The following is a 111,954-nucleotide window of genomic DNA, read 5'->3' as shown; positions in this document are numbered from 1 at the left end:
CGCTGCCCACGTGGCCTGCCGCTCGCCGGCGATTCCTCGTGCCTTGGAAGTTGACGCATGTCCCTACCCCGCAGCGCCGCCCTCGCTCTCGCTCTGACCCTGCCGATGGTCGCCGGCATCGGCCCCGCCTTCGCCCAGAAGAGCTCGGTTATCACCGCGCTCGACCCCGACAAGGACGGCACGCTCGATCTCAAGGAAGTGCAGGCCGCCGCTTCGGCGAAGTTCGACGCTCTCGATCCGGATAAGGACGGCACCCTCGACAAGAAGGAGCTCAAGGGCGTCCTGAGCCCGAAGCTGTTCAAGAGCGGCGACCCGGACATGGACGGCACGATCGACAAGAAGGAATACCTCGCCCTGGTCGAGGCCCTCTTCAAGGATGCCGATCCGGACAATGACGGCACGCTCGACGCCAAGGAGCTGAAGACCAAGCCGGGCAAGGCCCTGATCAAGCTCATCAAGTAATCTTTTGCGCGCGTGCGGCCGGGCGCTTCAGCGCCCGGCCGCACGCGATCCGGTTCCGACCGCTCTTGTGGTGCCGGGTGCGTTGCGGCAAAGCGGGCCCCGTCCGAGCCCCGAGAGCCGTCCATGCACGACATCCGCGCCATCCGCGAGAACCCGCAAGGCTTCGATCACGACCTCTCGCGCCGCGGCCTTGCGCCCCTCTCGGCCGAGTTGATCGCCCTCGACGATGCCCGGAAGGCGGCGGTCTCGGCGGCGCAGGCGAATCAGGAGCGGCGCAACGCGCTGTCCAAGGAGATCGGTGGCGCCAAGAAGGCCAAGGACGAGGCCCGCGCCGCGGCGCTGATGGCCGAGGTCGCCCGCCTCAAGGACGAGGCGCCGGGGCTCGAAGCCGCGCAGGGCGAGGCGGCGAAGCTTCTCGACGAGCGCTTGGCCGCGATCCCGAACCGGCCGAAGGACGAGGTGCCCGAGGGCGCCGACGAGCACAGCAACGTCCTGTATCGCGATTTCGCGTCCTCCCGCGAGACGCTGTCGGAGGGTCGCCAGCATTTCGAGCTGGGCGAAGCCACCGGATTGATGGATTTCGAGGCGGCCGCGAAGCTCTCGGGCTCGCGCTTCGTGGTGCTCAAGGGTCAGCTCGCCCGGCTGGAGCGGGCGCTCGGCCAGTTCATGCTCGATCTGCACACGGGCGAGCATGGGTATACAGAAGTAGTGCCGCCGGTCCTCGTACGCGACGAGGCGATGTTCGGCACGGCGCAGTTGCCGAAATTCCGCGAGGATCAGTTCGCGGCCGGCGACGGCTACTGGCTGATCCCCACGGCGGAGGTTCCGCTCACCAATCTCGTGCGCGAATCGATCCTCACCGAGGACGCGCTGCCCCTGCGTCTCACTGCGCTCACCCCCTGCTTCCGGGCCGAGGCCGGCGCGGCCGGGCGCGACACCCGCGGCATGCTCCGCCAGCACCAGTTCAACAAGGTCGAACTCGTCTCGATCACCACGCCGGAAAAGTCGGCGGAGGAGCACGAGCGCATGCTCTCCTGCGCCGAGGCGGTGCTGAAGAAGCTCGATCTGAGCTACCGGGTCATGACGCTCTGTACCGGCGACATGGGGTTTGCCTCCCAGAAGACCTACGACATCGAGGTCTGGGTGCCGGGCCAGCAGACGTTTCGCGAGATTTCGTCCTGCTCGGTCTGCGGCGATTTCCAGGCCCGGCGCATGGGCGCGCGCTTCCGGGCGAAGGAGGGCAAGACGGTCAACTTCGTCCATACCCTCAACGGTTCGGGCGTCGCGGTCGGCCGGGCGCTCATCGCCGTGATGGAGAACTATCAGAACCCCGACGGCAGCATCACGATCCCGTCGGTGCTCGTGCCCTATATGGGCGGCCTCACCCGGATCGAGGGACCGAACCACTGATGCGCATCCTGGTCACCAACGACGACGGCATTCACGCGCCGGGCCTGGAGACGCTGGAGGGCATCGCCCGCGCGCTCAGCGACGACGTCTGGGTGGTCGCCCCCGAGACCGACCAGTCGGGCGTCTCGCACTCCCTCTCCCTCAACGATCCGCTGCGGCTGCGGCAGATCTCGGAGCAGCGCTTCGCGGTGAAGGGCACGCCGTCGGACTGCATCATCATGGGTGTGGCGCATATCCTGAAGGATCATAAGCCGGACCTCGTGCTCTCGGGGGTCAATCGCGGCCAGAACGTCGCCGAGGACGTGACCTATTCGGGCACCATCGCGGGCGCCATGGAGGGCACGATCCTCGGCATCCGCTCGATCGCGCTCAGCCAAGCCTACGGCGCGGGCGGGCGCGCCAGCCTGAAATGGGACTGCGCCGCCGCCCACGGGCCACGGGTGATTCGGAAGATCCTGGAGACCGGGATCGAGCCGGGCATCCTCGTCAACGTCAACTTCCCGGATTGCGAGCCGGACGCGGTTGAAGGCATCGCGGTCTCGTCCCAGGGGCGGCGCAACCAGGAACTCCTGCGGATCGACGCCCGCCAGGACGGGCGCGGCAATCCGTATTTCTGGCTGGCCTTCGCCAAGGCGCGGTTCGAACCGGGCAACGGCACCGACCTCAAGGCGATCGCGGAGAACCGCATCTCGGTGACGCCGCTGCGGCTCGACCTCACCGACGAGCCGGAGCTGACCCGCTTCGCTAAGGCGTTCGAGGAGTAGGGTGGCCGGGCCCGACGACGCGGCGGGCCTCAGCCGGGCGATCGGCAGCGCCGCCTTCGTGCTGGCCCTGCGCGAGCGCGGCGTGCGCGACACCGCCGTGCTGCGGGCGATGGAACAGGTGCCGCGCGAGCATTTCGCGCCCGCCCCCCTGCGCGAGCATGCCCGGCGCGACATCGCCCTGCCGCTGCCGCAGGGGCAGACCATGACGGCGCCGTCCGTGGCCGCGGCGATGCTCGGCGCGCTCGACATGCGTCCCGGCGTCCGCGTCCTGGAGATCGGCACCGGCTCGGGCTACGTCACCGCCCTGCTGGTGCGGCTCGGAGCCGGCCATGTGCGCAGCCTGGAACGCTATCCCGGGCTGGCCCGCGCCGCCCGCGAGCGGCTGGGCGTTAACCTCAACGACGCCACAGTGGAGGCCGCCGACGGGCTCGGCCCCGACAGCGCCGAGCGGCACAGCTTCGACCGGATCCTCGTCAATGGCGGCGTGGCCGCGCTTCCGCCGCACCTGCCCGCCGCCCTGAAGCCGGGCGGGCGGCTGGTCATGGGCCTCTGGAGCGGTCGTGGTTGCCGCCTCGTGACGATCGCGCGCGACGGCGAGGCGCCTCCGGCCCGCCTGGAGGGGCCGGCGCTGCGGCTCGGACCGATGACGCCGGGGCGGGGGCGCGTGTCCTGAAGGCCGCAAACGGCGGCGCACCCGCACGAAACTGACTCGCATCGGGGCCACGGGAACGGATGCTTAACCTGAATCCCGTTTGAATGGCTCCATCAGGTTGCGTCAGGTGGAACGGGTGCGTCGATGCGGGTTCGGGGTTCGGTTCTGGGCTTGAGGACGGTGTCGCGCTTCGCCCTCATCGCCGTCATCGGTGGCAGTCTTGCCGCCTGTTCGTCGGATGCCTCGCGATTGGGCGATCCCTTCACCAATCCCTTCGCCGGGATGATGGGCAGCGAGCCTGCCTCCACCGGCAGCCTCGGCGGGGAGGGGGCGGAGGCCGACATGGCGCCCGCGCCGGCGATTCGCACGCCCCGCGTCCAGGCGCAGGATCTGCCCGCCCCGAATCTCTCGCCCCGCCCCATGGCGATCAGCCCGAGCCCGACCGCCGCCGCCACCCGCGTGGCGACGACCGAGGCCACGGGCGCCGTTTCGGGCATGAACCCGTCGGTGGCCGGCATGAATCCGGATGCGGGCCGCGCCATGACCCCGCGGGCTGCCGCCCCGGCGCCCGCGCCCAAGCTGCAATTCGGCAAGCCGGCGGACAAGCTCGCCGAGAAGAAGGCCGCCGAGGCCGCCCGCGCGGCGGAGGCGAAGGCGGCGGAAGCGCGCCGCGAGGCCGAGCGGCAGGCCGCCGCCGCCAAGATCGCCGAGGCCAAGGCCGCCGAGAAGGCCGCCGCCGCCAAGGCTGCGGAATCGAAGAAGCTCGCCGACGTGAAGAAGGCGGTCGAGGCCAAGAAGCTGGCCGAGACGGAAGCCAAGAAGGCCGAGGGCAAGCTCGCCGAGGCCAAGAAGCGCGTTCGCCCGGGCCAAACCGACAAGGTCGAGGCCAAGGCGGAAGCGAAGGTGGATCCGAAGGCGGAGGCCAAGCGCGCCGCCGAGGCCGAGGCCACCCGCAAGGCGGATGCGGAGGCCAAGCAGGCCAAGGCGGACGCCGCCAAGAAGATCGCCGAGGCCAAGGCTGCCGAAACCGCCGCGAAGGCTGCCGCCAAGGAGGCCAAAGAGGCCAAGGAGGCGAAGGAGACCAAGCAGGCCGCCGCCCCGGCGCCCGCCCCGGTGAAGGTGGCGAGCGCGGAGCCGACCGCGCCGATCGCCGCCCCGGCGGCGACCGCCGAGTCGTTCCGCTGGCCGGCCAAGGGCCGCGTCATCAACGGTTACGGCTCGGGCGGCAACGAGGGCATCAACATCGCCGTGCCCGAGGGCACCCCGGTCAAGGCCGCCGAGGACGGTACGGTGGCTTACGCGGGCTCCGACGTGAAGGGCTACGGTAAGCTGGTGCTGGTGCGGCACAACAACGGCTACGTCTCCGCTTACGCCCATAACGGCGAGCTCGACGTGCGGCCGGGTGAGAAGGTGAAGCGCGGCCAGACCATCGCCAAGTCGGGTGCGACCGGCAACGTCACCTCGCCGCAGCTGCATTTCGAGATCCGGAAAGGCGCGACCCCGGTCGATCCGATGCCGCACCTCGCCAGCAACTGATCGACTTGGAATGACGGAAACGGCGGCTCCGGTGGGGGCCGCCGTTTCCGTTCGTGCCGATCAGAGCCGATCAGCCCGGGAACAGGATCAGGCCGAGGGCGATAAGGCCGCCGATGCTTCCTGCCGTGGCCCAGAACAGGGGCATGACGAAGGAGCGCTCGCCGTGCGGATCGGCCGCCGCCCGTACCGCGGGCGAGGCCCGGTAGCGACGCGCCATCCGGACTTCCTGCGGGGTCGGTGGCGTGCCGCCGGCTTCCTCGCAGGTGCCGAGCGGGGCCGCGCCCACATCGCCGTGCGGAACCTTGTCGCCGGTCCGACCGGAATCGATGTCGGCCTTCAACTGCGCCGTGTTCGGCGCGGCGCTCTCCGGCGCGACGCCGAAATCGAGGCTGGCCGGCGGCGGAGGCGTCTCGGAGCGAAACAGGGTCATCGCGCGTTCGCCCATCCTCATCGCGGCTTCGGTGCCGCGGCGGGCGGTGTGATGGCGGAGTGCCGCACGGCCGGCAGACGTTCGGACATCTCGCGGAAACCTCTCCAATTTCTGGAACTCGGCACCCAACGCCTGCTTCTTCGCAGCGTTCTATGCTGCGACAATTCGCCAATACAGAAAATCAGCGCAGATACCCCGTTGTCCGCACTCGCAATATTGCCAGGAAACCTTGGCAAGATTTCACATGTTTGAGAGGAACGGGATCTGCCGACTGGACGCCGGCCCGCGGCGCCCGATCTCGGATCTGCCAATGCTCCATGCTCGCGACCGCACGGTCATCACTGTGGCGCGGGCGACCGGCGAAGGGGGGACGGGACCGCGATGAAGACGGCCGACAAGTTTTTCATGGCCTTCGTGATCGGCGTGATGGTCATCGGGCTCGGCATCGTCGCGCTGTTCCTCAGCACCGGACCGACCGCCAACCAAGTCCGCGCCATTGACGGTCCCGCCGAGCCGGTCACCCCGCCCGGTCGCAAGCCGTAGACCTTCGCCATTCGCTCGACGCCGCAGGAGCGCCCCGATGACCACGCCCACCGGCCCGTCCCCTTCCGCGCCGCCGGCGGATGCGACCGAGCTGACGGTCTATTATGACGGCCGTTGCCCGCTCTGCCGCGCCGAGATCGACCATTACCGGAACAGCCGCGGCGCCGAGCGGCTCGCTTTCGTGGACGTTGCGGGGGAGGGCGCGGCGCGACTGGGTCCGGACCTCGACCGGGCCACGGCCCTGCGCCGGTTCCACGTGCGGGCGCGCGACGGACGCCTCAGCGACGGGGCCGCGGCCTTCGCGCGGATCTGGCTGACCCTGCCGGGCTGGCGCTGGCTCGGGCGGATCCTCGACGCCCGCCTGTTCGGAACGCGCCCCTTCCTCATCCCGGCCGAGGCGGCCTATCGCCTCTCCCTGCCCCTGCGCCCCTACCTCGCCCGGCTGCTGACCCGCCTGCGGCTGATTTGAGGCCCTTCTCGCCTCACCCGTCGAGCCGCTGCCCCAGCCGCCCCGCCAGATCCTGAATGAACTGGAACGCCGTGCGCCCCGAGCGCGAGCCGCGGGTGGTGGCCCATTCGAGCGCCTCGGCGCGCAGCCTGTCAGGCTCCACCGCAAGGCGATGGCGCTCCACATAGGCGCGGATCATCGCGAGATACTCGTCCTGACTGCATTTGTGGAAGCCGAGCCAGAGACCGAAGCGGTCCGAGAGCGACACCTTCTCCTCCACCGCCTCGCCCGGATTGATCGCGGTGGAGCGCTCGTTCTCGACCATCTCACGGGCCAGGAGATGGCGGCGGTTGGAGGTCGCGTAGAACAGCACGTTCCCCGGCCGCCCCTCGATGCCGCCGTCGAGCGCCGTCTTGAGCGATTTGTAGGAGGTGTCGTCGGCGTCGAACGAGAGGTCGTCGCAGAACACCAGCCAGGGATGGGGGTCCTCGCGGAGCAGGCTCATCAGTTCGGGCAATGCCTCGATGTCCTCGCGGTGGATCTCCACGAGCTTCATCGGCAGCGCCCCCTCGGGGCGGCGGGCATTGATCTCGGCATGGGCCGCCTTGACGAGGGACGACTTGCCCATGCCGCGAGCGCCCCACAGCAGGGCGTTGTTGGCCGGCAGCCCCCGTGCGAAGCGCTCGGTGTTCTCCACCAGCATGTCGCGGGCACGGTCGATGCCGGTCAGAAGGCCGATCTCGACGCGGTTGACCTTGGGCACCGGGATGAGCCGACGCTCCGGCCCCCACAGGAAGGCGTCGGCGGCGCCCGTGTCCACCTTTGGCACCGCAGGAGGCGCCGCGCGCTCAAGGGCCGCAGCAATCCGCTCCAGAAGCGGCAGAAGGTCGGCGGGCGTCGGCTCAGCGGCCATGGCGATGTCCGGTTCGGGTTCTCAGGGGAGGGCCCATGCCCTCGGGTCGCGCGGCTGTGTAGGCGCTTCCCGCAGAAATAGGGAGCCGCGGCAGCACCGTATGCTCCGGCGCGAAGAGCGCCGCGCGCAGCGGCCTCGGCTTTTGCCGAGGCGTCGAGCGGAGCGAGAAGCCGAAGGCCGCGGACGCGGACGCCGGCGCTCGAGGCCGGCAGAACCAACCACGTTGCTTTCGAATCGCCCGTGGCTATAGTCCGCGCGCTTTTCGACAGGCCCGTCGTCTCGCAAGGCCCGCCCTCTTCCATGCGCGGGCTCGTCCCCGTTTCAGGAGTTTGACCGCGTGATCACCCCCGCCTTCGCGCAAGGAGCCGGTGCTGCGAGCGGCGCGGAAGTCGCGTTGCAGTTCGTCCCCTTCGTCCTGATCTTCGTGATCATGTACTTCCTGATCCTGCGTCCGCAGCAGCGCCGGCTCAAGGATCACCAGGGCATGGTGAAGAACCTGCGCCGCGAGGACACGATCGTGACGACCGGCGGCCTCGTCGGCCGCGTCACCAAGGTGACGGACGACGCCCCCGAGATCGAGGTCGAGATCGCCCCGAACGTTCGCGTGAAGGTGGTGCGCACGATGGTCTCCGAGGTTCGCGTCAAGGGCGCGCCCGTCAAGGCGTCCTGAGACGCAGCCTCAACGTGCCGGGCCAACTCCCGGCACCAACGACAAAAAGTTCGGAACCGGGCGGATGTTGCGCTTCTCGAGAACCAAGATCATCGCGACGCTCGCCGTCATCCTGATCGGCCTGAGCCTCGCGGTGCCGAGCTTCATCCCGGCCGACAGCCGCAAGGCGTTCCTGCAATCGCTGCCGTCGTGGTTCCCGAGCTGGATCATCCCGCAGCGGGCGATCGTGCTCGGCCTCGACCTTCAGGGCGGCTCGCAGATCCTGCTCGAGATCGACCAGCCCGACCTGATCCGCTCCATGACCACGGGCCTGCGCGACGACGTGCGCCGGGTTCTGCGCGAGGCCTCGGTCTCGCCCGATGGCGGCATCCGGGTCATCAACCGCGGCGTCGAGATCCGCATCCCCGACGCGGGCAACCGCGCCAAGGTGATGCCGAAGCTGCGCGAGCTGGCGCAGCCGATCAACAACCCCCTCGCCGGCCCCGGCGGCGGCCAGACGCTCGCGGTGAACGAGAACGAGAACGGCACGATCCAGCTCGTTCTGACCGATGCCGGGATCACCGAGCGGACGCGGCGGGCGGTGACCCAGGCGATCGAGGTGGTGCGACGCCGCATCGATATCGGCGGCACCCGGGAGCCGTCGATCCAGCAACAGGGCGCGGACCGCATCCTGATCCAGGTGCCGGGCCTTCAGGACCCGCAGGAGCTGGAGAACCAGCTCGGCAAGACCGCCAAGCTGGAATTCCGCATGCTCGCCGATTCACCGTCGGGCGATGTCGACCTGCTGCCGAACAAGGACGAGGGTGGCGCCAAGGTCCCGGTCGAGCGGCGCGTGATGGCCGACGGCAGCGATCTCACCGACGCCCAGCCGGCCTTCGACCCGCAGACCCACGAGCCGATGGTGAGCTTCAAGTTCAACCTGCGCGGCGCCCAGAAATTCGGCCAAGCCACCTCCGAGAATGTCGGCCGGCGCATGGCGATCATCCTCGACGGCGTGATCCAGTCCGCCCCGGTGATCCGCTCGGCCATCACCGGCGGCTCGGGCCAGATCACCGGCAACTTCACGGTGAAGGACGCCAACGACCTCTCGGTGCTGCTGCGGGCGGGCGCGCTGCCGGCCAAGCTCACCGTGGTCGAGCGCCGCGTGGTCGGTCCCGGCCTCGGCCGCGATTCGATCGATGCCGGCACCAAGGCCACGCTCGTGGCCGCGGCTTTGGTCGTGATCTTCATGTTCGCGACCTACGGCGTGTTCGGCTTCATCGCCAACATCGCGCTCTTCGTGCATGTCGGCCTGATCCTCGGCCTGATGTCGGTGCTGGAGGCGACGATGACGCTGCCCGGCATTGCCGGCATCGTGCTGACCATCGGCACCGCGGTCGATTCCAACGTGCTGATCTACGAGCGCATGCGCGAGGAGGCTCGCTCCGGCCGCTCCCTGGTCTCGGCGCTGCAGGCCGGCTTCGACCGGGCCTTCGCGACCATCATCGACTCGAACTCGACCATGGCGATCGCCGCCATCATCCTGTTCTTCATGGGCTCGGGCCCGGTGAAGGGATTCGCCGTGGTGTTCATCCTCGGCATCCTCACCACGGTCATCACGGCGGTGACGCTGACCCGCATGATGATCGCGGTGTGGTACACCACCTTCCGGCCCAAGGCCCTGCCGTTCTGAGACCGCCGGCCGGCCGCGACAGCGCAGCCGGCCGCCACGCCGTTCCGTAAGGCGCGTGCCGCCTTCAGGCTTCGAGACCGACCATGCGCCTGCTCCGCCTCTGGCCCGACGAATCGCATTTCGACTTCATGCGGTTCCGGCGCTTCACCTTCCCGCTCTCGGCGGTCGTCTCCGTCGTGACCGTGGTGCTGTTCCTCACCATGGGGCTCAATTACGGCATCGACTTCAAGGGCGGCACGCTCGTCGAGCTCCAGGCCAAGCCGGGCCAGACGGCCGACGTCGCCGCGATCCGCCACACCGCCAACGAGTTCGGCTTCGGCGAGACCGAGGTTCAGGAACTCGGCGGCGAGGGACAGGTGCTGGTGCGCTTCCCGCTCCAGGCCGGCGAGCAGGGCCAGACCACGGTGATGCAGAAGGCGCACGCCGCCTTCGACGCGCAGTACGAGTTCCGCCGCACCGAAACCGTGGGTCCCCGCGTCTCGGGCGAGCTGGTGCAGTCCGGCACCGTCGGCGTCGTGCTCTCGGTGCTCGCCGTGCTGCTCTACCTGTGGTTCCGCTTCGAGCGGGAACTGGCGCTCGGCGCCATCGTCGGCACCCTCCACGACATCGTGCTGACGGTCGGCGTCTTCATCGTCACCCGCATCGAGTTCAACATGACCTCGATCGCCGCGATCCTGACCATCGTCGGCTACTCGCTCAACGAGACCGTGGTGGTGTTCGACCGGACCCGCGAGCTGATGCGCCGCTACAAGACCATTCCCGTGGTCGAGCTGCTCAATCTCTCGATCAACTCCACCATGTCGCGCACGGTGATGACCTCGATGTCGACCATCCTGTCGCTCGTGGCGCTGGTGATGTTCGGCGGTGAGGCGATCAAGGGCTTCGCGGTGGTGATGCTCGCGGGCGTCGTGATCTGCACCTACTCGGCGATCTTCGTCTCGACGCCTTCGCTGATCTATATCGGCCTGACCCTGTCGGGCGCGAAGTCGGGCCAGCGCGAGACTGGGCTGGCGCCCCAGGCGGCGGAGTGAGGGGGCGATTGCGGGGATGAGCGGAGCGGATCGCCCCGGCGGCTTCCTGCCCGGCCGGCACGGGATCGACGCCTACGGCAATGGCGGCTTCCGCTTCGGCGACATGTCGCATCGGGGCTCGATCCTGCTCCTGCCCTCCGGCGTCCATGCTTGGGGCGTGGAGCGGGCGGACGCCATCGACGCGGCGAGCCTCGCACCGGTCCTGGCCGAGCGGGAGGGCATCGAACTGCTCCTCGTCGGCACCGGCGCCGACATCGTCTTCCTGCCGGACGCCCTGCGGCAGCGCCTGAAAGCCGCGGGCATCGGCCTCGACGCGATGCAGACGGGGGCGGCGGCGCGCACGTACAACATCCTGGCCGCGGAGAACCGCAAGGTCGCGGCCGCCCTGATCGCCGTGTCGTAGGTGTCTCTCACGGGAAACCCGGCCCGCGAGAGAACCGGCCGAGCCGGGGCGTTTCGTGAGGTCCGCCGGTCACGGCGGCCCCGCTTCGCAGAGATCCGCCGCGCGAGCCCCGCTGCATGACGCGACCCGAGACCCGCACCGCGCCAAGCCCCACCCCCGAGAACGGGGGTCTCGCCTTCGCCTTCCGCCATTGCGAGGAGTTGGTGCGCGAGGGCGATCCCGATCGCTACTTCGCCACGCTGTTCGCCCCGCCCGCCTTCCGGCCGCACCTGTTCGCGCTCTCGGCCTTCAGCCTCACCGTCGCCCGGGTGCGCGAGGCCGCGGGCAATCCGATGGCCGGCGAGATCCGGCTGCAATGGTGGCGCGACGCACTCCAGGGCGAGGCGCGGGGCGACGTGCGGGCCAATCCCGTCGCGGCGGCCCTGGAAGACGCCATCGTCGCCCGGCGCCTCGGGCGCCAGCCCTTCGTCGATCTGATCGATGCCCGGGTGTTCGACCTCTACGACGACCCGATGCCGCGGGTGAACGATCTCGAGGGCTATTGCGGCGAGACCGCCGCCTCGCTGATCCGCCTCTCCGCTCTGGTGCTGGCCGACGGGGCCGAGCCCGGCGGCGCGGCGGCGGCCGGCCATGCCGGCGTGGCCTACGGCATCACCGGGCTGCTGCGGGCCCTGCCCTGGCATGCCCGCCAGGGGCAGCTCTACCTGCCCGGAGATCTCCTGCGGAAGAACGGCGTGACGCGCGAGGACATCGTCACGGGGCGCGGCGGCCCGGGGCTCCTGCGCAGCTGTGCCGAGTTGCGGGCGCTGGCGCGCCAGCACCTCGCATCGTACGCGGCCGCCCGCGCCACCATCATCCCCGCCGCCCGGCCTGCCTTCCTGCCCGTGGCGCTGATCGAGCCCTACCTCTCCGCCATGGAGCGGCCCGGCTACGACCCGCTCAACACGACGATCGAGATCGCCCGCTGGCGCAAGATCTGGCGGCTCTGGCGCACCGCCCGACGGGGCTGAGCGACGCGCCAGGTTATCCTGCCGCATCGGCCCGAAAGCCGGCACCCACCCTTCGGGCCGATGTCTTAGCCGCGAACCCGCGCGGGCGGCCGATCCGGGAAAAAGTCCTTGTCCGTCAAGGAAGCGGCCAGCACCGCCAGCAGCCCCGCATGCACGCCGAGCGCGGCGAGGCCCGGATGGGCCAGCGACAGCATCACGAGCGCACCACCGACGGAGAGAGGCGGGCCGACGACGTAGGCCGTCCCGCGCCAGCCCGCGGCCGGTCGGGCGAGCCGCCACCAAGAGGCGGTGAGGGCGCAGGCGGCCAGAGCGAGCTTGAGCGCGGCCATGAAGCGCAGGATGCGGGCGAGATCGGCCTCGACCGGCACCGTCGCCGCGCCGGCATCGATCGCCAGCACCCCCGCGGAGGCGAGCAACGTCGCGACGAGGAGGAGCGTGCGCGGCCCGACCCGCGGCCGGGACGCCGTCGCTGGAGCCGCGATGGCCGGAACGTGCATCGCCATGATCGCCCGCCTCCCGATTGCGGAGCGATCCTAGGCCGCGGATCGAGGCCTGTCGAACGGCGGGCGGGGACCGCCCCCCTTCCTCGATCCTGCGCCGCCATTCCAGGGCGCCGCAGGCGGACCCGGAATGGCGGCGGCGTTCTCGTCGAGAGTGATCGTCAGAACCGCGCCGTCAGGAAGAGCCGCAGGTTCCGGCCCGGCAGCAGGATCTCGTCCTTCTTGAAGGAGGCCGAGTTGCGGATGCGGTCGTCGAGGAGGTTGCGGCCCTGGAGTCCGAGGGTGATCTCGCTCGCGCCGTAGACCGCCGGATCGAGGGGCTTCGTGTAGCTGATCTCCGCCCGCAGATCGTCCCAGCCCGGCGTCGGCGTCTCGATCGGCGCGGTCTCGGTATGGGCGAAGGCGTGGAGCAGGAAGACGCGGGCGTACCATCCGTCGGCCCGCAGATAGGCGCCGCCGCCGACCCGGTGGGGCGGGATGCGCGGCACGAAGCTGCCGTTGTCGAACTGGGCACGGACGAAATCGTACTGCGCGTCGAGGCCGATGAATCCGTTGCCGACGGGAATCAGGTCGAGCTGCGCACCGATCTCGGCGCCGTAGAACTGTGCGTTGGCCTGGGTGTAGACGATCTGGCGCAGCTCGTCCTCGGCCCCGCAGGTCGAGAATTCGTCGCCGCAGAACGTGCCGGTCTCGCGCTTGTAGATGAAGCCGGTGTAGCGGGTGATGTAGCCGGTGGCGTCGAGGCGCAGGGGGCCCACCGCCCGGCGGATGCCGAGTTCGAGGGTACGGGCGCGCTCCAGCTTCAGATTCGGGTCGCCGATCTCGAAGGTCTCGGTCGCCTCGTGCGGCCCGCGGGAATAGAGCTCGAGCACGGAGGGCGCGCGCTCGACGTAAGATGCCGTCAGGCTCCCGACGAAGTCGTAGGGCAGATCCTGCAGCACGCCGAAGCTCGCGCTCTTCGGTGCGAAGCGGCGGCGGCGGTCGTATTCCAGCGGATCGACCGGCCCGGGCAGGTAGTCGCCGGGGAAGTTCGTCGCCGTGCCGGCAGCCCGCGTCCCCTCGATGCGGCCCGCCGCCTGGACGCGCGTGCCCGAGGGAAGCGCCAGCTCCTCGAACAGGTAGAGGGCATTGGCCCGCGCGTCGGTCGGCGCGATGAGCCCGCCCGCCTCGCCGGAGGTGCCGAGCACCCGCCGGTCCGACTGGATGCCGACGGCGCCGGTGAGCACGCCGAAGGAGAGATCGACCGGCACGTGCTGCGCCTCGACCCGCCCCTCGACCTCGCGGCTCTTGAAGGTCGAGCCGATGGTGCGCAGGCCGTCGTCTTCGAGGCCGCTCTCGTTGTGCTTGTAGACCGAGCCGCCGGCCCAGAAGCGGATCACCGCGAAGGGCCCTTCGAGCGGCCGGTACTCGCCGCGGGCGAGCAGCCGGTCCTGGACGGGATCGAGCAGCACGCGCCGTTCCGCCGAGCCGCCGCCGGGAATGCCGTAGAGCGCGTCGTAATGGCTGTAGGAGATGCCGACGAAGCCGCGATCGCCGATCACCGAGAAGCCGACCGCGCCGCCCTGCGACACGTATTGCGAGTTCGCCTGGATGCCGGCGGGCGTGTTGTAGCTGTCGCCCTGGCTGCGGAAGCCGTCGGCATGGACGGCGACGTTGCCCGCGCCCGCATCGACGCTGGCGGCCGTGTTGTAGCCGTTGTCGACGCTGGAATACCCGGTGGTGACCCGCCCGGCGATGCCGCCCACGGGGATGAAGGTCGGCACCCGGTTGTTCTCGGCGGCGACCACGCCGCCGATCGCCTGGCTGCCGTAGCGCAGGGCCGCGGGGCCGCGCACCACCTCGATCCGGTCGGCGGCGATCGGGTTGATCGGCACCGCGTGGTCCTCGGACAGCTCCGAGACGTCGCCGACGCCGACGCCGTTCTCCTGGATCCGCACCCGGGTGTTGTCGAGGCCGCGAATGATCGGGCGCGAGGCGGCCCCCGGCGCGAAGGTCGAGGCCGACAGGCCGGGCTTGTCGAACAGGGCATCGCCGAGCTGGGTCGGCTGCGAGCGCTCGATCTCGGAGCGGGTCACCACCGTCACCGACGAGAACGAATCGGTCACCACCGGCAGCACGCCGGTCGGCGTCCTCGGGAGGGGTTGGAGAACGGCCCCGGGCACGGGCTTGGCGGCGGGCTGGACCGGGCTCGCGGTGACGCTCAGCTCTTCCAGGGTCGTGGCCTGCTGGGCCAAGCCCGGCATCGTCCCGCCGGACAGGATCGTCCCGGCCGAGAGTCCGGCCAGGAACAGGCTTCGTCCGGTCCGCCTCGCCACCCGCATCACGCTTCACCCACCACGTTATAATGTTTCATTGCGTGATCGTGACACTGTTACAAGCGCGGAGTCGCCCGCCCGTCGCGAGACCGCGCGGGCGTTGCCCGGAAGCCTCACCCACTCGTTTCACGCGGCCGTGCGTGCGAGCGCGCACGGGGCGGAACACGGCAGCCCCGCCTCTCGGTCGCAGGCCGCCGCGCGCCGCTTGAACCGCCGGGACGAGCGGCAACATGCAGGGGACATGACCGCCGCCGTCCTCGCGAGCCTGCGCCTCGCCACCCTCACCCTCCTCCTCACCCTGGTCCTGGCCTTCCTGCTCCCGCTCGCGACCCACGCCCTGTGGTGGAACGCGAAGGGCGGGCGGGCCGAGAGCTGGTCGTCCGCCGATTGGTCGAGCGCCGGGATTCTGCCGCCGGCCTCCGCCGTGCCGGAGGCGATGGTGCGGGTCTACGCCGCCCGGGTCGGGCGCTGGCGGGGCATCTTCGCCCATCACAGCTGGGTGGTGGTGAAGGAGGCCGGCGCCCCCCGCTACACCCGCTACGACGTGGTCGGCTGGGGCCCGCCGGTGCGGACCGACGCCTATGCCCCGGACGGGCGCTGGTTCGGCAACGATCCGGAGCCGGTGCTGGCCCTCGACGGCGCGGCGGCGGCGCGGGCGATTCACCAGATCCGCGCAGCGGTGGCCGATTATCCCCACCGCAGCCTCGGCTCGTACCGGGCGTGGCCGGGACCGAACTCGAACACCTTCGCGGCCCATATCGTCGCCCGCATTCCCGACAACGATGTCCCGCTGCCGCCGACCGCGCTCGGCAAGGACTGGACCCCGGCGGGCCACTATGCCGAGATCACCCCGAGCGGCACCGGCCTGCGCCTGTCGCTCCAGGGCTATGCCGGACTGACCGTCGGCTGGGTCGAGGGCCTCGAGATCAACCTGCTCGGCGCCGTCGCCGGTCTCGACTGGCGCCGCCCGGCGCTGAAGCTGCCGGGCTGGGGCCGAATCGCCTTGATCCCGAGCGACGACACCGCGCGCCCGGAGCCGTCGCAGAAACCCGATCCCGTCTCCGGCTGATCGGAATCAGGGTTCCCAAAGGGATCATCCCTTTGGCGGGTGTCGGGCAGAGCCCGACGATCCTGCGGCGGAGGGCTTGCCGAGATCGCCGTCATGTCGGCAAGCGTGGCCGATGACCGACCTCACCATCCGCCCCGCTGCCCCTGCCGACCACGACGCCATCTGGGCGGTCCTGGAACCGATCCTGCGGGCCGGCGAGGCCTTCGCCCTTCCACGCGACTGGGACCGAGCGCAGGCGCTCGCCTACTGGTTCACGCCGGGGCATCACGTCCACGTCGCGCAGGACGGGGCTGACATCGTCGGCGCCTATTACATCCGCGCCAATCAGCTCGGGGCGGGCGACCACGTCGCCAACGGCACCTACGCAACGGGCTCCCAGGCTCAGGGCCGCGGCGTCGCGCGGGCCATGGGTCTGCACTCGTTCGAGACGGCGCGGAGCTTGGGCTTCACGGCCATGCAGTTCAACCTCGTCGTCGCGACGAACACCCGCGCGGTGGCGCTGTGGACGAGCCTCGGCCTGCGCGAGATCGGCCGCCTGCCGGGCGTGTTCCGCCATCCCGTCCACGGGCCGGTCGATGCCTTGGTGATGCACCGGACGCTGTAAGGCTTCGTGCCGCATCGGCTTATTACCGAAAGCCGGAGGCCATCTTTTGGGCCGATGCTCTCGCTCCATTGAAGACGGTCGAGCTTCGTCCAGATTGATCCCGTGCGCGACCGCGAGTCGGCGCGGAGGACGACGGCTTTGAGCTTCCTGATCTGCCTCGCGGCGCTCTTCTTCCTGATGGGGATCGCCTATCGCGGCTTCTCGGTGATCCTGTTCGCGCCGGTGGCCGCCATGGGCGCGGTGCTGCTGACTGATCCGGCCGCCGTGCCGACATTGTTCTCCGGCCTGTTCATGGAGAAGCTCGTCGGCTTCCTGAAGCTCTACTTCCCGGTCTTCCTGCTCGGTGCCGTCTTCGGCAAGCTCGTGGAGATTTCCGGGTTCGCCCGCTCCATCGTCGGCGCCGTGACGGGGCTGCTCGGCGAGGGGAGGGCGATCGTCGCCATCGTGCTCGTCGGCGCGATCCTGACCTATGGCGGCGTCTCGCTGTTCGTGGCGGTGTTCGCGGTCTACCCCTTCGCCGCCGAGCTGTTCCGCCGCTCGAACATCCCGAAGCGCCTGATCCCGGGGACGATCGCGCTGGGCGCCTTCACCTTCACCATGGACACCCTGCCGGGCACGCCGCAGATCCAGAACATCATCCCGGCCTCCTTCTTCAAGACCGACGCCTACGCCGCGCCCGTTCTCGGGATCATCGGCGCGCTCTTCGTGTTCGGGCTCGGCGTCACCTATCTCGAATGGCGCCGCCGCAGCGCCGGCGACGAGGGCTACGGCGAGGGCCACGCCAACGAGCCGCAGGCCGCCGAGGACCGGGTGACCATCCCCCCGCTGGTGGCGATCCTGCCGCTCCTCATCGTCGGCATCGGCAACAAGCTCCTGCTCGGCTGGATCACCGCCGCCTACGGCGAGACGGCGAGCGCGGCGCTGACCCCCGAGATGGCGGCCCATCCGGTCACCGTGCCGGTCAAGGCGGTGGCGGCGATCTGGGCGGTGGAGGGGGCGCTGCTCGCCGGCATCCTGGCCACCGTGATCCTGGGCTGGCGCAACCTCGCGCCGCGCTTCGTCGAGGGCTCGAAGGCGGCGGTGGCGGGCTCCCTGCTCGCCGGCATGAACACCGCCACCGAATACGGCTTCGGCGCCGTCATCGCCGCGCTTCCCGGCTTCAAGACGATCTCGGACGCGCTCTCGGCGATCCCGAACCCGTTGATCAACGAGGCGGTGACCGTCAACGTCCTGGCCGGCGTCACCGGCTCGGCCTCGGGCGGCCTCTCGATCGCGCTCGGCGCGCTCTCGGGCCGCTTCGTCGAGGCCGCGCAATCCGCGGGCATCCCCCTGGAGGTGATGCACCGCGTCGCCTCCATGGCGAGCGGCGGCATGGACACGCTGCCTCACAACGGCGCGGTCATCACGTTGCTCGCCGTCACCGGGCTGACCCACCGCCAATCCTACGGCGACATTTTCGCGATCACCGTCATCAAGACGCTGGCGGTCTTCTTCGTGATCGGAATCTACTACCTCACCGGCCTGGTCTGACCCCTGGCACTCCCCTTGCTGCCCCGGCGGCGGGATGAAGGGGAGGGGCCACCCGATGACGACCACCACCGCCGCCGCGCTGCCAGCCGCGCGGACGCCGCTCCACAAGTCGCTGTTCGCGCAGGTGATCGCGGGGCTTCTCGTCGGCATCCTGCTCGGGCTCGCCGCGCCCGAATTCGCCCGGAGCCTGAAGGTTCTCAGCGACGCCTTCCTGAAGCTGATCTCGATGATCGTCGCGCCGATCGTGTTCTGCGTCGTCGTCCACGGCATCGCCGGGGCGGGCGACCTGAAGAAGGTCGGCCGGGTCGGGATCAAGGTGCTGATCTATTTCGAGGTCATGACCACGGTCGCCCTCGTGCTCGGCCTCGTCCTGGCCTGGGTCGTCGGGCCGGGGCACGGCATGAACATCGACGTCGCGAGCCTCGATGCCAAGGCGCTCGGGACGCATGCTGACAACGCGCAGAAGCTTCAGGGCGGGAGCATCTCGGCCTTCCTGCTCGACGTGATCCCGAAGACTGTCTTCGACGCGCTCGCCCGCAACGACGTGCTGCAGGTGCTGTTCTTCGCGGTGCTGTTCGGGGCGAGCCTGTCGCTGGTCGGCGGGGAGAAGGGCCGGGCGGTCTCGGAGATGATCGACGCGCTCTCGACCGTGCTGTTCAAGGCGATGGGCCTGATCGTGCGGGTGGCGCCCCTCGGCGTGCTCGGCGCGGTCGCCTACACGGTCGGCCGCTACGGCATCGGCTCGCTGACGCAGCTCCTGTCGCTGGTCGCCCTGTTCTACGCCGCGGTCGCGCTGTTCGTGTTCGGGGTGCTCGGAGCGGTGATGCGGCTGTCCGGGCTCAGCCTCGTCAAGTTCCTGAAATATCTGCGCGCCGAGCTCACCATCGTGCTCGGCACCGCCTCCTCGGATGCGGTGCTGCCGCAGATCATGCGCAAGCTCGTGCATCTGGGCGTCAAGGATTCCACCGTCGGCCTCGTGGTGCCGACGGGCTACTCGTTCAACCTCGACGCCTTCTCGATCTACCTGACGCTCGCCGTGGTCTTCATCGCCCAGGCGACCCACACGCCGCTCTCGCTCGGTGACCTGATGCTGGTGCTCGGCGTCTCGCTCGTCACCTCCAAGGGCGCGCACGGCGTGCCGGGCTCGGCGATCGTGATCCTGGCCGCGACCCTGAACGCCGTGCCGGCGATCCCCGCCATCGGCCTCGTGCTGGTGCTCTCGGTCGATTGGTTCATCGGCATGGCCCGGGCGCTGGGCAACCTGATCGGCAATTGCGTCGCCACAATCGTGGTCGCCGCCTGGGAGGGCGATCTCGACCGGGAGCGCGCCCGCCGGGTGCTGGACGGGGAGGCCGAAGCGGTGCCCGAGATCGCCTGAACCCGTGACGGCGCCTCCCCCGGTGCGCGCGGAACCCCGCCCGCCTCAGGCCGCCCGAACGTCCGCCAGGAACCGGTCCACCTCGCTGCCGAGGCGCTCGGATTGGCGGGACAGATCGGTCGCGAAGGCGAGCACCTGGCTCGCCGCCGCGCCGGTCTCCTTCGCCGCGCCCGCGACACCCGTGACATGGCCGGTGACCTCGCCGGTCCCGGCGGCGGCCTGGGCGACGTTGCGGACGATCTCCTGCGTCGCCGCGCCCTGCTCCTCCACCGCCGCCGCGATGCCGGTGGCGACGCCGCTGATCTCGCCGATGCGCGCGGCGATGCCGTCGATCGCCGCGACCGCCTGACCGGTCGAGGCCTGGATGCGGCCGATCTGGCCGGTGATCTCCTCGGTCGCCCGCGCGGTCTGGTTGGCGAGCTCCTTCACCTCGGCGGCGACCACCGCGAAGCCCCGGCCCGCCTCACCGGCGCGGGCCGCCTCGATGGTGGCGTTGAGGGCGAGCAGGTTGGTCTGGCCCGCGATGGTCGAGATCATGGTAACGATATCGCCGACCCGGGCGACCTCGCCGCTGAGTTCCTTCACCAGGACGGCGCTGCGGCCGGCCTCGCCGACGGCGGCCTGCGCGAGCGCCGCCGAGCCGTCGACCTGCCGGCCGATCTCGGTCACGGTGGAGCCGAGCTCCTCCGCCGCCGCCGCCACGGTGGTGACGTTGGTCTCGGCCATCTCGGCGGCGGCCGCGACCGCGAGCGAGCGGCGGGCGGTCTGGTCCGCGGTGCCGGCCATGCCCTGGGCGGTGGCCTGAAGCTGCGCCGCCGCGGAGGCGACGCCGCCGATCAGGCCGCCGACCGCCCGCTCGAAACCGTCGGCCATGGCCCGCGTCGCCGCCTTGCGCTGCCTCTCGGCATCGGCGCGGGCGAGGGCGGTCTCCTCCTCGAGCGCGCGGGTGCGGGTCAGGTTGTCCTTGAACACCTGCACGGCCGCCGCCATGGCGCCGATCTCGTCGCGGCGGCCGGAGGCGGGAATCGCGACCGTCGCGTCGCCCTCGGCGAGGCTCTTCATCGTCGCGGTCATCCGGCGCAGCGGGCGGGCGACGTGCAGGGTGAGCCCGAAAGCGGCAGCTCCGGCGAGGAGGATGCCCAGCCCGATGAAGAGCAGAGTGTAACGGTTGGCCGCATCGTAGGCGGCCTGCGCCGCGGCGCCGGCGAGGCGGGCCTCGTTCTCGTTGGCGTCGATCAGCTTCTGCAAGTCCGCCAGCGTCGCGTTGCTGCCCGCCGACATCGTGGTGTTGTAGATGCGTTGCGCCCCGACGATGTCGCCCCGCTGGGCCAGGGCGAAGGCATCGCCCTGCAGAGCGATGTAGCTCTGCCATCGGGTCTCGAAGCCGGAGAACAGGGCCGCGGCTTCCGGGCTGGGGGACAGCGCCCGGAAGTTTTGGCGCATTTCGGCGAGTTCGCGGGTGCGCGTGGCGATGGTCGCGGCAACCTCCTGGCGCAGGGCCGGCGTGTCGGCCGTGATGAGGCGCCCCCCATTCACGCGCAGACGCAGGACGGCGACCTGGATCTTGCCGAGGACCTGCGTGATCGGCAGGCGATGGTCCCGCAGCTCCCGCGCGGCTTCGTTGACCTGGCGCATCTGCCACAGCGAGAAGGCGCCGAGCCCGGCCACCAGGGCCACCATCAGCGCGAAGCAGACCCCGAGCTGACCGCCGATGGAGCGGGACACACGCATGCGTTCGAATCTTTCGTGAGCGACCACGTCCACGGGTATCGACCGTCTGTTCCCGATCCCTTAACGGGGGCACCCCACCGCCCGGCGGGCGATGCAGGGGCGGAATGCGGCGCGCGCCGATGAGCCTGCGCCGATATCCGCGGGAGACATGATCCGGGGCGGCCAACACGTTGCCGCACCACAATCTCCAAGACCCTTCCCGTCGGGTGCCGCGACCGTTACGCTTGCGCCGAACCCGTGATCGGATCGGGGACGCCAGAGGCAGCCCATCAGGGCCACCGAACGTCAGGGACGCGAGACCGCCGCCGCATGGACGTGTTCGTACAGCAGCTGATCAACGGCCTGACGTTGGGCTCGATCTACGGTCTGATCGCCATCGGCTACACGATGGTGTTCGGCATCATCGGCATGGTGAACTTCGCCCATGGCGACGTCTTCATGGTCTCGACCTTCATCGCGCTGATCAGCTTCCTCGTGCTGACGGCGCTCGGGATTTCCTCGGTCGCGCTCGCCTTCCTGCTCGTCCTCGTCGTCACCATGGCGCTGACGGCGCTCTGGGGCTTTTCCGTCGAGCGGATCGCCTATCGGCCCCTGCGCGGCTCATTCCGGCTGGCGCCGCTGATCTCGGCCATCGGCGTGTCGATCTTCCTGTCGAACTTCGTGCAGGTGGCCCAAGGCGCCCGCAACAAGTCGCTGCCCTCGCTGCTCGATGGCGGGCTGACCCTGTTCGAGCGCGACGGCTACGCCGTGACCCTCTCCTACAAGCAGATCCTGATCATGGCGGTGACCAGCGTGCTGCTCTTGGGGTTCTGGTACCTCGTCCAGAGGACGCCGTTCGGCCGGGCCCAGCGCGCCTGCGAGCAGGATCGCAAGATGGCCGCCCTGCTGGGCATCGACGTCGACCGCACCATCTCGCTCACCTTCGTGCTGGGCGCGGTGCTCGCGGCAGTCGCGGGCCTGCTCTACCTGCTCTATTACGGCGTCGTCTCGTTCTCCGACGGCTTCGTGCCCGGCGTGAAGGCGTTCACGGCGGCGGTGCTGGGCGGGATCGGCTCGCTGCCGGGCGCGGTGATCGGCGGGCTGATCATCGGCCTGATCGAGACCTTCTGGTCGGCCTACTTTTCCATCGAGTACAAGGACGTGGCCGCCTTCTCGATCCTCGCCATCGTCCTGATCTTCATGCCCTCGGGCCTGCTCGGCCGGGCCGAGGTCGAGAAGGTCTGATGGCCGCAGCCCAGACCCGCGCGTCGGCCTCGCCCGCCGCGATCCTCCGCGATGCCGGCCTGTTCGCCCTCGCGGCGTTCGGCCTGTGCGTGCCGATCGTCAGCTACCGGACCGATCTGGGAAACAACGGCCTCGAACTGACGCCCCGCTGGGGCCTCGTCGCGGGCCTCTGCGCCGCCGTCTTCGTCCTGCGGGTCGTCCAGCGCCTCGTGCTGGAGCGGCGGGCGGCGCGAGTGGCGCTCACCCCGTCGCCGCATCAGGCGAGCGAGCCCGTTGGCGCCGAGCCCAACGCCGGCCAACGCCTGCCGCGCCTCGGCCTGCCGCTCTTCGTGGGCTTCGCCCTGTTCCTGCCATTGATCGCGGCGCTCGCCAGCGGCGGCCTCTCGCCCGCCCGCTACTGGATCGATCTCGGCATCCTGATCCTGACCTACGTGATGCTGGGCTGGGGGCTCAACATCGTCGTCGGCCTCGCCGGCCTGCTCGATCTCGGCTACGTCGCCTTCTACGCCGTCGGCGCCTATTCCTACGCGCTGCTCTCGACCGTGTTCGGCCTGTCGTTCTGGGTCTGCCTGCCGCTCGCCGGTCTGTTCGCAGGCCTGTGGGGGGTGATGCTGGGCTTTCCCGTCCTGCGCCTGCGCGGTGATTACCTCGCCATCGTGACGCTCGCCTTCGGCGAGATCATCCGCCTCGTTCTCATCAACTGGACCGACGTCACCGGCGGCGCGGCGGGCATCACCTCGATCCCGCGTGCGACCTTCTTCGGCGTGCCGTTCAAGGCGGGGCCGGACGGTTTCTCCGGCCTCTTCGGCCTCGCCTTCGATCCGATGCACCGGATCGTGTTCCTCTACTACCTGATCCTGGCGCTGGCGCTGATCACCAGTCTCGTGACCTTGCGCCTGCGACGGCTCCCCCTCGGCCGCGCCTGGGAGGCCCTGCGCGAGGACGAGATCGCCTGCCGCTCGCTCGGCATCGACACCACCAAGACCAAGCTCACCGCCTTCGCGCTGGGGGCGATGTTCGGCGGCTTCGCCGGCTCGTTCTTCGCCGTGCGCCAGGGCTTCGTCAGCCCGGAGAGCTTCAACTTCCTCGAGAGCGCGATCATCCTGGCGATCGTCGTGCTCGGCGGCATGGGCAGCCAGCTCGGCGTCGCGGTGGCGGCGGTCGCCATGGTCGGCGGGCCGGAATTGCTGCGCAATCTCGGCTTCCTCAAGGCCGTGTTCGGCGAGGGCTTCGATCCGAACGAGTTCCGGCTCCTCCTGTTCGGGCTGGCCATGGTGGCGATGATGATCTGGCGCCCGCGCGGCCTGATCGCGGACCGGATGCCGACGGTGGCGCTCGGACGGCGCCGGGCCATCGGCAAGGACCTCGTGCGCGAGGGACACGGCTGATGGCCACCCGCCGTCCCGACGACCCGGACGCCGTCCTCACCGTCGATCACCTCACCATGCGCTTCGGCGGGCTCACCGCCGTGGACGATCTCTCGTTCCGGGCCCGGCGCGGCGACATCACCGCCCTGATCGGCCCCAACGGGGCGGGCAAGACCACGGTCTTCAACTGCATCACCGGTTTCTACCGGCCGAGCGAGGGCATGCTGACGCTGCGCCACGCCGACGGCGCCGCGCATCTCCTGGAGCGGTTGCCGAACCACGCGGTGAACCGCCGGGCCCGGGTCGCCCGCACCTTCCAGAACATCCGCCTGTTCTCCGGCATGACCGTGCTGGAAAACCTGATGGTGGCCCAGCACGCCCCCCTGATGCGCGCCTCGGGCTACACCCTGCTCGGCCTCCTCGGATTGCCGGGCTACCGCCGGGCGGAACGGGAGGCGGTGGCGAAGGCCAGTGCGTGGCTGGAGCGGATCGACCTCCTCCGCCGCGCCGACGATCCGGCGGGGGACCTTCCCTACGGCGACCAGCGTCGGCTGGAGATCGCGCGCGCCATGTGCACCGGGCCCGAACTGCTCTGCCTCGACGAGCCGGCGGCGGGGCTCAACCCGCGGGAATCGGCCGACCTCGCCCGGCTCCTGCGCCATATCCGGGACGAGCACGCCACCTCGGTGCTCCTGATCGAGCACGACATGGCGGTGGTGATGGAGATCTCCGACCACGTGGTCGTGCTGGATTACGGGAAGAAGATTGCGGACGGTCCGCCGCGGGAGATCCGCGAGGATCCGAAGGTCATCGCCGCCTATCTCGGCGTCGAGGACGAGGAGATCGCCGAGGTCGATGCGGAGGTCGGGCTGACGATTCCCGTGGCCGAGGAGGCGCGCCCGTGAGCGCCCCGCTCCTCAGCCTTCGCGGCGTTTCCGCCTATTACGGCAGCGTCGCGGCCCTGCGCGGCGTCGATCTCGACGTGAACGCGGGCGAGATCGTCACCCTGATCGGCGCCAACGGGGCCGGCAAATCGACCCTGATGATGACGGTGTTCGGCGCGCCCCGCGCCCGCTCCGGCACGATTTCGTTCGCGGGCGAGGACATCACCGGCCTGCCCACCCACGCCATCGCCCGGCTCGGCCTCGCCCAATCGCCCGAGGGGCGGCGGGTGTTTCCCCGCATGAGCGTGCTGGAGAACCTGCAGATGGGCGCCGCGCTCCACGGCGGCCGGTACTTCGCGCAGGATCTCGACAAGGTCTGCACCCTGTTTCCCCGCCTCAAGGAGCGCCTGTCGCAGCGCGCCGGCACCATGTCGGGCGGCGAGCAGCAGATGCTCGCCATCGGCCGCGCCCTGATGAGCCGGCCGCGCCTGCTGATGCTGGACGAGCCGTCCCTCGGCCTCGCCCCGCTGGTGGTGAAGCAGATCTTCGGCGCGATCTCGGCGCTCAACCGGGAGGAGGGGATGACGATCTTCCTCGTGGAGCAGAACGCCTACCACGCCCTCAAGCTGGCGCATCGCGGCTCCGTGCTGGTCAACGGGCGCATCACCCTGAGCGGTCCGGCCCGCGCGCTCCTCGACGATCCCTCGATCAAGGCCGCCTATCTCGAGGGCGGCCACGCCCCGGCGGCGCCGGCAGGGGCGGGAGTCTAGCCGGTGTTCCAGGGCATCTTCCAAGGCATCTTGCACGAGGCGGACTCGATCCTGCCCTTCCTCCTCGTCACCGTGGCGATGGGCGGCTGGGCCGGTTGGATGGCGGCCCGCGCCGTGGCGCTCGCCTGGCGGCCCTATCTCGCCTGCCTGCCGGCGCTGCTCGGCGTCGCGGCGGCGGTGCGCTTCATCCATTTCGCGCTGTTCTCCGGCACGCTGCTCTCGGTGCCGTACTTCGCCATCGACGCGCTCGTGGTGCTGGCCATCGGCTCGGCGGCCTTCCGGGTGACGCGGGCGCGGCAGATGACGACGCAGTACCGCTGGCTCTATGCCCGCACCGGACCGTTCACGTGGCGCGAGCGCCCGGACGCTGGGCGGCCATGATGGTGCGACGCGCTTCGTCCCACGCTCACCCTCATCCTGAGATGCCGCGACGCGGTCTCGAAGGAGGGGGAGGGATAAGGGCATGCGCCGTGCAAGACGACGCGGTGGATTTGAGGGGGACACCATGAAGCGTTTCACAGTGCTGGCCGGCCTCGCGCTCGGCCTCGGCCTGAGCGGGGCAGCGCAGGCTCAGATCAAGATCGGGGTCGGCAGCCCCGTGACCGGCAACAGCGCCGCCTTCGGGGCGCAGGTGCGCAACGGCGTCGTCCAGGCCGTAGAGGACATCAACAAGGCCGGCGGCGTGAAGGGCCAGAAGTTCGAACTCTCCACCGGCGACGACGCCTCCGACCCGAAGCAGGGAGTGTCGGTGGCCAACAAGTTCGCCTCGGAGGGCGTGAAGATGGTCGTCGGCCACTTCAATTCCGGCGTCTCGATCCCGGCCTCCGACGTCTATCTCGATGCCGGCATCATCCAGATCACCCCGGGCTCCACCAACGTGAAGTTCACCGAGCGCGGGATGTGGAGCACCTTCCGCACCTGCGGACGCGACGACCAGCAGGGCGCGATGGCGGGCGAGTATCTCGCGACCAAGCTCAAGGGGAAGAAGGTCGCCTTCATCCACGACAAGACCCCCTACGGTAAGGGCCTCGTCGACGAGACGCTCAAGGTGTTCAAGGCCAAGGGCGGCAAGGAGGCCCTGATCGAGGGCATCAATCCGGGCGAGAAGGACTATTCGGCCCTGGTGTCCAAGCTGAAGCAGAACGGCGTCGACCTGGTTTATTTCGGCGGCTACTACACCGAGGCCGGCCTGATCATCCGCCAGATGCGCGACCAGGGGCTCAAGGCGCCGCTGATGGGCGGCGACGGCATGGTCGACCGGGAGCTCGTGGCCATCGCCGGCCCGGCCGCCGAGGGGACGCTGACCACCTTCCCACCGGACGCCCGCAAGAACCCCGCCGCCAAGGACGTGGTCGCCGCCTTCAAGGCCAAGGGCATCGAGCCGGAGGGCTACACCCTCTACGCTTACGCCGCCGTGCAGATCCTGGCGAAGGCCGTCGAGGCCACCGGCTCGACCGAGGGCGAGAAGCTCGCGGCCTACCTGCACCAGGGTAAGCCGACCACGACCGCCATCGGCGACATCGCCTACGACAAGAAGGGCGACATCACCCGGCCGGATTACGTGATCTACGAGTGGAAGAAGGGACCGTCCGGCACCATCGACTACGCCGGCAACGAGATCACGCAGTAGGCTATCGGCCGGCGACGCGACGCGCGTCGCCGGTCGCCCCGGCGCGCGAGGACGCGTCTGAGGGAACTGGTGGAAATCAGAGCAGCGAGGGCACATCGGGCCGTGTGTCTCGCTGCCGCCGGAGACGCTGACTCGGGCACGTCGCGACACCCCGCCAAATCACATCATGCCGTCGCAGCAATGTCTGGCGACGGAACGAATGGCCTCGCCGGAGGCTGGCTACGAAAGCTCACGATCCACAGCAAGGGTGGTGCGATGGGCCGCTTCACCGACCGATGCGCTCCCCATCGAACGCGGTAGCATTTCCTTGACCGCAGGCGCGGCTTTGCGCCATTTCGCATAGACTTTGCCGGTATCGGATAACGGCTTCATCAAGAGACCCAGATTGATGAGCAGGGCCGCCGCGTCGGCGATCGATGTATTGCCCGGCAGCAAGGACGGGAACACTTGCACCATTAGCCCGCCGCACAGAATGACGGCGACCCAGAGGACGCCATCGAGGCCGCGTTCGGTCAGCCAGCGCAGGACAGCGATCCGGATCGTCCCTTTGAAGATGGCCTCCTGTGTAGACAGGAACTTCACCGGATCACGACGCTGCGTGAGATGGGCAATGGTTTTCTGCCAGACGAGAATCTGGCTGGCCACGTGCTCCAGTCGACGCCCGACCAGCCAGACGCTGGCCACCGCAGGGAGGGCAGCCAACAGTAACAGCGGCACCAGATCGGGGGACAGCGACAATTGCCAGATCACGACGGCGACGACTTGCGCGGGAATGCGCCAGCAATCCTTATAAACGACCTCGTAACCGCGCTTGGCCACCTCCGCCGTGTAGAGCAGATTCGAGATGTCGTCGGTCGTTCGATCCGACGGCGCGCGTGTCATGTACACGCGCTGAAGCTCTAGAAGCAGCCGGCCGTCGACTGCCTTCGACAAGATCCGTTCGCTGAATTCCGCAACGACGCGCAGCGATCCGATCAAGGCGTAACTCGGCCCGACCGCATAGGCGATCGATAGGATCGTCGCGTCGGTGGCCCGCAAGGCGCGCACGGCCTCCCCCGCGATCCAAGCGAAGGCGGGCTCCACAGATGCGCTGAACGCGAGCGCCGCCATGAGCGCCAGGATCAGCCAGCGCACCCGCATGAGCATCGAGATCATGACTGTGACCGAACGTGGAGCCGGAGGCCCGGAGACGTGCGCCTCCGGGCCAAACGGTCAGGCCGCTGCGAGAGAAACGGCCCCGATGCTGTCCCTGTCCGTGACCAAAGCCGCCGCGCCGAGCAGGGCGACGCTGCGTACGCCCTGCGGCCAAGCCCCGACCTGAACCCAGGCTTCGTCCCGCGCCTTGCTCCACGCTTCCTGGCCATTCCAGACGAGAATGCGCGTGCCGCTTGCCGTCACCCGGCACCCGTGCAGCCCACCGATGGCCGGAATGGTCGCCGCCTGGTCCGGAGTGGACACACCGCGCTCATCGACGAGGAGAAGCGATCCGCCATCATGGATCATCACGCCCTCTTTGAGGGTCACGTCGCTCCGGCGGGAGAGATCACCGCCGGCGAGCGGCCGTTCGTAGATGCCACCCTCTTCCAATGCGACGAGCAACCGGTCTCCCTCGATCGCCAAAGCATCGACCGGCTTGACGCCGAAGGCATCAACCGGAGCGAGATGCTCAGGCCGCTCGATCGAGGCAGCGAACAAGCCAGCCTTCGTGCCGAGCCAGAGGGTATTGCCGCCCACGGCCAGTGCGCGAAACTCACCGAAGTGACGGCTGCCGTGGGGAAGCTTCGGCTTCAAGTAATCGATCCGACCGCCATTGTCGCGCGTCACGAAAACCCCGCGCTGACAGAGGATGTACCACTCGCCATTCGGACCGCGCGCGGCGTGCTCGGCATCGAGCACGTCCCACTCCGCATCGGATTTCACCCAGTGCGCACCGCCGTCGCGGCTGGTGAAGGTCCCGAAGGTGCAGGCTGCCAGCACGACACCTTCGTCGAGGGCGAACAGCTTCTTGCGCTTGCCGACCGGCACCGTGGCCGTGACATCGGCCGCCAAGTCACGCAACGAGCCGGTGAGCGGATCGAGGACATAGGCGCCCTGGGCGCCGGAGACGAAGAGTCCGTCCGGCACCAGATGGACTTGCTCCGCTTCGGCGACGCGAGGGTGGAAGACCTCCATCTTGCGTCGGCCGGGTCCGGCGATCTCGATCTTGTCACCATCGACGACGAGAATCGATCCGGCATAAAATTCCGCCGCGGTGATTGGGTGCTTCTTGTATCCGCCCTTTCCGCTGCCGCGCAGGCGCGCCCCGCGCCACTTCGTGACGATGGACGTTTCGCTCACGGCGATGATCGTGTCACCGTAATCGTCCGATTCCGTCATCTGCCACGTGAGCCCGTCATCGAAGCTTTCCACCAGCGCCGGCTTACGCTCGCCCCCCTGCTTCTTCACGAACAGAGAAATACGGTCCGACAATTCGTGTACGGCCGTGACGATGCTGTCCTCACCTCCGTATAGCCGCTCCCAGCCGTCCTCCTTTTCGCGGAACAGGCCTGTCTTGGTCGCAACGAGGATGCATCCGCGGAGCGCCGACGCAGATACGAGCTTCTCCCCCTTCGGCCCGGGCAATCGGCGGCGAACGGCGCCCGCAGCATCGGCCATGACGATCTGATCGCCGGCAGAATCAGCCTCGATATAAAGAAAGCCGTCGGCGGAAGGTCCGAGTCCTCTGATCTCAACGGGGAGATGGCCGGGAATCGGCATCAAGTCGCTGCCCGGCACACGTTTGAACAAGCCAATCTTGGTACCAATCCAAAGATCGTCGCCCATGCGCCACGTCGATTTTACTTCGACGCGCGCGAAACGCTCTAACGATGTCATGGAATGTCTCGAAAAACGGACGCGCCAAATTTCAATGCGTCCGGGCCCAGGGTTGCGAGTCTGCATCCCCACGCCGACTATTTCGGGCCGCCACGCCTATGTCAACTGATATTCGGACTCATCACACGAACATCAACAAATTGATCTCAGAAAGATATTATCGCGACATGGTTCCAGTTTATAAAAGACGGATAGATTAATAATCGCTATACGTGAACCGCGCTCGACGTCAAATGAAATACACAAAAATATCCAGACTATATTTGGTTTTTAGGTTGCGCAATTCACCGCATATTGCCTTATTATTTTTGAGGAAATTACATGCACATATTATTGATGCCTCTCTTTTGCTCGACGATTTACCCTCCGTCTTCAGTTCCCGACCTCGTCGATTGCATGATGCAATCGGGTCCTGCGATATCTGCGGCAACGATAAATCTCGCCACAGCCTCACGCGCACCAAATGCCCACGCCACCGTTGAGAACGAACCAAGCGGCCATTGATCGGGGCATGAGAGACCACAGCACTGAGCCGTAGTTTTCCAGAGCACCTCTGTTCCATCAAAATCGAAGAAACCGTATTTATGCTTCTCTCGACTACAATAAAAATCTACATATTGCTGCCTCGCCTCGAAAACTGCAGAGAAACCATAGTCATATTTACATGCATACGCTCATATTAAGTTATTTATGTTCATCGAGGTAAATTCATCAACTTCAAGCCACACCAGTACAGTGCGATGCATCCTACCATACTGATGAGGCATAGATCAGATCGAACTTCTATATGAAACGGGCAGATATTTGTCATTAGTATAACTATAATATTTTATACTGGTGTTGACTCGACAAAATTTGAGAATTATCGCCCATTAACGGCTGATTTCCGGCGCCAAGCATTCGCCGCCCAGACGATACAAGCATCGCCGAGATGAATCGGGCGATTCTCCGGGCATAAATCCGCACATCCCGAAAGCAACGCCAAAACGACGGCCGGCCAGAAGCATTTCGCTCCGCCAGCATCTCGCTGCCCGCCGGTTCATCAAACAAAATTCGATTTGGAGACACCTCCATGAGGCATGCTCTCGCCCCCAGGGGCGTTCCGATGCTGATGCTTGCCGTTGCGTCCGTCAGTTCAGCCACGGCCCAAGATTATCCCGCAGTTCATTTGGATACCATCGAAGTCCGACGCGGCCTGATGCGAGAGGGCGGTCTCCGCGTCGAGCATTATCGGCTGACCGAGCCGGTTCCGACCGTGACGGTTGATCGGAAAGATCTCGAATTGCTGCCCTCGGATCGTGTGAGTGACGCGCTTGCCCGCATGCCCGGCGTTCAGGTGTCGGGCCCACCCGGCGAGAAGAAGGCGTTCGGCCTGCGCGGGCTCACGCCGGACTACACCCGCGTCTCGATCGATGGGGTGCAGGTGCCATCCTCTGCCGGAGGCCGCAGCTTCGAACTCATGAACGTGCCGACCTTCCTGCTGGAGGAGGCTTCGATCATCCGCAATCCGGGAGCGGAAAACGAGGCGGATGGCATCGGCGGACGGATCTCGCTGCGGACACGACGCATGCCCACGGGCAATCACCTCGAGATCCGCGGCGGAAGCGGCGGCGTCGACAAGATCATCGACGGACGGCACGGACAATTTTCCGTCGCGGGAAGTCGCCTGTTCGACAGCGGCTTCGGTGTCCTCGGCGCGATCAACGTCGATCAGCGCCGCATCAGCAAGATCAAGGATTTCTCGGAGTTCAATTATTTCGGCGGACCGGGCGGTCGGGGCACGATCATCGATCAACGGGAAGTGAAAGACATCGGCAACATCGATATGATGGGTCAGATGGGTTGGGGCTGGAAGGGCGGCAGCTTCGTTGCGAAATCGTTGTATTTCAACGAGACCGTTTTTCTTCCGAATAACAGGCGCGACGTCTATCGCCGTCTGACGCGGGAGCTGAATGGACGGGAACTGACCCGGTCGACCGAAACCAGCACACTCAGTCACAACGCATTGAGCTTCGAGCAGCATTTCTCTCCGCTCTTGTTTCTGCAGCTCGATGCCTCCTACTCGCTCGCGAACTACGATTCGCGGGTAAGGGGGCGGTCGGTCAGCAACCAATTGATTGCGACCGGCGGCTATCTCGAAAAATCGAAGATCGAGGACAAACAATACGATCTGTCGGCAAAAGCAACGACCTTGTACCAACTCGGCGGCGAACATGAATTGAAATATGGGGTGTCGCTGCGCCGGCTCGAACGCAACTCGGACCGAAATATCGACAGTACGACAGCCACCGGGCAAATTTCCCGTACGCAGTCCAATATCGTTTCTTCGACCGAATCGGATTACGCGGTCGGCGAGACATTGATGGCCGGCTTCGTTCAGAACAGGGTGCGCATCGGGCGGCTCGATCTCACACCAGGACTGCGTTACGAGCAGATCGAGAATGATCTCCGAGGCAACGGCATCGCAGCCCGTCGCGAGGGTCGGGATCTGCTGCCCTCGTTCCACACCAGTTACCTGCTGACGGACGCGGTGCGCCTGAACGCCGGCGTGTCGCGCCAGCTGAATCGTCCGCAGCTTCAGGAGATTGCACCGGGCATCACCCGCCGGGGTCAACGACTTTACGAGGGAGACCCCAATCTGAAGCCCGCGCGCGCTTGGTCGTATGACGCCGGCTTGGCCTACGTGACCCCGTACGCTTTCCTCGGCGTGAATCTGTTCCACCGAGAGATCGATGACGTCATCGAGAGCGTCGAGATCACGCGCGACCGGTTCCGAACGCGCAATGTCGGCAACGGCCGGGTCCGCGGCGTCGAACTCGAACAGAGGCTCAACGCAGCGCTTCTCGGATATGCGTGGCTCGCGCCGCTGACGCTGACGGCAAACCAGACCTTCCTCGACAGCAAGGTCTACGATCCCGCCACAGGCCCGCGGCGCTTCAGTGAAACGGCGCGCTTTGTCAGCAATTGGGGCGTACTCTGGGTCGATGAAGCCACAGGTCTGCAACTCGCCTCATCACTGAGCTGGATCACGCCCCGGACGATCCTGAGCTATCAGGGGAGTGGCAGCCTGCTCTACAAGAAACTACGCACCAATTACTTCTGGGACGCGCGAATCGAGAAGGCGATCGATGCCAACATGTCCTTCTACGCTTCGGTCGAGAATATTCTCGGACAGGCACGGGATGAGTTTGAAGCGGTGCCTGCAGGCATCAGCCGTGTCGCGCGAATCGAGACCGGCCGCACGTTCATGATCGGAACTCGTGGTCGATTCTAGCTCGGAACCCGCGTCGATAGCCCGGCTTCGGCCTGGCTCGGTCGAAGCGCGATCTGTCGAGGACGCTTGCATCGGGCGGGATCGAGCCGTCGTGACGGGCCGACGAACACGACGGGCCACGGGGTGTCGGAAGGCTGCCCGCGCCTCATACGCCCCGCTCGAACCGGGCTCGGTCGAGCCGGGCGCCGCGATAGGCGTCCGTCAGGGACAGGGCCCAGACGAAGAAGCCGCCGGCATGGCGCCCGACGAAGCTCGCCTCGGGGGCGGCGAACTTCGTGGTGAGCCAGAAGCCGAGAAGGGCGAAGAGGGCGAAGCCGAGGCCCCGGGTCGTCCGGCCGATCCAGACATGGCCCATGCCGGGCAGGAGCGCCGCGACCAGGAGGACGTGGCACGGATCAGGCGGCGCGCGCATGGGCGATGGGTTCCGATCGTGTTCGCGACAGAGCTTGGGCGAGCTGCCGGGCCGCGTCGAGGGTGCCGTCGAGGAGCGCGGGCGCGACATGGTCGAGGTCGAACCGGCTGCCGCGCAGCAGCAGGTAGGCGCCGCGCCCGCCCTCCGCCGCCTGCACCACGAGGCGCAGGCCTCGCGGCGTCACCAGCACCTCCTTGATGCGGGGATCCGCCAGGATGTCGGCGAGGATCGGCGCGATGGGGCGGAGCAGCGCCTCGGCGCCGGGGGTGCCGCGCACCAGCGTGTCGGCGGACCAGCCCGACGGCGGATCGAAGCGCCGCGGCAGGTCGGCGGGGGCGTAGAATTCGGCGCCCGCGGGCCGGCGCAGCACGTTGAGGGTGGCCTCGACGGGCAGCGGCAGGCGCAGGCTCACGGACAGCCAGAGCTGCGGCAGGCGACGATGCACCAGCGCCTCCGGGATCAGCCGGACGGCGACGGGTGCCCCGTCGTGACCGCCGTCGAGGGTCGCGAACCCGGCCCGGTCGCGCCCGAGCCGCGCTGCGTCGAGCCGCGCCGCGCATTCCGAGAGAAGCCCGGCCCGCCACGCCGCCGCGCGCCGGGCCTGCCGCCCGCAGAGCAGGGCGGCGGCGAGGGTGATCGAGGCGGCGACCAGAGCGGCGGCGAGCATCGGCTCAGGAGCCCCTTCAATACCCTTTGGGCTTCGGCCAGGGCATCGTGAACTGCTCGCCGCGGCGGACATACTTGTAGCGGTGCAGCACGAACCAAGCGGAGGCCGCGATGTAGAAGGCCATCATGGCGAGCAGCTGCGTGCCGTAGCCGAGGAACACCGCGAGATAGGTGACGGTGCACAATCCCAGCAGCAGGATCGCCGGCAGCGGGTGGAGCGGGTGGACGTAGCCCCGCTGGATCGTGCCGAGCGGCCATTTGCGGCGGAACAGCACGATCGAGATCCCCATCAGCGTGTACCCGAGCAGGCCCGACAGGATCGAGAGCGTGATGGTCTGATCGAGCGGCGTCGAGATCGCGAACAGGATCGCGATGGGCACGAAGAACACGATCGCCCGGTAGGGGGTGCGGTAGGTCGGATGCACCGCCCCGAACCAGACCGGCATGTAGCGATCGCGGCCCATGGCGAACCACGCGCGGGAGGCGTCGTTGATGCAGCCATTGGCCGAGGCCACCGTGGCGAACAGCGTGCCGAGGAACAGGAACAGCTCCAGCCAGCGGCTGCCGGTGAGGCGGGCCGCGTCGTAGAGCGGCGTCACGGCCTGGCCGAGATATTCCCAGGGCATCAGGCCGGTGGAGACGTACCATGTCAGCGTCGCCGCGATCAGCAGGGTCATCATGCCGGTCATGGTGCCGAGCGGCAGCGCGCGGGCGGGGGAGCGGACCTCCTCCGCGGCCTGGGTCGTGCCCTCGATGCCGAGATAGAACCACAGGCCGAAATGCATCGCCGCGAGGATGCCGAGCGAGCCGTAGGGCAGGCCGACGAACAGGCTCTCGTGCTGCAGCACCGCGCCCGGCGCCCAGGGCTGGGCGGCGACGAACAGAACCACGATCGCCGCGAAGGCGGCCGCCGTGATGACGAGGTTGAGCGTGAGCGTCGCCAGCACGCCGCGATAGTTGAGGAAGGCGAGGGCCACCACGGTCAGCACCATGAAGGCGCGCTTGTCGACCGTGCCCTCCAGATGCAGGCTGTGGGCGAAGGCCTCGATCAGGTCGCCCGTCACGATGGCGTTGGAGACCTCCAGCATGGTGTAGGCCATGACGAGGTAGAGGCCGACATTGAAGGCCGCGAGCGGGCCGATGATGTGCTTGGCCTGGGCGTATTGTCCGCCGGCCGCCGCGACCGTCGAGGTGATCTCGGAATCGATCATCGCGACGCAGGTGTAGAGGATGCCGGCGAGCCAGCAGGCGGCGAGCGCCGCGATGGGCCCGCCCTTCCCGACGGCGAAGTTCCAGCCCATGAACTCGCCGACCAGCACGATGCCGACCCCGAGCGCCCAGACATGGCCCGGCCCGAGCACCCGCAGGAGCGCGATCTTCTTGGCCGCCGGGGCGGTGGCGGGTCCCGGCACGGCAGCGGCCGGCGCCAGGGGCTCGACGGTGGGCCGAAGGGTGCTCGTCATCACGACCTCGCCGCCGTCTCGCCGATCTCGGCATCCACGATCTCGCCCTCCTCCGAGGAGAGCAGGAAGCTCTCGTCGAAGCTGCGGTTGGTGCGCAGCAGGTCGAAGCCCATCCACAGGGCCAGGACGGTCGCGACCGCCCAGGCGCCCCAGTTCATCACGGCCACCATGGCAGGATCCCTCGGCTTTCGAAGTCGATGAAAGAGGTCGGGGCGCCTCGCGTCCTCACGCGCTCCCGGGGCGGCACCGGTTTCCGCGCGGGGCCGGCGACGCGGGGGGCAGGGTGCGGACGGGATTCAGGGGCGCGGCGGCCCGTCGAACCGCTCGGCGATGACGTCGCGGTATTGCTTGTCCGAGTAGCGGAACAGGAACACGAAGTAGCCGACGATGATGAGCGCGGTGAACGCCATCGCGCCCCAGTTGAAGGCATAATCGAAGCGCGTGCCGATGATCGTGGCCGCCTTCTCGGGGGTGAAGTCGAGCTTCTCCCATTGGGCCGCCATGACGGCGTTCTGCCCGAGGGATTCCCAGGTCGGGTTCTCGACCGTTTTGGTGGTGGTGCCCCCGCCCGCGAGCTTGAGCAGCAGCGGCAGGTAGAGGGTGATGACCACGAGCACCAGCATCAGCAGCGCGTCGACGATCTGGCCGGCGACCGATTGGGCCGGCGGCTCGTAGGGCATGCGGCCGGACGGAGCGGAGGGGGGAGGGGATCCGGCCACGGGGAGGCTGGCCCTATCCGAATGGGCCATGTCAGATCTCCCCCTTGCGGCGGAGCGCCCGCAGCTGGTCGAGATAGTAGAGGTCCATCCCGTAGATCGCGGCGCGATCCTCGCCGTAATGCCGGATCATCGCGGCGACGGCGGCGGTGTTGAGCAGCACGACGCACAATCCGACGCCGACCATCAGCCCCGTGAGCCCCGCGGCCGCGATCGCCTCGCGCATGGTCCAGAAGGTGAAGGCGTAGACCAGCCAGACGACGCAGACCGCCAGAATGGCCGCGGCCTTGTCGCGGCCGAACATGGCAGAGACCCGGGGATCCTGCATGGCGACCTCCTCCGATTGTGTTCTTGAAAGGAATTGACCTTTCTTGATGAGAAATATCCTGCCGACTTGAACAGCCGTCAAGCGGGAAACGTCGCCGCAGCGCAACAAACCTGCAGGATTCACCCTCTTGTTGGGTTGTCTCACGTTCAGCCCGGGTGAGGCGAAGGTTTCGTGTCTCGCCAGACTTGCGGAGCGATTGGCCAAATCTCAATCAGAGCGCGAGGAGCACAACCCCGCCGACACCCGGTTCCGGGCGCAATCGCCTTCCTCTGATCGTGCGGGCGGCATGATCGGGATGAGGTTCCGGGCCCGAGGAACGATTCTCCCGAAGGCACGCGCGCCGGGGGTTCACCGAACCGGCAGGTGTCGGCAAGGCCAAGGCGGCAGGACCGAGGTCACGCGCCGGCCGTCCTTCAAGGGAGCGAGCCCGGCTCGACAGCCGAGCCGGCGTCAACCGGCGCGCCGAGGGGCGCGGACCGGTGTCTGCGGGACAGCTATATCCGGGGACGTTTTCTGAACGACGGGAGCGCCGAGCGCGGCCATGAGCACGCGCAAGCCATCCACCCAGTCTTCGGCCTCCGCCAACGTGGCGAAGCCGTCGCGTCGGAAAACCTTGTCGGGCTCAATGGTCGCGATCACGTCGAACCGCCCGTCCTCCCGGTCGCTGATCGTGTAGCTCACGAGGCGAGGCATTTATCATACGTAAGGCATGGGGCGCCGGAAGAAAACCCCGACACGGAAACGAAAAGCTCGACAAAACAACGATCTAGAGCGGCCCTTGGTCACGCCGCATCGGTTGCATCGCAGCCATGCCGGATGCCGGAGCCCGTTTCCGGCCTTGCCGAAGCGGCGCAAACGGATGGCCGTGGGAGGGAGTGACGGACGCGCGTGGACGCCCTCTTGGCGGCCGGTCCGGATGTCAGCCTTCCACGCGGGGAGGGGCCTGGGCGCAACGGTCCGGCCGGATGGCGAATCAGGCCCGACGCCCGGCGAAGAAGCCGCGCAGCAGGGCCGCCGCCTCGCTCTCGCGGAAGCCCGAATAGACCTCCGGGGCGTGATGGCAGGTGGGCTGGTTGAACACCCTCGGGCCGTGTTCGACCCCGCCGCCCTTCGGGTCGCGCGCGGCGTAGTAGAGCCGCCGGATGCGGGCGAACGAGATCGCGCCCGCGCACATCGGGCAGGGCTCCAGCGTCACGTAGAGGTCGCAGCCCGTCAGCCGCTCGTCCTGAATCGCGATGCAGGCGGCCCGGATCGCCAAGATCTCGGCATGCGCCGTCGGATCGTGCAGCGCACGGGGGCGGTTGCCGGCCACCGCGAGCACCGCGCCGTCGCGCAGGATGGCCGCCCCCACCGGCACCTCGCCCAGATCCGCCGCCTCGCGGGCGGCGGCGAAGGCGAGGTCGAACGGGTCCATCAATCGGAGGCCGACCGGACCGCGCGCTCCTGGCCCGCTTCCCGCGCCACCGCCCGCCCGCCGATATCGCGACGGCAGAACCCTTCCGGCCAATCGATCCGGTCGAGGGCCGCGTAGGCACGGGCCTGCGCCTGCCCGACGCTGGCGCCGAGCGCTGTCACCGCCAGCACGCGCCCGCCATCGGCAAGCAGCCGGTCACCGTCGCGGCGGGTGCCGGCCTGGAACACGATGGCGCCGCCCTCGGCCTCCGCCGCCTCGACGCCCCGGATCTCGGAGCCGCGGGTGACCGGGCCGGGATAGCCCTCGGCCGCCATGACCACGGTGAGCGCCGCGCGGGCCGGATCGAAGCCGATCGTCACCCCCGAGAGGTCGCCCTTGGCGGCGGCGAGCAGCGCCGGCACGAGGTCACCGGTGAGGCGCGGCATCAGCACCTGCGCCTCGGGATCGCCGAAGCGGGTGTTGTACTCGATGAGCTTCGGGCCCGCTTCCGTCAGCATCAGCCCGGCATAGAGGATGCCGGAGAACGGCGTGCCGCGGTCCGTCATGCCGCGCAGCGTCGGGGCGATGATCGTCTCCATCACCGTGCGCTCGATCTCCGGCGTGACGATCGCCGCGGGGGAATAGGCGCCCATGCCGCCGGTATTGGGCCCGCGGTCGCCGTCATGGACGCGCTTGTGGTCCTGCGCCGTCCCGAGCGGGATCGCCCGGCTTCCGTCGCAGAGCGCGAAGAAGCTCGCCTCCTCGCCGAACAGGCATTCCTCGATGACGAGCGCCCCGCCCTCGGCCCCGTCGAGGATCGCCCGCACGGCGTCCTCGGCCTGCTCCAGCGTCTCGGCCACCGTCACGCCCTTGCCGGCGGCGAGGCCGTCGGCCTTGACGACGATCGGCGCGCCCTGCTCGCGCAGATAGGCCAGGGCCGGCTCGCATTCGGTGAAGCGCGCGAAGGCGGCGGTGGGAATGGAGCGCTCGGCGCACAGATCCTTGGTGAAACCCTTGGAGCCTTCGAGCTGCGCGGCGGCTCGCGTCGGTCCGAAGGCGGGGATTCCGGCGGCCTGGAGGTCGTCCACCAGCCCCGCCACCAGCGGCGCCTCCGGTCCGACCACGACGAGTCCGATCGCGTGGGTCTTGCAGAAGGCCACGACCGCCGGATGGTCGGAGATCGCGAGATCCGGGCGGTTCTCGCCGTGCCGGGCCGTCCCGGGATTGCCGGGGGCGACGAACAGGGTCTCGCACAGGGGCGATTTGGCGATGGCCCAGGCCAGGGCGTGCTCGCGCCCGCCGGCGCCGACGAGCAGGATGTTGAGAGAATTCTGGCTCATGGCCCCACCCCTTCCCAAAAATCGCGGGCCGGGGGAAGGGCTCCCGGACGATATCGTGGGCCGCCGCGCCGGCCTCCGCAGTCCCGCCCCGCCGATTTCGCGCAGGCCCGCACGCGGGAGGCGGAACGCGGCGCCCGCTCGCTCGTTAAAGCAAGCCATGCCCCTCTGCCGCCACTCGACCAGCCCCGCGCACCCCGCCTCGTCCAGGCCGACGGCCGTGCGGCTGTCGCATTACGTGGTGACGCGCCGCGCGCTTCCGCGCGTCGCCAACGACAACCGCCGCCCCCGCGCCGTTCCGGCTTGGCCCTGGGCCGTGGCGATCGTGGCGGCGCCGACGCTGACGGCGGCCCTGATCCTGACCCAACTCATCTGACGCCGGCCAAACTGGCTTGAAGGGCTCGCCACGGCATCCGATGCCGGGCGCTTGAGACCTGACCGCGTGGCCGCACGATCCGGCCAGCCTGCGCGACGGCGCAGTCGCGGTTTTCCGAAATCCCTCCCCAATCTGTGGCCGCCGCGCCCTTTACCCACCCCGGCCCGCTCCCGTAGCGTTCGGGCCATGCCGCTCGTGCCCCCGCCGCGCCCCGCCGCCGTGCCGCCGCCTCCGCCGCCGGGGGAAGCGGCGCCTGCGGCGCTCCTGAACGCCAACGCCCCCGAATGGTCGGTCGGCGACCTCGCCGCCGCCCTGAAGCGCACCCTGGAGGATTCCTTCGGGCATGTGCGACTGCGGGGCGAGATCTCGGGCTATCGCGGCCCGCACGGCTCGGGCCACGCCTATTTCTCCCTCAAGGACGGCACCGCCAAGATCGACGCAGTGGTGTGGAAGGGCGTGCTCGGACGGCTGAGGCAGAAGCCGAAGGAGGGCTTGGAGGTCATCGCCACCGGCAAGATCACGACCTTTGCCGGCAAATCCTCCTATCAGATCGTCGTCGACTCGATGGAGCCGGCCGGAATCGGCGCCTGGATGGCCCTGCTGGAGGAGCGCAAGCGTCAGCTCGCGGCGGAAGGGCTGTTCGCGGCCGAGCGCAAGCGGCCGATTCCCTTCCTGCCGGGCGTGATCGGGGTCGTGACCTCACCCACCGGCGCGGTGATCCGCGACATCCTCCACCGCCTCGCCGACCGGTTCCCGCGTCCCGTCCTGGTCTGGCCGGTCCGGGTGCAGGGGGAGGGGGCGGCCCCTGAGATCGCGGCAGCGATCCGCGGCTTCAACGCGCTGTCCCCCCACGGAGCGATCCCGCGGCCCGACGTGCTGATCGTCGCCCGCGGCGGCGGCTCGATCGAGGATCTGTGGGCCTTCAACGAGGAGGCGGTGGTACGGGCCGCCGCCGAGAGCACGATCCCGCTGATCTCGGCGGTCGGCCACGAGACCGACACGACGCTGATCGACTTCGCCTCCGACCGCCGCGCGCCGACGCCGACGGGCGCGGCCGAGATGGCGGTGCCGGTCCGCACCGAATTGCTCGCGCAGATCCACGATCTCGGCGCCCGGCAGGCCGGCACCGTCCTGCGGCGGATCGAACGCGAGCGCTCGGATTTCCGCGCGCTGGTGCGGGCCATTCCCAATGCCGACACCTTCCTCGCGGGCAAGCGCCAGCGCCTCGACCTCGCCGAGGCACGGTTGCGGCCGGCGCTCGCCGCCAATGCCCGCGATTCCCGCGAGCGGCTGTCGCGGCTCGCCGACCGGCTGACGCGCCGCTCGCCGGTCATCGCCCTGGCCGAGGCCCGCACGCGGCTGGCCGGCATCGACCATCGCCCGCGTACCGCCGTCCTGCGCGCGGTGGAGCGCCGGCGCGACCGGCTCGGGGCGCTGGACCGGATGCTCGGAGCGCTGAGCTACAAGGCGGTGCTGGCGCGCGGCTACGCGCTGGTGCGCGACGAGGCCGGCCTGCCGGTGCGCTCGGCGGACGCCGCGGCGAACACCGCCCGGCTCCAGCTGCAATTCGCCGACGGTGCGATCACCGCCGTGCCGGAGGGCTCCGCGCCGCCGACCCCGCCGCGCCCGAAGCGCGCCGCCCGCAAGCCGGCGCCCGAGGCGCCGCCGAAGGCGGAGGCCGCCGGGCCCGTGACCGCCGCGCGGCAGGGCTCGCTGTTCTGACAGGATCGGGCTGCATCGGCCGACCCCTCCCCCTCATCCTAAGACTCCGCTTCGCGGAGCTCCGAAGGAGGGGTCCAGCTCGCGCGCGATCCGCTGGAGTCCTGCTCCGAGGCCGCTTCGCAGCACCTCGGGATGAGGGGGATCAGGTGGGAGGAAGGGGGCGAGGCGCCGCTCAGGCCTCGCGCCACAACTGAAAAGCCGTCCCTACCAGAACCACCGTCGCCGCCGCCCCGGTCCAGGCGAGGGCGGCCGCGTCGGCGATGTCGAGGAGACCGAGGGCGCGCACCAGGAGCGGACCGGCGATCTGGCCGGCGGCGAAGGCGGCGGTCATCCGGGCGAGGAGCGACGTCGGATCCTCGGGCTGGGCCTCGCGCGCCCATTGCAGGCCGGCCATGGTCGCCACCATGAAGGTGCCGCCCACGAGGATCGCCGCCGCGGCGACGGCCCAGAGGGCGTGGACGAACAGGGGCAGGGCGGTCCCGAGCGCCATGAGTCCTTGCGCCGCCGCCCAGACGCGGCGGCGCGGCGCCCGGGCGAGCCAGCGGGCCGCCCCCGCCACCGACAGGGCGGCGGCGAGGCCGAACAGCGGCCAAGCCAGCCCGAACACCAGCGGATCGGGGGCGAGATCCCGGGCCATCGCCGGCAGGAACGTCGCCGGCACGATGTAGCCGAAGCCGAAGGCGCCGTAGCAGAACACCGGGCCGCCCTGCCCGCTGCGGCGCCCCACCGAGGCGACGGAGACCCGCGGCGGCCCTTCGTTCCCGCTCAGGCCCCGGGACAGTCCCCGCACGAGCAGCGCGCCGGCCGCCGCGATCATCCCGAGTTCGAGCCAGAGCCGATCCGCCGATTGGCGCCCGCCGAGCCAAGCCAGGATGCCGGCGAGGGCGATGCCGAGGCCGACCCCGGTATAGATCCAGGCGCCCATCCCCTCGGCCCGTCGGCGGGCGAGTTGGGCGAGGCACCAACCGCTGGCGCAGACCAGCGCCCAAGCGCTGAACACGCCCGCGGCCGCGCGCAGCCCGGCCCCGGCAAGGATGGTGAGACGGGGATTCGGGACGGAGCCGAGGCCCGCCATCGCGAGGGTGGTCAGTGCGACGCCGAGCAGGCCGAGCCGGAGCCCGCGCCGTGGATCGTCGGCGAAGCGCGACGCGGTCAGCGCGCCGACGAGGTAGCCGACATAATTGGCCGCCGCCCATTCCGCGCCGGACACCGCGCTCAGGCTGCCGTCGCGGATCATCAGCGGCATCAGCGGTGTGAAGGCGAAGCGACCGATCCCCATGGCGACGGCGAGCGCCACGAGGCCGACCGCGACGACCGGCCGGGTCGCGGAGCCGGCCGCGGCGGGGGAGGGAGCGCCGAACCGGGCCGGATCGGGCCTCACTCGGTCAAGCGCCCGACACAGGACAGATCCCCCTCCTGACAGGACAGGTAGCCGTTCAGCCGCCGGGTCCGATCCCCGGTCAGAGCGGCGAGGCAGCCCGCGCGCACCATCGGCTGGGCCGACCCGCCCTCGGCTCCGGAGGCTTCCAGATCGCAGCTGCGGTCGCGATAGAGCAGCCAGGCGCGCTGCGCCTCCTTCAGCCCCTGCTGCGCCTTCGGGCCGATGCCCTTCAGCAGCTTGGCATAGGCCGCATTCATGGCCGTATCGGCGCGCTTGAAGTCGGCCGCTGTGCAGGCGTCGAGATCGGCCTGGGTCGGGCCGCTGCACGCGGCGGCGGGGCTCGCCGGGCCGAGGGCGAGACCGATTGCGGCGGCGGCAACGAACGCGCGAACCATCCTGTGGCGCTCCGGGTTGGGGCAAGCCCATTCGGCCCCTGCCGCGCAGAAGGTCAACGTGACCGTTCGGCGCCCGGCACTCCGGTCCTCGTCAGTCCGGCTCGCGGCGCCGGTAATGGTAGGCGAAGAGTTCGCGGTCGAAACCGAGACCGGCATAGAGCCGGCGGGCGGGGTCGTTGTCGGCCACCACCTGCAGGCAGGCCGCCTCGGCATCGTGGGCGCGGCCCCACCGCATCAGCGCCGCGACGACGCGGCGGGCGAGGCCCTGCCCGCGCAGCCCCTCCACGGTACCCACCGATTCGATCACCAGGAGGGATCGGTCGAGCACGCCGTAGGCCATGGCGGCGACGGCGCCGTCCTGCCGGATCGCCGCGAAGGCCTTGGGCAGCAGGATCGTCCGGATCATGCCTTCGTAGACCGCACTCGCCGTGGCATCCGCCCGGTTGAGGGCCGCGCGGGCACCGAGCCATTCCGTATCCGGGGAGGGGGTCAGCGCCACCGCCGGATCGGTCTCGTCCGACCGGGCTGGAAGGTCGGCGAAGAGGGTCAGCGAGCGGCCGAAGGCGCCGTAGCCCCGCCGCGTCAGGGCTGCGTCGAGATCGGGAGCGATCTCCGGCACCCGGAACAGGGCGGATCGCCCAAGTGCGGCATAGGTCGCCTCGCCGGCCGCGATCACCGCCTCCGGATCGGCCCGAGCGCCGCGCAGGGGGTTCACCGAATTTGCGCGCCGCGCCGTCCCACCCGAGGCCCGAAGCAGATAGCCGCCGATCAGGACCTGCCGCGGCGAGGGCCACGCGTTGAGACAGGCCTCCTCGACCGTCCAGGCAAGGGCATCGTCGGATGCGGCGTGAAGCATTCCCGACCTCCCCGGGGCCGAACGGAGGAGGGCATCCCACCTGCCGGGATGCAACCCCCTCCCATCGCGCGGGCGGCTTGACCCGTCCCTCCGCCTCTGCGACCGACGCGGCACGGCTCGTGCCTTCCGGGAAGCGAGCCCTGCGGCAGGAGAGGCGCGTGACCACGACGATCGATTCGGATCAGAAGCTCCACCTCGTGTTCGGCGGCGAACTGGAGGATGTCTCGGGCGTGCGCTTCCGCGACCTGAAGGGTCTCGACGTGGTCGGTATCTTCCCCGATTACGCCTCCGCCCAGACCGCATGGCGGGCCAAGGCACAGGCCACCGTCGACAGCGCCCAGACCCGCTACTTCATCGTCCACCTGCACCGCCTGCTCGAGCCGTGAAGGGTCTGCCCGAATGGGCAAAGCGCTCGTCCTGCCGTCGTAGGGCCGGATGCGGTGAGCGCCCCGCGCAGCGCGCCTCGACTCTTGTCCCAGCGTCTCGCGGAGCGGGGCGCCCGCGGACGCGACCGCCGACATCTCGGGTCGACGAACGAACCACAGCGCCATCGCTCCGGCGCTGTGAAACCATTGTGACGGCGCGGCCCCGCTGTTATGAGCCCGCGCGACCGGATTGCGGCGTGGTCTCGGACGCCCGTCGTCATGCGCGTCCCACGAGTGAGAGAGCCGAGAGACGCCCGGCATGACGTCGTCGATCAAGATCATCGCTGGCAATGCGAGCCGCCCCCTCGCGGAGGCAATCGCCGCTTACCTCGAATTGCCGCTCGCGAGCTGCATGGTCCGGCGCTTCGCCGACATGGAGATCTTCGTCGAGCTGCAGGAGAACGTGCGCGGCGAGGACGTGTTCATCGTCCAGTCGACCTCGTTCCCGGCCAACGATCACCTGATGGAACTGCTCATCATGATCGACGCGGCGCGGCGCTCCTCCGCGCGGCGCATCACGGCGGTGATCCCCTATTTCGGCTATGCCCGGCAGGACCGGCGCACGTCGGGCCGCACGCCGATCTCGGCCAAGCTCGTCTGCAACCTGATCACCGAGGCCGGCGCCGACCGGGTGCTCACCCTCGATCTCCATGCGGGCCAGATCCAGGGCTTCTTCGACATCCCCACCGACAACCTGTTCGCCGCGCCCGTGATGGTGCGCGACATCAAGGAACGGCTGGCACCGGGCCAGCGCATGGTGGTCTCGCCGGATGTCGGCGGCGTGGTGCGCGCCCGCGCCCTCGCCAAGCGGATCGATGCCTCGCTGGCGATCGTCGACAAGCGCCGCGAGCGCGCTGGCGAGTCGGAGGTGATGAACATCATCGGTGACGTGGAGGGCCAGTCCTGCATCCTGGTCGACGATATCGTCGATTCCGGCGGCACCCTCGTGAACGCGGCCGAAGCCCTGCTGAATGCAGGCGCCAAGGACGTGTCGGCCTACATCACCCACGGGGTGCTCTCGGGCGGCGCGGTCTCGCGCATCGCCGCCTCGCGGATGAAGGAACTCGTCATCACCGACTCGATCCTTCCGACCCAGGCCGTCAAGCTCGCTCGCAACATCCGGGTGATCTCGATCGCGCCGCTGCTCGGCGAGGCGATCGGACGAACGGCAACGGAATCGAGCGTGTCGAGCCTGTTCACCTGACGGCGCAGGCAGCCTCGAAGGGCACCGCATCGATCGGGCAGGGCGCGACGGGAGATGTCGCGTGGTCGCCGGGGGACGAGCAATCCGGTTCCGCCCGCTGGCGACGTCGGAGCCGGTTCCGGCAAACCGCTCGATCGAGATGATCCGGAGCATCGGTCGGAAGGCGTCAGCCGATCGTCATGGAGAACTACGCAACGGGGACCTGAGACTCCGTCATCGATGGAGCGGCGCACGTCGCAATCCTCCGGTCGAGGGGTCCTCTTGCGAGCGGGCCCGAGCCGTCCGTCACGGGTCCGATGCCGATGCTGCAGTGCAACCGGAGGACGCGTTCGAATTATTCCAAAATACGAAACGATTTTTCCAGCCGAACCGTCAATGGTCGGATATGGCTTAAGCCATTATGCTAGATGCGAAGGGGCTTGCGTAAGCTATTGGGCATAGGGCTCAGCGCAACCTCACGTATTGTGTAGGCGGGCCGCGGAACAATGTCGCAACCTCAACTGCTGCGCGACATGGCGCTCTTCGTCGAGGTTGCGCGTCGTAAGAGCTTCAGTCAGGCGGCGGCGGCCCTCGGCATGCCGATTTCGTCGCTGTCGCGGCGCATCACCATGTTCGAGTCGGCGGTGGGCCTGCGCCTCCTCGATCGGACCACCCGAAAACTGGCGCTGACATCCTACGGCGAGGCCTATCTCGCCCAGATCTCGCGGCTCGTCGATGAGGCACAGCGAACCTTCGACGACATGACGGCGGTGGCCAAGGGACCGAGCGGGTTCCTGAAGATCGCCGCGCCGCCGGATTTCTGGGTGCTGCGCCATCTCTCCGGGGTGATCACGGAATTCTCCAGGCGGCACGAGCACATCCACGTCCACGTCGATCTCAAACCCGCTCCGGTCGACCTCGTCGGCGACAATTACGATCTCGCCGTCGCGATCGAAGAGCCGCGCGAAACCTCGTTGATCGTGCGCAAGGTCGCGGAAGTGGAGAACGGGATGTTCGCCGCGCCCAGCTATCTCGCGGAGCGGGGCGAGCCGACGACGCCGATCGATCTGGAACGTCATCAGGTCATCGTGCCGACGCAGGGCACCAGCGCCCTCTGGTCGTTGAGCCGCAGCGGCGAGACGGTGGCGATCACCGTCGGTGGGCCGATCTCCTGCAATTCACCGAGCCTCGCCCGCCGCTTCGCCGTCGCCGGTCAGGGCATCACCACCGCCAACGTCATCAACGTCGATGACGATCTGGCGGGTGGCCGCCTGCGGCGGGTCCTGCCCGATTGGACCCTGCCGGCGACACCGGTCTATTTCGTCACCACCTCACGATTGCTGCCGGCCAAATCCCGCAGCTTCATCGACTTCGCGACCAAGCGGCTCGCCGCGGTGCTGGCCAGTGCCTCGCGCGATTCGAACCATCCCGCCGCCGGGCGCGCCCGCCCTGTCGAGAACGTCATGACGACCTGACGCGGTCCTTCGGCCCGAACGGTCCGATCGAACCACGACAAAGGGCTGCACCCGCGGGATGCAGCCCTCTCGATGAAGCGACGAAGTCCGGCTCAGGCGTAGACGCTGCTCGGAGCCTGCGGAAACTTCTCGGCCAGCGCCCGACGCAGCTTCTCAAGGGCGCGGTTCTCGATCTGACGGACGCGTTCCTTCGAGATGCCGAGCCGGTGGCCGAGCGCTTCGAGGGTCGCCTGATCCTCGGCGAGGCGACGCTCGCGCAGGATACGAAGCTCGCGCTCCGACAACACCGTGAGGGCCTGACGCAGCCAGATCAGGCGGCGCTCGCCGTCGACGCGGGCCGAGACGGTCTCGTCGGGCAGGGCGGCGCCGTCCACGAGGAAGTCCATACGCTCGGAAGAGGCGTCGCTATCCTCGCCGACGGGGGCGTTCAGCGACATGTCGGGGCCCGACAATCGGGCGTCCATCAGGGCCACATCCTCACGCGACACGCCGATAGCGGTGGCGATGCGGCTGTGAATCTCGGAGCCGACCTGCTCCTCGGTGGATTGCATCAGCCGGGCGCGCAGGCGGCGAAGGTTGAAGAACAGCGCCTTCTGCGCCGAACTCGTCCCGCCGCGCACGATCGACCAGTTGCGCAGGATGTAATCCTGGATCGAGGCACGGATCCACCACGTGGCGTAGGTCGAGAAGCGCACGTCCCGCTCCGGCTCGAAGCGGGCAGCGGCCTCCATGAGGCCGACATGGCCTTCCTGGACGAGATCGGCCATCGGCAGACCGTAATGGCGGAAGCGGCCGGCAAGCGCGATTACGAGGCGCATATGCGCGGAGATCAGCCGGTGGAGGGCGCGCTCGTCGCGGGCCTCCTTCCAGGCTACGGCGAGCCCACGCTCTTCTTCCCGCGCAAGGAACGGCGCCTCCATCGCTGTTCGAACGAACTGACGCCGCATCCCCGCGATCTCTGCCATGCCCGCCTCTCTCGTGAGCGTTCTTGGATAGCGTTCTTGATCGGACCGCGGGATGATTCTCGTTCGCGACAAAGCCCGCAGCTGCGGACGCGAACGCAACCCGGGTCGGGCCATTCGTGGCCCAGGCACAACGAAGTACCGCCGGGGTGGTTCCCGGCGAGCGCGTGGAACCGATCACAAGAACTTCAAGAGGCATGCGGAACGCGCATGAAAAAAGGGCCCGGCTTGCGCCGGGCCCCCTCGATCACACGAGCGAATCGTGGGCCGGGCGTTTTCCGCCCGGCGGCGCCCTCAGGCGGCCTCCTCCACATCACCCTCGTCGCCCTCGGCCTCGGCATCCGCATCGGCCTTGGCACGGCGCGGCGACTTGGCGAGGCTCTGCTCGATCAGCTTGAGCGCCTCGGTCTCGGTGATCTTGTTCACCGACGAGATCTCGCGCACGACGCGGTCGAGAGCCGCCTCGTAGAGCTGACGCTCGCTGTAGGATTGCTCGGGCTGGGCTTCGGAACGGTAGAGATCGCGCACGACTTCGGTGACGGAGATGAGGTCACCGGAATTGATCTTGGCTTCGTATTCCTGGGCGCGGCGCGACCACATCGTCCGCTTGACGCGGGCGCGGCCGGTCAGCACGTCGAGGGCCTTCTTGACAAGCTCGGGCTCGGCGAGCTTACGCATACCGACGCTGTTGGCCTTCGCGGTGGGCACGCGCAGGACCATCTTGTCCTTCTCGAAAGAGACGACGAACAGTTCGAGCTTGTAGCCGGCGATCTCCTGCTCCTCGATCGCGGTGATCCGCCCGACGCCATGCGCCGGATACACGACCGCCTCGCCGGTCTTGAAGCCTTGGCGGCCAGCCGTCGTCTTCTTGGCTGTGGTCATGCGGAATGAGCCTCCACTGTCATCCACGCGGGTCTGCCGCCCGCGCGCTCGTCGCTTCCGGGGTGGGACACCCGGCGCACGCCTCGCCCGACAGGCCCGATCCGAAGGCCTGCCGGTTCCCGGGCACTGGTCGCGCGCTGCTTACACCGCACGAAAGAGCGCGCCGGGAGCGAGATGCTTCCGGCGGTCGATCGCAGCCAACCTCGTTTCCAGGAAGATGGAACCCGCCAGGGCGGTAACGGAGGAAGCGCATCGGGCGTGAGCGACGGCGACCGTTCCTATAGCACGAATGGCCGGCGAATCAAAGGATTGCCGGCGCTTCAGGCACATATCCGCAGGGAATGAGGGCGGGGCGCGGAGCCCCGCGGCCGGGTCGTCCGGCCAGCCTCGCGCGGGAGGCCGGCGGGCGGGTCAGTCGCCGGATCCGGGATTGGCCGAGAAATGTGCCGCGAACTTGTCGGCCACGCCGTCCCACTGCTTGGCGTCGGCGGGCGCGTCCTTCTTCTGGGTGATGTTCGGCCAAGACTTGGCGTAGTCGGCATTGAGCTTCAGCCAGGATTCGAGGTCGCCCTCGGTGTCCGGCTTGATCGCCTCGGCGGGACATTCCGGTTCGCACACGCCGCAATCGATGCATTCATCGGGATGGATGACGAGCATGTTCTCGCCCTCGTAGAAGCAATCCACGGGGCACACCTCGACGCAGTCCATGTACTTGCACTTAATGCAGTTGTCGGTGACGACGTAGGTCATGGGCCGTTCGGTCCTGCAATCCTCTCCCGCGCCGCGTCGGGCGCCGCCCGCTCCGGGCCGGCTGCCTTCCGCGGGACGGTGTCCGCGCCCCAGGCGCCGCCGCCGCCCGGTCGGCCAAGCGCTCTAGACCCTGGCCGATAGGCTGACAAGCGCGGTTCCGGGCAAACCTGCTCCGCAACCTCATGCCGGTCCGGCGGGGAGGGCGGGGCGTCTCGTTCTCGCGGGGAACCGGGCGCGCCCAGGACAAGATCCGGGCTGCCTCGACGCACCGTCCTGCGGCGATGCCGCAGCCGGTGCGCGCAAGGAGCGCATCCGCAATGCCCGAACGCGCCGGCCCCGATCTCGACCGCCGCGCCTGCGGACTTCCACCAAGTCGAGGGAAAGCCGAAAGGTCTGCGTAGTCTAAGTCGTTGGTTAATTTTACTGTCTTCGACAATCGCGCTTGTTCCCGACGCAACCTTGGCCGCACTTCTGGCGTCGAGAGGAGCGTGCGCCGGATCGGCGGCGGCGCTCGACACCTCACGTATCGCGTTCGCCGAGGACTTCGTCATGGCCGCTCACTCCCGCTTTCCTGCCCGTCTCCCCGCTCTCCTCGTCGGATCCCTCGTCACTCTGTCGGCGATCGCCCCCGCCCAGGCCGGCGGCGGCTGCGCCAGCGCCGAGTGCTACCGCCGCGTCACCACGCCGCCGGTCTACGACACCGTGTCCGATCAGGTGCTGGTTCAGCCCGCGCGGACGGTCTACCGCTCGACGCCCCCGGTCTACGACACCGTCTCGGAACGCGTGCTGGTCGCCCCCGGCGGGCGCCGCTGGGAGACGCGCATCGATGCCTATGGTCAGCTCGTCGGCTGCTGGGTGACGACCCCGCCGCGCTACGCCGTGCAGACCCGCCGGGTGCTCGTGCGCCCCGCCGAGGTGATTCCGGAGACCCTGCCCCCGGTCTACGCCACGACGCAGCGTCAGGTGCTCGTGCAGCCGGCCCGATCCGCCTGGGTCCCGGCCGCCGCCCCGGCCTACGGACCTCGCCCCGGCTACGGTCCCCTGGGCGTCGGCTCGATCCCCGACGCCTTCGGCCTCGCGGGAGCCTCCGCCACCGACATCTCGGTCGGTCTCGGCTTCTCCCGCGGCAGCATCTACGACGGCTACTGATCGTACGGCCTCGTCCGCACGCTCATCGGGGACAGCCTTGACAGCGTCCCCCGCCGCCGCTCCCTTCCCCGAAGGCAATCGGGGGAGCGGAGCATGGCGGCGTTCAAAGCCTGGGTGATCGAGAAGGCGGAAAGCGGCCAGACGCTGGCCCTGCGCGACGTCGAGCGGTCCGAATTGATGGACGGCGACGTCACCGTCCGGGTCTCCCATTCGGGCCTGAACTACAAGGACGGGCTCGCCATGACCGGGCGGATGCCGGTGGTGCGCCGCTTTCCCATGATTCCCGGGATCGACTTCGCCGGCACCGTCGAGACTTCCGAGCACCCGGACTACAAGCCGGGTGACGCCGTCGTTCTGACCGGCTGGGGTGTCGGCGAGACCCATCTCGGCGGCCTCTCCGAGGTGGCCCGGGTGCGGGGCGACTGGCTGGTGCCGTTGCCCGAGGGCCTGTCGCCGGCCCAGGCCATGGCGATCGGCACCGCCGGCTACACCGCGATGCTGTCCGTGCTGGCCCTGGAGCGGCACGGCCTCACCCCGGCCTCCGGCCCGGCCCTGGTGACGGGCGCCGCCGGCGGCGTCGGCTCGGTGGCGGTCGCGCTGCTGAAGCGGGCGGGGTGGCACGTGATCGCCGCGACCGGCCGGAGCGACGAGGCCGATTATCTCACGCATCTCGGTGCGGCGGAGATCCTGGACCGGGAGGCACTCAGCGGCGAGCCGCGCCCGCTCGCCAAGGAGCGCTGGGCGGCGGGCATCGATGCCGTCGGCGGCAAGGTGCTGGCCAACGCCCTGGCGATGACCAAGGGGGGAGGGGCCATCGCCGCCTGCGGCAATGCCGGCGGCATGGACCTGCCCTCCTCGGTCGCGCCGTTCATCCTGCGGGGGGTCTCGCTCCTCGGGATCAACAGCGTGACGACGCCCCTGGCGCCGCGCCGCGCCGCCTGGACGCGGCTCGCCCGCGATCTCGATCTCTCGCTCCTCGACGGGATGACCACGACCGTGCCGCTCGATGCGGCGGGCGGCCGGGCCGAGGCCCTGCTGGAGGGCCAAGTGCGCGGCAGAACGGTCGTGGCGGTGGCGTGAGGACTTGCTCGTGAGAGCTTGACTGTAAGGGCTTGGCAACGGGTGCTCGGTGATGAAAGCTTGACTATCGAAGCTTGGACCGAGGACCTCGTGTGACTTCCCGAAATGAAAAGCTGGGCGGAACTCTCCGCCCACCCCGTGCATTGCCGCGCCCATGAGCAGAGCATTCGTCCGTGAGCCGGAAGGGGGCGAGGCCTTCGAGGACCTGCCCGACCGGCCGATCTCCCCGCACCCCAATTTCGTCACCCCGGAGGGCCTCGCCCGGATCGAGGCCGAGGTGGCGCGGCTGGAGGCCGAACTGTCCGGTCTCTCCCCGGAGGACAAGGTGGCCCATACCCGGGTCTCGCGCGATCTGCGCTACTGGAGCCTGCGCAAGAACTCCGCCCAACTCGTGGACGAGAAGACGGACGGCGACGCGGTGCGCTTCGGCTCGACCGTGACGGTCCTGCGCGAGGATGACAGCCGCCAGACCTTTCGCATCGTCGGCGAGGACGAGGCCGACCCCCATGCCGGCACGATCTCCTACGTCGCCCCGCTGGCCCGTGCGCTGACCGGCAAGAGCGTGGGCGACACGGTCACCGTGAACGACCACGAGTTCGAGATCGCCGAGATCCGCTGACCGCAGACATCGATGCGGCGGGCCCGCTGTCGCAGACCCGCCGCATCTCCGTCACCCTCGAAGGTCTTCGACGTCTCAGCGCGCGGCCGGGGCGCTGGTGGCGCCGTTGCTGTTGTTGCTCTTCGGGTGGCCGATGGCGCCGGTCGTGTCCTGGCTGGGATTTCCGGCCGGCACTTGGCCGGTCCGGCCGACCCCCGCCCCGCCATGCCCTGCCCCGTGCGGGCTCCGCATGCTGTCGGTCGCGGTCGTGCCCGGTGCGGGCGTACCCGGCGCGGTGGCGCCCTGCGCCCAGGCACCGCCGGCCGAACCGAGAATGAGCGCGGCGGCGAGCGCGGGCATGGCAATCCGTGTGGTGATCCGCATGGCGAACATCGTCCCTGTTGTGATTGTGTCCCCTAACCCGCGACCCGGCTGTTGGGTTCTCCGAAACCCGCGTGAAGCCCTGCGCGGACTCGCCTCACCTCCGCCCGTGCCGGTTTCCGCGACCGACGTCGCACGGGAGGCGATGCGTGGCGCGGAGGCGGCTCCGACCCGGCCTCCGCCGAACCGTCATGCGAAAAGAATCGCCGAACAGCGACGATCCGCTTGCGACCCCGGAAAGTGCCGTCTATAAGCCCGCTCGTCGCCCCTCGGGGCGGCTTCGGAGTGTAGCGCAGTCTGGTAGCGCACCACGTTCGGGACGTGGGGGTCGCAGGTTCAAATCCTGCCACTCCGACCAAGCAAGACGAGAACCGTCCATCAAGGACGGCACGACAACATAAGGGCGCCCGTAGCTCAGCTGGATAGAGCACCAGACTACGAATCTGGGGGTCAGAGGTTCGAATCCTTTCGGGCGCGCCATACACTTCCAAGCCATTGCTTGGTAAAAGCTTCTGGGAACATCAGCACTCGAGGCGACCGACGGTCGTACAGATAGGCGGCGCAAGCGGGCCGTGAGGCTGATGTCGTGCCCAATCCAGGATCGTTGAAGCGCGATGACAGGGTTCCGCGGTTTTGTGCGGGAGCCTCTTGCCTCGCTGCGCTTTGTCTCTCGGGCGGCACTTCTGAGCGGCCAGCCCGGAGGACGGACCATGTGCGTCGGGCGCGGTGCGAGCCGAGCGGGGAAGGGCGGCGCTCGGCGCGGGCTCCCTGAGGTCCATTTCCGATCCCGTGGCCCCAGCCGCCAGACCGCCAACGACAACCGGCGGGCAGCACAGGGACCGGAGGCCATCGTTCTCTCGGCCATCAAGCTGGCGGCGATGGGCACGGCGGTCTTGGCCGGGTTCGCGCTCAGCCTCCTGCCGTCATCCTCCTGAGGCAGGTCGCCCACCCGATCGACATCGCGGTGGGATGAAGGGAACCGGGGGCGGATCGAGCGGACATCCCCTACGTGGGCGTGTCCCTCAGGGCGAAACGGACGGTGCGGCGTGCTCCGTGCCGACGCAAGAACCCGCCTCGGCAGACACGCGCCTCACGCGCCCGGATCGACGGACCAGCCGGTCAAGCCGCATGCCTTCTTGAGCCGGACATCGGCCCTGGCGAGGCGCCGGGCGGCCTGCTGCACGTCTCCCCTGGCCTGCGCCTTGTCGGCGGCGGCCACGTCGTGACGAACCAATCGGCACACGAAATAGGTTCGGAGATTACGAAGCAGGCCCAGCATCGTCAGCCCCCCGACAGAGCGGGCCCTACCATGCAAGTCTTGCGCGCGAATGGATTGTCGCCCCCTGTCATCGCGACGCAGCGCGCTCTCGACCTCGAACGAGGCAGCGTCGATCCCACGGAAAAACTCGGCCTCACCTCCTTCGAAAACGCTCGTTTCGTGAGCGGCCCTCGGAGCAGAGCGAACCGACCCCGCCGAACATCATCCGTCCGTCTCAGGTTACCGCGAAGCCGCTCGAAGACGGCGGCGTGGACACGCTTCGGGAGAGAGTGATGCGAAAGACCACCCTGTTCATGGCAGCCCTTGTGCTGTCGACGGGAACTGCCGCGTGGGCCGGCGACAGCTCGGGGAAGGGCGAGGGCCGGATGCAGGGCTCACCGAATGCCGCCGGGTTCGACAAGAAGGATACCACGGGATCGACGGGGCCGGGCGCATCGAGCCACGCGCCGGGGCAGGAGAGCACGCAGAAGGACGGGCGGATGCAGGGCTCGCCCAATGCGGCGGGCTTCAAGGGCGAGGGTGGAACCTCGTCGTCCGGATCGGGCGGCGGACGCTGAAGCGGAGGCCGAGAGGCCGGACGCGAGAGATCCCGAGCGTACTCTTGCGTCCGGCTCCAGGAAGACGAGGGGGGGGGACAGCGAGGCCCGACGCGGGTGGCGACGGTCCCGGGATACCAGCACGGCCCCACGAGCCCGGAACGCGATCCGGCCCATCCGGTTGGGCAGACATGATCCGTTTCCCCCTCGTCGTAGCCGTGACCGCCGCCCTCGTCGCATCCACCGGGATCGGATGGGCTCAGGGCGACTCCGTATCGGGAAGCGGCAGCGGCGCGGCGCCGATCGGGGGCAGCTCGTCGTCGAGCGGCAGCGGCGGGGTGGGAGGCTCGACCGGGTTGCATTCGCCCGGCGCGACGGGCTCGGGCGTCGGGGGCGGACCTTCCCCGAGCGGCTCGGACGCGGCGATGCAGGGTGGCGGCGGTGCCGGACATCGCCCGCCCGGCGGACAAGTCGGATCGGGCGCGGCGACCGGGACCGGCGCCGGCGCGCAGGACATGAGCCATGGCGGACGGGACACGACCGCCACAGCGCCGCCGGCCCGCGCGCCCACCGAGACGACCGGACCAGCGGGCTCGAACACCGGCATGCCGCGCTAGAGCATCGTGTCGGATATCGGATCCGGCACGATGCTCTAGGTTATTGTGATGCATCGGCTTTTTCCGAAAGCCGGCTCCCACCTTTCGGGCCGATGCTCTAGCCCCCTGCCAACGCTTCGGAATCGGCTCCGGCGTTGATCCTTGTTACGGCGCCCCCCTTCCGCACGAAGGATGATGTGGGACGCATGCCCCGTGGAGTCGCCTTGTATGACCGTCGAAGTGCCCCCGCTGCGGTGCCGCTTCATCCACGCGATGGTCGGCCTCCTGGCCGAGAAGATGCCCCTCTCGCCCGCCCGTCGGGAGGAGGAGATCTTCCGCCGCCTGATCGAGCTCGAGATGCAGGCCGAGAGCGGTGGCGCGTCCGAGACCTCGTGCCGGGTCATCGCCTCGGTCCGACGCATGGCCGGAAACGCGATCATCCGGAGCGACCTCCCGGTCATCCGCGGATCGTGAGCCCAAGACCCGGAGCATAAGACCCGGAGCACACGGCTCGGGCCGCGCCGCGACGCCGCGAGGGACGCCCGGCATCGCCCAGATCCGCGAACTCGTGTCCCGTTCGCCTGCACGACGATCCGGAGGACGTCGCGGGGGATCCGCGATGATGGATCGCAGGGCTGGCCAACTCTGCCGCGGCAGCGCTTTCACGACGATGGCGGTTGAGAGTTACGCATCCGGGGCGGGCGCCTGCCGTGCCCGATCACCCGCAATCCGAGAAGGACACGCCTCATGGCAGAGCCGGCCCCCGCGAATCCCGCCTCCCCGTTCGAGCCAGGGCGAACCGCCATCGTCACCGGGGCGGCGAGCGGGATCGGGCTGGCCGCCGCACAGGCCTTCGCGGCGCGCGGCCTGCGGGTCGTCCTCGCCGACTTGCCCGGCGAGGCCCTGGAGCGCGCCGCGGCCGATCTCGCCGCAACGGGTGCCACGGTGCGGGCGGTGCCGACCGATGTCGGCGACGGCGCCGCCATGGAGGCCCTGGCCGAGGCGGCCTCGCAGGACGGGCCACCCGCCATCGTGATGCTGAATGCCGGCATCGAGGCGGGCGGGCGCCTCTTCTCCGACGCGGCGACGTGGCGGCGCATCCTCGACACCAACCTGTGGGGCGTGATCCACGGCATCCGCGCCTTCGCGCCCCGCCTCGTCGCGGGCAGGGAGCCGGGCGCGGTCATCGTCACCGGCTCGAAGCAGGGCATCACCACGCCGCCGGGCAATGCGCCCTACAACGTGTCCAAAGCCGGCGTGAAGGCCGCCACCGAGGCGCTGGCGCACGAGCTGCGCGAGAGCGGCGCCCCGGTCAGCGCGCATCTGTTCATCCCCGGCTTCGTCTATACCGGGCTGGCCAAGGCCCGCGGCATGACGGAGAAGCCCGAGGGCGCCTGGACGCCGGAGGAGACCGTGGCGTTCATGCTGGAGCGCCTGGAGGCGGGCGACTTTTACATCCTCTGCCCCGACAACGAGACCACCCGCGCGCAGGACGAGCGGCGCATCGCCTGGGCGGCGGGCGACATCATCGAGAACCGTCCGGCCCTGTCGCGCTGGCACCCGGATTGGCGCGACCGCTTCGCCGCCTTCGCCCAGCGGACCGACCGCTAGGCATCGGTCCGAAAGGGAGATGCCGGATTTCGGGCCGACGCAGCTCAAGAACCGAGAGACGCATCTTGGATCCCGTGCCGGGGATCGGTCCGGTCTCCGATCACGGCGGGACACCCTCCTCGAGCGTGGGCATCGCAGGGGCGGATGGCCGGACGCCCGCACCGTTCCCGATGAGGGGCGGCCCCACCGGAGCAACCCGAAGTATACCGAAGACGACCATGCGTCGCCGTTGGATCTCGGCTGCGATGCGGGTCGCTGTGACAAATCGAGCGCCCCCCGAATATCGGAACTGACGTGCCATAGCGTCGTTGGAGAGGGATATCGCAATCGCGAAAGGCACCCCATGCGGAAGGCTCATCTCGCTCTCACGGCCGCGGCCGTGCTCGGTCTCGGAACGATGGCAGCGTCGACGGCGCCGGCGGAAGCCGGCTGGCGTGGCGGATACGGTCACGGCGGATATGGCTACGGCGGATACCGTGGCGGTTACGGCGGCTACGGCTATCGCAACGTCGGCTATCGCGGCGGCTACGGCTATCGTGGATACGGTCATCGCCGCGGCATCGGTGCCGGTGCAGCCATCGGCCTCGGGATCGCGGGCCTCGCGGCCGGAGCCATCGCGAGCAACGCCTATCGTGGCTACGGGTACAGCTACGGGCGGCCGGTGGGCTATTACGGGGGCTACGGCTATGGTCGCCCCGTCGGCTACTACGGCGGCTACGGTTACGGTTCGGGCTACGGTTCGGGCTACGGCTACGGCTGGTAACCGACCGTCCGGATCGGACATATGAGAGAGTGAAGCAGGGTCCCCTCTGGGTGACCCTGCTTCGTCACGATTCGAGGACAGGCCTGCGACGTTCACGGTTGGGTCGGCCATCGGGCTGCCACCTGACCACGTCGTCACGGCAACCGCCTTCACATGGCGAAATCCAGCTGCCGCGGTCCGCCATCGTCGGATCGGGGATGCAGTGACGAGAGCGCCGTCCCGATCAGCCGCACGCTCCGACGCAGGGGAAAGGCGTCCCGCAGCAATCCGAGACTGACCTGCTCCAGCATCGCGCGGTCCGCCAGCGGCAGCGTGAGGGAGCGTGCCCGCGTGATCTGGGCGAAGTCCGAGAATTTCAGCTTCAGCGTCACGGTGCGCGCCGCCAACGCCTTCGCGGCGGCCACCGCCCAGACCTTGTCGAGGAGCGGCTGCAGACGCTGGGCCAGCACCGCGTACTCGCTCGTATCCTCGGAAAACGTCGTCTCCGCGCCGATCGACTTGCGCTCGCGATGCGCCCGTACCGGCCGATCGTCGATCCCCCGCGCCACCCGGTGATAGTACTCGCCCGCGCTGCCGAACGCCGCCCGCAGCTCGTCGAGGGAGCGCGCCTTCAGATCGGCGCCGGTCTGGATGCCCAGGCGCCGCATCTTCGCCTCGGTCGCCGGTCCCACGCCGCGGAATTGCCCGATGGGCAGGGCCTCGACGAAGCCCGGTCCCATCGCCGGCGTGATGACGAACAGCGCGTCGGGCTTCCTGTGGTCGGAGGCCACCTTGGCCAGGAACTTGTTGTAGGAGACCCCCGCCGAGGCGACGAGCCCCGTCCGGGCGAGGATCGTGGCGCGGATGTCCCTCGCGACCTCGGTCGCGGTCGGCAGGCCCTTCAGATTGTCGGTGACGTCGAGATAGGCCTCGTCGAGCGCCACCGGCTCGATCAGGGGCGTATGCTCCTCGAACACGGCCCGGATCTCGGACGAGACGGTCTTGTAGGCCTCGAAGCGCGGACGCACGAACACGAGATCGGGGCAGAGCCGGCGCGCGGTGGCCGACGGCATGGCCGAGCGCACGCCGAAGGCCCTCGCCTCGTAGCTCGCCGCCATCACGACGCCGCGCTCGCGCGAGCCGCCGACCGCCAGCGGCCGATCCCGCAAGCTCGGATCGTCGCGCTGCTCGACGGAGGCGTAGAACGCATCCATGTCGATGTGGATGATCTTGCGCATCGGCGTCGATCCGGGATTGCATCGCTGGGCCGGGCGGCCCGCCCTGCACCATCGCCCTCTGTTCATCTTTCGTTCGCGATGACGACGCCTCGGTCAAGGCTTCGCAGGGCGACATCCACGGCGAATGAACGGGGCCGGCCTGGCCGGTCGATCGGGCTGCGCGCCCGGAGCGCGGGGTGCCGGCCCCGCCGCGCGATCCCCCGGTGGCGGCAAGGCTGCCGCGCCGGGCTCGGCGCGTTCAGAGGCGCGCGGCGATCCCGTCGGCCACCCGCAGGGCGTTGGCGATGATGGTCAGGGTCGGGTTCACGGCGCCGATCGAGGGGAAGAAACTCGCATCGGTGACGTAGAGATTGTCGATCCCGTGCGCCCGGCACTCGAGGTCGAGGACGGCGCGCGCCGGATCGGGGCCGAAGCGCAGGGTGCCGGCCTGATGCGCCGTGCCACCGATCGGCGTGTCCTTGCCGAGATAGAGCGTTCGGTCGAACAGGTGCGGGTGGATGTCGAGCCCGTCGCACATCGAGCGCAGTTTCTCGCGCAGCCGGGTCTGGGCTTCGCCATTCGTCACCGTCAGGTCGAGATGCACCCGGTCGTCGCGGTAGAAGATGCGGTTCTCCGGCCGCGGCAGATCCTCGGAGGTCAGCCAGAAATCGATCGAGTGCTTGGCGATATAGTCGAACGGTCGCGTCGGCAGCCATTGCAGGAAGCCCGGCAAGCCCTCCGCCTCGATCTGCATCCCGTCGGATTTGCCGACCATCTGGATATGGCCGAGGGGGAACTCCCAGTCGTTCAGCGGGCTGCGGTCGTGGCCGTGATAGAAGTCGTTGAGGCCGAGCGTCTTCTGGAACTGGGTCGGGTTGGGGTCCTTCGAGATCGCCAGCACGGTGGTGTTGTTGTGGCGCATGTAGTTGCGCCCGACCTGGCCCGAGCGGTTCGCCAATCCATCGGGATGCGCGTCGTTTCCGGAACGCAGGAACAGCAGCGCCGAGGAGAGCGCGCCGCAGGCCACCACGAACAGGTCGGCCGTGAGGATGTGACGGCGCCCCTCGATGATCACCGCGACGCCGGTGACGCGGCCGCCGCCCGCATCGGTCAGCAGGCGCTCGGCATAGGCGTTGCGCAGGAGCGTGACGTTCGGATGCGCGGCGAGCGTCGGGTCGATGGCGATGATCTGCGCGTCCGCCTTGCCGTTGGTCAGGCTCGGATAGCCGTCGAACGGATCGCAGCGCAGCAGCGGCGAGTGCGGCAGGGTCCCGCCCTTGCCGTCCTCCTCCATCAGCGCGCCCATCGGCAGGTGGAACGGATGGTGGCCGTGGCGGGCGAGGTCGTCCGCGAGCTTCTGGATGCGGGGCTCGTGGCTGATCGCGGGCTTCGGGTAGGGATGCGGCGAGGGCGGCTCGGTCGGATCCTCGCCGCGGGCGCCGTGGACCTGGAACAGCTCCTCCGCCGCTTGGTAATGGGGCGCGAACACGTTGTATTTCAGCGGCCATTCCGGCGAGATACCGTCCGGATGGCGCTGGGCCTCGAAATCGCTCTCGCGCAGGCGGAACAGCACGCCGCCATAGACCTTCGAATTGCCGCCGACGAAGTAGTGCAGGCCGGGCTTGAACGTGTCGCCGTTCGAGGAGGTCCAGGTCTCGTCCGCTTGGTAGCGGGCCTTGCGGAAGACCGCGTCGGTGTCCCAGTTCTCGCGCTCGCGGGGGAGATAGTCGCCCCGCTCGATCACGAGGACGCGCTTGCCGGTCCGGGCGAGGCGCCACGCCGCGGAGCCGCCGCCGGGCCCCGAGCCCACGATGATCACGTCGTAACGATCGTCGCGCATCCGCCTCGCTCCGTCTCCCGACGCGCAACGGGTCACGACCGGCCCCGTTCCGGATGACGGGAGCGGCGAGGTTCTGCGAGCCATGCGCGAACCGCATCGTCCCGGCGACGTTGGCAGCCGGAAGACGCCCTCCGGAGCCCGAGGATGACCATCGAGGTGCTCGCCGCCTTCGCGGCCCGAGCCAGTCTGGTGCTTCTGTTCCTGCCGTTCAGCGCCCTCGACAAGGTTCTGAACTTTTCCGCGGCGGTCGGGCAGGCGCGGCAAGCCGCGAACTCGCGCCCGCTCGCGACGGCGCTGATCCTTGCCGGGCTGTTCGTCGAGGTCGTGATGTCGGCGGGCGTGCTCACCGGCACCGCCGACCGCTTCGCCGCCTTCGTCCTCGCGGGCTATTGCGCGGTCACCGCGCTTCTCTGGAAACCATTCTGGCGCAAACCGGATTTCCGTCTGCGCGGCCCGAGCCAGGGCCGTGAGACGTTCTGGGACTTCCTCAAGAATTTCGCGGTCGCCGGCGGCTTCCTCGCGATCGCCTGGAGCGGGCCGAGCGCGCAGGGCGTCGCGGCCTTCCTGCACGACCCGTTCGGATCGACGCATCCCTACGCAACACCGATTTCGGAGACAGGCCGATGAGCGAGCAGGGCGATACGCCGTCCGTCCCCTACTGGCACCTCTACACCGACGCGGACGGCATCAGCCGCCAGATCCGCTGCGCGATGACCGCGTTCCACCTCGCCTCGATGAAGCCGCCGGCCTCGCCGCAATGGCAGGGGGAGAAGCACCACGACGGCATGACCACGATGATCACGGTGCAGCCGGTCGGCTGGGAGGGCACGTGGCACGAGAACCCGGCGCCGCAATGGATCATCCCCCTGAGCGGGCGCTGGTACGTCGAGTCGATGGACGGCACCCGGGTGGAGATGGGCCCGGGCGAGATCTCCTTCGGCGAGGATCAGGGCTGCCGGACGCTCGACGGCAAGACCGGTCACAAATCCGGCACGGTCGGCGACGCGCCCGCCGTCCTGATGGTGGTGCAGTTCGACACCAAGCGCGCGGTGACCACGCCCTGCCGGTTCGGGTGAGGCGATGGACGGGTTCGAGATCTACGATCCCCGCTTCCGCCACTACGTGCTCGACAATGCCGGATTGGAGGAGATCGCCGCCGGCTTCCGCTGGGTCGAGGGCCCGGTCTGGATGGGGGACTGGAACTGCCTGCTGTTCCAGGATCTGCCGCGCGACCGCACCATGCGCTGGAGCGAGGCGGAGGGACTGTCGGTCTATCGCGCGCCCTCCGATTACGGCAACGGCCAGGCCCGCGACCGCGAGGGGCGGCTGATCGCCTGCTCGCATCACGGCCGCTGCCTCACCCGGACCGAGCATGACGGGCGCGTCACGCGCCTCGTCGACAGCCATGCCGGCCGGCGGCTGAATGCGCCCAACGACGTCGTCGTGAAATCCGACGGCACGATCTGGTTCACGGACCCGGTCTACGGCATCGCCAACGATTACGAGGGCGGTCGCCAGACGTCGGAACAGCCGCCCGCCCTCTACCGGTTCGACCCCGCGACCGGTTCGATCCGCGTGGCGGCGGGCGATTTCGACGGGCCGAACGGCCTCGCCTTCTCCCCGGACGAGCGGCGGCTCTACGTCTCCGAGACCGGCGACCAGAGCCACCCGAACCCGCGCCAGTACATCCGCGTGTTCGATGTCGGCGCGGACGGGACGCTCACGGGCGGCGACATCTTCCACACCATCGCGCCCGGCTATTGCGACGGCATGAAGGTCGACGAGGACGGCAATGTCTGGTCCAGCGCCGCCGACGGCGTTCACTGCCTCTCGCCGGAGGGCCGGCTCCTGGGCAAGGTCCGGGTGCCGTACCGCGTCTCCAACATGACCTGGGGCGGGGTGCACCGGAACCGCCTGTTCATCGCCGCCTCGCAGCGCCTGTTCTCGATCTTCCTCAACCGCCGGGGCGCCCCGCTGCCGGGGGCCGGACGATGATGTCCCCTCGGACGCCCCCTCGGACGGGCTTGCGCATCGCCGCGATCCGCCTCCTCTGTCCGGATCCGGCGGCGACCGCCGCCTTCTACGCGGCGGCCTTCGGCGCCGTCATCGCCCCCGGCGGCGCCCGCCTCGCGCTCGGGGCGCAGACGATCGAACTCGCCCCCAGCTCGGACCGCCGGGACGCGCCCGCGCCCTCCAACGGCACCGGCTTCCAGCACTGCGCCCTCATCGTCCCGGACATGGACGCGGCCTACGCGCATCTGCGCGGGGTGCCCGGCTGGACGCCGATCTCGCGGGCCGGGCCGGAGCGGTTGCCCGCCGCCTCGGGCGGCGTCCGCGCCTTCAAGTTCCGCGATCCCGACGGGCATCCGCTCGAATTCCTGGCCTTCCCGCCCGACGCCGTGCCGCCGGTCTGGCGCGGACGGTCGGGTCGAGCGCATCGGCCCGAAAGGTGGGCGCCGGCCGTCGGAGACAAGCCGATGCGGCAGATGAACTTGGAGAAGCGTCCCGGATCCGAGATCCAGGACGCTCCCCTCGTGCTCGGGATCGACCACACGGCGATCACGGTGACCGATACGGAGCGCGCGGTGGCGTTCTACGCCCGCCTCGGGTTCCGGGTGACGCAGCGAGGGGTCAATCGGGGGCCGGAACAGGCCCGCATGGACGCCGTCGACGACCCCGTGGTCGAGGTCACCGGCCTCACGCCGCCGGGCGGGGCTCCGCCCCATCTGGAGCTTCTCTGCTACCGCGCGCCGGGATCGATCCCGAGCGCCTGCGCCGACGACGCGCCCCTGGCCACCCGGATCGTCCTGACCGGCGACGGCGATGCCCCCGGCCTCCTCTGCGATCCGGACGGCCACCGGCTCGTCTTTGCTGCGGACCGACCCTGATCGGACGCGGTTCGGATCCGAGGCGGGGCGCCGCCGCGTCACATCCGCCCAAGGGCGGCCGGGCTCGCATTCCCCGTGAGCGGTGCGATGAAGACCGAGACGCATCGGCGCCAATCGTGCATCTGCCGTGCGTCGGCGGTGGTGCGTTCGCGGGAAACGCTCCGTGTTCCGGCCGGGAGCGGTTCGCCCCGCACCACTCTGCAACAGGATGCGCGTCTGCAATGAGACAGGGCGACAGGAGCCCCCCCACCGACCGCGTCGGAACGATCTGCCGATCCCTGCGGAGGGCCATCGTCGAGCGGGCCCTGGCCCCGGGAGACCGGCTGCCGGAGGACGCCCTCGGCGAGCGGTTCAGCGTCAGCCGCACCATCGCGCGCCAAGCGCTCGGCCAGCTCGCGGGGGAGGGGCTGGTCGAGCTGCGCCGGAATCGCATCGCGGTGGTCGCCAGCCCGAGCTGGGAGGAGGCGCGCGACACCTTCGACGTGCGCATCAGCCTGGAGCGGCTCGTGATCCAGCGGCTGGCCGGCCGGCTGAGCGCCGAGCAGCGCGCCGCGCTCGAAGCCCATATCGCGGGGGAGGAGCGGGCGGGCGGCGGTCCGGAAGCGGTCTCGATCCGGCTCGCGACCGAGTTCCACCTGCTGCTCGCCGAGATGACCGGCAGCCCGGTGCTCGCCCGCTACGTCGCCGAACTGGGCTATCGCTGCGCCCTGATCCTGTCGCTCTACAGCCGGCCGCACTCGTCCGACTGCGCGGTGAGCGAACACCGGGAGATCGTGGCGGCGCTCGTGGCGGGCGATGCCGGCCAGGCGGTCGCCCTGATGGACCATCATCTCGACGCCGTGGCCGAGCGGGCCCGCATCCTCGACGAGCCCCGGCGCGAGCGCGACCTGATCCGCCTGCTCGCCCCCTACGTCGAGGCCTGACCGGTCAGGCCGGCACGCCCTGCCGGTCGAGCAGCCGCTCGGCGCTGTCGTTCCACACCTCCATGGAGACGATCAGGCCGTCCCGCACGGTGAAGCGGTCGACGTAGCGGTTGCCCTCGAACGCCGTGCCGTCCGGCCACGCGCCGTAGAGCGTCCCGAGGCTGTAGACGGTGGTCGCGTCCTCGCCCGGCACCACGTCGAGCCGCTCCATCCGCTTCTTGACCCAGGCGTAGCGCCCGGCGTTGAAGGCCGTGACCTCCCGCGGATGCCGGAACACCCGACCGCCGGTGAAGACGATCGCGATGCCCGGCGCCATGTAGCGCGCGGCGGTCTCGGGATCCGGCACCATGGAGGCCTCCAGATAGGCGGTCACCGCCGCCGCGTCGCGCGCGGGCCCCGCTTCCGTCGTGTCCATCGGAAATCCTCCTTCGGCCCGTCATCCTACGCGCTCGCGCAGGATTCAGCATGCCAAAGCCGACGTTGGCTTGCATGCAGAAAGTGTATGCACTTCGGCGTAGTTTTGTGCACAATGTCTGGGCAATCTGCCCTCGACCCCGAAAAATCCTGCACTTTCAACGACCCTTCGACTGGCATGGCTGTTGCGGTCATCGGTCGACCACAGACGGGACCGGATCGCCATGCCTCACCGCCCCCTTGATGCCCGCGCCCTGACGCGCCGCCTCGCCCTCGGCGCCCTCCTGGCGGGCGTGGCGGGGTCCGCGAGTCTGGGCCCGGTCCGGGCCGCCGAACCGGTCAAGATCGGCCTCGTCACCGCCCTCAGCGGCCAATCGGCCAAGTCGGGCGAGGCGATCTCGCGCGGGATCGGGCTGGCGATCGAGGAGATCAATCGCAACGGCGGCGTCCTCGGGCGGCCCCTCGAACTCGTCGCCCGCGACGACGAGGCCAATCCGTCCAAGGGCGTGCTCGCCGCCCGCGAACTGATCCAGCGCGGCGGCGTCGTCGCCCTGATCGGCGGCCTCGACACGCCGGTCTCGATGGCGATCGTGCCCATCGCCAACCAGCTGAAGGTGCCCTTCGTCGGTCCCTGGGCCGCCGGCACCGCCATCACCCGCAACGGGGCGGCCGACAATTACGTGTTCCGCGTCTCGGCGGTCGACGCGCTCGTGGACGAGGCCCTCGTCGCCTACGCGGTCAAGACCTACGGCGCCAAGAAGCCCGGCGCGATCCTCGTCAACAACGCCTGGGGCGAGTCGAACCAGCAGGGTCTCGTCGCCGCGCTGAAGGCCGCGAACCTCCCCAGCGCCGGCATCGAGAAATACGAGGCCAACGACATCGACATGGTCCCGCAGCTCTCCCGCCTGCGGGAGGCGGGGGCCGACGCCCTCTTCCTCGTCGGCAATGTCGGCCCCTCGGCCCAGGTGGTGAAATCCCTCGACCGGATGGGCTGGACCGTGCCGGTGATCTCCCATTGGGGCCCGGCGGGCGGGCGGTTCGACGAACTCGCCGGACCCGGCGCCGCGCGGGTGCATTTCGTCCAGACCTTCACCTTCGCGGGCAACGACAGCCCGAAGGCGAAGACCGTGCTCGACGCCCTCAAGGCGAAGTACCCGGCGATCAAGTCCATGGCCGACGTCACCCCCGCCGTGGGCATCGCCAACGCCTACGACGCCACGCACCTGATCGCGCTGGCGATCCAGGCGGCCGGCGCCACCGACGGGCCGAAGGTCCGCGACGGGTTCTACAAGGTCCCGGCCTATGCCGGCCTGATCAAGACCTACGAGGCGCCGTTCGCCCCGGACCGGCACGACGCCCTGAAGCCGGACGATTACATCTTCGCCAGCTTCCGCAACGGCGAGATCGTCGCGGTGGCGAAGTGAGCCGTCCTTCGCGCCGCCACGCCCCTCGCCCGGCGGGGAGGCCCGCATGCTGACCGGAACCCTCGTCAGCGGCCTCGGCCTGGGCAGCATGTACGGGCTGGTGGCGCTCGGCTTCCACATCACCTTCGCGGTCTCCGGCACCGTGAACTTCGCGCAGGGCAGCGCCGTCACCCTCGGCGCGGTGCTGGGCTACGCCTTCGGGGTCCAGCTCGGCTGGCCGATGCCGCTGGCAGTGGCGGCGGCCCTCACGGGCTGCGCGCTCCTCGGCTTCGCCGTCGAGCGCCTGCTGGTGCGCCCCTTCGTCGTGCGCGGCTCCGATGCGTGGCTCCTGGCGACGGTCGCCGGCGGCATCATCATCGACAACGTCCTCCTGTTCACCTTCGGCAAGGAGCCGCGCAGCCTGCCCTCCGCCCTGGTCTCGGCGCCCGTCCAGGTTCTGGGCGCGGGCATCTACCCGCTCCAGCTCCTGATCCCCGTGGTGGGGATCGGGGCGGCCGTGGCCATCCGCGCCGTGTTCCGCGGCACGGAGCTCGGCCGGGTGCTGCTGGCGGTGGCGCAGAACGCCGAGGCCGCCCGGTTGATGGGCATCGACGTCGCCCGCACCGTGGCCTGCGCCTTCGCGCTCTCGGCCGTGCTGGCGGGCGCGGCGGGCCTGCTCATCGCGCCGCTCTTCTCCGTCTCGGCCGAGATGGGCGCGCTGTTCGGGATCAAGGCCTTCGCGGTGGCGATCCTCGGCGGGATCGGCTCGGCCACCGGCGTGGTGCTGGCGGGGCTCCTCTACGGCCTCGTGGAGGCGGGCGTCACCGCGACCCTGGGCTCCGGCGCGACCCAGATCGTGGTCTTCTCGGTCATCATCCTCGCCCTGGCTCTACGCCCGAACGGCCTGCTCGGCCGCGCCGCCGTCAATAAGGTCTGAGAGCATGCGCGCGCTTCTCCGGGGGCCGGCCGCGATGCCGCTCGCCATCCTGGCCTTGACGCTCGCGGGCCTCGGCCTCGTGGCCGCGACGAGCGGCTACAGCCACTTCGTCATCGCCCTCGTGGCGCTGACGGTGCTGGCCGGCACCGGCCTCAACGTCCTGCTGGGGCTCGGCGGCCTCATCTCCTTCGGCCATGCCGGGTTCTACGCGTTGGGCGCCTATGCCAGCGCGATCCTGACGCTCAAGGGCGTGAGCTTCTGGCTGGCGCTGCCCGCCGCGACGGCCATCGCCGCCCTGGTCGGTGCGGCGCTGGCCGTGCCCGCCATGCGGGTGCGCGGGCCCTACCTCGCCATGGTGACGATCGCCTTCGGCTTCCTCGTCGAGCACGCCCTGATCGAGGGCGGCGAGCTGACCGGCGGGCAGAACGGCCTCGTCGTCGCCACCGGCCCGAGCCTGTTCGGCCAGCCCCTCGGCGAGCGCGACCTCGCGATCCTCGCGGTGATCGCGGCGGGCCTCAGCCTCTACGGCTTCCACCGGCTCCGTCACGCCCGCCTCGGCCAGGCCCTGCGCGCGGTGCGCGACGCGGATGTGGCCGCCGCCTCTTTGGGCTTCGATCCGGTCCGGGTGAAGACCGCCGCCTTCGCGATCTCGGCGGCGCTCACCGGGCTCGCGGGCGCGGTGCTGCCGCCGCTGATGCTGTTCATCGCGCCGAGTTCCTTCCCGTTCACCCAGTCGATCCTGTTCGTCCTGGCGGTGGTGGTCGGCGGAGCCGGCACCGTGCTCGGGCCCCTCTTCGGCGCGCTGGTGACGGTGCTGCTGCCGGAGGCGCTGGCGGGGCTCGCCGAGTACCGGCTGCTGTTCTTCGGCCTGACCACGCTGGTGGTGCTCTGGCTGGTGCCGGCGGGCCTCGTCGGCAGCCTCGCGCGCCTGCTGCCGCGGGGCGGGGCGGCACGCCCGGCCCCGCAGGCCGAGGCACCGGACTTCCTGCGCCGGACGGAGGGCGAGCCGCTGACCGTCGAGGGGCTCGGCATCGCCTTCGGCGGGATCCGGGCGGCGGACGGCGTCGCCTTCGCGGCCCTGCCCGGCGCGATCACCAGCGTCATCGGCCCGAACGGGGCCGGCAAGACCACCGTTCTCAACATGATCTCGGGCTTCTACCGGCCGAGCGCCGGCACGATCCGCCTGGGCGCGCGCGAGCTCGCCGGGCGGCCGGCCCACGCGATCGCCCGCGCCGGCATCGCCCGCACCTACCAGACGACGCGCCTGTTCGGGTCGCTCAGCGTGGTCGAGAACGTGATCCTCGCCCGCGCCCCCGGGCGCCTGCTGCGCCGGGCGGGGGCGCGGGACCGGCAGGAGGCGGCGGCCCTGCTGGCCTTCGTGGGCTATGACGGCGCCCTCGACCGGCCGGCGGCGGAACTGCCCCATGTCGACCGGCGGCTGGTGGAGATCGCCCGCGCGCTGGCCGGGACGCCGCGGGTGCTGCTCCTCGACGAGCCGGCCGCCGGCCTCGCCCGCGCCGAGACCGACCGCCTCGGCGCCCTGTTGCGCCGGATCGCGGCCTGCGGCATCGCGGTGATCCTCGTCGAGCACGACATGCCGCTGGTGATGGGCGTGTCCGACCGCATCCTCGTCATGGATGCCGGGCGCCCGATCGCCCGCGGCACCCCCGCCGAGGTGCGCCGCGACCCCGCGGTGCTGCGGGCCTATCTCGGCGCCGCCGAGACCCTGGCCCGGCCGCGATCCGCCCCCTGGGACGGCCCGGCCGACCCGGTCCTCGCCGCCCACGGCCTGCGGGCCGGCTACGGCGCCGCGCCCGTCCTCGACGGGATCTCCCTCGCGGTGCGGCCCGGCGAGACCGTGGCGCTGCTCGGCTCCAACGGCGCCGGCAAATCGACGGCGATGCGGGCGTTGGCGGGCCTGCTGCGCCCGGTCGACGGCGCGGTGGTGCTGGCCGATGCGCCGATCGCGGCGCTGCCGGCGCACCGGATCGCGCGCCTCGGCCTCGCCCTGGTCCCGGAGGGCCGGCAGGTCTTTCCCGAACTCACCGTCGTCGAGAACATCCGCCTCGGCGCGTGGAGTCGCTCCGACAGCCGCGGCGGCCGGATCGACCCGGCGGAGGTCGAGGCTCTGCTCGACCGCTTCCCGCGCCTGCGGGAGCGGGCGGACAGCCGCGCCGGCCTGCTCTCGGGCGGGGAGCAGCAGATGCTCGCGATCGCCCGCGGGATGATGGCGCGGCCGCGCATCCTCCTGCTCGACGAACCCTCCCTCGGGCTCGCGCCCGCGATCATCAACGCCCTCTACGCCACGGTCGCCGACCTGCGCGACGGGGGCACGACGATCCTGATCGTTGATCAGATGGCCGCGCTCGCCCTGACCGTGGCGGACCGGGGCTACGTCCTGGAGCAGGGACGCGTCGCGGCGGCGGGCACGGCGGCGGAGCTCCGGGCGGACACGGCGCTCGAGGCCGCCTATCTCGGGGCCGCTTGAAGCCGACCCCATTCCCGAACACAGGATCGAGACCCTCCCCGTGCCCCTTCCCGTGACCCATCCGGAGCCGACCTTGTCGCGTCATGGCCGCTACCCCTATTCCGCCCTGCCGGACCGGCCGGTCTACGACTGGCCGGACGGCAAGCGCCTCGCCGTCTACCTCGCCCTGAACCTCGAGACCTTCGAGTTCGGTGACGGCTTGGGCGCCGAGCTGGCGCCGGGCGGACCGCAGCCGGACGTGCTCAACTACGCTTGGCGCGACTGGGGCAACCGGGTCGGCGCGTGGCGCATCCGCGACATGCTGGACGACCTGCGGATGCCGGCGAGCCTCCTCGTCAACAGCCGGATCTACCGGGACTGCCCCGGCCTGATCGAGGCCTTCCGCGCCCGCGGCGACGAGATCGTCGGGCACGGGCGCAGCAACGCGGAGCGGCAGGGCACGCTGTCGGAGGCCGAGGAGCGGGCCCTGATCGCGGAGGCGACCGCCGTCCTGACGCGGGAGGAGGGCACGGCGCCGGCGGGCTGGCTCGGCCCCTGGATCTCGCAATCGCGGGTCACGCCGGACCTGCTGGCGGAGGCGGGCTACCGCTACCTGCTCGATTGGTGCCACGACGACCAGCCGACCTGGTTCGCCACCCGCGGCGGCGGCCGCATCCTCTCGGTGCCCTATCCGCAGGAGCTGAACGACATCCCGGCCATCGTCGCCCGCAAGGAGACGGGGCGGGCCTTCGCCGAGGCGATCATCGACGGGTTCGACGAGATGCTGGAACAGTCGCGCCGCGCCCCGCTCGTCATGGGCATCGCCCTGCACCCCTACATCGTCGGCCAGCCGCACCGGCTGCGCCCGCTGCGGCGGGCGCTCGACCACATCGCCCGGTACCGGGACACGGTCTGGCTCACGACCGCCGGCGCCATCGCGGCGCATGCCGCCGACCGGATCGAGGCGCCCGGCCCCGCGAACGGCCGGACCTGAGGGGCGTCGTCCGCGTCGCTCCGACCGTTTCGGCGCCGCCCCGGCGCCGGACCTCAGCGAACCCCCCGGAGGTGCCGTGATGGATCGAAGCGACGACGACCGAAGCGAAGGCCATCGAAGCGATCGGCCTCGACCCGCCGCGCCCACACCCTCGCGGCGCGCGCTGCTCCTGACCTCCGCGGCTGCCCTGGGTGCGACGACCATGCCGACCCGTCCCTTCGCCGAACCCGCCACCGTCACCGAACCGGGCGCCGCCCGCGGCGCCCTCGCCCGATCGCGCCGGGGCATGGTGACGAGCCCGCACGAACGCGCCAGCGAGGCGGGACGGGAGGTGCTGCGGGCGGGCGGCAACGCCATCGAGGCGGCGATCGCGGTCAATGCCACGCTCTGCGTCACCTATCCGCATTTCTGCGGACTCGGCGGCGACGCGTTCATGATCGTCAGCGACCGCGACGGTGCCAGCTTCACCCTGTCCGGCATCGGGCAGGCGGCGGCGAACCTGCCGGAGGAGGGTCGGCCGATCCCGCTGCGCGGCCCCGGATCGGCGATCACGGCGGCGGCGGCCGTCGACACCTGGGAGCAGGCCTTCACCTTCAGCCAGCGGGCCTGGGGCGGGCGGCACTCCTGGAAGGGGTTGTTCGGGCAGGCCATCGCCTGCGCGACGGAGGGCTTTCCCCTGACGCCGTCGCAGCGCTTCTGGGCGAATTTCCGCGCCGACGCGATCGGCACATGGCCCGATGTGGTCCGCGTGTTCACGGCCGACGGCCGCATCCCGGATGTCGGGGAGACCTTCCGCCAGCCCGACCTCGCCCGCTCGCTCACGACCCTGGCGGAGAATGGCGGCCGCGACTTCTACGAGGGCGAGTTGGCCCGCCGGATCGTCAGCGGCCTTCAGACAGCGGGTTCGCCCCTGACGGCGGACGACCTCGCCCGCTGCCGCGCCCGCAACGAGAGCGCGCTGCGGGTTCCCTATCGGGGCGGGGAACTCGTCAGCCTGCGTCCGCCGACGCAGGGCCTGACCACCCTCGAGATCATGGGCGTTCTCGACCGCTTCGACCTCGGCGCGATCCCCGAGGGCAGCGCCGATTACTACCACCTGCTCGTCGAGGCCGTGAAAACGGCCTTCATCGATCGCAACCGCTACATTGCCGATCCCGATTTCGTCGATGTTCCCGTCGACCGCCTGCTGTCGGCCGCCCATCTCGATGCGCAGGCCCGCCGCATCGATCCGCACCGGGCGGCACCCTGGCCGCATGTCTTCCAGACCGGCGATACCGTCTTCATCGGGGTCGCCGACGGGGAGGGCCGCTGCGTCAGCCTGCTGCAGACGATCTATTTCGATTGGGGAAGCGGCGTCGTCGCGGGGGAGACCGGCATCCTCTGGCACAACCGCGGTGCCGCCTTCAGCGGGCAGGCCCAAAGCATCAACGCGCCGCGTCCGGGCAAACGCCCGTTCCATACCCTCAATCCCGGCATGTACTTCACGAACGGACGTCCGAGCCTGCTCTACGGAACGCAGGGAGCGGATGGGCAGCCGCAGACGCTCGCGGCGGTGCTGACGCGCCTGATCGATTACCGCATGGACCCGCTGACGGCCCTGGCGCGCCCCCGGTTTCTCCTCGGAAAGACGTTCTCGGACAGCCGCGACAGCCTGAAGCTCGAACTCGATGCGGGGCAGGAGGTCTTCGCGGAGCTGAAGCGGCGGGGGCACGAGATCAGCCCGATCCCGGCCCAGAGCCCGCTGGCCGGCCATCCGGGCGCGATCCGGATCGAGGCCGACGGCGGCTTCGTCGGCGCCCATGATCCCCGCAGCGACGGCTTGGCCCTCGGCCTCTGACGTCACCGACGATCGATCGGCCCCGCGGGGTCGCACCACCGGCGCCGCGACAGCCTCGTCGGGCGAGGTCGGGCGGTCCGCTCCCGCCCGAACCGGCGCTTCCCGGCCAGGATGCCCGACGCGATGCGGCGCCCCGCCGGACAGGCTTCATGCAATATTCAGAAACGCGAACTTAGCTTTACGGCTTCCAGAAACGGGGCACGAGCTCTTGCGTGATTTGTCATCGCCCGGGAAATCCCAGCCTTCCGCGATGATATCCTTCAAATTCTCGACACCAGTGCATCGATATCAGTGACATCGGCTGCCGGTGTCCCATCTCGTGCTGACGCTGACACAGCCTCGGCTCCGGCCGGTGCGTCGTTCCTTCGCGACCTGATCGCGGGGGCCGATGCGGGAGCCGGCCCCCGATGACCCCTCACTCTCACGGAGTTGCCTTCATGATCGCCCGACGCCGGCTGACCGGATTCGGTGCCCCGCTGCTCGCCCTGACCCTCGGCCTCCCGCTCTCCACCGGCACCGCGATGGCGGGGCCGTTCGACGGCGCATGGTCGGTCCAGGCCATGACCGTGACCGGCCGCTGCGCCGGCCCGCACCGCTATCCCATCACGATCCGCAACGGGGTGCTGAAGGAGGCGGGCACCGACGGCATCGATGCCACCGGGCAGGCCCGCGCCGACGGGCGCGTCAGCGGCACGATCCGCACCGGCCTGTCCCGCATCGCCGTGACCGGACGGCTCCGCGGCGCGAGCGGGTCGGGCGAATGGTCCCTCGCCGGCCTGACCGCCTGCACCGGCCGCTGGACCGCGCAGCGCACCGGCTGATCCGCGGGCGACCTCATCCCTGCCCGCCGGGAGGCCCAGCAACGCTCAGCCGAGATCCTGCAGGTGGCGCGCGGCGATGATCGAGGCGGCGGTGCGGTTCTCCACCCCGAGCTTGGCGTAGATGCCTTCGAGATGCTTGGTGATGGTGCGCGGGCTCAGGGTGAGGATCTCGCCGATGTCGCGGTTCGACTTGCCGCGGGCGAGCCAGAACAGCACGTCCGCCTCGCGCGCGGTGATCGGCAGGCGGGTGCGCAGCAACTCGATGCCGGCGGCGGTCGCGTCCCGGGAGAGACGCAGCAGCACCTCGTTGCCGGTGCGGCCGACGAAGCTCACCGTATGGGCCGCGCCGGACAGGTCGGTGAGGGTGAAGGCTCCCGTCTGCCCCCCGGCGAGGCAACCGCGCAGCCAGGCCCGTCCGGCGGGCGGCAGCCCGTAGGCGTCGTCCGCCCGGGGGGCGCAGGCCGCCAGAACCTGCGAGGCCTGCGGCGTGGCCCACAGCACGGCCCCCGCGGCATCGACCGCGAACAGGGTGCGCCCGGTGGTGTCGAGCGCCGCCCGCAGGCTCTGCGCCGCCCGCGCCCCGGCCATGTGGACGCGGATGCGCGCCAGGATCTCGTCGGGGGCGATCGGCTTGGTCACGTAATCGACGCCGCCGGCCTCCAGCCCCTGGACGATGTGCTCGGTCTCCGACAGCCCGGTCATGAAGATGACCGGCACGGTCGCCACGGCGGGCTTCGCCTTGAGGCGGCGGCAGGTCTCGAACCCGTCCATGCCCGGCATCATGGCGTCCAGCAGGATGATGTCGGGGGTGATCTCATCGACGAGGGCCAGCGCCGCCTCGCCCGCCACCGCGACGAGGACGGTGGCCCCGGAGCGCTCGATCGCCTCGGTGAGGAAGCTCAGCGTGTCGGGGGAATCGTCCACCACGAGGACGATGTCGCGTTGACCGGGTGCCTCAGGCATCGGTGGCTTCCCGGACCGGTTGTTCGCCGGCGGCGTCCTTGAGCACGCGCATGTAGGTCGGCAGGTCGAAGGCGACGACGAGGGTCCGCAGGCGCTCCGCGAAGGCGGCGGCAGCCGGCTCGGCATCGGCGATCTCGGCGAGCCGGGCCTCGATGGCGCGCACATGGCCGATGCGGCCGAGGCGGAGGAGCTCTTCGAGGACGGGGAGGGGCAGGCCGCCGCGCGCGGCGGTGGCGGGGTGCGGCGCCCCTTCTTTCGCCCGCGGGGCGGACGAGGGGGCGGGGACGCGCGGCGCGCCCGGCCCGGCCTCCGCCGCTTTGGCCACGGGCGGCGTCCCCTCGACCCAGTCGAGACCGAGCAGACGGGTGACCTGATCGAGGAAGTCGCGCAGATCGAACGGCTTGGCGATGATCGCGTCGTGGCGGGCATCGATGCCCCGGGTCGGGCTGATCTCGTGGACATTGGCCGACATCATGGCGATGCGCAGACCCGGCGCGAGGGCGCGCAGGCGCTCGGCGACGGTCCAGCCGCTCATCCCCGGCATGGCGATGTCGAGGAGGACGAGGTCGGGCGCGGCGCTCGCCGCGGCCGGGTCCCACAGGGCGAGGCAGGCCGGGCCGTCGGAGGCCTCGGCGACCTCGATCCCGAGGGGCTCGAGGATGTCGCGCATCAGGGTGCGGTGGGCCGGATCGTCATCGACCACGAGGACGCGGCGCTGGCGGCCGGCGTAGCGGCGCGGGGCGGCGGAGAGAGCCGGCACGGCGGGGGCCGCGGGGGTGGGGGCAGGGCGGTTGACCGAGGACAGCATCAGCCGCACCCGGAAGCGGGTGCCGCGCCCGACCTCGCTCTCCACCGTGATCTCGCCGCCCATGACCTGCGCCAGCAGCCCGGCGATGGTGAGCCCGAGGCCGGTGCCCGGCTGGCTGCGGGCGGCGGGAATCGAGCCGCGCTCGAACGGCTCGAAGATGCGCCCGAGATCGTCCGGCCGGATGCCCAGCCCGGTGTCGCGGATGGTGAAGACCGTGACCTGGCTGCGATAGGTCACGTCGAGCCCGACCTCGCCCGAGGGCGTGAACTTGATCGCGTTCGACAGGAGATTGAGCAGGATCTGGCGCAGGCGCTTCTCGTCGGTGGCGACGACCGCGGGCAGGATCTCGGGGCGGGTGAAGCGGAAGTGCAGGCCCGCCGCCTCCGCCTGGAGCCGCACCATGTCGACGATCTGGTCGAGGAAATCCGACAGCCGAATCTCGTTGCGGTGGACCTGGAGGCGCCCGGCCTCCATGCGGGAGATGTCGAGCAGCCCGTCGATCAGGCCCGACAGGTGCTGGGCGCTGCGGCGGATCACCTGCAGGCCCCGCCGCCGCTGCGCCGGGATCTCGGGATCGACCTCGAGGAGTTGCGCGTAGCCGAGCACGGCGTTGAGCGGCGTGCGCAGCTCGTGGCTGATGCCGACGACGTAGCGGCTCTTGGCGAGATTGGCCGCCTCCGCCGTCTCCTTGGCCTCCTGCAGCTTGGCATCGGTGATCTTGTGGGCGGCGATCTCCGCTTGGTAGAGCGCGGTCTGGCGCTCGGTCTCGGCCTGGGCGACGCGGCGGCTCTCCTGGGCGAGGACGAACAGCCACGCGACGATGCCGAGGATCAGCACGAAGATGAAGAACACGCTGGTGAGCGCCGCCTGCAGCAACTCGCGATGCTCCGGATGCCCGCTGCTGGCACCGGCATGGACGATGCCGAGGATCAGCCCGATCACCCCGACGAGGCAGAGCATCAGCGCGAGGTAGCGCCCGAGGGGCGCGCCGATCCAGGCGGCGACGGGGGCCGGCACGAAGCGCCCGAGGCTCGCCTGGGCCTGTGCGTCGAGGCGTCCGTGCGGCTTGCAGAGGTCGCCGCAGCGGGCGTCGAGGGAGCAGCAGAGCGAGCAGATCGGCCCGGCATAGGCGGGGCAATGCGCCATGTCCTCGCCTTCGAAGGGCAGCTCGCAGACCCGGCAGACGATCTCCTCGCCGATCCTCTCGCCGCCCGCCGCCATGACGGGCTCCGGGACCCGCGCGATGTAGAACCGCCCCCCGGTGCCCCAGGCGATCAGCGGGGCGGCGACGAAGGCGGCGGCGAGCGCCAGCAGCGGCCCGAAGGCGGCGGCGAGCGTTCCGAAGGCGCCCGCATAGGCGAGCCAGCCCAGCGCCAGGCCCAGCGCCATGGCCCCGGTACCGACCGGATTGACCGCGTAGAGATGGGCCCGCTTGAACTCGATGCCCGGCGGCGACAGGCCGAGCGGCTTGTTGACCGAGAGATCGGAGGCGAGCGCCCCGACCCAGGCCGAGACCACCACGGCGTAGAGGGGGAGGGTGCTCTCGATCGTCTTGTCGATGCCGAGCTCCATCAGCATCAGGGCGATGGCGACGTTGAAGACGAGCCACACCACCCGGCCGGGATGGCTGTGGGTGAGACGCGAGAAGAAGTTCGACCACGCGATCGAGCCGGCATAGGCGTTGGTGAGGTTGATCTTGATCTGCGAGATCGCGACGAACCCGGCCATCAGCAGCAGCGCGCCCTCCCGCGAGGGCGTCACGTAGCCGAAGGCGACCGCGTACATCTGCGTCGGCTCGGCGGCCTGCGGCGCCGGGATGCCGTGGCCGAGGGCCAGCACCGCGAGGAAGGCCCCGAGCAGCACCTTGAGCAGGCCCGGCCCGATCCAGCCCGCTCCGCCCGCCAGCACCGCCGACCACCACGCGACGTCCCGCGGACCCTTCGCCGGCGGGACGAAGCGCAGGAAGTCGACCTGCTCGCCGACCTGGGCGAGCAGCGCCAGCATCACGCTGGTGGCGAGCCCGAACCGGAGAGGATCGAACCCCGCTCCCGCCGCCGGATCGAGGCCGGGGAAGGTGACGAGCCGCCCGAGGGTGGCCGCGGCGTCCGGGCTCGCGGCGAGGAAGCCGAGCGGCAGGAGGTTGAGCAGGACCCAGACCGGCTGCGACCAGATCTGGAACCGGCTGATCAGCCGGATGCCGTAGACCACGAGGGGGATGACGAGGCCGGCGCAGAGGATGTAGCCGAGCCAGAGCGGCAGGCCGAAGCAGAGGTGCAGGGCCAGCGCCATGATGGCGGCCTCGATGGCCAGGAACAGGAAGGTGAAGCTCGCATAGATCAGCGAGGTCACCGTCGAGCCGAGATAGCCGAAGCCCGCACCGCGGGTGAGGAGGTCGAGGTCGATCCCGTAGCGGGCGGCGTAGACGGTGATCGGCACGGCGGTGGCGAAGAGCAGCACGCCGACGAGGAGCACCGCGGCCAGCGTGTTGGTGAACCCCGTCGCCAGCACCAGCGTGCCGCCGATGGCCTCCAGCGCCAGGAACGAGATCGAGCCGAGCGCCGTCTGGGCCACCGCGAGCGCCGACCAGCGCCGCGCCTTCTTGGCGGTGAAGCGGAGGGCATAATCCTCCAGCGTCTCGTCGGCGACGAGACGGTTGTAGGCACGCCGGATCGGGATGATGTGCTGGCGGCCGTTCATGCGTGACGTCTGTCGTCGATCCCGTACGCGACCGCCTGACGAGCCCTGGCGGAGCCCCTGCCGGGCGCGGGGGCATGATGGTCCCCCCGGCGCTCCGCATGCAAGGACACCCTGCGGGAGCAGCGTGCAAGTGCAGCAAGCAAGACACAGGCCTGTGGCGCGGCGCGCGCCGGACGACGCGCCCGCCTCGGGTCGAAGGTAGGCCATCGTGCCTCCGCCGACCCGCGCGGACCATACGCAGAACAGCGTATATGCTGCGACGCAACGAGCAGCCTAGCCTGCACCTCGTCGATCCGCGGCCGTTCCAAGAGCCGTCGGACGTGAGGTCACAGGGCTGGCAGAATGGCGAAGGACACTTCCGACACCGAGAACGGCCTGCGCTCGCCGCTGCGGCGCAAGCTCCTGATGGGCATGGCCGGCCTGCCCGCCCTGGCGATGATGCCGCGGCCGACATTCGCCGCCGCACCGACCTCGGCGGTCAACACCACCGGTCTCGCGGTCACCGACACCGAGGTCACCGTCGGCATCCTGCATTCGGCGACCGGCACGATGGCGATCTCCGAGACCGGCACGATCCAGGCCGAGAAGCTCGCCATCGCCCAGATCAACGAGATGGGCGGCGTTCTCGGGCGCAAGATCAAGATCATCCAGGAGGACGGCGCCTCCGATTGGCCGACCTTCGCCGAGAAGGCCAAGAAGCTCCTCGTCAACGACCATTGCGCCGCCGTGATGGGCTGCTGGACCTCCGCCTCGCGCAAGGCCGCGCTGCCGGTGTTCGAGCAGTATAACGGGCTGCTCTACTACCCGACCTTCTACGAGGGCCTCGAGCAGTCCAAGAACGTCATCTATACCGGCCAGGAGGCGACGCAGCAGATCCTGGCCTCGCTCGACTGGGTGAGCAAGGAGAAGGGCGCCAAGAGCTTCTTCATGATCGGCTCGGATTACATCTGGCCGCGCACCTCCAACAAGATCGCCCGCAAGCACATCGAGAACGTGCTCAAGGGTACTGTGGTCGGCGAGGAGTATTATCCCCTCGGCCACACGCAGTTCAACTCGGTCATCAACAAGATCAAGCTCAAGAAGCCCGACGTGATCTTCGCCGACGTGGTCGGCGGCTCGAACGTGGCGTTCTACAAGCAGCTCAAGGCGGCGGGCATCGACCTGTCGAAGCAGACCCTGCTGACGATCTCGGTCACCGAGGACGAGATCGACGGCATCGGCGGCGACAACATCGCCGGCGCCTATTCCTGCATGAAGTACTTCCAGTCGCTCAAGAACCCGAACAACGAGAAGTTCGTCGCCGCCTTCAAGAAGATGTGGGGCGAGAAGACCGTGCTCGGCGACGTCACCCAGGCCGGCTATCTCGGGCCGTTCCTGTGGAAGATGGCGGTGGAGAAGGCCGGTTCCTTCGACGTCGACAAGGTGGTCGCGGCCTCCCCCGGCATCGAGTTCAAGGAGGCGCCGGAGGGGTACGTGAAGGTCCACGAGAACCATCACCTCTGGTCGAAGACCCGCGTCGCCAAGGCCCTGCCGACGGGTCAGTTCGAGGTCGTCTACGAGAGCCCCGAATTGATCGAGCCGAACCCGTTCCCGAAGGGCTACCAGTAGTCGGCCCGCGACTTGCACAGCCCATCCCATCCATCGCCCTCATCCTGAGCTGGCCGCGTCAGCGGCCCTCGAAGGACGGCCCCAGGGATCGCAACGACGTCTGGAGGGCTCTCTCAAAGCCCTCCGCTTCGCTCCGGCACCTCAGGATGAGGGATCGGATGGGATGATCGGCTCGCAGCCATTGCCAGCCGGATCGGAGATCCAATCATGTTCGGCGATTACTCGCTCGCAGACCTCAGCTCGATCTTCGTGATGCAGGGCTTCGCGGGCCTGATCCTGTTCTCGGTCTACGTGCTGATGGCGCTGGGGCTGGCGATCATCTTCGGCCAGATGGGCGTCATCAACATGGCCCACGGCGAGTTCATGATCCTGGGCGCCTACGTCACCTATCTATGCTCGACCTTCTTCCAGGAGCACCTTCCGGCGCTGTTCTCCGCCTACTTCTTCGTCGCGATGGCGCTGGCGTTCCTGGCCTCCGGGGCCTTGGGCATGCTGGTCGAGTGGGCGCTGATCCGGCATCTCTACAAACGCCCCCTCGACACGCTGCTCGCCACCTGGGGCCTCTCGCTGATCCTGCAGCAGGCCTATCGCTCGATCATCGGCCCGCGCGAGGTCGGCGTGGAATTGCCGACCTGGATGATGGGCTCGATCCCCGTCACCGATTCGATCGAGGTGCAGATCAACGGCCTGTTCGTGATCGCGGTCACCACGGTCATCACGCTGGGCGTCGCCGTCCTGATCTACCGCTCGCGCTTCGGCGCGCAGATCCGCGCGGTGATGAGCAACCGCTCAATGGCGGGCGCGGTCGGCATCGATACCGAGAAGGTCGATCGCTACACCTTCGGCCTCGGCTGCGGCATTGCCGGCATCGCCGGCTCGGCCTTCACCATGATCGGCTCCACCGGGCCGACCTCGGGCCAGCTCTACATCGTCGACACCTTCCTGATCGTGGTCTTCGGCGGCGCCGCCAGCCTGCTCGGCACCATCGCCTCGGCCTTCTCGATCTCGCAGACCCAGTCGACCCTCGAATTCTTCCTCTCCGGCTCGATGGCCAAGGTGCTCACCCTGCTCGCGGTGGTGGCGATCCTGATGCTGCGGCCGCAGGGCCTCTTCACCCTCAAGGTCCGTCGCTGAGGAGCGCACCCCGATGACGAGCCCGAAAACGAGCCCCGAGAAGAGCTCTCTGCAGAGCCTGTCGAAGGCGGTCACCGTCAACGACAACCCCTTCATGAAGCCGATCGAGTGGGTGAGCCTGCTGCTCCTGGCCGGCGTGATCCTGGTGGTCCTGCCGCTCGTCCTCGACGGCTTCCGCCTCAACCTGGTGGGCAAGTACCTCACCTACGCCTTCGTCGCCCTCGGCCTCGTGATCTGCTGGGGCTATGCCGGCATCCTGTCGCTGGGACAGGGCGTCTTCTTCGGCCTCGGCGGCTATTGCATGGCGATGTACTTGAAGCTCGAAGCTTCAAGTGTCGAAAATACGAAAATCCAGTCGACGCCGGGCATTCCCGACTTCATGGACTGGAACCAGATCACGTCGCTCCCCTGGTTCTGGCAGCCGTTCCACTCCCTGCCGCTGACGCTTCTCCTCGTGATCGCGGTGCCGGTGGCCTTCGCCTTCATCATCTCGGTGGCGATGTTCAAGCGGCGCGTCGGGGGCACCTACTTCGCCATCATCACCCAGGCGATCGCCGCGATCCTGACGATCCTGATCGTCGGCCAGCAGGGCTATACCGGCGGCATCAACGGCATCACCGACCTGCGCACCCTCCACGGCTGGGACATCCGCACCGACAGCGCGAAGGTCATCCTCTACTTCGTCAACGGCGGGCTCCTCCTCGGCTGTATCCTCATGGCGCAGTACGTGAAGAAGTCGAAGCTCGGTCGCATCCTCGTCGCCATGCGCGAGAAGGAGGACCGGGTCCGGTTCTCGGGCTACTCGGTCGCCGGCTTCAAGGTGTTCGCCTTCTGCCTGGCCGCGGCCTTCGCGGCGGTGGGCGGCGCGATGTTCACCCTCCAGGTCGGGTTCATGTCGCCCTCCTTCGTCGGCATCGTGCCCTCGATCGAGATGGTGATCTACGCCGCGGTCGGCGGGCGGATGTCGCTGTTCGGCGCCGTCTGGGGCACGCTGCTGGTCAACTTCGCCAAGACCTCGTTCTCCGAGAGCTTCCCCGATCTCTGGCTGTTCGGCCTCGGCGCCCTGTTCATCGCCGTGGTGCTCGCCTTCCCCAACGGTCTCGCCGGCCTCTGGCGCGAGCATGTCGAGCCCCGCCTGTTCCGCAAGGCCAAGGGCCTCGCGCCGACCCCCACCCCCGTGCTGCCGGCCCACGGCGCCCCCGCCGAGTGAGGACGAGACCCATGAACGCGGCCATTCTCCCTTCCGCCCCGATCGGCACGCCGGCCGACGACAAGAACTTCCTGCTGGCGGTCGAGGGGCTCACCGTCTCCTTCGACGGCTTCAAGGCGGTCAACGACGTGTCGTTCTACGTCGATCCGGACGAGATCCGGGTCATCATCGGCCCCAACGGCGCCGGCAAGACCACGGTGCTCGACCTGATCTGCGGGCGCACCAAGGCGAGTTCCGGCTCGATCAAGTACAAGGGCCAGGAACTCACCAAACTGTCCGAGAGCGCCATCGTCCAGGCGGGCGTCGGGCGCAAGTTCCAGACGCCCTCGATCTACGACGACCTGACCGTCTTCGAGAACCTGGAGATCTCCTTCCCCCGCGGCCGCTCGGTCTTCGGCGCGCTCACCTTCAAGCGCGACGCCGAGGTGCGCGACCGCATCCACGAGATCGCGCAGACGATCTTCCTGAAGGATCAGCTCGACGAGCGCGCCGAATTCCTGAGCCACGGCCAGAAGCAGTGGCTGGAGATCGGCATGCTGCTGATCCAGGACCCGGAGCTTCTCATGCTCGACGAGCCGGTCGCCGGCATGAGCGTCGGCGAGCGCATCAAGACGGCGGAGCTCCTCAACCAGATCATCAAGGGCCGCTCGGTGCTCGTCATCGAGCACGACATGAAGTTCGTCGAGGACATCGCCCACCGGGTCACCGTGCTCCACCAGGGCAAGGTGCTCTCGGAAGGCTCGATGGAGCGGGTCAAGACCGACCCGAAGGTCGTCGAAGTCTATCTCGGTCACTGAAGGACGTGGAATCGATGCTTCAGACCGCTTCCCACATCTCACCCGTGCCGCCGGTCATGGCCGGCGCCGCCCCGATGCTGGCGATCTCCGACCTTCATTCGGCCTATGGCCAGAGCGAGGTGCTGCACGGCATCGACATCTCTGTCGCTCCCGGCGAGATCGTCGCCGTGATGGGCCGCAACGGCATGGGCAAGTCGACGCTCATGAAGACCCTGATGGGCATCGTGCCGACGAAGTCGGGCCGGATCACCGTCGAGGGCACCGACGTGACGGCGATGAAGAGCCATGCCCGCGTTGCCGCCGGCCTCGCCTACGTGCCGCAGGGCCGGATGATCTTCTCGACCATGACGGTGCAGGAGAACATCGAGACCGGTCTCACTGTCACCGGATCGCGCAAGGTGCCGCAGGACCTCTACACGATGTTCCCGGTGCTCCTGGAGATGAAGGGACGGCGCGGCGGCAACCTCTCGGGCGGCCAGCAGCAGCAGCTCGCCATCGCCCGGGCGCTGGCCAGCAACCCCAAGGTGCTCCTCCTCGACGAGCCGACCGAGGGCATCCAGCCCTCGATCATCCGCGAGATGGGCCGGACGCTCAAGAAGATCCGCGACGAGCGCGGCCTCTCCATCGTCGTGTCCGAGCAGGTGCTGAGCTTCGCCATGGACGTGGCCGACCGGGTGCTCGTCATCGAGAACGGCTCGATCGTCCACGAATCCCTGCGGGCCGACATCGACGAGGCGCAGGTCGCCCGCTTCCTGTCGGTGTGAGGGGGATCGGAATGGCCGATTACGACATCTTCGAACTCGGCGACGTCGTCCTGCAGTCCCGGCAGACGATCCGCGACGCGAAGCTCGCCTACAAGACCTACGGCACCCTCAACGCCGCCAAGGACAACGTCATCGTCTACCCGACCTGGTATTCGGGTCAGCACACCGAGAACGAGTGGCTGATCGGGCCGGGCCGGGCGCTCGACCCGGAGCGGTACTTCATCATCGTGCCGAACATGTTCGGCAACGGGTTGTCCTCGTCGCCGAGCAACACGCCCGCGCCCTTCGACGGGCCGCGCTTCCCCAAGGTGACGGCCTACGACAACGTGATGCAGCAGCACCGGCTGGTCACGGAGATGTTCGGCATCGAGCGGATCCGGCTGGTGACCGGCTGGTCGATGGGCGCGCTCCAGACCTTCCACTGGGGCGCCCTGTTCCCGGACATGGTCGAGCGCATCCTGCCCTTCCAGGGCTCGGCCAAGTGCTCGCGGCACAACTTCGTGTTCCTGGAGGGCGTCAAGGCGGCGCTTCAGGCGGATGCCGCCTTCGCCGACGGCTTCTACACGGCGCAGCCGCAGAAGGGCCTGCGCGCCGCCGCCCGGGTCTATGCCGGCTGGGGCCTGTCGCAGACCTTCTACCGGACCGAGGGCGACCTGAAGCGGCTGGGCTACGCCTCGCTGGAGGATTTCCTCGTCGGCTTCTGGGAAGGCTGGCTGCTGGCGAAGGATGCCAACAACCTGCTTGCCATGCTCTGGACCTGGCAGAACGGCGACATCGCGAACAACGCGCTCTACGGCGGCGATTTTGCCAAGGCGCTGGGGGCCATCAAGGCCAAGGCGATCGTGATGCCGGCCTCGACCGACCTGTACTTCCCCCCGGAAGACAGCGCCATCGAGGTCTCGCACATGCCGAACGCCGAGCTGCGCACGGTCGAGACCGATTGGGGCCACTTCGCGGGTGGCCCCGGAACCTCGCCCGACGACATCCGGGTGCTCGACGCGGCCCTGAAGGAGCTGCTCGCGCGCTGAACACCCTCGGCGGGGCGCCCCCAGCGGCCCGCCCGCACCGGTCCGGCGCTCGCTGCGCCGGATGCACGAAGAACGAACGATCGACGATCCGCCGGGGCGGCCGGGCAACCACCGGACACGCAACGGGGACGGCTGGACAAAATCCAAGAGGAGCGCGCGAAGGACATGCCCGAGACGCTGATCAAGGTCGATCTCACGCAATCGGCCTACGACAACGACATGGTGCACAATCGCTGGCACCCCGACATCCCGATGGTCGCCACCGTCAAGCCCGGCGACGACTTCATCGTCGAGACCTATGACTGGACCGGCGGCTTCATCAAGAACAACGATTCCGCCGACGACGTGCGCGACATCGACCTGTCGATCGTCCACTTCCTGTCGGGCCCGATCGGGGTCGAGGGCGCCGAGCCCGGCGACCTGCTGGTGGTCGATCTCCTCGATATCGGCGCCAAGCCCGAATCGCAGTGGGGCTTCAACGGCTTCTTCTCGAAGAACAACGGCGGCGGCTTCCTCGACGAGCACTTCCCCCAGGCCCAGAAGTCGATCTGGGACTTCGAGGGCATGTTCACCAAGTCGCGCCACGTCCCCGGCGTGCGCTTCCCCGGCCTGATCCATCCCGGCCTGATCGGCTGCCTGCCCGATCCGAAGATGCTGGAGACCTGGAACACCCGCGAGAAGGCGCTGTTCGACACCAATCCGGAGCGGGTGCCGGCGCTGGCGACGCTTCCCTTCGGCCCGACCGCGCATATGGGCCGGCTCAAGGGCGAGGCGAAGGACAACGCGGCGGCGACCGGTGCCCGCACGGTGCCGGGGCGCGAGCACGGCGGCAATTGCGACATCAAGGATCTCTCGCGCGGCTCGAAGATCTACTTCCCGGTCTACGTGCCGGGGGCCGGCCTCTCGATGGGCGACCTGCATTTCAGCCAGGGCGACGGCGAGATCACCTTCTGCGGCGCCATCGAGATGGCGGGCTGGGTCCACCTCAAGGTCAGCCTGATCAAGGACGGCATGGCGAAGTACGGGATCAAGAACCCGATCTTCAAGCCGTCGCCGGTCACCCCGAAATACGACGATCACCTGATCTTCGAGGGTGTCTCCGTCGATGAATACGGCAAGCAGCACTACCTCGACGTGACGGTCGCCTATCGCCAGGCCTGTCTCAATGCGATCGAGTACTTGAAGAAGTTCGGGTATTCGGGGGCGCAGGCCTACTCGATCCTCGGCACCGCCCCGGTCCAGGGCCACATCTCCGGCGTCGTCGACATCCCGAACGCCTGCGCGACGCTCTGGATTCCGACCGGCATCTTCGATTTCGACATCAACCCCTCCGCCGCGGGACCGACGAAGTTCCTCGACGGTTCGGTCCAGATGCCGCTGTCGCCGGATCTCTGATCATGCCGGTCTACGACTATTCCTGCGAATCCTGCGGACCGTTCACGGTGCTGCGCCCGATGGCGCAGTTCAAGGACCCGCACGATTGCCCCGATTGCGGCGGGGAATGCCAGCGCGCCTTCCTCACCGCCCCGCGGATCTCCGGCATGGATGCGGGGCTCAAGGCGGCGCACGCCACCAACGAGCGCAGCCGCCACGCGCCGCGGCGCTCCGGCAGCCACGGGGCGGGCTGCGGCTGCTGCTCGCCCAAGAAGGCGGCGACCGCACCGGCCGCCGCCAAGAGCTTCCCGAACGCGCGGCCCTGGATGATCAGCCACTGAGCATCGGCCCGAAAGGTGGGCGCCGGCTCTCGTAAAAAGCCGATGCGGCACAAGAGCCTAGCGCCGAAGACCTCCCACCCGCCCCCTCAGGATGAGGGCGCGGGTGGGGACACAGCATCGGGGCGGTCGGCGCGATCCGGCCCCTCCCGCGGACGAGCCCGAACGGGCCGACGCGCGCCATCCGGGAGGATGTTTTCGCAGACGAAACCGCTCCGCGAGGGAGCCGCCGGCCGACGCGACAAGCGGGCATCCAGCCCGTGGGACAGCCGGCGCAGACCATGGGTTGGGGATTGACGATGCAGCATGCGACGACACGAACACAGAGACCCCGCCGAGGGAGAACCGGCCTCGGCGCCGCCGCGCTTCTGGCCGCGGGTCTGGCTTTTGGCGGGACGGCGGCGCAGGCGCAGCAGCCCTCGCCGGTGGGCCAGCTCAACGATCAGACCCAGCCGCGCACCGATCCCAACATCGCCGCCAAGCCCGCCGACCCCGTCCGCGTCGGTCCGCTCGCCCCCTGGGCCACCGACATGGCCGCCCGCGGCCTGACCTTCGACGTCAACATCTACGACTTCTACCAAGCCAACCCGACCATGGGCCTGCGCCCCGGCGAGCAGTCCAACTCCGCCTATTTCGTGCTCTCCATGAGCGCCGACATGCAGCGGCTGGCCAATATCAGCGGCGGCACCATCAAGTTCACCCAGACCTTCTTCGGCCTGGTGCGCAACCTCAACATGGCCGCCGATATCGGCGACACCACGGTCGGCTACCAGCCGCCCTACACCCCCAACAACAACCGCCTCTCGCTCCTCACCTACGAGCAGAAGCTCCTCGACGACCGCCTCGTCGTCGAACTCGGGCGCACCCATCCCGACCGCTACTACGGCCTGCCGCCGTGCAACTCGATCAACTCCTGCTTCCAGGACCTGTTCTACTTCAACGCCGGCTTCACCTCGCCCCTCTTCGCCGTCTGGGGCGCCAACGCCGCCTACCAGTTCTCGCCCACCAGCTACATCCAGGCCGGCGCCTTCACCGTGAACCCCAACACCAACGTCCTGTCGGGCTACGATTTCGGCTACGAGCGCATCGCCGGGGCGCTGGTCATGACCGAGATCGGCACCAAGACCGACTACTCCCTCACCGCCTATCCCGGCCGCGTCTCGCTCACCGGCTTCGTCAACACCGCCGACCACGACGACAACTTCAAGACCATCTTCGGCACCTCCAAGGGCCTCAACCCCGGCGCCCCGGTGCTGCAGAAGGCCGGCACCTCCGGCGTCGTGCTCACCGGCAAGCAGACGGTCTGGCGCGCCGATGGCGGGCTGATCACCAAGGGCGACGTCAACCTGCACCCCACCGCGGTCTCGCTCTACACCGGCACCGGCTACGCCTTCGACCCGACCATCCCGATCCGCTTCAACTCGTTCTTCGGCGTGCTGTTGGAAGCCCCCGACCAGAGCCGGCCCAACGACACCTACGGGCTCAAGGTCAACTGGCAGCGCCTGAACGAGAACTACACCCAGTTCCTGGCCGACGCGAACTTCATCGCCGGCGGTTCGGGCGCGCCCTACTCGCGCGACAAGTTCATCTTCGAGGCCAACGCCCATCTCGACATCGGCAAGGGCGTGATCCTCGAGCCGGTGGTCCAGTACGTCGTCAACCCCAACTCGTTCTGGAACCCCTACACCCCCCGGCGCGCCAAGGACGGCTTCTACGGCGGCTTCACCCTCGTCGTTCCGCTGGGAACCCTCCTCGGCCTCGCCCCAGGCTGAAGCCCAGCCGCATTCGGGGCCGCGGACGAACCGCGGCCCTCCCAACCATCAGTTCAGCGTGGAGGAACATGCCATGATGCACGGCGACATCTCATCGAGCCAGGACAGCGTCGGCGTAGCCGTCGTGAACTACAAGATGCCCCGCCTGCACACGAAGGCCGAGGTACTCGAGAACGCCAAGAAGATCGGCGACATGATCATCGGGATGAAGGCGGGTCTGCCCGGCCTCGATCTCGTGATTTTTCCGGAGTATTCGACCCACGGCATCATGTACGATGCGGGCGAGATGTACGAAACCGCGTCCAGCATCCCGGGTGCGGAAACGGACATCTTCGCCGATGCCTGCCGGAAGGCGAAGGTCTGGGGCGTATTCTCGCTCACCGGCGAGCGGCACGAGGAGCACCCGCACAAGGCTCCCTACAACACGCTCATCCTGATGAACGACCAGGGCGAGATCGTCCAGAAATACCGCAAGATCATGCCCTGGACGCCGATCGAAGGCTGGTATCCGGGCGACCGCACCTACGTCTCGGACGGTCCGAAGGGGCTCAAGGTGAGCCTCATCATCTGCGACGACGGCAATTACCCCGAGATCTGGCGCGACTGCGCCATGCGCGGCGCGGAACTCATCATCCGCTGCCAGGGCTACATGTATCCGGCGAAAGAGCAGCAGGTTCTGATCTCGAAGGCGATGGCCTTCGCCAACAACACCTACGTCGCGGTCGCCAACGCGGCCGGGTTCGACGGCGTCTACAGCTATTTCGGCCACTCGGCGATCATCGGCTTCGACGGCCGCACGCTCGGCGAGTGCGGCGAGGAGGAGATGGGCATCCAGTACGCGGCGCTCTCGAAGTTCCTGATCCGCGACTTCCGCGCCCACGGCCAGTCGGAGAACCACCTCTTCAAGCTGCTCCACCGCGGCTATACCGGCATGATCAACTCGAAGGAGAACCGGCACGGGATGTCGGAATGCCCCTACGACTTCTACCGCCGCTGGATCGAGGACCCCGACGCCACCCGCGACGCCGTGCGCGCCATCACCCGCTCCAGCGTCGGCACCGAGGAATGCCCGATCGAGGGCATCCCCTTCGTCGGCAAGGGGGAGGGGCCGCCCGACCCGCGCTAAGGCGCGAAAGCGCCCTCTCACCCACAGCCTCATCCTGAGGTGCCGCGTCAGCGGCCTCGAAGGAGGACTCCAGAAGTCTCAGCGATCCCTGGAGCCCTCCTTCGAGGCTCAGCCTTCGGCTGAGCACCTCAGGATGAGGGGGAGGGGTGGGAGACGACATTGTTGCCCGGCGGGCGCGTCCGCGCCAGGAAGGGCCGAACGCCCGCCGCGAGAGTCCGACCATCCACGCCGTCCCATCCCCTCCCGCCCCCCCATCGCGGCAGCGCTCGCGCGGCCAGATCGATCTCCATGTCGGCCCGGCCACGGCCAACGGGCCGACGCGGCTGAAGGATCTCGCGGAATCCGGCCCCTCGCGGCTGCGCTTCCCCCGGGAGGCCGGGACGATGGAGGGCATCCTCGTCAACAACGCGGGCGGCATCGCCTGCGGCGACGCCTTTTCGGTATCCGCCCGGCTCGATCCGGGCGCCGCGCTCGTCCTGACCACGGTGGCGGCGGAGAAGGTCTACCGTTCCGACGGCCCGGTGAGCCATGTGCACAACCGCCTCGACCTCGGGGCCGGCGCCCGCCTCGCCTGGCTGCCGCAGGAGACGATCCTGTTCGACCGGGCGCGCCTGCGCCGGAACTTCGAGGCGGATCTGGCCGGGGATGCCGGCCTCCTCATCGCCGAGATCGTCGCCTTCGGCCGCGTCGCTCGGGGCGAGACGCTGCAGGAGGCCTTGTTCGAGGATGTCTGGCGGGTGCGCCGGGGCGGACGCCTCGTCTACGCCGACACCGTGCGGCTCGAAGGCCGGGTCTCGGACCTGCTCGCCCGCTCCGCCATCGGCGGCGGCGCGCGGGCGATGGGCACGATCCTCGATGTCTCGCCCGGCGCCGAGGGCCGGATCGAGGAGGCCCGCGCCTGCCTCGAGGCGGCGAATCCCGGCGTCACCGAGGCCGCGGCGAGTGCCTGGAACGGGCATCTCGCCCTGCGTTTCCTCGGCCCGGAAGTCGGCGCCCTGCGCGGGCTGGCCGCGCGCTTCCTGACCGCCTATCGCGGGGTGCCGATGCCCCGCGTGTGGCAGACCTGATACGGTGGCGCTCTCGCACGCCCCGTGCATGATCCGCGCGAGACCGTATCCAGACGACTTCGGAGAGCGCCCGTGCTCCTGACCCCCCGCGAGAAAGACAAGCTCCTCGTCGCCATGGCGGCGCAGGTCGCGCGCAACCGGCTGGCCCGGGGCGTCAAGCTCAACCACCCGGAGGCGGTGGCGCTCATCACCGATTTCGTGGTCGAGGGCGCCCGCGACGGCCGCTCCGTCGCCGAGCTGATGCAGGCCGGTGCCCATGTCCTCACCGCCGATCAGGTGATGCCGGGCATCGCCGAGATGATCCACGACATCCAGGTCGAGGCGACGTTTCCCGACGGCACCAAGCTCGTCACCGTCCATCATCCGATCCGCGGCGCCCCCTCCGACGACGTGCCCGGCACGGTGACGACGCTGGCCGGCGAGATCGCGCTCAATGCGGGCGCCGCGCGCACCGTGGTCTCGGTCGCCAATACCGGCGACCGGCCGATCCAGGTCGGCTCGCACTACCATTTCTACGAGGTCAATCCCGGTCTCGTCTTCGACCGGGAGAAGGCCCGCGGCCAGCGCCTCGACATCGCGCCGGGCACGGCCGTGCGGTTCGAGCCGGGCTCGACCCGGGAGGTGACCCTGGTGCCGCTCTCCGGCACCCGCACCGTCTACGGCTTCCGCGGCGAGGTGATGGGCCGGCTGTGACACCGGCCCACACGCTCCGCTGCGTCAGGGGCGAGCGCGCCCTACGGCTCGATCTCCGGCAGGATGAGGTCGTCCACGCTCCAGGCCATGCCGAACAGGTCGCGCACGGCCTCGACCCGGCCCTCGCTGCCTGCCGCGTAGATCAGCATCGCGCCGATCGCGCCCCGCGGGTCGCGTCCGTCATAGGCGTCGAACGCGGCCTTGGTCAGGCGCTTGTCGAAGCGCCGGAAGGCGAGGGCGGCGTAGTCCTTGCGGGGCAGGCCGCGATGCTCGGCCGCGAAGGCGCGGATCGCGGCTTCATGCGCCGCGGCGCTCGCTTCGACGGTCGCCTGATAGGCCAGGAGCCGCGTCGACACCGCCTCGGGCAGGATCGGCACGACGTCGTCGACGGCGCCGGCCGCGACCCAGGCCAGCACGGTCTTCTCCTGGCGCACGCCCGAGAGCGTGCGGTGGCGCAGCACGTAGCCGTCGGTCTTGAGCTTGAGGCGGTGTCCGTCCTCGAAGGCCAGCACGTAGCCCTCAATGCCGGCCTCGCATCGCGCGCGGGCGACGAAGTCGGCGGCATCCGCGAGCGGGCCTGCGGCGCGCACCACGGCGACGCCGAAGCGCGCGCCGAGCCGCACGAGTTCGGCCTGCGGCAGATAGGCGCCGCTCACCATGTCCCGTGCCGCGAGCAGGGTGAGCGCCGGCCGCTCATAGGCGACGACGATCCGGTTGTCGGGCGAGGTGAACTCGAAGATCGGCGTGAGGCCGCCCGCAAGCAGATGATGGGCCAGATCGAGGACACCCGCCCCGGCCTGCCGCTGCGCCGCCGCGGCCTGCGCCGTGGCGCCCATCCGGGTCATGAACACCATCGCGCCCTCGAGAAGGACCGGATGCACCATCGATCCGTCGAGCTTGTCGAGCACGTGATGGGGCGCCGACCAGTCGATCTGCTCGATCCTCTGGCGCTCGCCGAGATTGAAAAATTTGTGGAACGGTCGTCCGATGAGCCGTCCATCGCGGTCGAATTTCAGGCCGCGGCACTCCAGAGCCATGGCGGAGCTGAAGGTTTCAGGGCCGGCAAAGACGTAATCGATCACCGTGTGGTCGGACCGACGCGAGACGACGAAACCCTGATCGAACGAAATGTGCGGCGTGACTTGGTCGAGATGCTCGATTCGAGGAAAGATCATGTCCGTATCGCTCCCCAATCACGACGACGCGCGGAATTGACGCTCATGCCCATGAAATACGGGCGGCAAAGTCGGGTCGTTGCAATGTTGAATTTAGGCATGACAATCTCCTTGGCCGACAGATCTGTCGGTGATCGGACTATCATCCGGACCGGGCATGAAGGACAAGCGATCCTTCACTGTGATCGGCCACAAAGGGATCGGTCGTGAGCTATTTCCCGAGCTGGCGTCTCAGGACCTCCGGCGAGGTCGCGCCCGACGAGCGGTTGCCCACGGGGCAGACGGTGGTGCTCGGGCTCCAGCACGTCGTCGCCATGTTCGGCTCGACCGCGCTCGCGCCGATCCTCATGGGGTTCGACCCGAACACCGCGATCCTGTTCTCCGGCATCGGCACGCTGCTCTTCTTCCTGCTGACGGGCGGGCGGCTGCCCTCCTATCTCGGCTCCAGCTTCGCCTTCATCGCCGTGGTGATTGCCGCCACCGGCTATGCCGGCAGCGGACCCAACCCGAATATCGGGGTGGCGCTCGGCGGCATCGTCGCCTGCGGCGCGCTCTACGCGGCGATCGGGCTCGCCGTGCACCTGTCGGGCACCGCCTGGATCGAGCGGCTGATGCCCCCCGTCGTCACGGGCGCCATCGTTGCGGCGATCGGGCTCAACCTGGCCCCCGTCGCCGTGAAGAGCCTCTCGGGCACCGGCTTCGACACCGCGATGGGGCTGGTGACGGCGCTGCTGGTCGGGCTCGTGGCGGTGCGCGGGCGCGGGATGGCGCGGCGCCTGCCGATCCTGATCGGCGCGGCCATCGCCTACGGGCTCTATCTCGGGCTCGCCAACGGTCTGGGCCTCGCCAAGCCCATCGACTTCGCCCGGCTCGGCGAGGCCGCCTGGATCGGCCTGCCGACATTCGCCGCGCCGATCTTCTCGGGACCCGCCATGGTGCTGATCGCGCCGGTCGCCCTCATCCTGGTCGCGGAGAATCTCGGCCATATCAAGGGGATCGCGGCGATGACCGGGCGCGACTACGATCCCCTGATCGGCCGCGGCTTCCTCGCCGACGGGCTCGCCACCATCCTGTCGGGACTGGGCGGCGGCACCGGCGTGACGACCTATGCCGAGAATATGGGCGTGATGGCGGTCACGCGGATCTACTCGACGCTCGTCTTCGTCGCGGCGGCGGGGTTTGCCATCCTGCTCGGCTTCTCGCCGAAATTCGGCGCCCTGGTGCTGACGCTTCCCGTGCCGGTCGTCGGCGGGCTGGCGCTCGTGGTGTTCGGTCTGATCGCCGCCACCGGCGGGCGCATCTGGGTGCAGGACCGGACCGATTTCGCCGAGGCCCGCAACCTCGTCACCGCGGCGGTCGCTCTGATCGCGGGCGCGGGCGACCTGACGATCCGCCTCGGCGATTTCGCCCTCGGCGGCATCGGCACCGCGACCTTCGGGGCGATCCTCGTCTATCACCTGCTCGGGGCCGGGCCCCGCCAGGACCACGAACGGGGGTCTCGCGCCGACCGGTCGCCGCCGGGCGAGATGACTCCCGCCTCCGTCTCGGATAGGCGGGCGGCGTTGCGCGCCGATGCGATGGGCAAGCCGTGACCCTGATCGAGACCAAGGCGGACGAGGACGCGGCCCAGGACGCAGGTCAGGGGCCGCTTTCGGCGGGCAAGGGCAAGCGCGGCATCTGCGCCATCAGCGGCGTCGCGATGAACCGGCGCAATCTCGTGCCGGTCGCGACCCTGAGGCCGGCCCTCGCCGTCCATATCCGCGCCGACTTCCCCGGCCTGAGCGACGACGCGCTGATCGGCGTCAACGAACTTGCGCGATACCGCACCCGCTTCGTCGCCGAGCTCCTGGCGGAGGAGCACGGCGAGTATTCCGACCTCGACCGGCAGGTGGCCGAGAGCATCGCCGCCCAGGACACCATCGCCGAGAACGTCGAGGAGGATTACGACGAGCATCGCAGCTTCGGCGAGCGGGTCTCGGACGGGCTCGCGGCCTTCGGCGGCTCCTGGGCCTTCCTGATCAGCTTCGCCGTGGTCCTGTTCGCCTGGATGCTGGCGAACGTCGCCATCGGCGAGGCGAAGGCGTTCGATCCCTACCCGTTCATCCTGCTCAACCTCGTCCTGTCCTGCCTTGCGGCGATCCAGGCCCCGATCATCATGATGAGCCAGAGCCGGCAGGACAAGAAGGACCGCCTGCGCTCGAACAACGACTACCGGGTCAACCTGAAGGCCGAGCTGGAAATCCGGCATCTGCACGAGAAGATGGACCACCTCGTCACCAAGCAGTGGCAGCGTCTGGCCGAGATCCAGCAGATCCAGCTCGAGATGCTTCAGGAGATGCGCGCCCGCGTCGCCCGCAAGCCCACCGTCAAGGTGAAGAAGGTGGTGCGCCGCAAGCGTCCGAAATCCGCCCGCGCGGGCGCCGCGCCCGCGACGACCGAACCGGAGGAGGCCGGCATCCCGCCCGACACGCCCCGCGCCCCGGATTGAGCGGAAGCCCGCTTCCGCCGCCCGCGGCACCGTCCCTGCTTGCCCGATCCCGCCCAGTCCCGACGCGAGTCCTGCCCATGTCCGCCCGCCTCCCCCGAAGCGCCTACGCCGCGATGTTCGGGCCCACCACCGGCGACCGCATCCGCCTCGCCGATACGAGCCTGGAGATCGAGGTCGAGCGCGACCTCACCACCTACGGCGAGGAGGTGAAGTTCGGCGGCGGCAAGGTGATCCGCGACGGCATGGGCCAGAGCCAGGTGACGAACGCCGCGGGCGCCGTCGACACCGTCATCACCAACGCGGTCGTGCTCGACCATTGGGGCATCGTGAAATGCGATGTCGGCCTGAAGGGCGGGCGCATCCTGCGCCTCGGCAAGGCCGGCAATCCGGACATCCAGCCGGGCGTCGACATCGTGATCGGCCCCGGCACGGAAGTGATCGCGGGCGAGGGCAAGATCCTGACGGCGGGCGGCTTCGACAGCCATATCCACTACATCTGCCCGCAGCAGATCGAGGAGGCGCTCTGCTCCGGCGTCACGACGATGCTCGGCGGCGGCACCGGGCCGGCCCACGGCACGCTGGCCACCACCTGCACGCCGGGCCCGTGGCACATCGCCCGGATGATCGAGGCCGCCGACGCCTTCCCGATGAACCTCGCCTTCGCCGGCAAGGGCAACGCCTCCCGCCCCGATGCGCTGGAGGAGATGGTGCGGGCGGGCGCCTGCGCGCTCAAGCTCCACGAGGATTGGGGCACCACGCCCCAGGCCATCGACACCTGCCTCACGGTGGCGGATGCCCACGACGTGCAGGTGATGATCCACTCCGACACCCTCAACGAGGGCGGCTTCGTCGAGGACACCATCGCGGCCTTCAAGGGCCGCACCATCCACGCCTTCCACACGGAAGGGGCGGGGGGCGGCCACGCCCCGGACATCATGAAGGTGGCGGGCCTGCCGAACGTGCTCCCGTCCTCGACGAACCCGACGCGCCCCTACACCAAGAACACCATCGACGAGCATCTCGACATGCTGATGGTGTGCCATCACCTCGATCCGTCGATCCCCGAAGATCTCGCCTTCGCCGAGAGCCGCATCCGCCGCGAGACCATCGCGGCGGAGGATATCCTGCACGACATCGGCGCGCTCTCGATGATGTCCTCCGACAGTCAGGCGATGGGCCGGGTCGGCGAGGTCGTGATCCGCACGTGGCAGACCGCCGACAAGATGAAGCGCCAGCGCGGGAGCCTGCCCGGCGACGCATCCGGTAACGACAACCTGCGCGCCCGCCGCTACGTGGCGAAATACACGATCAACCCGGCCATCGCCCACGGCGTCTCGCGCCATATCGGCTCGGTGGAGCCCGGAAAACTCGCCGACCTCGTCCTGTGGACGCCCGCCTTCTTCGGCGTGAAGCCCGATCTCGTGCTGAAGGGCGGCATGATCGCCACCGCCCCGATGGGCGACCCCAACGCCTCGATCCCGACGCCCCAGCCGGTGCATTACCGCCCGATGTTCGGCGCCTACGGCCGGGCCCCGTTCGCCACGGCGCTCACCTTCGTGTCGAGGGCCGCGATCGAGGACGGACTCGCCGCCCGGCTCAGGATCGGCAAGGAGTTGGTCGCCGTCGAGAATGTGCGGGGCGGCATCTCGAAGAAGAGCATGATCCTCAACGACGCCACCCCGACCATCGAGATCGACCCCGAGACCTACGACGTGCGCGCCGACGGCGAATTGCTGGTCTGCGAGCCGGCCGAGGTGGTGCCGATGGCCCAGCGCTACTTCTTGTTTTGAAGAGCGGCGCGCCGTGTCCCGGCTCTCACCACTTAAACCTCTCCATCCTGAGGTGCCGCGTGAGCCGCCTCGAAGGAGGACTCCAGCGGATCGCGCGATCCCTGGAGCCCTCCTTCGAGGCTTCGCTTCGCTCCGCACCTCGGGATGAAGGCGCGTGGGGACCGAGGGTCGGCGACCCGGCTGTCGCATCGACCGCAGCCTGCGATAGGATGGCGACGGGATGACCCGGAGGCCCGCGATGACGAAGGCCGCGCTGAAGCCGCCACCGGCGGCCGATCTGTACGACACGGATTTCTATGCCTGGACCCAGGCGCAGGCCGAATTGCTGCGCCAAGGCCGCTTCGACGCGCTCGACCTCGGCCATTTGATCGAGGAGGTGGCGAGCGTGGGGGCGAGCGAGAAGCGCGAGATCAAGAATCGTCTTGCGGTGCTGATCGGGCATCTCCTGAAATGGATGGTCCAGCCGGGCGCCCGGTCGAGCAGTTGGACCGGCACGATCACCGAGCAGCGGCTGCAGGTACACGACGTCTTGGAGATGAGCCCGAGCCTGCGGCGCTATCCGGCGGAGGTGTTCGCGCGGGCCTACCACTCGGGCCGCGTGCTCGCCGCCAAGGACACCGGCTTCGATTTTGCCCTGTTTCCCGAGCAGCCACCCTTCACCGTCGAGCAAGCACTCAATCTGGACTTCCTGCCCGCCGAGCCCGGTCGCCTCACCCCATGATCCGCGCCACCCGCGTCATCCGCCGCGACGCCCTCGCGAGCGGCGAGATCGTCGATCGCGTCGTGCTCGATCACGGCGAGCGGCATCGCCGCCGCATCGCCATGCGCGGGGTCGGCGGCACCGCCTTCCTGCTCGATCTGGCCCAGGCGACCGTCCTGGACGACGGGGACGCGCTCGTCCTCGACGATGGCCGCCTCGTCTGGGTCGAGGCGGCCCCCGAGAAGCTGCTGGAAGTCCGGGCGCCCTCCGACCATGCCCTCAAGCGCCTGATCTGGCATATCGGCAACCGGCATATCCCCGCCGAGATCGGCGCCGAGGCGGTCTGGATCGCCCAGGACCACGTGCTGGCCGAGATGGTGCGGGGATTGGGCGGCAGCGCCGAACCGGTCGAGCGCCCGTTCCGGCCCGAGGGCGGCGCCTATCAGGGCGGCCACGGTCATCCGCACGATCACGGGCACGGTCATTCCCACGATCACGCGCATCCGCCGCACCGGCATGATTGAGGCGCTGCGATTGATGGCGTGGCTGTCGCCCGCCTATCCGGTGGGCGGCTTCGCCTATTCCCACGGCCTCGAATGGGCGGTGGAGACCGGCGACGTCGCCGACGAGGCGAGCTTCTCGGACTGGCTCGGCGCCGTGCTGGAGCGGGGCTCCGGGCGCAACGACCTGATCCTGGCGGCGCACGCGCATCGCGCCGCAGGCGACGGCGCCGCCCTCGGCGCCATCAACGATCTCGCCTTGGCGATGGCGCCCTCGCGCGAGCTTCACTTGGAGACCAGCCAGCAGGGCCGCAGCTTCCTCGACGCGACGCTCGCGGCTTGGCCCTGCCCGGCCCTCGATGCCGTCGCGACAGCCCTGCCCGGGCCCGTGGCGCTGCCGGTGGCCGTCGGCGCGGCCTCGGGCGCCCATGGCATGGGGGGCGGGGCGATGCTCGCCGCCTACGGCCTCGCCTTCGTCCAGGCCATCGTCTCGGCGGGCCTGCGCGTCGCGCCGATCGGGCAGGGGGCCGGCACCCGCATCGTCGCCTCCCTCGCTCCCCGGGTGGCGGCGCTCGCCGAGGCGGTCGAGCCGCTCGGCCTCGACGCGCTGGGCTCGGCCACGCTCAGGGTCGATCTCGGCTCGTTCCGGCACGAGACCCAGTATTCGAGGATCTTCCGATCATGAGGACGCCATGGCATCTGTGAACGGTCCGCTCCGCGTCGGCATCGGCGGCCCCGTCGGCTCCGGCAAGACGGCGCTGATGGAGCAATTGTGCAAGCGGCTGCGCGACACCTACGACATCTGCGCCATCACCAACGACATCTACACCAAGGAGGATGCCCGCCTCCTGACCGTGGCCGGGGCCCTGCCCGAGGAGCGGATCATGGGCGTCGAGACGGGGGGATGCCCCCACACGGCGATCCGCGAGGATGCCTCGATCAACCTCGCGGCGGTGGCCGAGATGCGCCGCCGCTTCCCCGCCCTCGACGTGGTGCTGATCGAGTCCGGCGGCGACAATCTCGCCGCGACCTTCTCGCCGGAACTCGCCGACATCACCCTCTACGTCATCGACGTGGCGGGCGGCGAGAAGATCCCGCGCAAGGGCGGGCCCGGCATCACCCGTTCGGACCTCCTCGTCGTCAACAAGACCGATCTCGCCCCCCTGGTCGGCGCGGATCTTGCCGTGATGGAGTCCGATACCCGCCGCATGCGGGGAGAGCGGCCCTACGTGTTCTCGTCCCTGCGCGAGGGGCACGGGGCCGACGCCATCGCCCGCTTCGTCATCGAAGCAGGGGGGCTCGCCCAATGACGTCTGACATCGTGACGCTGTCCACGATGCATTTCCGGAGGACCCGTATGATCTCTCGTTCGATGGCGCTCGCGACGGCGCTCCTGCTGGTGCCCGGCGCGGCCCTCGCCCATCCGGGCCACGGCGAGGCGGCGGGCTTGGCCGCAGGCTTCGCCCACCCGATCCACGGCACCGACCACATCCTCGCGATGGTCGCGGTGGGGATCATCGCCGGCCTCGTCGGCGGGCGGGCGCTCTGGCTGCTGCCGGCTTCCTTCCTCGGCATGATGACGATCGGCGCAGCCCTCGCCATGGCCGGCCTGGATCTGCCCTTCGTCGAGCCGGCCATCCTCGCATCGGTTGCCGCCTTCGCCGTGATGGCGGCCTGCGCCCGCCTGATCCCGCTGGCCGCTCTGGCCGGCCTCGTCGGTGCCTTCGCGGTGTTCCACGGCGCGGCGCACGGGGCCGAGATGCCCGAGACCGCCTCGGGCCTCTCCTACGGGCTCGGCTTCCTCGCCGCGACCGCCGGGCTCCACGCGGCGGGCCTCGTTGCCGGCCTCATGCTGACGCGGTGGCTGCCGCGATCCGGTGGTGCCCTGCGCCAGGGTGCGTGACGACCGGACGACGCGCCGCCGCCCTGCGGCGAGCCAAGGGGCGGCGGGCGCATCGGCCCGAACGGGGGACCCGGCTTCCGGGGACAGCCGCTGCGGCGCATGGGCCGACCGAACCGTCCCGGATCCGGTCGCCGCGTGGGGCCGCGATCGGGCCGCCATCTCGGGTCGGCCGGGTGTCGCCGTTCGGGCACGGGCGTATTGATTCTCCCTTCGCCCCCGGACCGCGCGTTGACGGCGGAGGCGGCCACCGTGCTAACCGTGGTGGCGACGGTTCCCCTCGGGGATCAAAAGGGAACGCGGTGAGGGCCTTCGGCCCGAGGCCGTGGCTGCCCCCGCAACTGTGAGCGGCGAGCCTTCCGCCACCATGTCACTGGATGGGTCTCATCCGGGAAGACGGTGAGAGGGCAGCGACCCGCGAGCCAGGAGACCTGCCGTCAGTCGTGGTCACACGCGAGGCGTGTCGGGCGGGGTGCACCGATGGGTTGCCGGGGACGGCACCGATCCTGCTTTGGGTTCGGGCAAGTCCGCGGCCTCGTTCGCGGTGACGTGCCACTGCCGTTGCCCGAGGCTGTTTCGCCCGTGTCCCCTGCTCATCCCTCGACGGTCCTCCGTCTGACGGCGCTCGCCGCCGCGCTCGCCGCTCCCCCGCTTCCCGCCACGGCCCAGGAGGCGGTCACCCTGGAGGAGCTCTCCGTCGGGGGCGAAGCTCCGCAACCACCCGCGGCCTTCTCGGCCAGCGCCGGCGCTGTCGGCGGTGTGACCGGCATCGGCGGCGCACTTCAGCCGGTGGCATCGGCGAGCGGCGGGATCGTCTCCGGTGCGCAGATCAATGCGAGGCCCGTCACCCGTCCCGGCGAGGTGCTGGAAGCGGTGCCGGGGCTGATCGTCACCCAGCATTCGGGGGAGGGGAAGGCCAACCAGTTCTTCCTGCGCGGGTTCAACCTCGACCACGGCACCGACATCGCGCTCTTCGTCGACGGCATGCCGGTCAACATGCGCACCCATGCCCACGGCCAGGGCTATGCCGACCTCAACTTCCTGATCCCCGAACTCGTCGGCGCGGTGGAGTTCCACAAGGGCCCCTACTTCGTGCGCGACGGCGACTTCGCCTCCGCCGGCTCGGTGCGGATCGATTACCTCGACGCGGTCGCGAAGAACGTGGCGCTGACCTCGATCGGATCGTTCGGCTACAAGCGCGCGCTCACCATCGCCTCCGCCCCCCTCGGCGCGGGCACCCTGCTCGTGGCGGGTGAGGCGCAGACCTATGACGGCCCCTGGGACGTGCCGGATCGCCTGAAGAAGCTCAACGGCGTCGTCCGCTACAGCCAGGGCACGGCGCTCGACGGCCTCGCCGTCACCGGCATGGCCTATTGGGCGAAGTGGAACGCCACCAACCAGATCCCGGAGCGTGCAGTCGCCGAGGGAATCATCGGCCGCTTCGGCACCCTCGACCCGTCCGACGGCGGCGATACCGGTCGCTTCTCCCTCTCGGGCCGCTGGAGCCACACAAGCGAGGCCGGGCTCAGCCGGGCCAATGCCTACCTCATCCGCTACCGGATGAACCTCTGGAACAACTTCACCTACTTCCTCAACGATCCCATCAACGGCGACCAGTTCCGCCAACTCGACGACCGGGTTCTGGGCGGGGCCGAGGCCAGCCACGTCTTCTCCGGGGACCTGTTCGGACGGCCGATGGAGAACGAGATCGGCGTCCAGACCCGCACCGACGCGATGCGGGTCGGCCTGTTCAACACCGTGAACCGGCAGTTCCGCTCGAGCGTGCGCGACGACCGCGTGCTGGAGACGAGCGCGGCCTTCTACGCCGAGAACCGGGTGCGCTGGACGGATTGGCTGCGCACCAGCGTCGGCTTCCGCGCCGACGGCTACTGGGCCGATGTCCGCTCCGACCTGCCCGCCAATTCCGGCCAAGCCCGCGACGCCATCGTGACGCCGAAGCTCGGCCTCGTGCTCGGGCCCTGGGCCGAGACCGAACTCTACCTGAATTACGGCGGCGGCTTCCACTCGAACGACGTGCGCGGCGTCACCGCGACCGTGGATCCGTCGAGCCCGCTCTTCGACGTGGCGCGCTCCCCCTTCCTCGTTCCCTCGACCGGCTACGAGATCGGCCTGCGCAACCGCTCCATCAGGGGCCTGGAGACCGCCCTGGCGCTGTTCCGCCTCGACTTCGCCTCGGAGAACCTCTTCGTCGGCGATGCCGGCACCACCGAGCCGAGCCGCCCGACCCGCCGCTTCGGCCTCGAATGGACCAACCGCTACGCCCTCACGCCCTGGCTCCAGCTGGAGGGCGACCTGACGGTGACGAATGCCCGCTTCGCCGATCGCGATCCGGCGGGCGGACGCGTTCCCGACGCGCCGACCACCATCGCCTCGGCCGGCATCGCCTTCGGCGACGGGGCCGGCTGGTTCGGATCCCTGCGCTTCCGCTATTTCGGTCCACGCCCCCTCATCGAGGACAATTCGGTGCGCTCGCGGGCGACCGCCCTGCTCAACGGCCGGATCGGCTACGCCTTCGAGAACGGCGTCAGCCTCTCTCTCGACGTCCTCAACCTGACGAACGCGAAGGCCGACCAGATCACCTACTACTACGAGTCGCGGGTCGTCCCTCAGGGCGAGGCGCGGGCCGATCGCCACTTCCACCCGGTCGAGCCGACCGCCGTTCGGCTGACGCTCGCGGGCCGGTTCTGACGCGGGGTTCGGCGCATCCTCGGATCGCCCCCCTGACCGACGGCGCGCGCTTCGCAGAAATAGAACGATAATTCTATATACCCTCCGAAACCGACTAGCTGTCCATCATTTGAGAACTATATGCCCGGCCCTCGTCACAGGAGGCCGCCGTGAGGAAGCCGGAGAAGCCAGGCACGAAGGACAGCAAGACGCAGGAGGGCGGGGCGCTCGGCAATATCGACGAGCAGACGGGCGATCCCGGCAAGGGCACGTCGGGGGCGACGATGCGGCCGGAGGACAATCCCGACCCGTCGAAGGACCCGAAGCCCGAGACGCCCGGCGACGCGGACAAGCCCGGCTAGAGCATCGGCCCGAAAGGTGGGGATCGGGTATTGGGTCAGTTTGAAATTTGTCAGGGTTGACCCGGTCTTGGTCGCGACAGACGGCTACGACGCCGCGAGATAGATGCCTTCAGGCCGTTCGCTCTGTCGTCTCCACAGGGGATGCTGGTGCTATTGGGCTTGCCGAAAAGGCTATCGACGATTTTGTTGGAAGCCAACGTGATCTAGCTCAACAGATTGACGCCCTGGAGCATCTTAAGCCGTCATTGCTCCCTGGCCGGGATGCGATTGCGGGCCCGAGGTTGTAGTTGGCTAAGCTAGTTTATGCCTACATTGAGGCTAAGCTTCGACGGGCAGAGGAGCGGGCATGACCACGCCCAAGTGCCCTCGCGATCCCAATCAGCTTGCCAAGTTCATCGTGGACGTGGCGACGCGTTAGGAACAATCGACTCGACAACCTGAGAGCGCTGTTCCAGTCTCTCCCGCAACCGAGTTCGCACGAAGCGGCGGCTTGAAGGGAGGACGAGCGCGGGCCGATAAGCTGTCGGCAGATGTACGCGCTGAAATCGCTCGGAAAGCCGCCGCCGCAAGGTAGCATAAAGATGACGGCTGAAATTGTTATTATCAATCAGCAAGCTGTTGCTTTGGCGGCTGATAGCGCGCTCACAATAGGCAAGCAAAGGGTCTGGAAGCACGCAAATAAAATATTTTCTGCCGGGCCAGAACACGATATCGGCCTGATGATCTATAATTCTGGCGACTTTCTCAGTATTCCTTGGGAAATACTTATAAAATAATTCCGCAACAGCGTCGCATTATCCCAGTTTGATCATCTATCTTCTTATGCAGATGAGTTTTTAGCATTTGTCAAGACAGAAAGATTTGGCGGAACTCATTTTGAGGAACTTAGTTTTGGCCTTATTTTTTCCGACGTGATTGATACAATATACAAAATTGCAGAATATGAAGGTAGATCTGAATTTTATAGGGAAATAATTGAGATAGCGAATTTGCAGCTATCCGATCTTAGAGATGTGGCTGAATTGGATTGCCCATTTTCGGAGCAAGAATTTAATAAAAACTACGCCAAAGTCATAACGGGACTTGCAAAGAGCAAGTTCAAGCTGAAGCTTCCCAAATACATAGCAAATAAAATTGTCAATCTTTGCTATGAGCACGTGAAAATAGAAACAACTTCAGAGTACTCAACTGGAGTAATTATTACTGGCTATGGAAAGAAAGAGCTTTTTCCAAGCGTCAGGACAATATATGTTGACGGTCGATCTATGGGTCTAACAAGAGCTTGGATTGGTGCACCGCGCATGGATTTGAATATCAGCAGAAGTCAGAACGCTGCAATCATTCCTTTTGCGCAAATTGATATGGCCAAGTTGTTTATGGAGGGTATTTCGGACAGATATGTGAGTTTTGTATCTACCACGATGCGAAATGCACTCATGGCTAAAGTTGATGAAATAGTGAAAAATCATATCAGCGATGAAGGCGTGGCAAATGTTGAAAGATTTCTGCAGGAAAAACAGATAGATGCAATGATGCACGTATTTGATGAAGATTTCAGCACATATAGGGGGAAATACTTTACAAAGCCAATATTAGATACAATAAGGGCGCTGCCAAAAGAGGAAATGGCCTATATGGCGAGGTCGATGGTTGAGATAACAGCGCTCCGGCGTCGATTTGCTTCCGCCGTTGAGTCGGTAGGAGGCGATATAGACGTAGCAGTAATTTCGAAAAGTGATGGATTTATTTGGATCCACAGGAAACACTACTTTGATATTGACTCGAACCCTGATTTCATGCAAAGAAGATCCGGGCGCAAAGGAGGTTAACATGCAATATCATAAAAGGAGGAGAGATAATTTTGTGCAGTTGAATGCTAAGGCTTCTTTCCCCATTCGAGAGGCGTCCGAAGACTTGATTATGCCAATTGATGCTTCAATGCTGACCGCAGAGCGAATGATGGCAGCAAGCGAAGCGAAGCGTCGGGTTGAGTTAAAGAAAACCCAAAATGCTTAACTGACACGCATAAGGTTCATATTGAAGGAGAGCCTTGACCAAGCTCTCCGCAGACGGCCGTGCGCGCATCCTCCAGCTTCTCTGTGAGGGCATATCGATGCGCGCAATCACGCGTGTCACGGGCGCCAGCAAGAACACCGTCGCAAGCTGCTCGCCGATGCTGGCGAGGCGTGCGTGATCTATCAGAGCCAAACCTTCCGCGGGTTGCCCTGCAGCCGCATCCAGGTCGATGAGATTTGGAGCTTCGTCTACGCGAGAGAGAAGAACGTCATTACGGCCAAGGCCGCGCCGGAAGGCGCGGGGGACGTATGGATGTGGACGGCCCTGTACGCCGACACCAAACTGTTGTTCTCGTGGTTAGTCGGAGGGCGCGACGCTGAGTACGCCGCCGCGTTCATACCAACATCCGCGACCAGTTCCTTAAGCGCTCGCAGATCACCTCAGACGGCCATTACGCCTACCTGTTCGCCGTCGATAACGCGTTCGGCAAGCAGGTCGGTTACGCGTAGATCGTCAAGACGTATGGCGAGGCGCCAGACAGTCCCCGTCGCTACAGCCCGCCTGTCTGCACGGGCGTGAAGAAGCGCACCGTAACCGGCATCCCGGTCAATGTTACCGAGAAACCAAGCCGCGATATCGATCGCCTAGTAGGGCGCGGGCATAGATCAATACTCCTATCCTGTCATATAGGAGCAACATCGATTCGGACAGTGCGTAAATTGCTGCCCTGTCAACTTGCCGTGACTAATCTTAATTCACAAACTGACCCACTACCGGAAACCGGCTCTCGGACCCTGCGGCGCCTATTCCGCCGCCCGGAGGGGCGTCTCGTTGCCCCCGAGCCAGACGGCGAGGTCCGCCCGCGCCCGGTCGGTGAGCGCCCGCTTCTTCAGCGCCGCCTTCTCGGGACCGCGCAAGCGCCGGCCCGTCTCGTTGCGCGGCATGCGATCCAGCGGCGGGAACAGGCCGAAATTCACGTTCATCGGCTGGAACGAGCGCGGCGCGTTGGCCTCCGCCTCGATTCCCGCCTCGATGTGGCCGCCGGTGATATGGGCGATCAGCGCGCCGAGCGCGGTGGTCGGGGGCAGGGGGGCGAGGCTCTCCCCCCGCGTCTCGGCGAGGGCGTAGCGGCCCGCCATCAGCCCGACGGCGGCGCTCTCGACATACCCCTCGCAGCCGGTGATCTGACCGGCGAAGCGCAGGCCGGGCCGGACACGCAGCCGCAGGGTCGCGTCGAGGAGGCGCGGGGAATCGAGGTAGGTGTTGCGGTGCAGGCCGCCGAGGCGGGCGAACTCGGCGTTCTCCAGCCCCGGGATCGTGCGGAAGATGCGCACCTGCTCGGCATGGCGCAGCTTCGTCTGGAAGCCCACCATGTTGAACAGGGTGCCGAGTGCGTTGTCCTGGCGCAGCTGAACGATGGCGCAGGGCTTCACCGTCGGATCGTGCGGATTGGTGAGCCCGACCGGCTTCATCGGACCGTGGCGCAGGGTCTCGGGGCCGCGCTCGGCCATCACCTCGATCGGCAGACAGCCGTCGAAATAGGGAGTCGTGGCCTCCCATTCCTTGAACGAGGTTTTTTCGCCCGCGATCAGCGCGGCGATGAAGGCATCGTACTGCGCCCGGTCCATCGGGCAATTGAGGTAATCGGCCCCCGTCCCGCCCGGTCCCGCCTTGTCGTAGCGCGACTGGAACCACGCCTTGCTCATATCGATCGAGTCGCGGTGGATGATCGGGGCGATCGCGTCGAAGAAGGCGAGGGATTCCTTGCCGGTCAGCGCGGCCACGGCCTCGGCGAGCGCCGGGGAGGTGAGGGGGCCGGTGGCCAGGATGGTCGAGCCCCATTCCTCGGGGGGAAGGCCGGCGACCTCCTCGCGCACGATCCGGACGTTGGGATGCGCCTCGAGCGCGGCGGTGACCGCCTGCGAGAAGCCGTCGCGGTCGACGGCGAGGGCCCCGCCCGCGGGCACTTGGTGGGCATCGGCCGCGCGCATGATCAGCGAGCCCATGCGCCGCATCTCCTGATGCAGCAGGCCGACGGCGTTGCCGTTGGCGTCGTCCGAGCGGAACGAGTTCGAGCAGACGAGTTCGGCGAGCCCGTCGCTCTGGTGGGCTTCGGTGGCGCGGTGAGGCCGCATCTCGTGCAGCACGACATGCCCGCCGCCCTGCACAATCTGCCACGCGGCCTCGGAGCCGGCCAAGCCGCCGCCGACGATATGGATCGGATCGGTCATCCCGCCGGGATAGAGCCCCCGGCGCCCGCGATCAATGCGACGCGCGCCACCGGCGGGGTTTCGCGAAGCGGCGGGAGGATCGCGTGGCCGCGCCACGACCCGGCGCGAAGCGAGGGAAACCCGCCGCGCCGGACGAGGTCCAAGAGCGGGGGCCGCATCAGGCGGCGCGTCCGATCCGCGGCGGGAAATGCTCCATGAAGCGCACGCCGTCCCACAGCTCGATGGGGGCCGTACCCGATCGCTGCTGCGCCACCGCCACCGCTTCGGTGTCGCTGGCCGCCGCGATCGGCTCGTTCACGAGCACGCGACCGCTCGGGCTCAGGACCAGCACGCGATAGGCGGCGGGCAGTTCCGGGCAGATCGGCGGTCCGACGAAGAGGGGCAAGACCCGTCTCCCTGTCCGTTCGGGCGGGAGCACGACGGTCTCTCAGCCGCCGGCGCCCAGGATCTCCCTGCCGACGATGACCCGAGATTAAATCCCGAAGACCCGAATGCAAGCGTGGGTGGGCGCAGGGCCATCCCTACGGATGGGCACGAACCCGCTCAGTGGAGCTTCGGCCCCACCAGAAACCGCTCGCGATCGACCGAGGTCAGCGAGAGGCGCAGCGAGCGGCCGTCGCGGTTGATCGTCAGCGGCACGCGCACCCCCGCCTCGCCCAGCGCCCAGACCTGCCGGAAGAAGCCGGCCAGATCCGCCACCGGCTCGCCGGCCACCTCCGCCAGCAGGTCGCCGGGGCGCAGATCGGCGGCCTCCGCCGGGCCCTTGTCGGTCAGGCCCATCACCACGACGCCGTCCTCCGACTCGGTGGCGTAGAGGCCGAGCCAGGGCCGGGGCGGACGGTCGGCCCGGCCGCGCGTCTCCAGGTCGGCGAGGATCGGTGGCAGCAGCTCGATCGGCACGACCATGTTGATCGCCCGCGCGCCCGCGCTGCCGCCCTGCTGCAGCTGCAGCGAGCCGATGCCGATCAATTCGCCCTCCGGCCCGATCAGGGCGGTGCCGCCCCAATGCGGATGGGCCGGCGCCGTGAACAGGGCCTCGTCGAGGACGTATTCCCAGTAGCCCGCGAATTCCTGGCGCCCGACCAACTCGACGGCGAGGCTGTGGCCGCGTCCGCCCGCGCCCGCGATGACCGCCCGGTCGCCGATCCGCAGGGCGCTCGAGCGGCCGAGCCGGAGGGCCGGAAGGCCGAGATCGCCGAGCGCCTGGACGAGGCCGAAGCCGGTCACCGCGTCGTAGCCGACGACATGGGCGGGGACGAAGCGCCCGTCATGGGTGGTCAACCAGACGCTCTCCGCCTCGATCACGAGGTAACCGACGGTGAGCACGAGGCCGTCCTCGCGGATCACCACGCCGTTGCCGGCCCGCTCGGTGCCGAGGGTCTCGGCGGTGAACGCCTCCGCGGGCACGCGCGCCGAGAGCGAGACCACCGAGGCGAGCGTCCGATCGAGATCATAGGCGTAATCGCCGGGCTTCGGCTGCTGGGCGGCCGGGATCCTGAATTCGCCGTGCGCGGCCATGCGATCCCTCTCTCGCGATGTCCCGAAGCCGATCCGCCCCGATTGGCGGGCATCCGGCATCCCGCAGAACATAGGCGGCGAAGACGTCCTCGACAGCCGCCGCCCTCCGACCATCCGACATGCACCGAAAGCTTCGCCGGGGACGATGGCGCCCGCCCCTCGCCTCCGATAGGTTGCCTGCAATGCTCCCGCCAGACGGACGCCCCGTGCCCGCCCGCATGCTCCATCCGACCCGGATGCCCTCCACCGCGCCGATCGAGACGGGAGCGAACCGTGACGTCGCATGAGGGGGCCGATGACGGCGCCGACGCGTTGCTGGCAAGCCTGCTGGCGCGGATCGCCGGCGGGGACGAGGCGGCGCTGCGGGCGCTCTACGATCAGACCGCCGCGAAACTTCTCGGGATCATCCTCCGTATCCAGCGCGATCGGAGCTTGGCCGAGGACGTGCTTCAGGATGTCTATCTGCGGATCTGGCACGCCGCCGGATCCTACGTCCCCACGGCGGGAGCACCGCTTTCCTGGCTGTGCGCCATCGCGCGCAACCGGGCCATCGACGGCGTTCGTCGCCGAAGCGAGGTCACGATGCCGTCGGGGGAATCCGGTGAGGCGTATTGGGAACGGTTGACCGCACCGGGCGGCGGCGAGGACGCGATCCTCGACCGCGACGCCCTAGTCGCCTGCCTGTCGCGACTCGATCCGACCCAGCGCGACTGCGTGGTGCTGGCCTATTGCGAGGGCTGGTCGCGGGAGGAGCTCGCCGCGCGCTATGATCGACCGGTCAACACCGTGAAGACCTGGCTGCACCGCACGCTGGCTTCCCTGAAATCCTGCCTGGAGACGATCGCATGAGCGGCGGTCGGCCGGTCGGAGACGGCGCGGGCGGGGAGCGCGACCTGCGCGCCGCCGAGTACGTGCTCGGCACCCTCGACGCGCGCGAGCGGGCGGCGTTCGAACTGGAGCGGACGGTCGATCCGGCGACGGAGGCGGCCCTGCGCGCCTGGGAGCGGCGGCTCGGCCCCCTGACGCGGGCGGTGCCCGCGATTCGGCCCGGCCCCGAAATCTGGGCCCGGATCGCCGCGGCTTTGCCGTCGGGCGGCGCGGGGGCGCAACCGGAGGCGTTCGCCGGGCGGGAAGACAGGCCGGAGGGCGGGCGCGACGAGATCGCCTCGGGCACGGCAGGAGGGGCCGCCGCCAACGACAATCGCCTGCGCGACCTTGCCCGGCAGGTCCGGTTCTGGCGCCGCGCCGCGGCGGGGGCGGGGAGTGCGGCGGGCCTCGCCGCGGCGGGCCTCGCGCTGGTGCTGACCGGTTGGCCGCAACCTGCAGCGGTTCCGAGCCCGCGCTCCGTGGCGGTGGTAACGAGCGGCGGCGACCTGCCGGCCCTGATCGTCAGCGTCGATAGCGCGAGCGGCACCGTGCAGGTCCGCCCCCTCGCCGCCCAAGCCCCGGCCGGCCGGAGTCTGGAACTCTGGTATATCGGCGCGGGCGCCGCACCGCGGCCGCTGGGCCTCGTCGGCACCGAGCCGGCCCGCCTCGCCCTGCCCCCGGGAACCGGGAGCGGCGCCGGCGCCACCCTCGCGGTTTCGGTGGAGCCGCCGGGCGGCTCGCCCACCGGCCAGCCAACCGGCCAAGTGGTCTATTCGGGCAAGCTGATCCCGGAATAGCTTCGGGCGCTGGATCTATAATTCCAATTTTCGCAGCGACTTGGCGGCCGGAGCGGAGACTCCGGGCGAGGAACCCTGTTCCCTGTGCGGCGAGCATCGACCCGAACGGGGATGGCGGCTTTCGGGGAAAACGATCTCCGGCCCGCATTCGATCAACCGCTTGGATCCGACAACAAAAAACCGTCCGGCCTCGCGGCCGGACGGTTCTGCCCGTGGGGGCTTGGGGACGCCGCGGGCGGCGTCCCCGGTTCGGATCAGTACTTGCGCACCAGCGGAGCCGGGGCGACCGCCACCGGAGCCGGCGGGGTGTAGAGCGGGGCGATGATGCGGAACCAGCCCTCGGTCGAGTCGAAGGAGTCCGAGGTACGGGCGACCGTGCGGGCGACATAGGCCTGCGCGGTGAAGGGCCCGAAGTCGTAGCCGACGAGACCGCCGAGGAGGAAGCGACCGCCGCGGCCGATCGTGGCACCGCCGAGGACCGGGTTGATCAGCAGGTTCGGGTCGAGGTTGACCGTGCCGTAGCCGATGGCGCCGATCTCGAACTTGCCGAACTTCTTGGTCGCGGTCAGGTCGAGGTTGAGAGCGTCCGACATCTGGTACGGGCCACGCGTCAGGAACGCGTTGTTGCCGCTGAAGGTCGCCGGGGAGTCGTAGAAGTTGTAGGTCAGGTTGGCGGTGATGTTCCAGCCGTCGCCGGTGTAGCTGCCGGCCACGCCGAAGCGGTAGGTGTTGGAGGCCAGGAACGGCAGGGCCGCGCCGGGAGCCAGGACACCACCGTTGGTCACGACCACACCGCGGCCCGCATTGGCCTCGTTGAGGTAGACACCGCCGAGCAAGCTGACGCCGAAGTTGCCGCCGAGGTCGAACGCCCAGATACCGCCGATGAAGGTGCCGACGTTGACGGAGAAGTCACGGATGCCGCCGGGGCCGCTGCTCTTGCCGAACGCGAACACGGTCGGGGGGGCGACGGCGAACTCGAGGCGACCACCGAACGGAACCCACGGGGTCGACCACAGCAGGATCGGGATGTTCACGCCAATATCGAGCGGACCCTGATCACGACCGCCGTAGGTGAAGGTGTTGATGGCGTACACGCCCTCGGGCAGCGGGGCGCCGACCGCGAGGCCGACCTGCTCGCCGGGGACCGTGGTGGTCTGGGCCTGCGCGACGGTCGTCGTCATTCCGGCCGTGAGCGCAATCGCGCCCGCAGCGAGCCAATTCTTCATCATTTTCTCGTTCCTTCCCAAGGATTTCAGGCGTCCGCCCCGTAGCCCCCGCATCTTCAGACCGTCTTCCCGCTCTCTGGAGCAGGTTCAACTGGCCCGATGCCGACGCCCCCTTACGGCCGCACCTCAAGTCTCGACGACGGGAACTATTCTACAGACCGCTCCCGAAAGACAGGGGATTGCCTTCAATCTCGGCAGTTCGGGTCACACCGTTGCGCAAAAGCCGCATTTTCGCTGCAGAGCAACGGAATCCTTAACGATATCTTACCAGTGGGTCCGGTCGCCCAAGACGAGCCGCGCCCCTGAATTACGAAGCGTCCTCAACTCGTTGGGCCTTATTGACGGCCGGGCATCTTCGGCAGGGGCATTGGGCCGATTGCGCAAGAATGCCCGGGCCTCTCGCAGCGCAGCAAGGGCGAGCAGAGGCATCGGCCGGGAGAGGCCGAAGGGTCGGCGGCGAATCGTTCCGTTGCCCCGACCCCCACCCCCATTTCACGGCGAGGGAGGGGCCCGTGCCGGCGGCTACTCGGCCGCCTGACGATTCCGGCCCGTGCCCGGCCCGCGCCGCGCGGCGGTCTTGTCCGGTGCCTGTGGAGCGGGCGACGCTTTCGCCGTCTTGGGCCCCGCTTTGGCGGTCGACGTGACCGTCGACTTGACCGTCGACTTGGCGGTCGGGGCCGGTCGGCGGGCCAGCACCTCGCGCAGGAAGCGCCCGGTATGGCTCGCCGTGCTGGCGGCGATCTGTTCGGGCGTGCCCTGCGCCACCACCTTGCCGCCGCCGTCGCCGC

At 69.0% G+C, this 111,954-nt stretch carries 110 protein-coding genes, 2 tRNA genes and 1 riboswitch (1 of these 113 cut by a window edge); of the genes, 77 read left to right on the top strand and 35 right to left on the bottom strand.

Annotation, left to right across the window (positions count from 1 at the left end; all coding sequences use genetic code 11):
* Positions 1–57: 57 nt before the first annotated feature.
* The 5 genes from lanM to MFF26_RS06435 all read left to right on the top strand — a co-directional run bounded on the left by lanM (position 58) and on the right by MFF26_RS06435 (position 4,824).
* Positions 58–462, top strand: a complete 405-nt coding sequence (lanM, locus tag MFF26_RS06455; protein WP_137831829.1) for a lanmodulin LanM — start codon at positions 58–60, stop codon at positions 460–462.
* Positions 463–585: 123 nt separating this feature from the next.
* Positions 586–1,872 carry a serine--tRNA ligase gene (gene serS, locus MFF26_RS06450; protein ID WP_238307766.1) on the top strand — a complete coding sequence of 429 codons (1,287 nt, stop codon included), beginning with the start codon at positions 586–588 and terminating at the stop codon, positions 1,870–1,872.
* Entirely contained in the window at positions 1,872–2,636 is a 765-nt protein-coding gene (surE, locus tag MFF26_RS06445) for a 5'/3'-nucleotidase SurE (RefSeq protein WP_137831827.1), read from the top strand. The genes serS and surE overlap by 1 nt, the downstream gene beginning before the upstream one ends.
* A gap of 1 nt (position 2,637) precedes the next feature.
* On the top strand, positions 2,638–3,309 hold the full coding sequence (locus MFF26_RS06440; RefSeq protein ID WP_137831826.1) for a protein-L-isoaspartate O-methyltransferase family protein: 672 nt from the start codon (positions 2,638–2,640) through the stop codon (positions 3,307–3,309).
* Positions 3,310–3,432: 123 nt separating this feature from the next.
* Positions 3,433–4,824 carry a M23 family metallopeptidase gene (locus MFF26_RS06435; protein ID WP_238307765.1) on the top strand — a complete coding sequence of 464 codons (1,392 nt, stop codon included), beginning with the start codon at positions 3,433–3,435 and terminating at the stop codon, positions 4,822–4,824.
* A 70-nt stretch (positions 4,825–4,894) separates the two neighbouring features.
* On the opposite strand, the gene MFF26_RS06430 is transcribed toward MFF26_RS06435, so the two are convergent.
* Positions 4,895–5,254, bottom strand: a complete 360-nt coding sequence (locus tag MFF26_RS06430; RefSeq protein ID WP_137831035.1) for a hypothetical protein — start codon at positions 5,252–5,254, stop codon at positions 4,895–4,897.
* A gap of 381 nt (positions 5,255–5,635) precedes the next feature.
* On the opposite strand from MFF26_RS06430, the gene MFF26_RS06425 reads away from it, so the two are divergent.
* Positions 5,636–5,797 (top strand): hypothetical protein, encoded by a 162-nt coding sequence (locus tag MFF26_RS06425; protein ID WP_238307764.1) that lies wholly within the window; start codon positions 5,636–5,638, stop codon positions 5,795–5,797.
* 37 nt (positions 5,798–5,834) lie between these two features.
* Positions 5,835–6,266, top strand: coding sequence for a thiol-disulfide oxidoreductase DCC family protein (locus tag MFF26_RS06420; RefSeq protein ID WP_137831034.1), 432 nt, complete (start codon positions 5,835–5,837; stop codon positions 6,264–6,266).
* 13 nt (positions 6,267–6,279) lie between these two features.
* On the opposite strand, the gene MFF26_RS06415 is transcribed toward MFF26_RS06420, so the two are convergent.
* Positions 6,280–7,158 carry an ATP-binding protein gene (locus MFF26_RS06415; protein WP_137831033.1) on the bottom strand — a complete coding sequence of 293 codons (879 nt, stop codon included), beginning with the start codon at positions 7,156–7,158 and terminating at the stop codon, positions 6,280–6,282.
* Between the two features lie 337 nt (positions 7,159–7,495).
* On the opposite strand from MFF26_RS06415, the gene yajC reads away from it, so the two are divergent.
* From yajC to MFF26_RS06390, 5 genes are all read left to right on the top strand, one after another.
* Positions 7,496–7,828 carry a preprotein translocase subunit YajC gene (yajC, locus tag MFF26_RS06410; protein WP_137831032.1) on the top strand — a complete coding sequence of 111 codons (333 nt, stop codon included), beginning with the start codon at positions 7,496–7,498 and terminating at the stop codon, positions 7,826–7,828.
* Between the two features lie 64 nt (positions 7,829–7,892).
* Positions 7,893–9,500: a protein translocase subunit SecD gene (secD, locus tag MFF26_RS06405; protein ID WP_137831031.1), complete on the top strand. Its 1,608-nt coding sequence runs from the start codon at positions 7,893–7,895 to the stop codon at positions 9,498–9,500.
* An 83-nt stretch (positions 9,501–9,583) separates the two neighbouring features.
* Positions 9,584–10,531: a protein translocase subunit SecF gene (secF, locus tag MFF26_RS06400; RefSeq protein ID WP_137831030.1), complete on the top strand. Its 948-nt coding sequence runs from the start codon at positions 9,584–9,586 to the stop codon at positions 10,529–10,531.
* Positions 10,532–10,547: 16 nt separating this feature from the next.
* Positions 10,548–10,934, top strand: a complete 387-nt coding sequence (locus MFF26_RS06395; RefSeq protein ID WP_137831029.1) for an Mth938-like domain-containing protein — start codon at positions 10,548–10,550, stop codon at positions 10,932–10,934.
* A gap of 116 nt (positions 10,935–11,050) precedes the next feature.
* Positions 11,051–11,944, top strand: coding sequence for a phytoene/squalene synthase family protein (locus MFF26_RS06390; RefSeq protein WP_238307763.1), 894 nt, complete (start codon positions 11,051–11,053; stop codon positions 11,942–11,944).
* A gap of 65 nt (positions 11,945–12,009) precedes the next feature.
* On the opposite strand, the gene MFF26_RS06385 is transcribed toward MFF26_RS06390, so the two are convergent.
* Both MFF26_RS06385 and MFF26_RS06380 read right to left on the bottom strand, forming a co-directional pair.
* Positions 12,010–12,447: a hypothetical protein gene (locus MFF26_RS06385; protein ID WP_137831027.1), complete on the bottom strand. Its 438-nt coding sequence runs from the start codon at positions 12,445–12,447 to the stop codon at positions 12,010–12,012.
* A 158-nt stretch (positions 12,448–12,605) separates the two neighbouring features.
* Entirely contained in the window at positions 12,606–14,765 is a 2,160-nt protein-coding gene (locus MFF26_RS06380; protein ID WP_137831026.1) for a TonB-dependent receptor, read from the bottom strand.
* Between the two features lie 235 nt (positions 14,766–15,000).
* On the opposite strand from MFF26_RS06380, the gene MFF26_RS06375 reads away from it, so the two are divergent.
* The 4 genes from MFF26_RS06375 (at position 15,001) to dctA (ending at position 19,340) form a co-directional block, all read left to right on the top strand.
* Entirely contained in the window at positions 15,001–15,828 is an 828-nt protein-coding gene (locus MFF26_RS06375; protein ID WP_137831025.1) for a DUF3750 domain-containing protein, read from the top strand.
* A gap of 112 nt (positions 15,829–15,940) precedes the next feature.
* Positions 15,941–16,432, top strand: coding sequence for a GNAT family N-acetyltransferase (locus tag MFF26_RS06370; protein ID WP_137831024.1), 492 nt, complete (start codon positions 15,941–15,943; stop codon positions 16,430–16,432).
* Positions 16,433–16,570: 138 nt separating this feature from the next.
* Positions 16,571–17,962: a GntP family permease gene (locus tag MFF26_RS06365; RefSeq protein WP_137831040.1), complete on the top strand. Its 1,392-nt coding sequence runs from the start codon at positions 16,571–16,573 to the stop codon at positions 17,960–17,962.
* Positions 17,963–18,017: 55 nt separating this feature from the next.
* The gene (gene dctA / locus MFF26_RS06360) at positions 18,018–19,340 is read left to right on the top strand and encodes a C4-dicarboxylate transporter DctA (RefSeq protein ID WP_137831023.1); all 1,323 of its coding nucleotides are present in this window, start codon (positions 18,018–18,020) and stop codon (positions 19,338–19,340) included.
* 45 nt (positions 19,341–19,385) lie between these two features.
* Here dctA and MFF26_RS06355 read toward each other — a convergent pair whose 3' ends face one another.
* Entirely contained in the window at positions 19,386–21,071 is a 1,686-nt protein-coding gene (locus MFF26_RS06355; RefSeq protein ID WP_137831022.1) for a methyl-accepting chemotaxis protein, read from the bottom strand.
* A gap of 309 nt (positions 21,072–21,380) precedes the next feature.
* Between MFF26_RS06355 and MFF26_RS06350 the strand changes: the two genes are divergently transcribed.
* The 6 genes from MFF26_RS06350 (at position 21,381) to MFF26_RS06325 (ending at position 26,946) form a co-directional block, all read left to right on the top strand.
* Positions 21,381–22,295, top strand: coding sequence for an ABC transporter permease subunit (locus tag MFF26_RS06350; protein ID WP_137831021.1), 915 nt, complete (start codon positions 21,381–21,383; stop codon positions 22,293–22,295).
* Positions 22,295–23,683, top strand: a complete 1,389-nt coding sequence (gene livM, locus MFF26_RS06345) for a high-affinity branched-chain amino acid ABC transporter permease LivM (protein WP_137831020.1) — start codon at positions 22,295–22,297, stop codon at positions 23,681–23,683. The genes MFF26_RS06350 and livM overlap by 1 nt, the downstream gene beginning before the upstream one ends.
* Positions 23,683–24,567, top strand: a complete 885-nt coding sequence (locus tag MFF26_RS06340) for an ABC transporter ATP-binding protein (protein ID WP_137831019.1) — start codon at positions 23,683–23,685, stop codon at positions 24,565–24,567. The genes livM and MFF26_RS06340 overlap by 1 nt, the downstream gene beginning before the upstream one ends.
* Entirely contained in the window at positions 24,564–25,316 is a 753-nt protein-coding gene (locus MFF26_RS06335; RefSeq protein ID WP_137831018.1) for an ABC transporter ATP-binding protein, read from the top strand. The genes MFF26_RS06340 and MFF26_RS06335 overlap by 4 nt, the downstream gene beginning before the upstream one ends.
* 3 nt (positions 25,317–25,319) lie before the next feature.
* A complete protein-coding gene (locus tag MFF26_RS06330; RefSeq protein ID WP_373324372.1) occupies positions 25,320–25,697 on the top strand; it encodes a DUF6867 family protein in 378 nt (125 codons plus the stop codon).
* A gap of 124 nt (positions 25,698–25,821) precedes the next feature.
* Positions 25,822–26,946 carry a branched-chain amino acid ABC transporter substrate-binding protein gene (locus tag MFF26_RS06325; protein WP_137831017.1) on the top strand — a complete coding sequence of 375 codons (1,125 nt, stop codon included), beginning with the start codon at positions 25,822–25,824 and terminating at the stop codon, positions 26,944–26,946.
* 219 nt (positions 26,947–27,165) lie between these two features.
* Here the strand turns inward: MFF26_RS06325 and MFF26_RS06320 are convergent, their stop codons facing one another.
* Both MFF26_RS06320 and MFF26_RS06315 read right to left on the bottom strand, forming a co-directional pair.
* On the bottom strand, positions 27,166–28,101 hold the full coding sequence (locus tag MFF26_RS06320) for a hypothetical protein (protein WP_137831016.1): 936 nt from the start codon (positions 28,099–28,101) through the stop codon (positions 27,166–27,168).
* Positions 28,102–28,158: 57 nt separating this feature from the next.
* On the bottom strand, positions 28,159–29,886 hold the full coding sequence (locus tag MFF26_RS06315; RefSeq protein WP_137831015.1) for a hypothetical protein: 1,728 nt from the start codon (positions 29,884–29,886) through the stop codon (positions 28,159–28,161).
* Between the two features lie 1,039 nt (positions 29,887–30,925).
* Between MFF26_RS06315 and MFF26_RS06310 the strand changes: the two genes are divergently transcribed.
* Positions 30,926–33,094, top strand: coding sequence for a TonB-dependent receptor plug domain-containing protein (locus tag MFF26_RS06310; protein WP_171015546.1), 2,169 nt, complete (start codon positions 30,926–30,928; stop codon positions 33,092–33,094).
* A 145-nt stretch (positions 33,095–33,239) separates the two neighbouring features.
* Here MFF26_RS06310 and MFF26_RS06305 read toward each other — a convergent pair whose 3' ends face one another.
* The 9 genes from MFF26_RS06305 to purD all read right to left on the bottom strand — a co-directional run bounded on the left by MFF26_RS06305 (position 33,240) and on the right by purD (position 39,412).
* On the bottom strand, positions 33,240–33,506 hold the full coding sequence (locus MFF26_RS06305) for a hypothetical protein (RefSeq protein WP_137831013.1): 267 nt from the start codon (positions 33,504–33,506) through the stop codon (positions 33,240–33,242).
* The gene (locus tag MFF26_RS06300; RefSeq protein WP_238307762.1) at positions 33,490–34,173 is read right to left on the bottom strand and encodes a hypothetical protein; all 684 of its coding nucleotides are present in this window, start codon (positions 34,171–34,173) and stop codon (positions 33,490–33,492) included. Before MFF26_RS06300 ends, MFF26_RS06305 begins: the two co-directional genes overlap by 17 nt.
* Before the next feature lie 16 nt (positions 34,174–34,189).
* Positions 34,190–35,635, bottom strand: coding sequence for an APC family permease (locus MFF26_RS06295; protein WP_238307761.1), 1,446 nt, complete (start codon positions 35,633–35,635; stop codon positions 34,190–34,192).
* Positions 35,635–35,805: a hypothetical protein gene (locus tag MFF26_RS06290; protein WP_171015545.1), complete on the bottom strand. Its 171-nt coding sequence runs from the start codon at positions 35,803–35,805 to the stop codon at positions 35,635–35,637. Before MFF26_RS06290 ends, MFF26_RS06295 begins: the two co-directional genes overlap by 1 nt.
* 126 nt (positions 35,806–35,931) lie before the next feature.
* Complete coding sequence (locus MFF26_RS06285) at positions 35,932–36,315, bottom strand: hypothetical protein (RefSeq protein ID WP_137831037.1); 384 nt, start codon at positions 36,313–36,315, stop codon at positions 35,932–35,934.
* 70 nt (positions 36,316–36,385) lie between these two features.
* Positions 36,386–36,679 carry a hypothetical protein gene (locus MFF26_RS06280; protein WP_137831011.1) on the bottom strand — a complete coding sequence of 98 codons (294 nt, stop codon included), beginning with the start codon at positions 36,677–36,679 and terminating at the stop codon, positions 36,386–36,388.
* Positions 36,680–37,129: 450 nt separating this feature from the next.
* The gene (locus MFF26_RS06275; protein WP_238307760.1) at positions 37,130–37,360 is read right to left on the bottom strand and encodes a hypothetical protein; all 231 of its coding nucleotides are present in this window, start codon (positions 37,358–37,360) and stop codon (positions 37,130–37,132) included.
* 292 nt (positions 37,361–37,652) lie between these two features.
* On the bottom strand, positions 37,653–38,096 hold the full coding sequence (locus MFF26_RS06270) for a nucleoside deaminase (RefSeq protein ID WP_137831009.1): 444 nt from the start codon (positions 38,094–38,096) through the stop codon (positions 37,653–37,655).
* Complete coding sequence (gene purD, locus MFF26_RS06265) at positions 38,093–39,412, bottom strand: phosphoribosylamine--glycine ligase (RefSeq protein WP_137831008.1); 1,320 nt, start codon at positions 39,410–39,412, stop codon at positions 38,093–38,095. Before purD ends, MFF26_RS06270 begins: the two co-directional genes overlap by 4 nt.
* 217 nt (positions 39,413–39,629) lie before the next feature.
* Between purD and MFF26_RS06260 the strand changes: the two genes are divergently transcribed.
* Entirely contained in the window at positions 39,630–39,785 is a 156-nt protein-coding gene (locus MFF26_RS06260) for a hypothetical protein (protein ID WP_238307759.1), read from the top strand.
* A gap of 186 nt (positions 39,786–39,971) precedes the next feature.
* Entirely contained in the window at positions 39,972–41,507 is a 1,536-nt protein-coding gene (xseA, locus tag MFF26_RS06255; RefSeq protein ID WP_137831091.1) for an exodeoxyribonuclease VII large subunit, read from the top strand.
* A 172-nt stretch (positions 41,508–41,679) separates the two neighbouring features.
* On the opposite strand, the gene MFF26_RS06250 is transcribed toward xseA, so the two are convergent.
* The 3 genes from MFF26_RS06250 to MFF26_RS06240 form a co-directional block, all read right to left on the bottom strand.
* The gene (locus tag MFF26_RS06250; protein WP_238307758.1) at positions 41,680–42,888 is read right to left on the bottom strand and encodes a YbfB/YjiJ family MFS transporter; all 1,209 of its coding nucleotides are present in this window, start codon (positions 42,886–42,888) and stop codon (positions 41,680–41,682) included.
* The gene (locus MFF26_RS06245; protein WP_137831092.1) at positions 42,885–43,283 is read right to left on the bottom strand and encodes a lysozyme inhibitor LprI family protein; all 399 of its coding nucleotides are present in this window, start codon (positions 43,281–43,283) and stop codon (positions 42,885–42,887) included. The genes MFF26_RS06250 and MFF26_RS06245 overlap by 4 nt, the downstream gene beginning before the upstream one ends.
* 91 nt (positions 43,284–43,374) lie before the next feature.
* Positions 43,375–44,139 carry a GNAT family N-acetyltransferase gene (locus MFF26_RS06240; protein WP_137831093.1) on the bottom strand — a complete coding sequence of 255 codons (765 nt, stop codon included), beginning with the start codon at positions 44,137–44,139 and terminating at the stop codon, positions 43,375–43,377.
* Between the two features lie 158 nt (positions 44,140–44,297).
* Here MFF26_RS06240 and MFF26_RS06235 point away from each other — a divergent pair, with 158 nt between their 5' ends.
* The 3 genes from MFF26_RS06235 to MFF26_RS06225 all read left to right on the top strand — a co-directional run bounded on the left by MFF26_RS06235 (position 44,298) and on the right by MFF26_RS06225 (position 47,222).
* Entirely contained in the window at positions 44,298–44,525 is a 228-nt protein-coding gene (locus MFF26_RS06235) for a DUF4170 domain-containing protein (protein WP_137831094.1), read from the top strand.
* A 298-nt stretch (positions 44,526–44,823) separates the two neighbouring features.
* Entirely contained in the window at positions 44,824–45,768 is a 945-nt protein-coding gene (locus tag MFF26_RS06230; protein WP_056237262.1) for a ribose-phosphate pyrophosphokinase, read from the top strand.
* A 485-nt stretch (positions 45,769–46,253) separates the two neighbouring features.
* Positions 46,254–47,222, top strand: coding sequence for a LysR family transcriptional regulator (locus tag MFF26_RS06225; protein ID WP_137831095.1), 969 nt, complete (start codon positions 46,254–46,256; stop codon positions 47,220–47,222).
* Between the two features lie 92 nt (positions 47,223–47,314).
* On the opposite strand, the gene MFF26_RS06220 is transcribed toward MFF26_RS06225, so the two are convergent.
* The 3 genes from MFF26_RS06220 to fdxA form a co-directional block, all read right to left on the bottom strand.
* Positions 47,315–48,187, bottom strand: coding sequence for an RNA polymerase factor sigma-32 (locus MFF26_RS06220; RefSeq protein WP_137831096.1), 873 nt, complete (start codon positions 48,185–48,187; stop codon positions 47,315–47,317).
* A gap of 291 nt (positions 48,188–48,478) precedes the next feature.
* Entirely contained in the window at positions 48,479–49,066 is a 588-nt protein-coding gene (locus MFF26_RS06215) for a CarD family transcriptional regulator (protein WP_137831097.1), read from the bottom strand.
* A 411-nt stretch (positions 49,067–49,477) separates the two neighbouring features.
* On the bottom strand, positions 49,478–49,816 hold the full coding sequence (fdxA, locus tag MFF26_RS06210) for a ferredoxin FdxA (protein WP_137831098.1): 339 nt from the start codon (positions 49,814–49,816) through the stop codon (positions 49,478–49,480).
* A 549-nt stretch (positions 49,817–50,365) separates the two neighbouring features.
* Here fdxA and MFF26_RS06205 point away from each other — a divergent pair.
* The 3 genes from MFF26_RS06205 to greA all read left to right on the top strand — a co-directional run bounded on the left by MFF26_RS06205 (position 50,366) and on the right by greA (position 52,664).
* Positions 50,366–50,965, top strand: a complete 600-nt coding sequence (locus tag MFF26_RS06205; RefSeq protein WP_137831099.1) for a hypothetical protein — start codon at positions 50,366–50,368, stop codon at positions 50,963–50,965.
* Positions 50,966–51,058: 93 nt separating this feature from the next.
* Positions 51,059–52,045: an acrylyl-CoA reductase (NADPH) gene (acuI, locus tag MFF26_RS06200; protein WP_137831100.1), complete on the top strand. Its 987-nt coding sequence runs from the start codon at positions 51,059–51,061 to the stop codon at positions 52,043–52,045.
* Between the two features lie 154 nt (positions 52,046–52,199).
* Positions 52,200–52,664, top strand: a complete 465-nt coding sequence (gene greA / locus MFF26_RS06195; RefSeq protein WP_137831101.1) for a transcription elongation factor GreA — start codon at positions 52,200–52,202, stop codon at positions 52,662–52,664.
* Between the two features lie 75 nt (positions 52,665–52,739).
* Here greA and MFF26_RS06190 read toward each other — a convergent pair whose 3' ends face one another.
* Positions 52,740–53,027: a hypothetical protein gene (locus tag MFF26_RS06190; protein WP_137831102.1), complete on the bottom strand. Its 288-nt coding sequence runs from the start codon at positions 53,025–53,027 to the stop codon at positions 52,740–52,742.
* A gap of 278 nt (positions 53,028–53,305) precedes the next feature.
* Between MFF26_RS06190 and MFF26_RS06185 the strand changes: the two genes are divergently transcribed.
* The 3 genes from MFF26_RS06185 to MFF26_RS06175 all read left to right on the top strand — a co-directional run bounded on the left by MFF26_RS06185 (position 53,306) and on the right by MFF26_RS06175 (position 53,959).
* A tRNA-Pro gene (locus MFF26_RS06185) sits at positions 53,306–53,382 on the top strand.
* 45 nt (positions 53,383–53,427) lie between these two features.
* Positions 53,428–53,504 (top strand) — tRNA-Arg (locus MFF26_RS06180).
* Positions 53,505–53,734: 230 nt separating this feature from the next.
* The gene (locus MFF26_RS06175; RefSeq protein ID WP_137831103.1) at positions 53,735–53,959 is read left to right on the top strand and encodes a hypothetical protein; all 225 of its coding nucleotides are present in this window, start codon (positions 53,735–53,737) and stop codon (positions 53,957–53,959) included.
* Between the two features lie 155 nt (positions 53,960–54,114).
* On the opposite strand, the gene MFF26_RS06170 is transcribed toward MFF26_RS06175, so the two are convergent.
* A complete protein-coding gene (locus MFF26_RS06170; protein ID WP_171015558.1) occupies positions 54,115–54,303 on the bottom strand; it encodes a hypothetical protein in 189 nt (62 codons plus the stop codon).
* Positions 54,304–54,575: 272 nt separating this feature from the next.
* On the opposite strand from MFF26_RS06170, the gene MFF26_RS06165 reads away from it, so the two are divergent.
* From MFF26_RS06165 to MFF26_RS06145, 5 genes are all read left to right on the top strand, one after another.
* Positions 54,576–54,860: a hypothetical protein gene (locus MFF26_RS06165; RefSeq protein WP_238307757.1), complete on the top strand. Its 285-nt coding sequence runs from the start codon at positions 54,576–54,578 to the stop codon at positions 54,858–54,860.
* 170 nt (positions 54,861–55,030) lie between these two features.
* Positions 55,031–55,456 carry a hypothetical protein gene (locus MFF26_RS06160; RefSeq protein ID WP_137831104.1) on the top strand — a complete coding sequence of 142 codons (426 nt, stop codon included), beginning with the start codon at positions 55,031–55,033 and terminating at the stop codon, positions 55,454–55,456.
* Positions 55,457–55,663: 207 nt separating this feature from the next.
* Positions 55,664–55,909, top strand: coding sequence for a hypothetical protein (locus tag MFF26_RS06155; protein ID WP_137831105.1), 246 nt, complete (start codon positions 55,664–55,666; stop codon positions 55,907–55,909).
* 273 nt (positions 55,910–56,182) lie between these two features.
* Complete coding sequence (locus tag MFF26_RS06150; RefSeq protein WP_137831106.1) at positions 56,183–57,046, top strand: SDR family NAD(P)-dependent oxidoreductase; 864 nt, start codon at positions 56,183–56,185, stop codon at positions 57,044–57,046.
* A 343-nt stretch (positions 57,047–57,389) separates the two neighbouring features.
* On the top strand, positions 57,390–57,809 hold the full coding sequence (locus tag MFF26_RS06145; protein WP_137831107.1) for a hypothetical protein: 420 nt from the start codon (positions 57,390–57,392) through the stop codon (positions 57,807–57,809).
* A 149-nt stretch (positions 57,810–57,958) separates the two neighbouring features.
* Here the strand turns inward: MFF26_RS06145 and dinB are convergent, their stop codons facing one another.
* Positions 57,959–59,026 carry a DNA polymerase IV gene (dinB, locus tag MFF26_RS06140; RefSeq protein WP_238307756.1) on the bottom strand — a complete coding sequence of 356 codons (1,068 nt, stop codon included), beginning with the start codon at positions 59,024–59,026 and terminating at the stop codon, positions 57,959–57,961.
* Between the two features lie 238 nt (positions 59,027–59,264).
* Complete coding sequence (locus tag MFF26_RS06135) at positions 59,265–60,845, bottom strand: GMC oxidoreductase (protein WP_137831109.1); 1,581 nt, start codon at positions 60,843–60,845, stop codon at positions 59,265–59,267.
* Positions 60,846–60,989: 144 nt separating this feature from the next.
* On the opposite strand from MFF26_RS06135, the gene MFF26_RS06130 reads away from it, so the two are divergent.
* The 5 genes from MFF26_RS06130 to MFF26_RS06110 all read left to right on the top strand — a co-directional run bounded on the left by MFF26_RS06130 (position 60,990) and on the right by MFF26_RS06110 (position 64,656).
* A complete protein-coding gene (locus tag MFF26_RS06130; protein ID WP_137831110.1) occupies positions 60,990–61,472 on the top strand; it encodes a DoxX family protein in 483 nt (160 codons plus the stop codon).
* The gene (locus tag MFF26_RS06125; protein WP_137831111.1) at positions 61,469–61,921 is read left to right on the top strand and encodes a cupin domain-containing protein; all 453 of its coding nucleotides are present in this window, start codon (positions 61,469–61,471) and stop codon (positions 61,919–61,921) included. The genes MFF26_RS06130 and MFF26_RS06125 overlap by 4 nt, the downstream gene beginning before the upstream one ends.
* 4 nt (positions 61,922–61,925) lie before the next feature.
* Positions 61,926–62,840, top strand: a complete 915-nt coding sequence (locus MFF26_RS06120; RefSeq protein ID WP_137831112.1) for an SMP-30/gluconolactonase/LRE family protein — start codon at positions 61,926–61,928, stop codon at positions 62,838–62,840.
* Positions 62,841–62,869: 29 nt separating this feature from the next.
* Complete coding sequence (locus MFF26_RS06115; protein WP_238307755.1) at positions 62,870–63,733, top strand: VOC family protein; 864 nt, start codon at positions 62,870–62,872, stop codon at positions 63,731–63,733.
* A 221-nt stretch (positions 63,734–63,954) separates the two neighbouring features.
* Entirely contained in the window at positions 63,955–64,656 is a 702-nt protein-coding gene (locus tag MFF26_RS06110) for a GntR family transcriptional regulator (RefSeq protein ID WP_137831113.1), read from the top strand.
* A gap of 4 nt (positions 64,657–64,660) precedes the next feature.
* Here MFF26_RS06110 and MFF26_RS06105 read toward each other — a convergent pair whose 3' ends face one another.
* Positions 64,661–65,071, bottom strand: a complete 411-nt coding sequence (locus tag MFF26_RS06105; RefSeq protein WP_137831114.1) for a nuclear transport factor 2 family protein — start codon at positions 65,069–65,071, stop codon at positions 64,661–64,663.
* A gap of 223 nt (positions 65,072–65,294) precedes the next feature.
* Between MFF26_RS06105 and MFF26_RS06100 the strand changes: the two genes are divergently transcribed.
* The 6 genes from MFF26_RS06100 to MFF26_RS06075 all read left to right on the top strand — a co-directional run bounded on the left by MFF26_RS06100 (position 65,295) and on the right by MFF26_RS06075 (position 73,529).
* Positions 65,295–66,494 (top strand): ABC transporter substrate-binding protein, encoded by a 1,200-nt coding sequence (locus tag MFF26_RS06100; protein ID WP_137831115.1) that lies wholly within the window; start codon positions 65,295–65,297, stop codon positions 66,492–66,494.
* A gap of 46 nt (positions 66,495–66,540) precedes the next feature.
* Positions 66,541–67,410, top strand: coding sequence for a branched-chain amino acid ABC transporter permease (locus MFF26_RS06095; protein ID WP_137831116.1), 870 nt, complete (start codon positions 66,541–66,543; stop codon positions 67,408–67,410).
* Between the two features lie 4 nt (positions 67,411–67,414).
* Entirely contained in the window at positions 67,415–69,898 is a 2,484-nt protein-coding gene (locus MFF26_RS06090) for a branched-chain amino acid ABC transporter ATP-binding protein/permease (RefSeq protein ID WP_137831117.1), read from the top strand.
* A gap of 73 nt (positions 69,899–69,971) precedes the next feature.
* Complete coding sequence (locus tag MFF26_RS06085; protein ID WP_171015561.1) at positions 69,972–70,871, top strand: polysaccharide deacetylase family protein; 900 nt, start codon at positions 69,972–69,974, stop codon at positions 70,869–70,871.
* Between the two features lie 202 nt (positions 70,872–71,073).
* The gene (locus tag MFF26_RS06080) at positions 71,074–72,708 is read left to right on the top strand and encodes a gamma-glutamyltransferase family protein (RefSeq protein ID WP_171015560.1); all 1,635 of its coding nucleotides are present in this window, start codon (positions 71,074–71,076) and stop codon (positions 72,706–72,708) included.
* Positions 72,709–73,145: 437 nt separating this feature from the next.
* A complete protein-coding gene (locus MFF26_RS06075; RefSeq protein WP_238307754.1) occupies positions 73,146–73,529 on the top strand; it encodes a hypothetical protein in 384 nt (127 codons plus the stop codon).
* Between the two features lie 45 nt (positions 73,530–73,574).
* On the opposite strand, the gene MFF26_RS06070 is transcribed toward MFF26_RS06075, so the two are convergent.
* Positions 73,575–74,492, bottom strand: coding sequence for a response regulator transcription factor (locus MFF26_RS06070; protein WP_137831120.1), 918 nt, complete (start codon positions 74,490–74,492; stop codon positions 73,575–73,577).
* Entirely contained in the window at positions 74,485–77,997 is a 3,513-nt protein-coding gene (locus MFF26_RS06065) for a hybrid sensor histidine kinase/response regulator (protein WP_238307753.1), read from the bottom strand. Before MFF26_RS06065 ends, MFF26_RS06070 begins: the two co-directional genes overlap by 8 nt.
* Positions 77,998–78,339: 342 nt before the next feature.
* On the opposite strand from MFF26_RS06065, the gene urtA reads away from it, so the two are divergent.
* The 12 genes from urtA (at position 78,340) to MFF26_RS06005 (ending at position 90,908) form a co-directional block, all read left to right on the top strand.
* Positions 78,340–79,605 (top strand): urea ABC transporter substrate-binding protein, encoded by a 1,266-nt coding sequence (gene urtA, locus MFF26_RS06060; RefSeq protein WP_137831614.1) that lies wholly within the window; start codon positions 78,340–78,342, stop codon positions 79,603–79,605.
* A 207-nt stretch (positions 79,606–79,812) separates the two neighbouring features.
* On the top strand, positions 79,813–80,739 hold the full coding sequence (gene urtB, locus MFF26_RS06055; RefSeq protein ID WP_137831613.1) for an urea ABC transporter permease subunit UrtB: 927 nt from the start codon (positions 79,813–79,815) through the stop codon (positions 80,737–80,739).
* 13 nt (positions 80,740–80,752) lie between these two features.
* Complete coding sequence (urtC, locus tag MFF26_RS06050) at positions 80,753–81,949, top strand: urea ABC transporter permease subunit UrtC (RefSeq protein ID WP_137831612.1); 1,197 nt, start codon at positions 80,753–80,755, stop codon at positions 81,947–81,949.
* 11 nt (positions 81,950–81,960) lie between these two features.
* Positions 81,961–82,746, top strand: coding sequence for an urea ABC transporter ATP-binding protein UrtD (gene urtD / locus MFF26_RS06045; RefSeq protein ID WP_137831611.1), 786 nt, complete (start codon positions 81,961–81,963; stop codon positions 82,744–82,746).
* A gap of 74 nt (positions 82,747–82,820) precedes the next feature.
* The gene (urtE, locus tag MFF26_RS06040; RefSeq protein WP_171015605.1) at positions 82,821–83,510 is read left to right on the top strand and encodes an urea ABC transporter ATP-binding subunit UrtE; all 690 of its coding nucleotides are present in this window, start codon (positions 82,821–82,823) and stop codon (positions 83,508–83,510) included.
* Between the two features lie 11 nt (positions 83,511–83,521).
* Positions 83,522–84,538, top strand: coding sequence for an alpha/beta fold hydrolase (locus MFF26_RS06035; RefSeq protein WP_137831609.1), 1,017 nt, complete (start codon positions 83,522–83,524; stop codon positions 84,536–84,538).
* 165 nt (positions 84,539–84,703) lie between these two features.
* Positions 84,704–85,933, top strand: coding sequence for a formamidase (gene fmdA / locus MFF26_RS06030; RefSeq protein ID WP_137831608.1), 1,230 nt, complete (start codon positions 84,704–84,706; stop codon positions 85,931–85,933).
* A gap of 2 nt (positions 85,934–85,935) precedes the next feature.
* Positions 85,936–86,253, top strand: a complete 318-nt coding sequence (locus tag MFF26_RS06025) for an FmdB family zinc ribbon protein (RefSeq protein WP_137831607.1) — start codon at positions 85,936–85,938, stop codon at positions 86,251–86,253.
* Between the two features lie 296 nt (positions 86,254–86,549).
* Positions 86,550–88,022 (top strand): carbohydrate porin, encoded by a 1,473-nt coding sequence (locus MFF26_RS06020; protein WP_137831606.1) that lies wholly within the window; start codon positions 86,550–86,552, stop codon positions 88,020–88,022.
* Positions 88,023–88,095: 73 nt separating this feature from the next.
* The gene (locus MFF26_RS06015) at positions 88,096–89,148 is read left to right on the top strand and encodes an aliphatic amidase (protein WP_137831605.1); all 1,053 of its coding nucleotides are present in this window, start codon (positions 88,096–88,098) and stop codon (positions 89,146–89,148) included.
* 221 nt (positions 89,149–89,369) lie between these two features.
* On the top strand, positions 89,370–90,215 hold the full coding sequence (locus tag MFF26_RS06010; protein WP_238307804.1) for an urease accessory protein UreD: 846 nt from the start codon (positions 89,370–89,372) through the stop codon (positions 90,213–90,215).
* 72 nt (positions 90,216–90,287) lie between these two features.
* Positions 90,288–90,908 (top strand): urease subunit gamma, encoded by a 621-nt coding sequence (locus tag MFF26_RS06005; RefSeq protein WP_137828362.1) that lies wholly within the window; start codon positions 90,288–90,290, stop codon positions 90,906–90,908.
* A gap of 41 nt (positions 90,909–90,949) precedes the next feature.
* Here the strand turns inward: MFF26_RS06005 and MFF26_RS06000 are convergent, their stop codons facing one another.
* On the bottom strand, positions 90,950–92,083 hold the full coding sequence (locus MFF26_RS06000; protein ID WP_137828361.1) for an RNA ligase: 1,134 nt from the start codon (positions 92,081–92,083) through the stop codon (positions 90,950–90,952).
* A 206-nt stretch (positions 92,084–92,289) separates the two neighbouring features.
* On the opposite strand from MFF26_RS06000, the gene MFF26_RS05995 reads away from it, so the two are divergent.
* From MFF26_RS05995 to MFF26_RS05935, 13 genes are all read left to right on the top strand, one after another.
* On the top strand, positions 92,290–93,675 hold the full coding sequence (locus tag MFF26_RS05995) for a solute carrier family 23 protein (RefSeq protein ID WP_137828360.1): 1,386 nt from the start codon (positions 92,290–92,292) through the stop codon (positions 93,673–93,675).
* Positions 93,676–93,758: 83 nt separating this feature from the next.
* Positions 93,759–94,571, top strand: a complete 813-nt coding sequence (locus MFF26_RS05990) for a DUF1003 domain-containing protein (protein WP_238307803.1) — start codon at positions 93,759–93,761, stop codon at positions 94,569–94,571.
* 77 nt (positions 94,572–94,648) lie between these two features.
* Positions 94,649–96,361, top strand: coding sequence for an urease subunit alpha (ureC, locus tag MFF26_RS05985; protein ID WP_238307752.1), 1,713 nt, complete (start codon positions 94,649–94,651; stop codon positions 96,359–96,361).
* Positions 96,362–96,599: 238 nt separating this feature from the next.
* Positions 96,600–97,082 (top strand): DUF29 domain-containing protein, encoded by a 483-nt coding sequence (locus tag MFF26_RS05980; RefSeq protein WP_137828358.1) that lies wholly within the window; start codon positions 96,600–96,602, stop codon positions 97,080–97,082.
* Positions 97,079–97,585, top strand: a complete 507-nt coding sequence (locus tag MFF26_RS05975; protein ID WP_238307751.1) for an urease accessory protein UreE — start codon at positions 97,079–97,081, stop codon at positions 97,583–97,585. The genes MFF26_RS05980 and MFF26_RS05975 overlap by 4 nt, the downstream gene beginning before the upstream one ends.
* Positions 97,578–98,246, top strand: coding sequence for an urease accessory protein UreF (locus MFF26_RS05970; protein WP_238307750.1), 669 nt, complete (start codon positions 97,578–97,580; stop codon positions 98,244–98,246). Before MFF26_RS05975 ends, MFF26_RS05970 begins: the two co-directional genes overlap by 8 nt.
* Before the next feature lie 7 nt (positions 98,247–98,253).
* Positions 98,254–98,871, top strand: a complete 618-nt coding sequence (gene ureG / locus MFF26_RS05965) for an urease accessory protein UreG (protein ID WP_137828355.1) — start codon at positions 98,254–98,256, stop codon at positions 98,869–98,871.
* A gap of 47 nt (positions 98,872–98,918) precedes the next feature.
* The gene (locus MFF26_RS05960) at positions 98,919–99,464 is read left to right on the top strand and encodes a HupE/UreJ family protein (protein ID WP_238307749.1); all 546 of its coding nucleotides are present in this window, start codon (positions 98,919–98,921) and stop codon (positions 99,462–99,464) included.
* A gap of 251 nt (positions 99,465–99,715) precedes the next feature.
* Positions 99,716–99,914, top strand: a riboswitch (cobalamin riboswitch).
* Positions 99,915–99,941: 27 nt separating this feature from the next.
* Positions 99,942–102,170, top strand: a complete 2,229-nt coding sequence (locus MFF26_RS05955) for a TonB-dependent receptor (RefSeq protein ID WP_373324370.1) — start codon at positions 99,942–99,944, stop codon at positions 102,168–102,170.
* A 149-nt stretch (positions 102,171–102,319) separates the two neighbouring features.
* Positions 102,320–102,511, top strand: coding sequence for a hypothetical protein (locus MFF26_RS05950; RefSeq protein WP_137828353.1), 192 nt, complete (start codon positions 102,320–102,322; stop codon positions 102,509–102,511).
* Positions 102,512–103,041: 530 nt separating this feature from the next.
* Positions 103,042–103,287 carry a hypothetical protein gene (locus tag MFF26_RS05945; RefSeq protein ID WP_238307748.1) on the top strand — a complete coding sequence of 82 codons (246 nt, stop codon included), beginning with the start codon at positions 103,042–103,044 and terminating at the stop codon, positions 103,285–103,287.
* Positions 103,288–103,422: 135 nt separating this feature from the next.
* Positions 103,423–104,340 (top strand): hypothetical protein, encoded by a 918-nt coding sequence (locus tag MFF26_RS05940; protein WP_238307747.1) that lies wholly within the window; start codon positions 103,423–103,425, stop codon positions 104,338–104,340.
* A gap of 1 nt (position 104,341) precedes the next feature.
* On the top strand, positions 104,342–104,527 hold the full coding sequence (locus tag MFF26_RS05935; RefSeq protein ID WP_238307746.1) for a hypothetical protein: 186 nt from the start codon (positions 104,342–104,344) through the stop codon (positions 104,525–104,527).
* Between the two features lie 803 nt (positions 104,528–105,330).
* On the opposite strand, the gene trmFO is transcribed toward MFF26_RS05935, so the two are convergent.
* The 3 genes from trmFO to MFF26_RS05920 all read right to left on the bottom strand — a co-directional run bounded on the left by trmFO (position 105,331) and on the right by MFF26_RS05920 (position 108,276).
* Positions 105,331–106,758, bottom strand: a complete 1,428-nt coding sequence (gene trmFO / locus MFF26_RS05930; RefSeq protein WP_137828352.1) for a methylenetetrahydrofolate--tRNA-(uracil(54)-C(5))-methyltransferase (FADH(2)-oxidizing) TrmFO — start codon at positions 106,756–106,758, stop codon at positions 105,331–105,333.
* Between the two features lie 157 nt (positions 106,759–106,915).
* Entirely contained in the window at positions 106,916–107,143 is a 228-nt protein-coding gene (locus MFF26_RS05925) for a hypothetical protein (RefSeq protein WP_137828351.1), read from the bottom strand.
* Between the two features lie 158 nt (positions 107,144–107,301).
* On the bottom strand, positions 107,302–108,276 hold the full coding sequence (locus tag MFF26_RS05920) for a S1C family serine protease (RefSeq protein WP_137828350.1): 975 nt from the start codon (positions 108,274–108,276) through the stop codon (positions 107,302–107,304).
* Positions 108,277–108,549: 273 nt separating this feature from the next.
* Between MFF26_RS05920 and MFF26_RS05915 the strand changes: the two genes are divergently transcribed.
* Together MFF26_RS05915 and MFF26_RS05910 are read left to right on the top strand one after the other, a co-directional pair.
* Entirely contained in the window at positions 108,550–109,125 is a 576-nt protein-coding gene (locus MFF26_RS05915) for a sigma-70 family RNA polymerase sigma factor (RefSeq protein ID WP_238307745.1), read from the top strand.
* Positions 109,122–109,940 (top strand): anti-sigma factor, encoded by an 819-nt coding sequence (locus MFF26_RS05910; protein ID WP_238307744.1) that lies wholly within the window; start codon positions 109,122–109,124, stop codon positions 109,938–109,940. Before MFF26_RS05915 ends, MFF26_RS05910 begins: the two co-directional genes overlap by 4 nt.
* Positions 109,941–110,194: 254 nt before the next feature.
* Here the strand turns inward: MFF26_RS05910 and MFF26_RS05905 are convergent, their stop codons facing one another.
* Positions 110,195–111,169, bottom strand: a complete 975-nt coding sequence (locus MFF26_RS05905; protein ID WP_238307743.1) for a transporter family protein — start codon at positions 111,167–111,169, stop codon at positions 110,195–110,197.
* Between the two features lie 519 nt (positions 111,170–111,688).
* On the bottom strand, positions 111,689–111,954 hold the end of the coding sequence (gene uvrA / locus MFF26_RS05900; protein WP_238307742.1) for an excinuclease ABC subunit UvrA. Its footprint extends 2,851 nt past the window's final position; 266 of the gene's 3,117 nt are visible here — the last part of the coding sequence; its start codon lies beyond the right edge, outside the window; the stop codon is at positions 111,689–111,691.

The sequence above is a fragment of the Methylorubrum suomiense genome (genome assembly GCF_022179765.1).
In the GTDB taxonomy this organism is placed as follows: Bacteria; Pseudomonadota; Alphaproteobacteria; order Rhizobiales; family Beijerinckiaceae; genus Methylobacterium; species Methylobacterium suomiense.
Note: the sequence above shows the minus strand (reverse complement) of the source record. Positions and strands in the feature narration are given on the sequence as shown.

Bases quoted from the DNA above. Each gene is read 5' to 3' on its own strand.
- urtC (WP_137831612.1), top strand. From the start codon at position 80,753: ATGACGAGCCCGAAAACGAGCCCCGAGAAGAGCTCTCTGCAGAGCCTG.
- MFF26_RS05960 (WP_238307749.1), top strand. From the start codon at position 98,919: ATGATCTCTCGTTCGATGGCGCTCGCGACGGCGCTCCTGCTGGTGCCC.
- MFF26_RS06175 (WP_137831103.1), top strand. From the start codon at position 53,735: ATGTGCGTCGGGCGCGGTGCGAGCCGAGCGGGGAAGGGCGGCGCTCGG.
- MFF26_RS06305 (WP_137831013.1), bottom strand. From the start codon at position 33,506: ATGCGCGCGCCGCCTGATCCGTGCCACGTCCTCCTGGTCGCGGCGCTC.
- MFF26_RS06310 (WP_171015546.1), top strand. From the start codon at position 30,926: ATGCTGATGCTTGCCGTTGCGTCCGTCAGTTCAGCCACGGCCCAAGAT.
- MFF26_RS05905 (WP_238307743.1), bottom strand. From the start codon at position 111,169: ATGATGAAGAATTGGCTCGCTGCGGGCGCGATTGCGCTCACGGCCGGA.
- MFF26_RS06340 (WP_137831019.1), top strand. From the start codon at position 23,683: ATGGCCACCCGCCGTCCCGACGACCCGGACGCCGTCCTCACCGTCGAT.
- MFF26_RS06090 (WP_137831117.1), top strand. From the start codon at position 67,415: ATGCGCGCGCTTCTCCGGGGGCCGGCCGCGATGCCGCTCGCCATCCTG.
- MFF26_RS06220 (WP_137831096.1), bottom strand. From the start codon at position 48,187: ATGGCAGAGATCGCGGGGATGCGGCGTCAGTTCGTTCGAACAGCGATG.
- MFF26_RS06015 (WP_137831605.1), top strand. From the start codon at position 88,096: ATGATGCACGGCGACATCTCATCGAGCCAGGACAGCGTCGGCGTAGCC.
- MFF26_RS06150 (WP_137831106.1), top strand. From the start codon at position 56,183: ATGGCAGAGCCGGCCCCCGCGAATCCCGCCTCCCCGTTCGAGCCAGGG.
- MFF26_RS06065 (WP_238307753.1), bottom strand. From the start codon at position 77,997: ATGAACGGCCGCCAGCACATCATCCCGATCCGGCGTGCCTACAACCGT.
- MFF26_RS06300 (WP_238307762.1), bottom strand. From the start codon at position 34,173: ATGCTCGCCGCCGCTCTGGTCGCCGCCTCGATCACCCTCGCCGCCGCC.
- greA (WP_137831101.1), top strand. From the start codon at position 52,200: ATGAGCAGAGCATTCGTCCGTGAGCCGGAAGGGGGCGAGGCCTTCGAG.
- urtB (WP_137831613.1), top strand. From the start codon at position 79,813: ATGTTCGGCGATTACTCGCTCGCAGACCTCAGCTCGATCTTCGTGATG.
- MFF26_RS06350 (WP_137831021.1), top strand. From the start codon at position 21,381: ATGGACGTGTTCGTACAGCAGCTGATCAACGGCCTGACGTTGGGCTCG.
- surE (WP_137831827.1), top strand. From the start codon at position 1,872: ATGCGCATCCTGGTCACCAACGACGACGGCATTCACGCGCCGGGCCTG.
- MFF26_RS06135 (WP_137831109.1), bottom strand. From the start codon at position 60,845: ATGCGCGACGATCGTTACGACGTGATCATCGTGGGCTCGGGGCCCGGC.
- secF (WP_137831030.1), top strand. From the start codon at position 9,584: ATGCGCCTGCTCCGCCTCTGGCCCGACGAATCGCATTTCGACTTCATG.
- MFF26_RS06240 (WP_137831093.1), bottom strand. From the start codon at position 44,139: ATGCTTCACGCCGCATCCGACGATGCCCTTGCCTGGACGGTCGAGGAG.
- MFF26_RS06075 (WP_238307754.1), top strand. From the start codon at position 73,146: ATGATCGCCCGACGCCGGCTGACCGGATTCGGTGCCCCGCTGCTCGCC.
- ureC (WP_238307752.1), top strand. From the start codon at position 94,649: ATGTCCGCCCGCCTCCCCCGAAGCGCCTACGCCGCGATGTTCGGGCCC.
- fmdA (WP_137831608.1), top strand. From the start codon at position 84,704: ATGCCCGAGACGCTGATCAAGGTCGATCTCACGCAATCGGCCTACGAC.
- MFF26_RS06355 (WP_137831022.1), bottom strand. From the start codon at position 21,071: ATGCGTGTGTCCCGCTCCATCGGCGGTCAGCTCGGGGTCTGCTTCGCG.
- MFF26_RS06080 (WP_171015560.1), top strand. From the start codon at position 71,074: ATGCCGACCCGTCCCTTCGCCGAACCCGCCACCGTCACCGAACCGGGC.
- MFF26_RS06205 (WP_137831099.1), top strand. From the start codon at position 50,366: ATGGCCGCTCACTCCCGCTTTCCTGCCCGTCTCCCCGCTCTCCTCGTC.
- serS (WP_238307766.1), top strand. From the start codon at position 586: ATGCACGACATCCGCGCCATCCGCGAGAACCCGCAAGGCTTCGATCAC.
- dinB (WP_238307756.1), bottom strand. From the start codon at position 59,026: ATGCGCAAGATCATCCACATCGACATGGATGCGTTCTACGCCTCCGTC.
- MFF26_RS05970 (WP_238307750.1), top strand. From the start codon at position 97,578: ATGATTGAGGCGCTGCGATTGATGGCGTGGCTGTCGCCCGCCTATCCG.
- MFF26_RS06380 (WP_137831026.1), bottom strand. From the start codon at position 14,765: ATGCGGGTGGCGAGGCGGACCGGACGAAGCCTGTTCCTGGCCGGACTC.
- MFF26_RS06390 (WP_238307763.1), top strand. From the start codon at position 11,051: ATGACGCGACCCGAGACCCGCACCGCGCCAAGCCCCACCCCCGAGAAC.
- ureG (WP_137828355.1), top strand. From the start codon at position 98,254: ATGGCATCTGTGAACGGTCCGCTCCGCGTCGGCATCGGCGGCCCCGTC.
- urtD (WP_137831611.1), top strand. From the start codon at position 81,961: ATGAACGCGGCCATTCTCCCTTCCGCCCCGATCGGCACGCCGGCCGAC.
- MFF26_RS06385 (WP_137831027.1), bottom strand. From the start codon at position 12,447: ATGGCGATGCACGTTCCGGCCATCGCGGCTCCAGCGACGGCGTCCCGG.
- MFF26_RS06035 (WP_137831609.1), top strand. From the start codon at position 83,522: ATGGCCGATTACGACATCTTCGAACTCGGCGACGTCGTCCTGCAGTCC.
- xseA (WP_137831091.1), top strand. From the start codon at position 39,972: ATGCCGCTCGTGCCCCCGCCGCGCCCCGCCGCCGTGCCGCCGCCTCCG.
- MFF26_RS06430 (WP_137831035.1), bottom strand. From the start codon at position 5,254: ATGACCCTGTTTCGCTCCGAGACGCCTCCGCCGCCGGCCAGCCTCGAT.
- MFF26_RS06320 (WP_137831016.1), bottom strand. From the start codon at position 28,101: ATGATCTCGATGCTCATGCGGGTGCGCTGGCTGATCCTGGCGCTCATG.
- MFF26_RS06070 (WP_137831120.1), bottom strand. From the start codon at position 74,492: ATGCCTGAGGCACCCGGTCAACGCGACATCGTCCTCGTGGTGGACGAT.
- MFF26_RS06370 (WP_137831024.1), top strand. From the start codon at position 15,941: ATGACCGACCTCACCATCCGCCCCGCTGCCCCTGCCGACCACGACGCC.
- MFF26_RS06100 (WP_137831115.1), top strand. From the start codon at position 65,295: ATGCCTCACCGCCCCCTTGATGCCCGCGCCCTGACGCGCCGCCTCGCC.
- MFF26_RS06000 (WP_137828361.1), bottom strand. From the start codon at position 92,083: ATGATCTTTCCTCGAATCGAGCATCTCGACCAAGTCACGCCGCACATT.
- MFF26_RS06155 (WP_137831105.1), top strand. From the start codon at position 55,664: ATGACCGTCGAAGTGCCCCCGCTGCGGTGCCGCTTCATCCACGCGATG.
- MFF26_RS06190 (WP_137831102.1), bottom strand. From the start codon at position 53,027: ATGCGGATCACCACACGGATTGCCATGCCCGCGCTCGCCGCCGCGCTC.
- MFF26_RS06165 (WP_238307757.1), top strand. From the start codon at position 54,576: ATGCGAAAGACCACCCTGTTCATGGCAGCCCTTGTGCTGTCGACGGGA.
- MFF26_RS06375 (WP_137831025.1), top strand. From the start codon at position 15,001: ATGACCGCCGCCGTCCTCGCGAGCCTGCGCCTCGCCACCCTCACCCTC.
- MFF26_RS06095 (WP_137831116.1), top strand. From the start codon at position 66,541: ATGCTGACCGGAACCCTCGTCAGCGGCCTCGGCCTGGGCAGCATGTAC.
- MFF26_RS06105 (WP_137831114.1), bottom strand. From the start codon at position 65,071: ATGGACACGACGGAAGCGGGGCCCGCGCGCGACGCGGCGGCGGTGACC.
- MFF26_RS06295 (WP_238307761.1), bottom strand. From the start codon at position 35,635: ATGACGAGCACCCTTCGGCCCACCGTCGAGCCCCTGGCGCCGGCCGCT.
- MFF26_RS06120 (WP_137831112.1), top strand. From the start codon at position 61,926: ATGGACGGGTTCGAGATCTACGATCCCCGCTTCCGCCACTACGTGCTC.
- secD (WP_137831031.1), top strand. From the start codon at position 7,893: ATGTTGCGCTTCTCGAGAACCAAGATCATCGCGACGCTCGCCGTCATC.
- MFF26_RS06315 (WP_137831015.1), bottom strand. From the start codon at position 29,886: ATGCAGACTCGCAACCCTGGGCCCGGACGCATTGAAATTTGGCGCGTC.
- MFF26_RS06160 (WP_137831104.1), top strand. From the start codon at position 55,031: ATGATCCGTTTCCCCCTCGTCGTAGCCGTGACCGCCGCCCTCGTCGCA.
- fdxA (WP_137831098.1), bottom strand. From the start codon at position 49,816: ATGACCTACGTCGTCACCGACAACTGCATTAAGTGCAAGTACATGGAC.
- MFF26_RS06420 (WP_137831034.1), top strand. From the start codon at position 5,835: ATGACCACGCCCACCGGCCCGTCCCCTTCCGCGCCGCCGGCGGATGCG.
- trmFO (WP_137828352.1), bottom strand. From the start codon at position 106,758: ATGACCGATCCGATCCATATCGTCGGCGGCGGCTTGGCCGGCTCCGAG.
- MFF26_RS05975 (WP_238307751.1), top strand. From the start codon at position 97,079: ATGATCCGCGCCACCCGCGTCATCCGCCGCGACGCCCTCGCGAGCGGC.
- MFF26_RS06020 (WP_137831606.1), top strand. From the start codon at position 86,550: ATGCAGCATGCGACGACACGAACACAGAGACCCCGCCGAGGGAGAACC.
- MFF26_RS05935 (WP_238307746.1), top strand. From the start codon at position 104,342: ATGCAATATCATAAAAGGAGGAGAGATAATTTTGTGCAGTTGAATGCT.
- MFF26_RS06110 (WP_137831113.1), top strand. From the start codon at position 63,955: ATGAGACAGGGCGACAGGAGCCCCCCCACCGACCGCGTCGGAACGATC.
- lanM (WP_137831829.1), top strand. From the start codon at position 58: ATGTCCCTACCCCGCAGCGCCGCCCTCGCTCTCGCTCTGACCCTGCCG.
- MFF26_RS06425 (WP_238307764.1), top strand. From the start codon at position 5,636: ATGAAGACGGCCGACAAGTTTTTCATGGCCTTCGTGATCGGCGTGATG.
- MFF26_RS06025 (WP_137831607.1), top strand. From the start codon at position 85,936: ATGCCGGTCTACGACTATTCCTGCGAATCCTGCGGACCGTTCACGGTG.
- MFF26_RS06435 (WP_238307765.1), top strand. From the start codon at position 3,433: ATGCGGGTTCGGGGTTCGGTTCTGGGCTTGAGGACGGTGTCGCGCTTC.
- MFF26_RS06290 (WP_171015545.1), bottom strand. From the start codon at position 35,805: ATGGTGGCCGTGATGAACTGGGGCGCCTGGGCGGTCGCGACCGTCCTG.
- dctA (WP_137831023.1), top strand. From the start codon at position 18,018: ATGACGACCACCACCGCCGCCGCGCTGCCAGCCGCGCGGACGCCGCTC.
- MFF26_RS06325 (WP_137831017.1), top strand. From the start codon at position 25,822: ATGAAGCGTTTCACAGTGCTGGCCGGCCTCGCGCTCGGCCTCGGCCTG.
- MFF26_RS06215 (WP_137831097.1), bottom strand. From the start codon at position 49,066: ATGACCACAGCCAAGAAGACGACGGCTGGCCGCCAAGGCTTCAAGACC.
- MFF26_RS05910 (WP_238307744.1), top strand. From the start codon at position 109,122: ATGAGCGGCGGTCGGCCGGTCGGAGACGGCGCGGGCGGGGAGCGCGAC.
- MFF26_RS06395 (WP_137831029.1), top strand. From the start codon at position 10,548: ATGAGCGGAGCGGATCGCCCCGGCGGCTTCCTGCCCGGCCGGCACGGG.
- urtE (WP_171015605.1), top strand. From the start codon at position 82,821: ATGCTGGCGATCTCCGACCTTCATTCGGCCTATGGCCAGAGCGAGGTG.
- MFF26_RS05920 (WP_137828350.1), bottom strand. From the start codon at position 108,276: ATGGCCGCGCACGGCGAATTCAGGATCCCGGCCGCCCAGCAGCCGAAG.
- MFF26_RS06285 (WP_137831037.1), bottom strand. From the start codon at position 36,315: ATGCCCTACGAGCCGCCGGCCCAATCGGTCGCCGGCCAGATCGTCGAC.
- MFF26_RS05980 (WP_137828358.1), top strand. From the start codon at position 96,600: ATGACGAAGGCCGCGCTGAAGCCGCCACCGGCGGCCGATCTGTACGAC.
- MFF26_RS06125 (WP_137831111.1), top strand. From the start codon at position 61,469: ATGAGCGAGCAGGGCGATACGCCGTCCGTCCCCTACTGGCACCTCTAC.
- MFF26_RS06170 (WP_171015558.1), bottom strand. From the start codon at position 54,303: ATGCTGGGCCTGCTTCGTAATCTCCGAACCTATTTCGTGTGCCGATTG.
- purD (WP_137831008.1), bottom strand. From the start codon at position 39,412: ATGAGCCAGAATTCTCTCAACATCCTGCTCGTCGGCGCCGGCGGGCGC.
- MFF26_RS05955 (WP_373324370.1), top strand. From the start codon at position 99,942: ATGGGTTGCCGGGGACGGCACCGATCCTGCTTTGGGTTCGGGCAAGTC.
- MFF26_RS06130 (WP_137831110.1), top strand. From the start codon at position 60,990: ATGACCATCGAGGTGCTCGCCGCCTTCGCGGCCCGAGCCAGTCTGGTG.
- MFF26_RS06225 (WP_137831095.1), top strand. From the start codon at position 46,254: ATGTCGCAACCTCAACTGCTGCGCGACATGGCGCTCTTCGTCGAGGTT.
- urtA (WP_137831614.1), top strand. From the start codon at position 78,340: ATGGCGAAGGACACTTCCGACACCGAGAACGGCCTGCGCTCGCCGCTG.
- MFF26_RS06230 (WP_056237262.1), top strand. From the start codon at position 44,824: ATGACGTCGTCGATCAAGATCATCGCTGGCAATGCGAGCCGCCCCCTC.
- MFF26_RS06145 (WP_137831107.1), top strand. From the start codon at position 57,390: ATGCGGAAGGCTCATCTCGCTCTCACGGCCGCGGCCGTGCTCGGTCTC.
- MFF26_RS05945 (WP_238307748.1), top strand. From the start codon at position 103,042: ATGTACGCGCTGAAATCGCTCGGAAAGCCGCCGCCGCAAGGTAGCATA.
- MFF26_RS06280 (WP_137831011.1), bottom strand. From the start codon at position 36,679: ATGCAGGATCCCCGGGTCTCTGCCATGTTCGGCCGCGACAAGGCCGCG.
- MFF26_RS06245 (WP_137831092.1), bottom strand. From the start codon at position 43,283: ATGGTTCGCGCGTTCGTTGCCGCCGCCGCAATCGGTCTCGCCCTCGGC.
- livM (WP_137831020.1), top strand. From the start codon at position 22,295: ATGGCCGCAGCCCAGACCCGCGCGTCGGCCTCGCCCGCCGCGATCCTC.
- MFF26_RS06415 (WP_137831033.1), bottom strand. From the start codon at position 7,158: ATGGCCGCTGAGCCGACGCCCGCCGACCTTCTGCCGCTTCTGGAGCGG.
- acuI (WP_137831100.1), top strand. From the start codon at position 51,059: ATGGCGGCGTTCAAAGCCTGGGTGATCGAGAAGGCGGAAAGCGGCCAG.